The sequence below is a fragment of the Methylocaldum sp. MU1018 genome, assembly GCF_053646775.1.
The window spans coordinates 2,389,732-2,505,074 of the sequence record NZ_CM132195.1 but is presented as its reverse complement, the minus strand read 5'-3'; the positions used below and the strand labels follow the sequence as shown (position 1 = coordinate 2,505,074).

Here is a 115,343-nt window from a genome sequence, read left to right as displayed (position 1 = left end):
TACGAAATATGTCGTCATGGGTAATGCATTCTCCTCGGAAATACCCTTCCGTTGTTCGTTGAATTCGGGCGATGCGGTTCCAACGATGCGGTTCCCTTCGGTCACCGCATCCTACAATCGTAGGGTGTGGTGAGGAACGAACCGCACCAATCACGACGCCGCTTGATGCGGTTCCCTTCGGTCACCGCATCCTACAACCGTAGGGTGTGGTGAGGAACGAACCGCACCAATCACGCCGCCGCTGACATGCTCCGCCAATCGGAGATTGTCTTAATCCCTTCTTCATAAGGTCTCGATTCAAACGCACGAACTCCAGTCCCAGCGCGAGCGTGAGCGTCTTAATCCCTTCTTCATAAGGTCTCGATTCAAACCTTAAGCTCAAAACCAAGACGTCACTCACCCTTGTCTTAATCCCTTCTTCATAAGGTCTCGATTCAAACCAACAACGGCGAGTACTGGACCGAAGGTCCGCGGTCTTAATCCCTTCTTCATAAGGTCTCGATTCAAACAAAATCCGTACTCGAAATGGTATCCTGCCGTTGGTCTTAATCCCTTCTTCATAAGGTCTCGATTCAAACAAAGCGTGATAAGCCACCGACTCACGGGGATCGGTCTTAATCCCTTCTTCATAAGGTCTCGATTCAAACCCAGCCAACTCTTCAAAGCCGCCCACGAAATGAGTCTTAATCCCTTCTTCATAAGGTCTCGATTCAAACATCCTCGGCAATGGAAAACGCGAACGGACCTGTCGTCTTAATCCCTTCTTCATAAGGTCTCGATTCAAACATCCTCGGCAATGGAAAACGCGAACGGACCTGTCGTCTTAATCCCTTCTTCATAAGGTCTCGATTCAAACATGCTGAAAAATTTGGATTTGTTCTGGCGGGCGGGTCTTAATCCCTTCTTCATAAGGTCTCGATTCAAACAAAAAATGGGAGACGAAAATGAGCACCATCAATGTCTTAATCCCTTCTTCATAAGGTCTCGATTCAAACGCCGGGAACATGAACAAATCTATCCGGTGCCACCACGTCTTAATCCCTTCTTCATAAGGTCTCGATTCAAACAGCTCGTGTCTAAAATACCTCCTGATTCAATGGGTTACAAAGGGGGTTGCAGAAAAATCGGCGCGCCGAAAAGTTAGCGCCGGACAATGCAGGTATGTAGGCCGTCATGCGGGCAACTCGACACGGGGTGGAAAGTCGGGCGCCAGCGCGCTGCGTTCGATCCGGGCATGGTTGTTGTAAAACAGCATCCCGCCGTCTTCCCGGCACACCCGGAATTCGCGCGCGCCACGGGCGAAAAACTCCGGACTGGCCCAAACCGCGTCGGCGACTTTCACGCCCTCGGAAGTCTGAATGCTGCACTCGGGCAACACCCGCCCATTGGGCAGATGCCGCCTCAGCAGGCCCAAAATCTCGCCTTGTAGCCAGGAACGCTTGTTGGTGGCCGGACTCATGACGATGTGCCCCCAGCGGTCGGTTTCGAATTTGAAGGGAAGGTCTTTGAATAAGGGGTTGTCGCGGATGTCTTGCCAGTTCATATCAGCCTCCGGAAACGGGGGATGTGAATTGCTTCATCCATTTCAGCACGGACGGCGTTTCTTCGGTAGAGATAGCTCAGTCTTCGCTGTTCTCCAATTGTTCCAGCCATCCCTTCAGTTCGGCCTTGCGCTCTTTTTTGTTGGGCCAATCGGTCCATTCCTTGATGGCCTGGCGAAGCAGCGTCGCCAGGGCGCGGCGGGCGCCGCTGTCTTGCCATTGCAAGGCGGAGGTAACCATAGCCCGGCGTTTTTCGTCGAACGGACCGCCAGGTTGGTAGCGTCCCTTTTCTTTTTGTCCCAGGTAATACGTCCGAAATTCTTCCACGGCTCGCATTTCTGGCGACATGGCGGCCAATCTGGCTTGCCGCTCCGCTTCTTCCCGGGCGAGACGAGCCTCTTCCTCGGCCTTGCGGCGTTCTTTTTCCTCTTCCTCTTGCCGCTTCGCCTCGGCTTCGGCGCGCGCTTTCGCCATGGCTTCCGCCTGCGCCCGGCGCTTCGCGGCGAACTGGCGGGCAGCGTTCAGATGGGGTTCGCAAAGCGCTTGCAGTTCGGGCCATTCACGTTCTGGCGCTTCCAGCGGCTGGACTTCCACCAGCACCCAGCCGAAGGGCAGCAGGCCGGATTGCTGATCCTTCATATTAGCGGCAAGCCAGAAAGTTTTCGGAGCTTCGGCATAGCTGAACCGCTGTTTGCCCGTAACAGGATCTTTGCCTTCCATGATTTTAATGTTTCCATTTCTCGCTCCGCTGACGGTGACAGACTCAGCACCGGAGTGGCGGCCCACGCGAAGCAGGAAGGCTTCGCCGCGCTGAATCTTGTTTTTCGCCACCTCGAAAACGTGCAGTGCAGTCTGCGCCCAGGGGTTGCTGAGGTAGCCTCGCGCGTTCAACTGCTTTATTTCCGCAGTAAAAATGTCTTGGTAAAAGTCGTTGCAGCAATCGGCGATCGTTTGAATGGAATAGCGCAGGTTCCGGTCGGGTAGGTTTGGTAAGTCGCCGAGGTTGCTTACGTCTTGAAGGTTTATTTGCGCGGTGAAAGCCCGGTAGTACCAACCAGGAACACATTCGAGTATCTGATAGAGTTGTTTCTTCTCCGCCATCGATTCCCTCAGATGGCCTTTTTCATCGGTAACTGCGGTTCTTTTGCGATTGACAGCTAGATGTATCTGAGCGGCAGGTAAATCGGGTTCCTGTTTCCAATAGGCGTCGGATATTTGGAATAGGCGCATAGGATCGCGCTCCAAGTAAAGCTTTCCATCCTCGGAATCGCGATAGCGAAACAGGCGTCCCTGGAATTCATGTAACCCCTTGCGTTCGTGAGCGCGATAGCCGCCGTTGACCTGGTTCAACAGTGCCGTTCTCACCGCGCCTTTCAGCGATGATCCGAACAGAACCGGCTTCCGGGTAATGGGGTTGTATCCGGTACGATCGATTTCCAGACGGTTTAGTGCTTGCTTGCCGTCGGCCTCTCGGTGGGCGGTTTGCCCGACCCGCGTGGCGTACAAATCCGCCACTCCGGGCAGTACGGGGATAGCATTCACCGCCCACGCCTTCAGTCTGTCCCTGCGGTCGTAGAAGAATCTCTGAAGATTCTTGATCATGTTTGCGTCGGGCTTGCGATTGGCTATCGCGAGGAGATCTTTCCGATCGTCGGCGGAAAAGGCAGCTATCGCGGCTCCGGTGTCGAATTCGTGAAGAACGCCGTCATCGATCACGTAATTGGTGGGTTCGTAGCTCTCGCCGGTGCCGATGTGGACCGGCGATAAGGGCGTGATGTGCAATCTGTAGCTGGCGAAGGTGTTCATGCTGGGTTCCTTTTCGGTAGCCGGATACCTGCGACGGGCGCGTAGCCTTGATGTACGGTCCCTCCCAGGGATTCGATCTTGGTCAGCTGACCGTTTCCTCCGAGCCCTCGGCCGATAAACGGGGCCGGATGAAATCGTTTCGGCGTCAGTACCGCTCCGGTTTGCGCCAACAACACCGGCGTTTTGAACGGATTGCCGAGGTGCACGCCGATGTCGCCGTGGCGTCCGAACCGGGTGAAGGTTTGGTAGAAGCTTCGTTCCGCATCGAGTTCCAAGCCTTGGGGCGCGCTGGGCGCGAGCGTCAGCCACGCGTTGGCGTCGTCGGCTTGTTCGGGCAGGGCGTCCGGCTCGATTCGGGACAGCTCGAACTTGCCGAGACCGATGCTTGCATCGCGGCCGAATCCGAAATCGCCGATGTCCTGGAACAGGCGTGCCAGCTCTTCCCGCGACAATCGGGTTTCGTCGAGCACGACATAGATGTCCAGGCTGGTCGGGACATCGCTCCCTGATTCTTTTGTGCCGTACCAGAGCTGACTCATGGAATAGGGGGCGAACTGGCCGGTTCCGGTGGTGCCCGTGGCTCGGTTGATGCTGTTGTGGGGTTGCGGCCGGCTATGAGGTTCGGCGCCGGGAATGTCCGCAGCGGACTTGCAGACGTTCAGCCAATTTTCCACGGGTACGGGCAAACTCTCCCTCGGCAGCCAAACGTGTTTCTTCACGGCTTTGCGATCGGCGCCTTCGACCGTCGCGAACCAGTGGTTCGGCAGTGTCGGACGGGGCAGATGGCCGCCGGGAAAGGCGTCCGAAACGACGGCGTAGGGGCGGCCTTCGGTGTAATCCTGAAGGCATTCGACCAGTCGGTCCTCGCCATGGCGATTGCGCAAGGCCCAGCACAACTGGCCGAAAAGGGTGTCACCCATGGGCCGCGTGCCGAACGCAGTCCGGGGATTGATCGTCAAGCGGATGAGGTTCATGCGGATGTTCCGTTTCTCCAATCGGTGATGATGCCGGGGTAAGGGCGCGAGCCGTCGCCGGTGGCGCGCGTCACGCCACCCGGCTGAATTTGATTGCGCCGATCTTTTCCAGCACAGTCTGGCCTTCCAGTTCCAGCCGAGTGAACTGGACCTTGCCGTAACCCCGCGAGCCGGAACCGCCGAGTCCGGTCAGTTCGAGCAGCTTGAGCCCGCGGCAAACGGTCGGCAGCAAATCTTCCCCGTCATGGATGCGGATGGTCAGATTGAAGTCGAAACGAGCGCCCGCCGGGACCCGCTCGGTATTGCGGGGATGCTCCGCCACGCCGCGGATGCGGTCGATCATGTTTTCCGCTTTGGTCTCGGTCAGCAGTAGATTGCGGCGTTTCATTTCATCGACCCAAGTTTTGTCCAGGGCGCAGTCCCAGAACGATAGGCGGGTCGGACCGATTTCACGCACCAGGGCGTCGTTGTGGTTGCCGCCTTCGGGCGCGCCGCCGAACAGGCGGAGGATGTTTTTTGCTTGGATTCTGTCTTTCTCATCCACGTCTGCGATGTGCTTGAAGCCTAAGGGATCGCCTTGTGTGATCCCCACAACTCCCAGTTCCCACTCCAAAAGGCTCCGGATTTTTCCCTTGATGCTGGAACCGGGGATATAGGGCTCGAGCGTGAGAGGATGCTTCAACACCGGATTGTCGGTGCCGCCGATGTGCATTTCGTTATTGCCGGAACCGATGTGGAGGCCGGAAACGAGTTCGAGGGTGCCGGTGAGTTTTTGGATGGCGGTGAGTTTCATAATGGTCTTTCCCCTAACGATCAATCTTGACGTTCTTGTTTGTAGAAGCCCATGAAGGCTTCCCAAAACAGTTTGCAGGTGGTGAGCGTTTCGGCGTCGTTTACTTCGCCGAGAGAATGGTGCAAAAGGCCGACGAAGGTGTGGTCTACAAGCCTGCGGCCCTCGGCATAGGCTGCTTTGGCATTGATCATGCGGATGAAAGGCAGATACTCGCCAAATTTTTCCGGTTGCTGATTGACGCGGGTTTCCCAGAGCACCAGTTCGTCGTAGAAGCGGCGCAATTGGGTGGATTTGTTGGCGTTGCGATCCGCGCTTGCTACCACTTTCGCCATATCCCGAGCGATGCTGTTGAACAATTCTGGATCAAGATTTTTGTCTTTTTCTTTCGCCAGTTTGATTTTGCTGAAATCAGGCAAGGGAGAATATTCCCTGGTGCGCTGATCAGGACGACGATTCTGCCAGTGGTTTTCAGCCATTGCTGTTCTCCTCAGTCACGTTGCTGATACAAATGGGTAAAGAGGGCGATCTTGTAGGCGGCCCCGTGTTGTTCTATGCCTAAGCGTGCGATTTCTTCGGCTAACAATCCCTGCCAGGCGCGGCGCTTGCGTTCGGTCTCCTGACGGTCGTCGCCGCCCCGGATGCGGCTTTCCGCCTGGCGGCGGGTGCGATAGGCGAAATAGGCATGCCACAAAGCGTTCTCCGGCTTCTCACCGACTTTTGCCGCCATGTCCGTGAGATGCAGCAGCCCGTAGAGGTAACCCGTCGACAAGGCCTCGTCTTTCGCCAGGCGCGTGAGCCCGGCTTCCCGTTCCATGAGGCTGTCGAAGTGCACCCACGAGACCGTATGCTCGAAGCAGGTGACGGCGTTCTTGGGCGGCGGTTTCAATTTGTCGGGATTGAACGATTTGGCGTCGTCCAGCGCTTCCTCGGCCAGCCGAGCCAGATGGCGGATGGGCAAACCGGGTTTCGTCATGGACAGCCCCGCCGAAAAGTGAATATCCGGGTTTCCGGCCACATAATCGGCAAAATCCGCTTTCATGCGCTGGGCCAGTTTCAAGGTCGAGTGCCAAGGGCCGACGAGAAAGAAATCGTCTCCGCCCGCGAACACGGTGTAGGTGTTGCGGTAACGCCGGACGCCATCTTCCGTACCCTGCGCGCACAGCCAGGGCAGATAGACGGCGAAAAAGGCATTCATCTGCCGGGACAATCCCGCCATTTTGGCGAATGTGGGCCGTTCCAACCCTTTCTGGAAAATCGTACCGAGGTTGTCTACATCGCCTTTCAGCGTCATCAGGGCCTCCGCGCCGATCCAGTTCCCGTCTGGATTCAGGCGGCGGTCGTCCCGCGCCAGGTGGTTCAGGGTCTTGATCTCGTCCGGATGGGGATCGAAGTCCTCCGGATTTTCGATGCCTTGATAACGCTCCGCCTCCCAGGCATTGGTTTCGTCGAAGCGCGGCACATAGGCATTGATGTAGCGCCGGGCATAACCGTCCCACAAGGGCGCGTCGGCCGATTCGGGCAGGGAGAAGTCCCAGGCGCGTGCCAGGTTGCCGGAGCGCGCCTCCCCGCCGAAATCGCCGGTGGCGTCCTTCGATTGGGTGAACAGCAGGTGATAGCCGAAAACGGAAAGCTCCAGGCGGTTTAGATTCTGCCCCGCCCGCAGCGATTCGATCGGCCGGCGAGTGACGAGCAAGCGGTCCTGCGTGGCCAAGTAATGGCCGGTCATAATCTGATCGTAGGCCAGGGCCGAGACATGGATATCCTTGCCTTCCTCGATCGGCCGGCATGCCGGCGAACGGCCGTCGATGGCGCAAGCGCCTTTGGTGTTGTCGAAGGTATCGAGAAATCCGGCGAAGACGGCGGGCGCGGGTGCTTCGCTGCATAAGCCGAAGCGCCGCAGCTTGGCTTCGTCCAGTTGCTCGAACAAGCGTTTCATCAAATCGCGAAACGGTCTGTCCTGCCCGGTACCCTGTCGGAAGTCGCGGCTCGCTGCGGGCAGCCAGGCCAATCCAATGCCGGATTGGCCGAAGGTATGGGCCAAGAACCAGTCGTCAAGTTCGGTTTGGACCACCTTGAGTTTCTCGACGATCTCCGGCGTATTCGGGGCCACGATGAGAAACTTGCCGGCGGCATTGACGACTTGGCTCGTGGAGGGAAGATCGAGCGTTTCGAGCACTTTTAAGGCCGCCAGTTCGCTGAGCAGCGAGACGTAGAAAGACCTCCCGCGCAAGAGCTTCGCGGCGCGTTTTTGGGTTTCGCCGCCGGTGGCGAAGATGAAATCCTGGATGCCGAAGAAATCGCCCTGAATGAGGAGGAATTTGGGCTCGTCCCAAGCTTTGCGGGCTTCTTCGCTCTCCGCCCGTTGCCGATCCCACATGGCGGCGAGCTCCCGCCGGGTGGCTTCGCCGCCGTGTTTTTGGTCGTCATGGTAGCGCCAGAGGGCGGCTGCCAGTGCCGCGGTGGTTTTGGAATGGTCGTAAAGCGATACGTCCGGTCGGACCTTGCCCGCCGTCGCCGACGGAATCGCATGGGTGAACGCGAGCCAGAGGCTATCGAAATGATCCAGCCAGAGCGGCAGGCTGTTCCGGTGTGCCTCCGGTATCTCTTCCATGGCGGTCTTGAATTGGTCCCAAAGCTTCTGGTACTCGCTCTGAGCGGCGGCATTGTCGTCTTTTTCGTAGTCCGCCGCCGGCACGGGAAAAATGCCTTTCGGCGAAAGCGGCTTCAAGGGATAGCGCCAGCGCGGCAGTTTTTCCGGCGCGGTTTCGTCCAGACGGATCTGTTCCAAGAGCGTCCATTGCCGGGCGGTATAGTGGTTCTTGCGGTATTCGGTCTCATCCGACGAGGCGTTGTAGTCGTCGAACTCGTCCCGCTCGAAACCGGAAGCGAGACGATCTGCCGTGGCGATGACCCATTGCAGAAGGCTGTCCGGCCTATGGTGGCGCGCGGCGGCGTTGATCAGGGAATCGTCCGCGTTCTCTTCGCCCCAGGACGCGAACGGCGTCATTTCTCGGCCTATCAGCGCCGGCATGTGGCGCTCCAGCAAATCGAAGGCGATCGCGGTATAAGCCGCGTGGATATGGGTCGCACGGTTTTGGAAGTGGGGACAATAAAGCTGAACGTTGATGTCGCGGCGCGTGCTGTTTTTATCGGTTTTCTGCATCGCTTCGGGAATGCGGGCACGCTCCGCGAACTTCCCCAAGTCGTGCAGAAACGCTGCCAGGGCCACGCGGGCCGAGGCTTCCAGTCGTTCGGAATTCATCCGGATCTCCTCTGAATCAAGCACAAAATCCAATCTGGTGGGCCGACAGGCTCAGGCCATACGTCGTTCTGGGGCGTTGGCCGAAACCTTTGATCTCATAAGCGGCTGCTCCCGCCCCCAGGCTGTCCCGCAGCATCCGGTTCACCCGGCTCTTGCGCCGCTCGAAATAATTCTTGTCCATGCCGTAGCTGAGCCCATCCACCACGCGGTCGGCGTCGCCGAGCTCGCCGAGGATAGTGTGGTATTCCCGGCGATAGTCTTCGGCATAGCCTTGGTTCGGATAGTCCGGTAGCGAGGGCGACGGACACGGAATCGGTTCGAGGCCTTGCTGCGCGCGCCGGGCGAGCCAGGCGTAGAAGGCCAGTTCGGCGGGCGGAAAGGGGATGGCGATGCCGCCGGCGGTTACGGTGCGCGCGGATAGATCGATGTCGAGGCGTGCGGGTCCTAATGTGCTTTGAGCCGCGCGCACCGCCGCCGAGAAGCTGCTGCGGCCCTTGAGCAGCGCCTCGGGCAGGCCGTGGCGGAGTCGCACGAAGGGGATGTCGGCCAGGGTGACGGCGGCGTTCTGGGTGTCGAGCGGCTTCTGGTCGGGCGGCGGGCCGAAGATCACGTGAGAATACGGCGTTGGGTAGAAAAAGTGGGGGTGCGATTCGAACGGCGCGTCGACCAGAACGTGGGACAGACGGTCCTGCGGGCGTCCGTACAGCGAAAGGGCATAGCCCGCGAAGAATCCGAGGGTTTTCCGGCCGCCCGCGAGCGACACGTGCAACTGGGTGTCGTCGTCCTCGGTGAGGCGGCGCACCCATTCGGTGATGCCGTCGGCCGCCGCGGTGTTGTCGTGGCCGCTGCGGATATCGCTCAGAGAGCTTCCGTTGTCGTCGGTCAAGGTGTGCAGGCCGTCGGCGCCGAACCGGATCGGCGGCAGCCGGTAGTCCTTGCACAATCGATGAAACCAGCCCGGCTCATCGCTGAACAGCGTCAGGCGCGCTCGCTCCACGCCTTCCGCGGTGGAGAGGACGTGGATCTCGGTCGGAAGCGATTCGGGGGCTTCCTGCCAGAGGGCAAACAGGGTTTCGGTCACGACTTGGGGCGTCAAGCCAGTGATGACGAGCAAAATTCGCCGAGAGTAAGTCATTTCTGTTTCGGTCGGTCGGGTGAATCGAGTGATTTGCCGTCCGTGGCATCCCTGTCCTTCGGTCTACAGTATGCCTTCATCAGTCGTCGGCCGGGGTTTCCGGCAAGCTTGCGGCGCGAATCCGGTAGCGGCCCAGCCCCAGGGTGGCGCCCTTGCCCACGTGGGTCCATTGGCCGAGCCAGAGATAGGGCCAGAAGGGCTCGACGTCTTCGCCGCGCAATTCGAAGCGGCCGAGCAGTCCGCCCATTTGCATGGTGGTTTGTTGGCGCGAGGAATAGCGGGTCCAGTCGTGCCAGTGGAGCTTGGGTTCATGCACCGGCACGTTCCGCGAGCTTTGGGCGAGGGCGGCGAAATCGACCTCCAGCGGCGTATCGGTGTGGAAGTAGCTCAGCATGGACAGCCGCCGCAGCAGATGGCCGAACAGATCGCCGAAACCGAACTGGGCGGGCGTGACCAGGCGGTCCTCCCGTTTCAGCCGCAGCGGGGTCTCGATCCTGATTTCGAAACGCTCGGGGAGAGAGGGTACGTCCGGCGTCCGGGCAGGCGTCAGCCGCAAGGGCTGGCCGGGTTCGTAGACAGTCGGATTCTCCGGTGCATCGGCCTGCTCCACCCTGATCAGTTCGAAAGCTTGCGACGCGCGTCCGAGGCCCGCTTTTCCGGCCTGGTCCAGGGCATGGATGAAATAGGGGAGATGGCGATCGGCGCGTCCGAACAGGGTCAGCCCGAGGTGGTAAGGCGAGCCGTTTTGTTGCGGGTCGATGCGCAGCGCGAAGGGATGGGGCGCGGTGGTGTAGCGGCGCATTTTTTCGCTGTCGGGCGGCGGCGGGGTTTCGAACACGTAGGGGAAGACGCAGCTCCGGTACAAAAGACAGGACGGACATGCCGTCCCTCGCACCACGCACACGGCGCGCTTGAGCGCGTGGCCGAGGGCGCCGCGCCAGGCGGAGCCGGGGTAGGCGGGGAGGCGTAGCGGTTCGGCGGTTTCGAAATGGCATCGAAACACGGCCAGGGGGAGCGTCGGGGGTTGGCTGGCGGAAGACATGAGCCTTTCTTTTTGTTATTGCGGGGCTTGTAGTACATACCGTTCGATAAGTTTAGAAAAGGTTCGGCAAGCTTGCCGAAGCGTCGGCCGGAATCCGGATTGGCGCCGGCGCGATTCGGGGCGGTCCGTTGGCAGGACAGAAAACCGGCGAGGGGAGATGGGATGGGCTTTCCATCGCCCTTTTCAGCCTATGGATTGCCGAGACCTCATCCGAGGATGAGGCCGGGAAATGGTACAGTAGCGTTTTTACACGTGCATAAATTGAAGTGTAGGGAGTTTTTCATGCGAGAACCGCTTCGAGAGAGACTTTTTCGCCTCATTTCGGAACTCGTGCTTTGTCATTCGCCGAGCGGGGCGGAGCAGGAGATCGATGCTTTTCTCCTGGCGAGGCTCGAGGCGGCCGGCGCCGAGGCCGGTCAGGACGAGGCCGGCAATATCATCGCGCGCATTCATGGAGCGAGCGGCGCCGGCACGATTGCGGTCACCGCGCATAAAGACGAAATCGGCGGCATCGTGAAGCGGGTGCGGGAAGACGGCAAGGTGGAGGTTCGAAAGCTCGGGGGCGCCTTTCCCTGGGTCTATGGGGAGGGCGTCGTGGATTTGCTCGGCGACCGTTCGACGATTCCGGCCGTTTTGAGTTTCGGTTCCCGGCATGTCAGCCACGAGTCGCCGCAAAAGGTCTACGAGGAGGACAAGCCGCCGAAATGGGATAGCGTTTGGGTCGATGCGAAGCTGACCCAGTCGCAACTCGCGGACGCCGGGGTGCGTCCGGGAACGCGAATGGTCATCGGCAGGCACCGGAAGGCGCCGTTCAGGATGGGCGATTACATTGCCAGTTATGCTCTGGATAACAAAGCGGCCGTTGCGGTTCTTTTGCTGTTGGCCGAGACGCTGAAAACTTCGGCCTCGAATGTGGAACTGGTGTTTTCCGCCAAGGAAGAGGTGGGGGCGATCGGCGCGCTTTACTACACCCGGCAGAATCGGGTCGACGAACTGATCGCCGTGGAGATCGCTCCGAAATCGACGGAGTACCCGATCGAAAGCGACGAAGACCCGGTGTTGCTGTCCCAAGACGGTTACGGCATGTACGATGAAGCGCTGAACCGGCGTCTTGAGAATGCCGCGCGCGAATCCGGCGTGACCGTGCAGTATGCCGTTTTGAGCCAGTTCGGCAGCGATGCCTCCGTGTCGATGAAGTCGGGGCACGTGCCGAAAGCCGCGTGCCTGGGGTTTCCGGCGGACAACAGCCACGGATACGAAATGGCTCATTTGGGGGCGCTGGAAGCGTGTTATCGGTTATTGCAAACCTATCTGTCGCAAACGGGTCTAATGCGGAGCCTCGGTTGCAACGGTTGATTTTTGAACATTCGTTGCCATATAACAGGCATATCCGATTTCTTGACTACATACATAGGTTATCGATGAAGAAACTAACCGGATTGGTTTTAAGCGTATTGATCGGTTTTACCCTGGCGTTGTCCGGAACGGGCGACGCTTATGCCAAGCGCTTGGGCGGCGGCAAGTCTTTCGGCAGCCGTCCCTCGTACAGTGAGCCCTATAGGCGCTCTACCGACATGACGCAATCCGCTTCTCCGGCTCAGCAACAGGCTTACCAGGCGTCGGCGCAAAGAAACCAGGCCGCTCGTGAAGCAATGTCGAAACGGGGCGGTTTAATGGGCATGCTGGGCGGTCTGGCTTTGGGCGGCTTGCTAGGCGCTCTTCTGTTCGGCGGCGCGTTCGAGCATCTCAATTTCTTGGATATTTTGGTATTCGCGCTGATAGCGTTCATGCTGTTCAAACTCTTGGCCGCGCGACGCCGAGCCGCCACGGCGGATGGATATCATCCGGCAGGGCATTCGGCCCGGGACGCGGAATTCGACCGGCCGTACGAGCGTCAAGCCGAGCCCGGACAAGCCGGTAAAGCCGGTTTCGATACGGATATTCTCTTCGGCAAGGGACGTGCTTCGTCTTCCGGGCAGGCCGGCGGTATGGCCGGGCAGCCGAATTCGATTCCTGCCGATTTCGATACGGCCTCCTTCCTTTCCGGCGCCAAGGCCGCCTATGAGATGATGCAGAAGGCGTGGGACGAAAAAGATTTGGGGCAGCTACGGGCCTTGACTACCGATAAGGTGTTCGGCGAGCTTCAGGATCAATTGAGGGCTCGAGGAACCGGGAGCAACAGGACGGAATTGCTCAAGGTCGAGGTGGAACTTCTCGAGGTGCGAGACCTTGGTGCGGAGCGCGAGGCGACGGTGCTGTTCGATGTGATCATGCGCGAATCTCCCGAAGAAAGGTCCGCACAGGTACGCGAGGTTTGGCATTTCGTACGGCCGAAACACAGCCGCCAACCGACCTGGTTCCTGGACGGCATTCAGCAGTTGGAAGATTGATCGGACCGGGTTGAGACGGAGGGAGGACAAGGTTCCGGCGGTCTTCCCTCCGGTCGGCATATGAGCAAAATCAACATCTGGTTTATCGCATTGGCCATCGCAATGGCGGCAAGCTTCGGCCTATACCAATGGAGCTCCAGGCAAGGCGCCCCGGATGCTGAGTTCGTCACGATCGAGGGCGAGCACATCCGGTTGCGGGAACTCCGCGGTCATCCGGTACTAGTGACGTTCTGGGCCAGCGATTGCCGGGCGTGTATCGAGGAAATGCCGGATCTGGCCGAGTTGCACCGCGAGTTTTCGGAGCAGGGGTTCAAATTGATTTCGGTCGCCATGCCTTACGATATGCCGAGCCGGGTTTTGGCCCTGGCCGAAGCGAAACAACTACCTTATGCGGTGGCCCTGGATCCGCTCGGGCATTTGGCGGATATGTTCGATCGGGTCAGGCTGGTTCCTAATAGCTTTTTGATCGCCCCGGACGGGTATATTGTCATGCGTCAATTAGGACGAATCGATGCGCGGAATCTCCGTGACAGGGTCGAGCGGATGCTCGGAGACGTGTAAGCGATGTGGTTGAAAGCTTTCCACCTCATCTTCATGGTGACTTGGTTCGCCGGTTTGTTCTATCTCCCGAGGCTGTTCGTTTACCACACGATGAGTGCCGATGCCGTCAGCGTCGAGCGATTCAAGCTCATGGAGCGCAAGCTTTACTTCGGGATCATGACGCCCGGCATGATACTGACACTCGTGTTCGGCCTATGGATGCTCCATGATTACGCTTGGGAAGCCTATGGCGATAGCGGCTGGCTGCACGTTAAATTGTTTTTGATCGTATTATTGATGGGCTATCACGCTTTGTGCGGGAAATGGCTGTCCGATTTGAAACACGACCGCAATCAGCACAGCCACATATTCTTCCGCTGGGTCAACGAAGTGCCTGTTTTGTTCTTGTTTGCGATCGTGCTTTTGGCAACGCTCAAACCGTTTTGATTCTTCCCTATCCGCTATTCCACGAAACCATTATTCTTACCGACTTGATCAGCATACCTTGCTGGTCTGAAATCTCCCCCTTCAGGGGGAGTAGCGGAATCTGGACGACGATGCGGTGCATCGTTATCCTTTCCGGTAACCTCCCCATTTACGGGGAAGGCCAATCCGCAGGCTCCATCCGCCGGCGGGTTCTTGCCCAGCGGATGAGGCCGGGCGCGGATTGAAACATCGAGGATAACCGCCATGCCGACTTATGACTATCAATGCAAAGCCTGTAAACATGAATTTACCGCCATGCACAAAATCAGCGAGGCGGCTCCGAAGTGTCCGGATTGCGGCGGAGAAGTCCGAAAAAAATTATCGGCTCCGGCCGTACACGGCGCGAGTGCCGGTAAAGAAGCCGCAATCGGCGCGGGGCACGGCTGCGGCATGGGAGCTTGCGGATGCAAGCATTAGGCATGGATTGAAATAGGGTTGCCGGCTTTCCAAGGAAGGAAAGGGCTCCCGCTATTATTCAATGGCTTCCGTGTGGAAACCTTCCTGATTCCAGCACAAGACCGTTTCGTTGCGCCCCCATTCAGGCAGGACGAAACGCCGGCAACGTTTATTCTCGATTTCTAAATCGTGTACCGCAGGGCGGTGGGTGTGCCCGTGGATCAAGCGATTCACGCCATAGCGGCGCATCGTCGCTTTTACGGCTTCCGGATTGACGTCCATGATTTCCGCAGTCTTGCCCCGTTTGTCGAGGCCGCTCTTGAAGCGATACCAGCGCGCATACAAGCGGCGCAGCCAAAGCGGCTTCGATAAGGCGGCGCGCTTCCATGCCTCGGTACGCACGCGTTCGCGAGCCCTCTGGTACAGAACATCGTCGGTACAAAGGAGATCTCCGTGAGTAATCAAAGTGGATACTCCGTAGAGATCAATGACTTCATAGTCGCTCAATAAGCTTACGCCGGTTTCCCGAGCGAATCGGTTTCCGAGAAGGAAATCCCGGTTACCGTGCTGAAAATATACCTTGGTGCCGGAATCGGTGAGACTTTTGAATGCAGCCTTGACTTCCCTGTTGGGAGAAAAATCGTCGTCGTCTCCGAGATAAGCGTCGAAAAGGTCTCCAAGGATGTATAGACGCCCGCTCTCGCGCGCGCGGCATCCGAGAAACTGCAAGAAACGCTGCGTGATTTCCGGTCGTGCGCTGCTGAGATGCAAATCGGAGATAAACAGCGTTTCGTGTTTCAAAGAAGGCTACGCTCAGTGAGCGACTATCGTCGCTTTCTCGATGATGATGGGCGTTTGCGGCACATCCGATGCCATCGGGCCGCCGGAACCCGTCGGAATTTTCGCCATCTTATCCACGACGTCCATGCCTTCGGTCACCTCGCCGAACACCGCGTAGCCCCAGCCTTGCGGTGTCGGGCTTTTGTAATCCAGGAACGCATTGTCTACAAAATTGATGAAAAATTGAGACGTGGCGGAATGGGGATCAGGAGTGCGCGCCATGGCGATGGAGCCGCGCTTGTTCTTGAGTCCGTTGTTGGCTTCGTTCTGGATCGGCTTGTGAGTGGGTTTTTGCTTGAAATCCTCGGTATAGCCCCCGCCTTGCGCCATAAAGTTCGGTATGACTCTGTGGAAGATGGTGTCGTCATAGTGCCCCTCTTTGACATACGTCAAAAAGTTCTCGACCGTGACCGGAGCTTTAGCTGCATCCAGTTTGAGGACCACGTCCCCGAGATTGGTCTTCAACCTAACTTGAGGGGCAGGTTCGTTCATTTTGGGTTTCTCCGCTGCGATGGATGGTAAGGTTAAGCTCAAAAGGCCCGCAAAAACGATTTTGCTAAGCTGCATGATGTCTCGTATCGGCTATTAAAGTTCTTTTACGACGTCAATTCCAGCTCTTGCTCGCAAACCGGCTCCCTCGCGCTATCGGATTCAAGGCAAGCTATTTCCTTGATGATGCCATCATTTACGCCGTAAACCCACCCGTGAAGATCCGGGCGCGAGCCGGATCGCCATGCCCGCTGAATGACCGAAGTTTGCGCAAGATTGTGAACCTGTTCGATGATATTGAGTTCGACCAATCGGTTATGGCGTCCTTCGTCCGAATTTTCTGTATCGATATTAGCACGGTGCAGCCGGTAAACGTCCTTGATTTGTTTGAGCCATTTATTGATGAACAATTGATCCGGACGCGTCTTCGCCAGGGCGGCCTTGACGCTGCCGCAACCGTAATGACCGCAGACGATGACGTGTTTCACCTTTAGAAAATCGACCGCATACTCCAGCGCAGCCAGGAAATTCATATCCATGATGGCTACCTGGTTGGCTATGTTCCGGTGAACGAAAATTTCACCGGGTTCGGTCTGCGTCACCTGGTCGGCGTGGACCCGGCTGTCGGAGCAGCCGATCCAGAAAACCTCCGGATTCCTCGGTTGGCGCAGTTTATTGAAAAATTCCGGGTCGTGAGCGGCTTTTTCCTGAGCCCAAGCTTTATTTTCAAGCAGCAGCCTTTCCAGCGGTTTCATAGTTTTCTCCAGTGAGTGGTTGTTGATCAGCGGCAGCATAGGAGGGCGTCGCGACCCCGGAGTTGCCGTTCAGATTTTTGAATTCGACCGTGATATTGTCGTCCGTTGCGGCTTCGACGAAATCGAAGATCGTTTCGAGGATGTCCTGGTCGATGAATTGCGCCCGGCTGGCATCGATGATGACGTAGCCGTTTTCTTCGATGCTGTCGAGATACTTTCTCAGGAGCGCTTTGTTCAAGAAAGAGACGTCCTTGTGTAGCCGCAGCAGATAGTTGTTGCCGCGCTGGGTCAGGGTGATGGCGGCCTGGAAGTTGCTCCGAATGACGTAATACAGGCCGACGACCATACCGACGGCAATGCCCTTGAGCAGATCGGTGGCCAGGATCGCGACGATGGTGATCACGAACGGAACGATCTGACTGGCGCCTTTGGCGTACATTTCCTTGAACAATTTGGGCTTGGCCAGCTTGTAGCCGGTCAGCAGCAGGATCGCCGCCAAGCAGGCGAGCGGAATCAGGTTCAAATAGCGGGAGATGAACATCACGCTCAAGAGCAGCATGATGCCATGAATGAAGCAGGCTACCTTGGTGCGCCCGCCCGCGTTGACGTTGGCGGAGCTGCGCACGATCACCGCGGTCATGGGCAACCCGCCGATCATGCCGCAGATTAGATTGCCTAAGCCCTGCGCTTTCAATTCGCGGTTGGTCGGGGCTACCCGTTTCAACGGATCGATCTTGTCCGCCGCTTCAAGGCTCAAGAGCGTTTCCAGACTCGCGATGATGGCGATCGTCACGGCTATGACATACACATCGGGATTGGCCCATTGCGAGAAATCGGGAGAGGTGAACTGCTGAAAGAAACCCTGAACGCCTTCAATCTCAGGGAGTTTCACCAGATGTTCCCGAGCAATCGCGAAGGCGGGTGCGAATTGCTGCGTGTACAGGTTGAATGCCACGCCCCAGAGTACGGCGATCAGCGGACCGGGTATGATGGAAAATATGGCGTTTCGCTTGAAGAAGGGAGTTTCCCAGAGCAGCATGATCAGGATGGCGACGGCGCTGACGATGGCGGCGCCCGGCGAAATCGCATCGAAGATATGTGCAAGCTCGGAGAACGTGTTCTGATCGTCGTTCTGCGCATAGGCTTCATCGCCCTCGAAATCGGCGTCGTAGCCGACCGCATGCGGAATCTGTTTCATGATCAGGATCAAGCCGATGGCGGCCAGCATGCCTTTGATGACGGCGGCCGGGAAATAGGCGCCGATCACTCCGGCCTGGAGGAAGCCCAAAATCAGCTGAAGCCCGCCGGCGATCACGACGCTCAGCAAGAGGGCCTGGAAGCTGCCCAGCTTGTCGATGGCGTTTAAGATGATCACGGTGAGGCCCGCCGCGGGACCGCTCACGCTCAGCTGCGAGCCGCTGGCCCAGGCGACCACCACGCCGCCGATGATGCCGGCCGTGATGCCGGAGAACAGCGGGGCGCCGGACGCCATCGCGATCCCCAGGCACAGCGGCAGGGCGACCAGGAACACCACGACACCTGCGGGAATATCGCTCCGCAAGTGGCGAACGTAGTAAGTAATATGTTTATGCACCATAAATTAACACTCGGTTATGTGGATTGCCGGCTCATCGAGCCATATGGATTCCATTCGATAAAAGATTCGTCATTTCTTATTCGGTAAATTGCGGATCGATCGGTGAGTCGGTATCGGTCAGGATTCCCGCTCAGCGTATTATTAATCTATAACAGGTATCGACACGACACAATATGGGCCATTTCCTTGTTACCGGCAATCGCTATTCTTATTGGCGGCCTAATTGGGTTACTCGAATCGTTTCCGGTAGTCCGGCGTAAGCGGAAGATTCCGCCGTGGTATTCATCCTTGCGATCCAGGCCGCGACTGCCGGCCGACTTGCATCCGTTACGATACCGGGCACCAATCCCGAAAATAAGACCAGGGCGACTAATGCGCCGGCCAAGGCCAATTCGCGCGGGCGCAGGTCGGCCGCGGCACGGACGGTCGACAGTCTGAGCGGTCCCAAAAAGGCGCGCTGGAAAAAAACCAGAAAATAGGCCGCGCCCAAAATCACCCCCAGCAACATGGCCAGACCGGTGCCGACATGGGCCTTGAACGCGCCGATGATGATCAAGTGCTCGGCGGCGAATCCGTTCGTGCCGGGCACGCCGATGGCGGCAATCCCGAGAAGGAACACGAATGTGGTGAGCAGAGGCATCGAGCGTGCTAAGCCGCCCAGACTGGAAAGCTCGGTGGATCCGAGTCGGTGATGCAGAAACCCCGCCAAAAGAAAGATGCCGCCTGAAACCGTCGCAAAATTAATTAATTGAAATAATGCGCCCTGAACGCCTTGCTGATTGAGGGTAGTGAGGCCGATTACTACGAAACCCGCATGGCTGATGCTGGAATAGGCCAGCAGGCGTCTCAGATTGGTTTGCTTCAGAGCGATGAGCGCTCCGTACAAAACGCCGACGGTGCCCAGGGTCGTCAGGACCCACATGTGTTCTCTGGCCGCATCCGGAACCAGCGGGATAGTGAAGCGCATCAGGCCATAGAGCCCGAGTTTGAGCCCGGTAATGAGGGCGGAAACGCCCGCCGGTCCTTCCATCGCCACCGTCGGCAGCCAGGTGTGGAACGGAAACAGGGGCGCTTTGACTGCGAATCCGAGGAAAAGAAGTACGAACACCGCGGTGCGTAGTTCTTCGGAAACCGGCTGGTGGAGCAGCGTCAGATAGTCGAAGGAAAGCCCGTGGAGCGAGGAGCTTCCCGTCGCCTCGGCATGGTTCAGCGCCAGAAGGATGATGCCGAACAACAAGGGGACTCCGCCGGCCAGCATGAAAAGCGTGTATTTGCTGGCGGCGTAGCGCCGCTGTGGCCCGATCCCCCACAGGCTGACCAGGAAGAAGATAGGAATGAGCGTGAGTTCCCAAAATAGAAAGAACAGCGCCAGATCCAAGGCGCAGAATACGCCCAGCGTGGCGCTTTCCAGGAGCAACGTGAGCGCGAGATAAAGCCTGACCTGAGTTTGCACTTGAGTCCAGGACGCCAGGATGACCGCCAAGGTCAGAAGCGCCGTCAGCGGCGGGAACAGAATCGATAAGCCATCTATGCCCACGACGTAGGAGATGTTGAGGCTGGGTATCCAGGCCGCCCGTTCGATCAGTTGCATTTTCGCGGAACCGAAGTCGAACAGCCCGAGCAAGACCAAGGACAAAAGCAATTCCGCGATGGACGCCGCCAGCACGAATCGGCGCGCCGATGCAGGGTCCCGAAGGAACAACAAGCATCCGGCGGCGGCCAGCGGAAGGATTATCAGAATGGTGAGAATCGGAAAATCAGGAGTAATCAATTCTGTCTCCGGGCGGTGCTAGCCGATAGTTAGATATTCGTATCGCCTCGGGTTGCCGTTCGTTTGAAGGCGCGAAATCGACCCGAAGGCAATTCATCCAAAAAGTTGCGCGGTTCGCAGAACCTTCGGCACGAAGCCTGGCCCGGTTCTGCATCGCTCCAATGGATTCTTCTTGGTCTTTTCGCCGAAAGGAGAGGCCCTCGGCGGAACCGCGCGGCATTCCAAGTAGAACATCGGGTCAATCTTTCTTTTGCTCGAAACGTTGTGCCAATTCGTCTACGGATTCGTTTACGATTTGAACCCAGGGTTCGGTATAGAAACCTACGCCTAACAGAACGGCGCAGACGATTCCGTTGAGCGTCGCTTCGGGCACGGTAAGCTTGGTTTTTTGCCGCTGCGACAAAGATTCTTTGCGTTGAGCCAGAAACGCGCGCTGGAAAGCCCACAACAGGAATGCCGCGGCCAAAACGTTGCCGGTGGCTACGGCGATCGTTATTCCCCAATCATGCGCTTCGATTGACCCTTCCAAAAGAAGATGGGCCGCGTCGAAGCCGGGCGTCCCGGGCATCGCCATGGTGCTCAATGCGGATATGAGAAATGTGATGCCCAACAGCGGCATGAGGTCGAACAGCCCGCCGAGACGCGGCAGCAAAGCGCTTCCGGCGCGGCGAAACATCAGGCCGGTGGAGAATAGCAGGCCGCTCGCGGCTATGCCGAAATTCATGGAAAGCAACAAGGTACCGGCCAATCCTTCGGAATTCAGGCAGAACACGCCGACCACCAGCATGCCGGTGTGACTGACCGCCGCAAAGGCCAGAAGCCGTCGCAGATTCAATTGCATCAACGCCATCAGCGCGCCATAGAACATGCCCGCCAGCGCCAGTGCGACGACGGCCGGCTTTAGCGCCTGAACCGCATCGGGCACCAGCGGCAGCACGAAGCGCAACAATCCGTAGATGCCCACCTTGGCGCCGACGATAAAGACGCCGATGGTGGCCAGAGTTCCGTGCTGAGAGACTTGCGGCAACCACGCATGAAAAGGGAATTGCGCCATCCGCACCGCCAGACCGCAAAACAGGAATACGAACGCAGCGGACTGAATCGCGGGGGATGCGGGCGTCCCGGCCAAGGCGCCGAGCGCGAACGACCAGTCGGCGGAAGCGCGGGCATGGCTCCAGCCCAAGGTCAGAATGCCGAGAAACAGCATCAGCAAGCCGGTGGACATGAACTGCACGTATAGTTTCGTGACCGGACCGTCTGCGGAGGCGGTGCTCCAGTGGCGCAGGATCAGCGAGGCCGGGACGAGTTCCAGGCATGCCAGGAGCCAGAATTGGAGCAGGTCGACGGTCAAGAACAGCGCCGTAAGCACGGCCTGGAAGCCGAATAAGCCGGCCACGTACAGCCCCGGCGACTTGCGCGCTATCGTGATTTCTCCGTACAGCATGAGCAGGAAGTTCAGCAGAGCCGTGACGAAAACGAAGAGTATGCTGAGACCGTCGACGCCCAGGTGATAGTGGAGGAACGGCAGCAGCGCGAGGTCTTCGGCGAACTGCAGGCTCGCGGTGCTCGAGTCGAAGGCGATCAGCAGATAAACCGTTAGGGCAAGCTGGAGGCCGGCTCCGATGAGTCCGATGACGAACGCACGTCGTTGCGACCGGGCGAAATAGGCAGCGCTCATCGCAACCAGCGGCAGAAAGATCATCGTGCTGAGGATGGGAAAGGCGGCTTGCGTTGCCCAGTTGATTTCAGCGGCCATAAAGTTCTCACACGGTTGCTAGCAGGGTGAAAAAGACGAAAAGAATCAGGTAGCGCGGTTGGGTCAGCAGGGATTCCACGCGATTGAGCCGCATGCCCAGCCGCCGCCCCTGGGTCAGGAGGTCGGTGCCCACGCCTTGCAGGACCAGGCGCTCCTCGAACCAGTGGATCGCGGAAGCGAAGAGATCGGTCAAGACTCCGAGCAGTCCGCCGACCCGGCGGGTATTCCCGTTGATACCGTAACCTGCGCCGAGTCGATGCTCCTCTCGTTCAGCCAAGGTGGAGAGTCCGCGCATGGCGGGAGCGGGCAATCCGACGATTTCTTCCACGACGCGGTGGTCGAAAACGCTCAGATCGGCGGACAGGCGGGTTACCGGCCTGACGAAGATGTAATAGCCCAGGGTTTCCAGCCAAAACCGATGCAACGACGCGGCGTAAAGCCAGCGCGAACGGGCCGCGAACTCCGGAACCGGCCGGGTCGGCACGTCGAAAATGCGATGCATCAGCGCCGGCGCGGTCAGGAACTGGTAGCCGCGCAAGATGGCGTGGGCGCCGAGATGCCAGGCCGCCAGCGTCCACCAGCCGAGGCCGCATGCCAAGAACATCAGTCCGACCTGTCCCGTGGTGGAAAAAATCAGCGCGGATTTGACGTCGGTCTGGGTCAGGCCGGAAAAAAAGCCGTAAAGGGCCGTAACCAGACCCATGGCGGCCATGATGGCCATGGCGGCGGGCGCCGCCTCGAAGACCGGTTCGAGCCGCAGCACCAGAAAAACACCGGCGTGAACCATCACCGCGCCGTAAAAGATCGCGCTGGACGGCGTCGGTCCTTCCATGGCGCGGGCCAGCCAGGGCGACAGAGGAACTTGGGCCGACTTGGCGGCCGCCGCCAGGAGGAAGCAGACAGCGATCAGGCTCGCTTGCAGGCTGTCGAGATTCGCGGCGCCCCGGGTGATCTGCGCCCATTCCACGCCGCCGGTCCAAATGAACGCCAGGAAAATTCCCAGAGTAAAGCCGGCATCGCCGATTCGGTTGGTGACGAAGGCCTGGGTCGCATTGGCGGTTGCCACTGGCCGGTCATAGGCATATGCGATGAGGAGATAGGAGCACACGCCGGCCAATTCCCAGCCGATGAAGGTGAAGACCGCGTTTCCCGCCAGCACCAGCAGCTGCATGGCGCCGGCGAAAAGAGACAGGATCAGGAAAAAACGATGAAAGCCGGCTTCGCGGTGCATGTAATTTACCGAAAACCGGGCGACCATCAGCGAGAACAAGGCAAACAGCGACGCCAAGGCCAAGCTGAGGCCGTCCGGCGCGAAGCTGACGTTGACGAGGTAATCGTCGCTGGACAACCAAGTTCCCAGCACGACCTGTTCGGAAACCAGGCCGGCCCGATGGCCGCCGAAGGCCACGATCGCCAATATAAAAGACAAGGCAGTCATGCCGACGGCGATGTTTGACGTCGGGCGTTCGCCCGGTTCGCCTTCGATGCGTCCGGAAACGATGCCGATGCCGATGACCAAAGCCGCTAACATCGGCAGGCCCGGAATCAACGGTACGACCCAATCAAGCATAAAAATTCCCCGAAGACTATTGTTGAATCAATGCAGGAGCCCGCGGTCCGGTGTATCCGGAGTACCAATCGGGGGAGCGTTCGACGGTGGGCAAGGGATGAATCTCCCGATTCCACGGCACGAAACCTGTGCCCGGCACGAACATCGAAATTTCTCCGGTATCCGGATCGATCGCGGACAGAAGCACCCAGCCGTTGCCGATCAGCTCCTGCAATGACGGCTGACGTTGGTAGATCGCGGCCAAAATTTCGGTTTTATGTTCCACGACGATTTGCAGCCGCATCGCTTCGTGAATTTCGATCATCTGCCGGGGAAGTCCGGTTCGAAGGTCGCTGGATGCGCCCTCCATGACTCCGAACAGCCCGGTGACGTTGTGCGGCACCTTGGTGCCGCAGCCGAAGCGCTCGTTGTTCACGGTGGAAAAGTAGTATTCGAGATTGATGCCGGCTCCGACCGGGCCCACCGCCAGTAAAACGCCCTCGAGAACGGCGCCGGCAGGGTCCTGAGTCGGATCGTAGGAGATCAGAAAAGCCCGGCGGTCGAAAAACGCTCCCTGGCTGAACGACCGCCGTCCGACGAAGGCCGAGGCATTGGTGGCATGGCCCAATTCCGGGCGCGCCTGGCTGAAATCGGTGGCGCGTCCGGCGATGTGGACGAGTGCTTCGTCCGGAGTCGGATTGCGCGGGGCCGAAGCAAGCCGACGGCAACGCTCGTGGGCCGACAGCCGGCGGGCGGCGTCCAGGTCGCTCTTGAGTTTGCCGTGCGCGAGGCGCAGGACCGGAGGCACATCCTCCAGGTCGTACCAGATGATGTCCTCATTGCAGGTATTGTGTTCCGAACCGATGAACCAGGTGTCGTCGGGAATGGGTATGCCTTTTTCGGCGAGCAGCCGGCGAATCTCGGGACGGTTGGCCATGGCTGCGAAAGCGCGCGCATTGGGTCCGCCGTGGCGTCCGCTGCACGCGCCGCAATCGTAGGCGGCGAGGTGAGGGTTGTTTTGGCTGATCGATCCGTGCCCCATCAGAACCACCAGCGGGGCAAAGCCATAGGTCAAGCCGGTAGCGCGCAGAAACGCGGCGACCCGGTCGGCTTGTTCCGAGTCGGTAAAGCCGAGACGGGGTTTTTCCGGCGTTGCGGGCGCTTTGCCGTTCGCCGCCGTAATCAGCAGTTCGGTGGCGACGCCCGGAACAACCAAGGCATCCGCGCGTTGTGCGAGATGGGTTTGCCGGGCGGGGAAAAACACTTTGCCGATCAACGCCAGCAGCACGCCGGGCGAGAGAAGGTCGATCAATACCTGCGAGGAAACGAGATTGCGGCGGATTTCCTGGTTGAAGATCGTGCCGATTCGCCGGCGAAGGTCTCGGCGCCGGTCATGCTGGGCGCGCCGTTCTTCCTGGCCGGCACGAGGAACTTCGCGGACTTCATTGACCGGGGTCACGACGACCGGGCAAAGCGGCGTGACCTCGTCGTCGTCGAGGCCGCGCCAATTGATCGGCACGCCGAAGAAGCCGGCGGCGCCCAAGGTTTCTATGTGCGGATTCAGTTCTTCGAGGTGACGCCGAATGCCTTCCTCGCGGTCATCGATACAGAACACGATCTGCGCTTCCGGGCGAACGTCCCGCCTTGCCCAGCGACCGCGGTTGCGGTTATTGGCGAGCGCATTGAACAGTTCCTCCCGGTAGCGCCGTTCGTAGGCGCTGAGCCAGAGATGGCCGCGCTCGGAGGAGGACAAGCCGTCCAGCGCGGCGAGCAGGACTTCGCAGTCCCGCAAGCGCAGGGTGCGAACATCATGGCCCGAGAGTCCCAAATGCTGGGCCAATCGGAATAAACGCCAGCCGCTGCCGTAAATCGTGAGGCGTTGGGCTTTTTCCGCCAAAGGACTGTATTTCCAGGTGGCGATCATGTCCGCTACCGACCACCAGCGATCCCGGTCGGAGTTGCCCGGTCGGGATTCGGCGAGCAACTGCTGCGCGCAGGCGGCCAAATATTCGGGCAGGCGGCCTTCGAACAGCGCGTGGCGAACCAGGAACTCGGACGGATTTCGTTCGAAATAAGCGCGCAGCGCCGGCCATGTGCCGGTTACGCCCCAGCTTTCGCGGCAGATTTGTTCGATCGCCAGACGGTCCAGGACCAGGCGAACCGCAAGATAATCCATCAGGGAGGACGGCGCTTCCCGATTGGCCTGGTAGCCGGGATGATGCTGGCGCCAGTTGATGATGCCCGACCAGCCGGGCAGTTCCAGGGCGAGCCGCTCCAGATAACCTTCCCAGCGATCTTCGGGGAGCCCGATTCTGACCAGTTCGGCGTAGACCGCATCGATCGCCCGCTCGGGCAAGGCGGATACGATTTCCGGCCCATCGGGCAGGTCGCTCAGACCGAGCGCCAAATCGCAGGGCGCCGACCGGCGCCAGGCCGAGTACAGTCCTTCCCGGCGATCGGGCGCATGCCAGGCGGCCAATCCTTCGTCCAGATGGGAGGCGCAGAAGCGGATCAGTATCGGGCGGACCGTATCGAGCACATCCCGGCCGGTCAATGCGAGCAGCAGGCCGCGCAGGGTAATGCCGTGGCCGACATCGGCGAACGTGGATTCGAGCAGCGTCCTCGCCTCCATTTTCATCTTTTGGCGGACGAGAGGAGGCGTTTTGGCGTCGCTTGACGAGTGCGCGGATGCGTTCAACAAATTCTCGGCTTGCCGAACGGTCAGATCGGTCAAGTCTTCGGGATGCGGCGCGGCATGCTCCAGGCCGAGGACTTTCAGGACGGCATTCCACAAATCGCGGATCAAGCCGACCTCGTGCAAAGCGTCCTCGGTGCCGGCGACCCGCTTGACGGAGTCCATGAGACGACGGCGCGCCTCGGGCGGAACGTCGCTTTGAATCCGGTCGAGCGCCTCCATTTCCTCGATTTGCCAGTTCAGTTGGCTCGGCGTTACCGCATCCGCGCCGTAAATCATGCCGATGCGGTAGACGTCCCGGCGCAGAATCGCCCGGTCGCCGACGCGCAGCAGCACCTCGTCGCCTTTGAGCTCCGGCTTTTCCTCGAAGGCGGCGGCCAGATCCTCGTCGAGAATGCGATCCTGGGCATAGAACTTCCGGAACTCCTCGTCCGGCAAATAGCCGCGGATGCCGGTCAGACGCTCGACGGATTCCAGAGCCTCCTGGAACGGCAAATGCTGATAACCGTGCAGCGTGTTGTGGTGTACGAAGTTCAGGATCGGCGCCTGCCCCGGCAATACGTGGTCGAAATGGTCGACCGCTTGTTGGAGCCGCTGGCGAACGTCTGATATCGAACCTTTCTTTTGGGGCGATGGCACGGATAGCCTCCTTAGAAGTTTTTCTGACTGAAAATCGCGCTGAGTCCGGAAACGGAGGCATTCATCAACTCTACGACGGGACCCGGAACGAGTCCCAGAGCGATGATGCCGACCGCCAACGTGCCCGCCGCGATCAACTCGTGGCTGTGGAGATCACGGACGTTCTGCATCTCGGGGCGCATCGGACCGGTGAAGAGTCGGCCGGCGGTGCGGATGGCGTAGGATGCCCCGATGAGCACGCCGAGGCTGACAAATACCATGACCCAGCCGAAGCTCTGAAAGCCCCCGACGATGGCGTGAAGCTCCGCCACGAAGCCGGCCGAACCGGGCAATCCCATGGACGCGAGGAGCGCCAGGGTGGTGAAGAACGCAAAGCGCGGAGTGACCTGAACCAGCGAGCTGTAGTCGGAAATTTCCCGGGTATGGGTACGCTCGTACAAAAGCCCGATCAAAAGGAACAATGCGCCGGCGATGAGCCCGTGGGCGGTCATCTGCAGGACGGCGCCCAGCAATCCGGCTTCGTTGAGCGCGGCGATGCCGAGAAGCACGACGCCCATGTGGCTGACGGACGAATAGGCGATCATGGCCTTGAGATCGGTTTGCCGCCACGCCAGCAATGCGCCGTACACGATGCTGATCAGGGCGATGCCGGCCAGGACGGCCTGAAGCGCCAAAGCCGCCTCGGGCAGCATGCCCGTCGCCTTGATCAGGCCATAGGCCCCCATTTTGAGGAGCGCGCCCGAAAGCAGAATGCTCACCGGACTCGGCGCTTCCACGTGAGCCAGAGGCAGCCAGCCGTGAATGGGGAAGATCGGCATTTTTACGCCGAAACCGATCAGGAAGCCGAGAAAAATCCAAATCTGCCGATCCCCGGACAGGCTCCGCGCCGCGGCCGACATCGACGACATGGTGGTGGAATGATCGGACGATGCGGTGAAAATCATCAGCAGGCTGACCAGCATGAATACCGATCCGCCCATGGTGTAAAGAACGAAATTGAGACTGGCCGTGTGCTTCCGCTTGCCGCCCCATTGGTCGATGAGAAAAAACAGCGGGATCAGGGTCAGTTCCCAAAAGACGTAGAACAGGGCCCAATCCTGCGCCAGAAAGACGCCGATCATCCCGAATTCGAGCGCGAGAAGCCAAAAATGATATCCCTTGGCTCGCGTTTTCACGCTTTCCGATGCCAGCATCGCCACGAGGCAGAGCAGGGCCGACAGCACGACCATAGGCAAGGAAAAACCGTCGACGCCGAGAGCGTAGTAGCTCCCGAGTTCGGCGTTCCAGGGCAGGCTTTCCGCAAATTGAATCGCCGACGAAGAGGCGTCGAAATGAAGCAGAAGCCAGACGGCCAGCATCAGGACGATGGCCGACGAGGTGACGGCGGCAGTCCGTATATAGCGGATTTTTTCCGGCGGGATGGCCAGAACGGCCAATGCGCCGACGACGGGTGTCCAAAGAATCAAGCTCAGGATATGCATGATAGGATGCTCTTTTTGCTCGGCAAATTTTTTAAATTAGCACTTATGCGTCGGCCGAGTGCCAAGGCTGGCATTTTAGTGTTGTGTCGACACTATAAATAAAAATTTTCACGAAGGTAAGCTTGACATCCGGCCTTCGGGTGGCTATTGGCGCGAGGCGCGCTCAACCGATCGGTAAAGCGCCGCAGGCGAAGCTTTTGCGGGGTTGCGGTAGGTTCGGCCTTGCTCTAAAGTGATCTTGTTGCAAGGATCTTGCCGACCGTCTCTCCCTCCATTTTTCCTAATATATGAAACCGACCAAGACTCGTTTCGCTCCCAGTCCGACCGGGCTCATGCACCTCGGTAACGCGCGTACGGCGCTTTTTAGTGCATTATTCGGAGATCGTTTCCTGCTTAGGATCGAGGACACCGACCGGGAGCGGAGCCGCGGCGAGTTTGTCGACGAACTCATGACCGACTTGCGCTGGCTGGGCCTGAACTGGGACGAAGGCCCGGAAACCGCGGAACCGGACGAGGCATACTTCCAGTCGCGCCGCGGAGCGGTCTACCAGCGCTATTACGAAGAACTGGAGCAGCAGGGCCGGGCTTATTTCTGCTTCTGCTCGCCGCGCGAACTGGAAATCTCCCGGAAGATTCAGATGAGTTCCGGCCGTCCTCCCCGTTATTCGGGAAAGTGCGCCAACCTGAGCCCCGCGGAGATCAGCCGCAACCTGCAAGAAGGGCTTGAACCGACTTTGCGCTTCCGGGTGTCGAAGAACGAAACGGTGGAATTCGACGATCTCGTTCGCGGTCCGCAGAAGTTCGCGACCGACGACATCGGCGACTTCATCATTCGCCGCGCCGACGGCAGCTCGGCATTCTTCTTCTGCAATGCGATAGACGACGCGCTGATGGGCGTGACCCACGTGGTGCGGGGCGAAGATCATCTCGCCAACACGCCGCGCCAGATGATGATCCTGGCGGCGCTCAACCTGCCGATACCGCAGTATGCCCATATTTCGCTGATCTTGGGGGACGACGGGGCGCCGCTGTCCAAGCGCAACGGCAGCCGCAGTTTGAATCAGTTGCGCGAAGAAGGCTATTTCCCGGTGGCTCTGCTGAACATGCTGGCCCGCTTGGGACATCATTACGACAGCGACGACATCATGGATTTCAGGACCCTCAAGGCCCGCTTCGATCTGTCCCATTTGGGCAAATCCCCGGCCCGGTTCGACATCGTCCACCTCGACCACTGGCAGCAACTGGCGGTACGCTCGGCCGACGACGAGACGCTCAAGACATGGCTGCGCCGGGAGACCTGCGCCGTCGTTCCCGACGCTCGCCTGGCCGAGTTCATCGACATGGTGCGCAGCAATTGCGTGTTTCCGGAACAGGCCGACCGGTGGGCGCGCATTCTGTTCACGGACGAGTTGCAGCTCGAACCCGAAGCCGCCGAAACAGCGAAGCAGGCCGGCGAGTCTTATTATCTTTCGGCCATCGATGCGGCCAATGCGGCCGGAGCCGAATTCGACGTCTTCATGCGCGAACTGAAAGCCCGGACCGGAGCCAAAGGCAAGTCGCTCTTCATGCCGCTCCGCGCCGCGTTGACGGGACGGTTGGACGGTCCGGAACTGGGAACGGTTTACCGCGTGCTGGACCCGCGCCGCCTGCATCGCCGTTTGGCCGAATTCACCTACGAGTCCGAATGATGTTGAGGATCCACAACAGCCTGACCGGCCGGAAGGATGTATTCACCCCCATCGAGCCGGACGAGGTCCGTCTCTACGTGTGCGGCATGACCGTGTACGACTACTGTCATCTGGGGCATGCCCGCGTCATGGTGGTGTTCGACATGGTGTCGCGCTATCTGCGCCATCTCGGGTTCAAGGTCACCTATGTCCGGAACATCACCGACATCGACGACAAGATCATCAAGCGCGCCGCCGAGAACGGCGAACCCATCGCGGCGCTGACCGGAAGGTTCATCGACGCGATGCACGAGGACGAGCGGGCGCTCGGAGTGCTGCCGCCCGATATCGAACCGCGCGCGACGCAATCCATAGACGACATGCTGGCGATGATCCAGACGCTGATCGACCGCGGCTACGCCTATGTCGGCGGCAACGGAGACGTTTTCTACGCCGTGTCCAAATTCGAGGGTTACGGCCGCTTGTCGGGCAAGAACATCGAAGATCTCCGTGCGGGCGAGCGGGTGGAGGTGGACGAGGCCAAGCGCGATCCGCTGGATTTCGTGCTGTGGAAAATGGCGAAGCCGGGCGAACCGGCCTGGGATTCGCCCTGGGGCAGGGGACGTCCCGGCTGGCACATCGAGTGCTCCGCCATGTCCACCCGGTGTCTCGGACATCATTTCGACATCCACGGCGGCGGCATGGATTTGCAGTTCCCTCACCATGAAAACGAAATCGCTCAATCCGAGGGCGCGACCGGCGAAAAATTCGTCAACCTGTGGATGCACAACGGCTTCGTGCGGGTGAACGAAGAGAAAATGTCCAAATCCCTGGGCAATTTCTTTACGGTGCGCGAAGTGCTGGCCCGGTATCGCCCCGAGGTTGTGCGGTTTTTCATTCTCAACAGCCATTACCGCAGTCCGCTCAATTATTCCGACGAAAATCTCGACGAGGCCAATGCCGCATTGACCCGGCTTTATACCGCTCTGCGCGGACTCCGCCGTGATCTGCCGATTTTCGAAGAAGAGGGCAGGCACAAGGCATTTACCGCTCGCTTCGAGGAAGCGATGAACGACGACTTCAACACCCCCGAAGCGATCGCCGTGTTGTTCGATTTGGCGCGGGAAGTCAACAAAGCGCGGGCAGCCGATATTGCGGAGGCGGAGAAACTGGCGGCGACTTTGAGAGACTTGGGCGGCGTGCTGGGCCTGTTGCAGGCCGATGCGGAAGCGTGGTTTAAAGTAGGGTCGCGTACGATTACTCCAACGGGGGGCATCGGCCTTGGGGGCGGCGCTCCAATGACCTTCATTCCCGCCGCTTATTCCGATGAGAAAATCGACGAGCTGATCCAACAGCGGCTCGAAGCCCGCAAGAATAAAGATTGGGCCACTGCCGACCGCATTCGGAACGAACTCAAGGAGCAGGGCATCGTACTGGAAGATACGGCCGGCGGCACGACCTGGCGACGGCTTTGATTTCGGCTGGCCGGCCGAGCCCGTTTTTTAGGAAGCTCTGAACGAGCGGATTCCGTTCATGTAGCTATCGGCATTTCAGGATACGGGAAACGAGAGATCATGGTCTGCTAAAAAGCAAATCGCGGTTTGTGTCGAAATCCATAGGGAGGCGTCGTGAAAGCTGAAACCGGAAAAATGAAGGATATCGGAATTCGCCTTGGGATCGTGGCGGCGATTATCGCCGTGAGCGTCAGTGCTTTCCGATCTTTGGGAAGCGCTCACGAGTCGGAAGGGCAACCGTTTTCGATAGAGATCGTCACCCAGCAGCAGGACGTGGTCTGGGGTTTCGACTTCCTGCCCGACGGACGCATCGCTTTCACGGAACGAGACGGACAGTTGCGCATCCTCGATCCGAAAACCAAGGCGGTGCAAACCGTGCAGGGAACGCCCGCCGTAGCCCGAGACGGGCAGGGCGGATTGCTGGACGTGAGAGTGCATCCGGCATTCGACAAGAACGGCTGGGTTTATCTGACGTATTCGGAACGAGCGGACGATAAAATGACCACGGCTCTCGGGCGTGGTCGGCTGGAAGGCGCGGAGCTGAAGGATTTCCGAAAACTCTTCGACGCCTGGGAGCCCAACGGAAACAACATTCACTTCGGCTCGCGCATCGAATTCGATGGCGCCGGCAGACTTTTCATCTCGGTCGGCGACCGGAACGAGCGGCATAAGGCGCAAGACCTGCACTACCACAACGGCAAGATTCTGCGTCTGAACGAGGATGGCAGCATACCCGCCGACAATCCGTTTGCGAGCAATCCCGATGCCAGGCCGGAAATCTGGAGCTACGGCCATCGCAATCCGCAAGGTCTGGTGAAACATCCGTTCACCGGCGAGCTGTGGGAGAGCGAATTCGGACCTCGCGGCGGCGACGAAATCAACCTGATCCGTCCGGGAGCCAACTACGGCTGGCCCGTCATCACTTACGGCCGCGAGTATTGGGGACCGAAGATCGGCGAAGGCACGGAAAAACCCGGCATGGAACAGCCCGTGGCGTATTACGTGCCGTCCATTTCCCCGTCCGGAATCGCTTTCTATTTCGGCGATGCTTTTCCGAAATGGAAAGGCAATCTGTTCGTGGCCACTTTGAGCGGCCAGCATCTTCGCCGGCTGGTGATCGGCAGCGGCGACCAGGTCGTGAAGCAGGAGGAACTGCTGAACGATTTCGGCGCGAATATCCGCAACGTCAGGGCGGGACCCGAAGGATTTCTTTATTTTTCCACCGACGACGGCAAAATCGCGCGCTTGGTGCCCAATCCCTGACGGGCCGTTCGGCGCGAAAAAGGCAATCCGTATCGTTCAAGCACGGAGAGACTATGAAACTACAAAATTCCGAGGATTTGTCGTTCGATGATCTCGACATGGGGCCCGGACCGTATGATGTCTTTCGTTTTTGCCCGCGATGTGGCGGCGAGCATTTGAGCATTCAGGAACGGCGTGCGATAAGGTGCGGTCGCTGCGCTTTCTTGTTCTTCTTCAATACGTGCGCGGCGGCGGGCGCATTCGTTTTTCACGAAGATCGGCTGATTTTGTGCGTGCGCGGCAAGGATCCGGCCAGGGGCAAGCTCGACCTTCCCGGCGGATTCGTCGAATTCGACGAGTCCGTGGAAGACGCGCTCAGGCGGGAAATCGCCGAGGAATTGAATATCGAAACGACCCGCTACCGTTATCTGGCCAGCGCGCCGAACGATTATTCATATGGCGGCGTGCTTTACAAAGTCACCGACCTGTTCTTTCTTTGCGATGCGCCGGAGATCGGAAATCTGAGGGCGGCGGACGATGTGGCCGATTTTCGGCTGGTATCGCCCGATGAGATCGAGCCCGAGGAGCTGGCGTTCAACTCGACCCGGCTGGCGCTCATCAAGCTCCGGGCCTGGCTGGACGAAAACCGAGACCGGCTATCGCGCGGTCCTTGAATGGCGATAGGTTTGCCAGATCAGCCGGAACGACGAGGTCAATCCGGCTCCTGAGTCGTCAACCCACGCATCCAGCTCGTTCATGCCGAACCAGCGGCATTCGTCGATCTCGCTGCGGTTGGGTTGCAGCTCGCCGAAATGAACCAGGCGATAAACGTGAACGAATTCCCATCCGGTTTGCGCGGAGGCGGGCAGCTTGAATAAAAATCCGAGCGGCGAGCTGTGCGCGATGCCGAGTTCTTCGCCCAATTCCCGCACCGCGCAATCGTCGTAGCTTTCGCCCCAATCGACGTGCCCGGCGGCGGAGGTGTCCCAAAGCCCGGGGTTGACGTCCTTGTTTTGCGAACGCTTTTGCAAAAGGATTTCGTGGGACTGGTTGAATACCAGGATATGCACGGACCGGTGGCGCAATCCCAGTTCATGGACTTCGTCCCGGGCCCGAGGACCGATAACCCGGTCGTGTTCGTCGACTTCGCAAAGCAGTTCATGGTTCATGGGGGTTCTCGTGCTGGTTTGGCCGGAATCGCTGCTCCGGTACGATCCCGCGCTTGGATGGATCCATATGGCGCTGTCGTGATGACGCGGGAACCGCCGCGGCGGTGTTCCGATCTTCTTCGTAAATCTCCCAGCCGCCGCCCAGCGCCTTGTAGACCGCAATCAGGCTGGTAGCCGTAGAGGTCTGGCTTTGGGCCAGTTGCTCCTGATCCAGGAGCAATCTCCGCTCGACATCCAGCACGGTCAGGAAATCCGAAATGCCGTCTTCGAAACGCAGATGCGCGAGTTGATGGGCCCTTTCGCTGGCTGTTGCGGCCGAAGCCAGCAGATCGCGGCGGGCGCGCTCCCGGTTATAGTTCACAAGCGCATTTTCGGTCTCCTCGAGTGCGGTGAGCACCGTTTGTTCATAAAGCGCCAGATTGGATTCCGTACGGGCATTCGCCGCCTTGATGCGAGCCCTCACGCGCCCCAGATCGAGAAACGCCCAGGAGATGCGGGGCCCCACGGAGTAAGTCTCCGAGCCGGGCGCGCCGAGGCCGGAAAGGGTGCGGGACTCCAGAGCGATCGTGCCGTTGAAGGTCACCCGGGGGAAAAGATCGGCCGTGGCGACTCCGATTCCGGCGGTAGCCGCGGCCAGATTGCGTTCGGCGATGCGGATATCGGGACGGCGCCGCATGAGATCGGCAGGATTGCCGATATGGACGATTTCCGGAATCTTGGGTATGGGCGCCGGAGCGGACAGGCGGCTCGACAGCGTATCCGGAAGTTGGCCGATCAGCACGCTGAGGCGATGAATGTTTTCCCTGATCCTGGCTTGAATCGGCGGGATCGTCGCCAGGGTAGAATCAAGCTGGGCCTTGGCTCGCGAGGTATCGAGTTCGGTGCCGCGGCCGGCTTCCAGCCTGGCTTCGGTCAGCTCCAAAGTGGCCATTTGGTTGTCGGCGTTTTTTTGGGTGACCTGCAACTGGTTTTGCAGGCCGCGCAATTCAAAATAATTGCGCGCCACTTCCGCAATGATGCTGACTAGCAGGTCGCGCCGATCGGCCTGCGCCGCGTCCACTTCGGCGCCGCGCGCCTCGATGTTGCGCCGTATGCGGCCGAATATGTCGAGCTCCCAAAAAGCGTCGAACCCGGTATTGAACAGTTCCAGATCGCGCGGCGCATAGGACCGGCGATTCATGGCGTCGAAGCTTCGCTTGAGGTTCGTGTAATTGGCGTGGCTGGTGATCGTCGGCAGGAGGTCCAGCCCGGCTTCCATGTAGAGCGCGCGCGCGACGCGGAGATTTGCCTCGGCGGCCTTGAGATCCCGGTTGTTTTTCACCGCCTGGTCGATCAGATCCGATAGCGTCGGATCGTCGAACTGTTTCCACCAATCCGCCTCGATGCCGGCGGGCTCGAATTCGGGAAGTACGGCATTGGCGAACCGCGATCCCGCGTCGGCTTCGGGTTTCGTGTAATCGGGGCCGACCGCGCAGGCGGACAGTATCGCAGCGAGCGCCATCGGAGCGGCGTTACGGAGACGGGCGGGCGGCGCGCTCGCAGAACGATCGCGCATGACGAATCGCTTGGGCCGGACGGTAGGGCAAGGCTTGGACATATCTTTGCGGACTCAGGAATGGTTGTTCGACGAGGATTGAACGACAGCCGCGGAATGTTCCGAGCGCCGTCGCTCGCGGCGTTCGACCAGACCGCGCATGACGACATAGAACACCGGCGTCAGTAGCAACCCGAACAAGGTCACGCCCAACATGCCGCTGAAGACGGCGGTGCCGAGTATCCGTCTGGACTCCGCGCCCGCGCCGCTGGAAATGACCAGCGGAAATACGCCGAGGATGAATGCGAAGGAAGTCATCAGGATCGGCCGAAGGCGCAGACGCGCGGCCTCGATGGCGGCTTGGTAACGGTCCTTGCCGGTATCCTGGAGATGGCGGGCGAACTCGACGATGAGAATCGCATTTTTGCTGGCCAGCCCGACCAGGACGATAAAGCCCACCTGGGTAAAGATATTGTTGTCCATGCCGCGGAGCCAGACGCCGGCCATCGAGCTCAAGAGGCACATGGGCACGATGAGAATGATCGCGAACGGCAGCGACCAGCTCTCGTACAGCGCGGCCAGGGCCAGAAACACGAAGATCACGCTCAACGGAAATACAATCGCCGCGGTGTTGCCGGCGAGGATCTGTTGCAGGCTCAGTTCGGTCCATTCGAAGCCCATGGTGAGCGGAAGCTCCTGCTTCGCTATCTGTTCCATCATGGCGATGGCCTGGCCCGAGCTGACGCCGGGCAGGGTGCTGCCGTTGATTTCGGCGGTGGGGTATATGTTGTAGTGCGCCACCTTGTCCGGCCCGACCGTTTCGCGAATGTCCGCCAATGTGCCTAGCGGAACCATATCGCCGTTCCGGTTGCGGGTTTTGAGGTCGGCGATGTCCGACGGTTTCAGCCGGAACCGAGAATCGGCTTGCGCCGTCACCTGATAGACTCTGCCGAAACGGTTGAAATCGTTGACATACAGCGAGCCGAGATAAATCTGGAGCGTATCGAAGACGCTGCCCAGGGGAACGTCATAGGACTTGGCCTGGGTTCGGTTTACGTCCACGTAGACCTGCGGCACGCTGGATCTGAAGGTCGTGAACAAGCCGACCAAGCCGGGCTGCTGGTTGCCTTTGGCGATAATTTCGTTGGTGGCCCGCTGCAATTCCTCGGGACCGACATTGGCGCGGTCCTGGATTTGCAGCTTGAAGCCGCCCACCGAACTGAGGCCGCGAACCGGCGGCGGGGCGAACACCGCGATATGGGCATCCTCTATCCCCGAGAGGTTCTGGCGCAGCTTGCCTATGATCGCTTCCGCGGACAGTCCCGGATGGCCGGCCCGTTCTTCGAACGGAGCGAGGCGGGCGAACAGGGTGCCGGCGTTGGATTGGCTGGTTCCGGCCAGGACCGAATATCCGGCATAGGCATTGACGTGAGTGATGCCTTCGGTTTCCAGGACGATATTCGTGGCTCGCTTGACTACCGCCTCGGTGCGTTCCAGCGAAGCGGCATCCGGGAGTTGCGCGTACAGGATCAGATAGCCTTGATCCTGTTGCGGGATGAATCCGGTCGGCACTTTGGTGAAAGCCAGAAAGTTGAGGCCGTTGAGCGCTACGTAGAGCGCCAGCACCACGGTCGTAATGCGGAGCAGTCGACCCACCAGTCTCGAATAGCCCTCGCTGAAGACGCCGAAAAACCGGTTGAAGCCGTTGAAGAACCAGCCAAAGAACCGGTCGAACAGGCGTGTGAACAAGTCTTTGTCGCCGTGGGCCCGATCCAGCAGCAGGGCGCAAAGGGCCGGGCTCAAGGTCAGCGAGTTGAATGCGGAAATAACGGTCGATACCGATATGGTCAGGGCGAACTGTTTGTAGAACGCCCCGGAGACGCCGGTGATGAAGGCCGTCGGCACAAAAACGGCTACCAGGACCAGCGCTGTCGCGATAATGGGGCCGACGACTTCGTCCATGGCTTTCCGGGTCGCTTCCCGCGCCCGGATGCCGAGCGCGATGTTCCGTTCCACGTTTTCGACGACCACGATGGCGTCGTCCACCACGATACCGATGGCCAGAACCAGTCCGAACAGGGAAAGCGTATTCAGGGAGAGTCCCATGGCCGACATGACGGCGAAGGTGCCGACGAGCGACACCGGCACCGCCAGCAGCGGGATGATGGTGGCCCGCCAGTTCTGCAGAAAGACCAGAACCACGATCACGACCAGCAGAATGGCTTCGAAAAGCGTCTGAACGACCGCCGCGATGGATTGCGTGACGAATACCACGGTGTCGTAGACGAGGAGATAATCGAGCCCCTCGGGGAAGCGCTGCTTGAGCGTCTCCATGGCATCCACCACCGCCTTCTTGGTGTCGATGGCGTTCGAGCCCGGCAACTGGAAGACGGCCAGACCTACCGTCGGCTTGCCGTCCAGATTGAGCGAAGAGCTGTAGTCTTTGGCTCCCAGTTCGATCCGCGCCACGTCCTTGAGTCGTGTCACCTGACCGTCCTGTCCGGTCTTGATGATGATGTCGCCGAATTGGCTCTCGTCCGACAGCCTTCCCATGGTGGTGACGGTAAGCTGAAACTCTATTCCTCCCGGGGTGGGCGGTTGTCCGACGACGCCGGCCGCCACCTGGATGTTCTGTTCGCGGATCGCCTGTACGACGTCGGTGGCGGTCAGGTTACGGGCGGCCACCTTTTCCGGGTCCAGCCAGATTCGCATGCTGTATTCGCGTCCGCCGAACAAAACGATGTCGCCGACGCCCGGCAGCCGGGCCAAAGTATCCCGGATCTGGAGCAGGGCGTAATTGCTGAGATAGACGCTGTCATAACGTCCGTCGGGGGAAATCAGGTTCACCACCAGGCTCAGATCGGGGCTGCGCTTGCGCACGGTGATGCCTTGCCGTCGCACTTCTTCCGGCAGTCGCGGTTCGGCCAGGGCGACCCGGTTTTGCACCAGAACCTGCGATTTATCGAGATCGGTCCCGGGCTTGAAGGTGATGGTCAACTGCATCACGCCGTCGTTGGTGGATTGGGACGACATGTACAGCATGTCCTCGACGCCGTTGACCTCCTGCTCGATCGGCGTGGCCACCGTTTCGGCCAAGACTTTCGCGTTGGCGCCCGGATACGTGGCGCGCACCACGACGTTCGGCGGCGCGATCTCGGGGTACTGGGCGATCGGCAGGGTGATCGCCGCCAGTCCTCCGATGAGAACGATGAGAATGGAAAGTACCGACGCGAAGATGGGGCGGTCGATGAAAAAGTGAGTGAATCTCGTCATGGCCGGACGCCGTGTCTTCGATTAAATGCCGTCGGTCTCGGAAAGCGTGATGCGCTCCGCTTGTACTTTGCTGCCGGGCCGTATCTTTTGGATGCCTTCGATGACGACCCATTCTCCGGGCTGCAATCCGTCGGAAACGACGCGCATCGAGCCGACGGCGACGCCGGGCACGATTTGGCGGTACTCGACCGAGTCGTCGTCTTTCACGATCCACACGAACTTTTGGCCCTGGTCTGTGCCGATGGCTCTATCGGGAATGAGATACCCTTGATAAGGCGGACTTCCGGGGACGCGGACCCGACCGAAGAAGCCGGGGCTCAGCAATTCGTTGGGATTGGGGAAAACGCCTCTGGCCCGCAAGGTGCCGGTGCTGGGATCCATGCGCGGCTCGATGTAGTCGATGTAGCCGTCGTGAGGAAAATCGGATTCGTCGATCAGCGCCAATTTGGCCGGAATCCGGGTTTCGCGGTCATTGCTCCGCTTCCCGGCTTCGGCCAGGCGCCTGTACCTGAGCACCGCCCGCTCGTCCGCGTCGATATAGACATAAACCGGGTCGGTCGACACGATGATCGTCAGTAACGTCCCGTCGCCGCCGCCGCCGTTCACCAAATTGCCCTGGGTGACGAGCTCGCGCCCGATCCGTCCGCTGATGGGCGCTCGCACTTCGGTGAATTCGAGGTTCAATCTGGCTGTTTGCGCGGAAGCCTCTGCCGCCCGGACGGCAGCGGAGGCTTCCCGTTGTCCTTTGCTCCGGGTGTCGTATTCTTCTAGGGAAATGGCTTTCGACCGCAGCATGCGTTCCGCGCGCTGGAAATCGTTTTTCGCCAGTTCGAGCCGCGCCCTGGCCTGTTCGAGCTCCCCTTCCGCCCGATTCAGTTCGGCACGATAGGGGCGCGGATCGATGACGAACAGCAGGTCGCCCTTTTTTATCAGGTCGCCGGCCTTGAAGTTCACCTTGTCGAGATAGCCGTCGACCCTGGCGCGGACCTCCACGGTTTCCATTGCTTCTATGCGCCCGGTATATTCGTCCCATTCCAGAACTTCCTTTTGTAGAGGTTGGGCTACCTTGACTTTGGGCGGCGGCGTTTGGTCCGCCGCGGCAACATGATTTTCTTGGGAGTTGCCGCAGCCGAGCAGTTGTCCGAGTATCGCCGCGCCCAGGATCAGCCGCGGCAGAGCGCGGCGGACGGCGTTTCCGCAAGCCGTCCGGGGTTTGGAGTCGCGTGTTTGGACTGACGGACCGAGGCATTTACCGGGCGCAAACTGGGCTGGTATAGGCATGGCGTATTCAGGGAAAGCGATCTAAGATTGCGGTGGGGCGCAAAAAGAAAAGGTAAGATATCGTTTCATTATTCTCGCTAAACAATGTGTGAATGTCCATTCAAATTAAGGAAAAAGTAGAGACGATGATGCGCGTAGGCCGGCCGCGGAAGGGGGAGTCCGCCATCCGGCGCAATCAGCTTCTGGATCATGCGCTTCGGCTGTTCGTGGAGCGAGGTTACGGCAATGTGAGCCTGGAAACCATCGCTCGCGAGGCTCGCGTCTCGCTTCGTACGATCTATCGGCAGTTCGGCGGCAAAGCCGATTTATTCGGGGCGGTCATCCGGCACTACAGCGATCTTTTGGCGGCCACCTTGCCGTTGGATCCGGCCTTGGCCAAACCCTTGGAGGAAACGCTCGTTGAATTCGGGAAGCACTTTCTTTTTTGTCTTTCTCGCCCGGAGATCGTGCGTCTGCGCGCGCAATTGATAGCCGAAGCGCATCATTTCCCGGAACTGGCCGCCGAATTTTATGAGCAAGGGCCGCAGCGCACGCTGGATCGGCTCGCGCAGTTTTTTGCAATACACCAGAAGGCAGGACGATTGATAGCCGTCCATCCGACGTTTTTGGCCGGGCAATTCGTCAGCGCGCTGCGCGGCGAACGCTTTCAGCGCCAACAACTGGGCTTGGAAACCGCCCCGACGGAAGATGAAGTCGAGCGCTGGACGCAGCAGGCGGTGGCGTTGTTCTTGCGGGGATGCGTGAATCGGACGGATACGGATTGAGCGCTCCGGAGTCATAAATTAAGGAGCGTGGTTCGCCGAGCGGAGGCGCTTTCCGGCCGCTCATCGGCGGAGCAAATCGATAATGCGGCTCGGGGCCTTGCGGCAATGCCGATCCGTTCGGCGGTTTAGGGGCTTGCCGGGCGGCGGCTTTGGGAAGCGCATTGACAGATCCGGCGGCAGGATTCAAAAATTGGAAAACTTCAATGGATTAAATCCGGTTAATTGCTAGTGGTAAGAACGAGATAAACGGCACAAGGGTGGACATCGTGAGAAATGCAATTGTCATCGGTGGTTCGATAGTGTTGACGACGTTTGTTTCGGTGAGCGCGGCGGGCGACGACGAGCGGTACCCCGCCTATCATTTCGAGCCGAAAGTGATCGTCCCGGCGCCCGAAGCGGCGGCGAAGGAGGAAAGCCTGCAACCGGATCCGAGATACCCGGCCTATCGCTTCGAGCCGAAAGTCATCGTTCCGGCGAAGGAGGAAAGCCCGCAACCGGATCCGAGACATCCGGCCTATCACTTCGAACCGAAAGTCATCTATCAGGATAAGGAAGCGATCGGCGAACTCAAATAGCGGGCGGCGCCCGTCGGCGTATCCGTCTTGCGGCTCCGGCAAGCCGAAAGCCGTCCTTGGCGAACCCTAAAGGCGAGGGGGCCGTGAATATCGACTTGAGCGCGTTTCCGGGCCTGTCCGGCTGCGGTGAAGCGATCCAGCGGTTCAGTACGGATAGGGGTAGGTGCGCGTGTCCCGGTTGCCGTAGGGGGATGGGCGGTATGAGTCGTTGTAACTGCTGTAATTAGGCTGGCGGCCGTAGTAGGGATCGCGGTTTTTCTTCTGATCCATATAGTAGCCGGCCGCGCCGCCAACCATCGCTCCGACGGCGCCGCCCACGAGCGCGCCTCGTCCGCCGTCGTCCGCGGCGTGTCCGAGTAACGCGCCGCCGGCGGCGCCGATCGCGGCTCCGGTGATGGTGTTGCGATACGGATAGTCGCTATGAGCGTGATATCCCGTGGACGCACAGCCGGTTAGCGCGGTGCCAAGGGTCAGCACCAATAACTGATGTCTTATTGTATTCATGGCGTTCGCTCCTTTTCTGACGAGGCGCGCCTAGTATCGTTCCTATTTCCTGAACGGAGGCTGAACGCGATCGGTAAGGCGTAACGGCAACCGACGCCGGCCGTGGATGTCCGGGCGTTTCTCGCGCGGCGCGCAGGAACCGGTCTCGCTTACTCGATCCAGTCGAAGGTCCGGGTAACCGCCTTTTTCCACGCGGCATAGAGTTGTTCCCGCGTTGCCGGCGTCATTCGGGGGCGCCATTCTCTGTCTTTTTTCCATAGATCGCGGAGTTCCTCGAGGCCGTTCCAAAAACCCACGGCGAGACCGGCGGCGAAGGCCGCGCCGAGCGCGGTGGTTTCGGTCACGGTCGGGCGGATGATCGGGATGCCGAGAATGTCCGCTTGAAGCTGCATGAGGATTTCGTTCGACACCATGCCGCCGTCCACTTTGAGCGCATCCAGATCCAGTCCGGTCTCTTGGCGCATCGCTTCGACGATGTCGCGGGTCTGATAGGCGGTGGCCTCCAGCGCGGCGCGGGCAAAGTGGCCTTTGTTGACGTAACGGGTCAGCCCGATGATCATGCCCCGGGCATCGCTGCGCCAGTAGGGAGCGAAGAGTCCCGAAAACGCCGGCACCAGGTAGATTCCGCCATTGTTCTCGACCGTATTGGCCAGGGTTTCGATCTCCGCCGAGGTCCGGATCAGGCCGAGATTATCCCGCAGCCATTGAACGAGAGCCCCGGCCATGGCGATCGAGCCCTCGAGGGCATAGACGGGCGGAGCGCCGCCGAGCCGGTAAGCCGCCGTAGTGACGAGCCCATGCCGGGACCGCACCGGCGTCGGGCCGGTATTCAGGAGCATGAAGCAGCCGGTTCCATAGGTGTTTTTCGCATCGCCGGCGTCAAAGCAGGTTTGCCCGAATAGCGCGGCCTGCTGATCGCCCAGATTTCCCGCTATTGCAACGCCGGCGAGAGCGCCCTTCGCGATGCCGTAAATTTCGGACGAGGAACGGATCTCCGGCAGCATGGAGGCCGGTACGTTCATGGCGGCGACAAGCTCTTCGTCCCAGGCGAGGGTTTCGAGATTCATCAACAGCGTGCGCGAGGCATTGGTCACATCCGTGATATGAACGCCGCCGTCTTTACCGCCGGTCAGATTCCAAATCAACCAGCTATCGATCGTGCCGCACAGCAGCTCGCCGCGTTCGGCATGCGTCCTGGCGCCGTCGACGTGATCCAGCAGCCATTGAAGCTTGGGTCCCGAGAAATAGGTAGCGATCGGCAGCCCGGTTTTCGCGCGGAATCTATCCTGCCCGCCCTCGGCGGAGAGCCGCTCGCAGGCGCCGGCGCTGCGCGTGTCTTGCCAGACGATGGCGGGATATGCCGGATTCCCGGTGAATTTGTTCCAGACGACGACCGTTTCCCGCTGGTTGGTCACTCCGAGAGCCGCGATGTCCTGAGCCCGGACTTTTGCCGTTCGCAATGCCTCTTCGATGACGGTCCGGGTGTTTCGCCAAATTTCGAGCGGATCATGTTCGACCCGACCGGGGCAGGGACAAATCTGCCGGTGCTCGGCCTGGGCCATCGCGGCGATGCGTCCGGCGCGGTCGAAGAGAATGCAGCGAGTGCTGGTGGTGCCTTGGTCGACGACGGCGATGTAATGAGGCATGGCGTCATTTCCGGAAACGAGAGGATTTACGGGCGGCGTTTCGAAGGCGCCGGGTCCCGCCGTTGCCTACCTACCACCGTGCCGTTATTCAGGCAAGAAGAATTCGCAAGCGGGAGAAGGAGCGTGTCGGGAAGAGCCCCGCGCTGTTTCGGGCCCTGGCGTCGCCCGCGCCGGTTTGCCTAATCAATTGATAAGAATTATCATTTAGCTTTCAGGCATGTCCGTTGCATTTGCGCAATTGGCGTATGCCTTAACAACTTGGGAGAATCGAACATCATGCAGAGCAGGACTCATTTGACCCGGCTTCTCGTATCCGGTGCATTTTTGATTGCTTGCGGTTCCGTTTCGGCGGCCGACACGTATACGCTGACGATCAAGGAGCATCGTTTCGAGCCGGCGGAACTCGAGGTGCCGGCTGGCCAAAAGTTCAAGCTGATCGTCAAGAACGAAGATTCGACTCCCGAGGAATTCGAAAGCCGCTCGTTGAAAAGAGAAAAGATCATTCCCGGCAAGAGTCAGGTCACTGTGTCGATCGGTCCGCTCGATCCGGGCACTTATGACTTTTTCGGAGAATTTCACGAAGAATCCGCCAAGGGGCGCATCGTTGCAAAATAACCCGGTGTTACCGAGAACATGTTAGCCACTGCAATCATCGTATTCCGAGAAGTCATCGAGGCCGCGCTGGTGATCGGCATCGTCATGGCGGCCAGCCGCGGCGTCGCCGCTCGCGGCTGGTGGGTATGGGGCGGCGTCGCCGGCGGACTTGCCGGCGCTTGCGCCGTCGCGGCTTTTGCCGACACGCTCGCGGAAGCAGTATCCGGCGTCGGACAGGAGCTTTTCAATGCGGTCGTATTGTTCACGGCGGTTGCGATGCTCGGCTGGCACAACATCTGGATGCAGCGCCACGGGCGGGAGCTCGCACAGGAAATGAGCCGGGTGGGAAAGGCCGTGCAGTCGGGCGATCGGCCGCTCTATGCCCTGGCGGTCGTGGTGGGGCTGGCCGTGCTGCGGGAAGGTTCGGAAGTGGTTCTTTTTTTATACGGGATCGCGTCGGCGGGCGAAAGCCATACAGGATCCATGCTGACGGGCGGAATCGCCGGCATCTCGCTGGGCACCGCGGCGGGCTTGGCGATGTACTACGGCTTGTTGCGCATTCCCGCGCGTTACCTGTTCAAGGTGACCAGTTGGCTCATTCTATTTTTGGCCGCCGGCCTGGCTTCGCAAGGCGCGGCCTATCTGGTGCAGGCCGATCTGCTCCCACCCTTGGGCCGCGAGATATGGAATACGTCCATGTGGCTGTCCGAGGACAGTCTGATCGGTCAGGTCTTGCACACCCTGATCGGTTATGTATCCCGCCCGGATGGCGTGCAAATCCTGTTCTATCTCGCGACGCTCGCGATCATCGTGAGCTTGATGCGGGTATTCGGCGACGGACCGGCACGTCCCGCAGGGCACTGAACCCGTCTTGCCCGCGCGGAACGGCGCTTCCGAAACCCGCGGCGAGTTCCATCCGGTTCGTAGCGGCTAAAGGCAGTTGAATACCCGTCATGGCAGAACAATCGACCGATAGGTCATTCGCGCCGTCCATCGAGAAAAGGACGGTATCCGGTCGTCATATTCTTGCGCTGAAAGGCGAGTGGAACCTGCGCGGGTTGGCGGCGGACGGCCCGCGTCTTGGCGAACGGCTCCGAGCCTATGCCCGCGACGATGCCAACGAGTGGGACATGCGCGAAGTGACGGCCCTGGACAGTGCCGGCGCTTTCATGCTGTGGCAGTCCTGGGGCGAACGGTTGCCCGGCAAACTGTATTTGCGCCCCGGGCAGGAATCCACGTTCGCCCGCTTGCAGAATGGGACGGCCGCCTTATCCGAGCCGATGAGCCGGCGCGCGACGCCCGTCCGCGAATACATTCGTCGCGCCTTTTCGAGGGCGGCGGAGCACCTCAGGGCGTTCATCTCGATCTTCGGGCAATTGATACTCGACACGGGATATCTGATGCGCCATCCCCGGGACGTGCCGTGGCGCGAGATTTCGGCGGCGATTCACGAGACCGGCGGGCGCGCCTTGGGCATTACCGCGCTGGTCGGGTTTCTCATCGGGATTGTGGTCAGCTATCTCTCATCGCTGCAACTGCAGAGCCTCGGCGCTCAAATTTACATCGTCAACATACTCGGGCTGAGCATCATCCGGGAACTCGGCCCTTTGCTCGCGGCCATCCTCGTGGCGGGACGCTCCGGGTCGGCCATGACGGCCCGTATCGGCGTCATGAAGGTCACCCAGGAGTTGGATGCGATCGAGGCAATGGGTATTTCCCTCTCGCTACGACTGATCCTGCCCAAAGTCGCTTCCCTGATGATCGCCTTGCCGCTTCTGGTCGTCTGGACCGATGCGATCGCATTGATCGGCGGAGCGGTCGCGGCCCATTTTGAATTGGGAGTCGGTTATTATCAGTTTTTCACGAAATTGCCCGATGCGGTGCCGGCGGCCAATTTCGCCATCGGATTCGGCAAGGGGGCCGTGTTCGGGCTGTTTGTCGCGCTGATAGCCTGTCATTTTGGATTCCGCGTCGCGCCGAACACCGAGAGCCTGGGCAACGAGACCACCCGCTCGGTGGTCGCGTCCATCACTCTGGTGATTCTGATCGACGCCGTTTTCGCGATCCTGTTCCGTGGGGTAGGTTTGTGATCATGAACGATGCCATCATCAGACTGGAAGGGATTTGGACCTGCTTCGGCAAAAATGTGGTTCACCGGGATATCAGTTTGACGTTGCGCCGGGGCGAAATTTTCGGACTGGTCGGCGGTTCGGGGAGCGGAAAAACGCTGCTGATGCGCGAAATGATCGGGCTTCACGAGCCGACCCGCGGCAGGGCCTATCTTTTCGGTGAGTGCTTGCAGGATGCCGCGGCCGACCGGCATCAGCATCTTCGCAACCGTTGCGGCGTGTTGTTTCAGGCCGGAGCGCTGTTCAGCGCCCTCAGCGTTTTCGATAACATCGCATTTCCGTTGCGCGAATTTCGTCTTTTCGATGCACGGCTCATCGGCCATTTGGTGCGTATGAAGCTTGCGATGGTGGGGCTGAGCGCAAACCACGGCACATTGATGCCGTCCGAATTGTCCGGCGGCATGATCAAGCGCGTCGCCCTGGCGCGGGCGCTGGTGATGGAGCCGGAATTATTGCTCCTCGACGAACCGACATCGGGACTCGATCCGGTATTGAGCGAAGAATTCGTCGATCTTTTGAGCGGGCTGCACCGGGAACTGGGCTTTACGGTCGTCATGGTGACTCATGACTTGGATACGGTGAGAGATTTATGCACCAAGATCGGCGTGCTTGCCGACCAGCGACTGGTCGTATGCGGTCCGCTTCGGGATGCGCTGGCTTCCGAGCATCCCTTTGCCCGGCATTATTTTCACGGGAAGCGCGGCCGCCGCGTCTTTGAGCAGAGCTGATATGAGCAGAGAAAGTTACGCCTTCCTCACGGGGTTGTTCGTCGTCGTCCTGGGGGTTGTTTCGATTATCGCCGCCATGTGGCTGAGCCGTTATGGCGAAGAATATAAGGGCTATTATGTCGTCACTCAGGGCTCCGTCTCGGGGCTCAATCCGGAGTCGACGGTACTCTTCCGGGGCGTGAATGCCGGCAAGGTTTCCTCCATCCGTTTCGATCCCGAAGACCGGCGGCTGATTCTCGTTCGGGTCGAGCTGAACAAGAACCTTCCGATCACCAAGGGTGCCTATGCGACCTTGCGCGTTCAGGCGCTGACCGGCTTGGCGCAAGTGGAACTGCACGACAGCGGCGAGCAGCCGGAGCTTTTGCAGACGAGCCCGGACAATCCGGCGCGTATCCCTTTACGGCCTTCTTTGGTCGACAAACTCACCGAATCCGGGCAGGACATCCTCTCCCAATTGGGCATCTTGGCGACCCGCCTCAACAGCGTGTTGAACGAAGGCAATCGCGAGCGGATTCAGCGTATCCTCGACTCGGTTGCCGTCGCCGCCGAACAGTTGGCCACATTGGAAAAAGGCATGGACGAAACGCTGGCGACGGTGCCGGCGTTAAGTGGAGAGGCGCAGCGGATGATGGCGGGAGTTACTCGGCTTACTGGCGATCTGGAGGCGACCGTCCGGGAAATTCGGTCACTCGCTAAAACTACGGAAAAACTGATCGCTTCCGGCAGTTCGGCCGGAGACGTGGTGGTAAAAACCACTCTGCCCAAGGTGAATGCGTTGCTTGATGAGACTCACTCGATCGCCACCGATATCAAAGGCTTTTCCGATATGTTGAAAAACGATCCCAGGGTTTTCTTGCTCGGACCGCCTAAAGGCGTTCCTGGGCCGGGAGAGCCGGGCTTTCTGGAGCCGAAATGAAGAAATTTCTTTTCACGAAACTGTTGCTCGTAATGCTGGCTGCCTCGGGATGCATCGTCGCGCCCGAAAAATCGCCTCCGCCCAAGATTCACGATCTGGGGCCGCTGTCGAGCCGTTCGGAGCGCTCGCCGGCGCCGTGGTCCGCCGTGGAGGTGACCGCCCCGGAATGGCTGAGGGACGACCGAATTCGCTATCGGCTTGCCTACTCCGATCCCACCCGGGTGGGCTTCTACACGCTGGATCGCTGGATTGCGCCGCCGCCCAAGCTGCTGGCGCAGCGTTTTTCCCTGTCGGGCCATGACGGACCGTTCCGGGTTCGGATCGAACTCGAAGCGTTCGAGCAGATTTTCGAGCGGCCCGACAGCGCCAAAGCGGTGATCCGTTTTCGAGCGCAAATCCACGAGGCCGGCAGCGGCAAGCGTCTGGCCGAGCGAATATTCGAATTCGACAAGGTCTCGCCCAGCGCCGATGCGGCAGGAGTCGTGCCGGCTTTGGCGGATTTGGCCGACGAATCGGTCATCGCGGTACGGACCTGGATAGAGGGATTGAATGTCGCGCATGAGCCCGTCGCCGAATCGCGTTGACGTGTTTCGGCGATCCGATCCCGCAAGCTGATCGAAGCAAATTCTTCGGCAGCACCGGTCCTGAGGAGGTTTCAACCGGCGATTTTCAAATCGGAAGAAAATTTATCGGCGCGGCGGCTTTTATAAACGCCGCCCGAATACCGAGCAAAAGCGTATGGAATTGGCGATGTTTCCATTCCAGGTCGAGTATCCGATGGATTTTAAAGGGAAAAGTCGGGCTTTTTTGGGTGCGGCGGGAGAAGGGCAAAAAAGTGTGGACACAAAAATTTTTTTCTTTAGACTGTGCGCCAGCTTTACGGAGGAAGCGCGAAAATAGAGTCGTCAAAGAGGAGGAAAGCCCTTATAGGGGCGTTATAACTATTACAAAAGCACTACAATATGCGCCGCTTGTGTGTGGCGTATTACGCTACAACAATAATAATAAAGATATTGCCCGCGTAATGCGGGCTTTTTTTTGCCCATGCGACAGGCAAAAAAAAGCGACCGCTAAGGCCGCCAAGAGGAGGAGAACTTTCGGCTGGACGCACCCGAGGGAGCGATCAGGTTGCCACCAAGTTCGGTTGAGGTTGATATAAATTATACACACTCATATTCATTCTTGTTATAAGATGTTCTTATGAATTAAATAGCTGCCGGTTATTATCGCCCGAAAAACAATATGTAAACCACGGACGGTAAATGCCTGAACTCACAGGGACAGCTTCAGTCCCACCCAGCCGGCCCGGGGAGCGCCGATACCCACGAAGCGGGGGTCGGTAAAGCCGTCGCCGAGTACGTCATCGGCTTCGCCGTATAGTCCGAAAGTGTAGTAGCGTTTGTCGAACAAGTTGTCGATACGGCTAAATAACGCCACATGTTCGTTGAACCGGTATTCGCCGTGGAGATTGAACACGGCGTACTCGTCCAGCGGTTGATTGAGATTGGCCTCGTCGCCGCGGAAATACTGGCCGCTGTTGTAAACCATGTTTACGCCGACAGTCAGTCCCTTGACGACTTCGACGTCCGTCGAGACTTTCAGCATGTGGCGCGGAAGGCCGGGAATGCGGTCGCCTTTTTCCACCTGGATTTGGCCGTTCGCATCGGCGGACGGATTGTTCGGGCTGTTGGCGAGAAACGGCGTGCGGAAGGTGGCGTCGAGCAGGGTGTAATTGACGCCGAACCGCACCCGTTCGAAAGCGCCCGAGAGCCCGAGTTCGATGCCCCGACGCCTGGTGATTCCGACGTTGTCGAAATAGCCCTGATTGGTGAGCCTGCCGCTGCTGATGAAGAGAATGTCGTCGTGGTTCTCGGTTTGGAATACGCCGGCGTTCCAGTTGATGCGTCCGCCCAGCCATTTGGCGAACTCGCCGCGGAAACCGGCCTCCCAGGTTTTGGCCACTACCTGATCCAGCGGGGGATCGGAAAGAAACGCGTTCGGCAGCTTGCAAGGAGCTTCGGGGTTGGCGCAGGACAGTTCCATCGGAGTCGGCGCCCGGTTCGATTCGCTGTAGCTGCCGTAAGCCGTGAGTTCCGGCATGAAGGCATAGGTCAGGCCGGCCGAAGGATTGAACCGTTCGAACTTGTGAAAGCCGTTCAGATCGTCGCCATATTGATCGTCGAGCCGGACGAACGACAGGTTGTAGCGGCCCGCTGCAGTCAATGTCAGCTTGTCGGTAACCGACAAGGTATCGCTGAGATAAATGCCGTGGTGGCGAACGTGGCCTTGGACTCTCACCCGCGATTCGTCCACCAGGACTCCGCTTCCTATGGTGCCGCGATCATCGGTGAGCGACGCCAGCTCCGTATCGGATTTGAAGTGAATGAGTCCTTCGTCGTAGCTGCCGCCGGCGACGATCCGGTTGTGCATGGCAAAGAGATCGTGCTCGAAGGCGCCCTGCAAACTGCCGCCGAAGCTGCGCTGGTTGGTTTGACTGGTGTTGTTGGTCGCCCCCTCGACCGCGTCGCTGGCCAGTACGTTATTGCCGTTGACATCCTCGACGACCTCTTCGTTACCGTCTTCCTCCTCGCACAGAAGGCCCGCGTTGGCCGGGTCCTCGCACTCCTCGAAGTCGGAATCGTCGCCGTTGAAAGTCTTGATCCGGTTTTGCCGGAAATAAGCGTTACCTGACAGCTCGAAGCGATCGGTGAGCCAGGTGCTGCCGTCGAGGGACGCCAGGAACAATCGCGTGATGGTGCGATCGGGATGGGTGAAGATCGCTTCCGGATCTTTCTTCGCTAGTTGAAGCGGCAAAGCGCCGTTGCCGATCAGGTGATTGTCGTTGGAAGCCAGGGTGAGGTTCAGCTTCGACCGTTCGTTTTGCCAGCTCAGCGTGCCGAATCCCTGCTTGACGTCGGTGGGCGAGAAATCGCGCCAGCCGTCTTCGTTGAAGCTTTTGAGATCGATGAAATAGCCGACGGTGCCGTTGTTCCAGCCGCTCGTGACCTCTTCCCAGTGCCGTCCCCAGGAACCGCCGGCCACTTCGATCGTGTGGCCGGGCGCCGAAAACCCCGTTTTGGTGCGTATGGCAATGGCGCCGCCCAGGCTGTTCAGGCCGTAAACGGGATTCGATCCGGAGTGCAGCGACATCCGGTCGATGGCGCCTTCGGGGATCAGATCCCAGTTGACGGTATCGCCGAACGGTTCGTTGAAGCGAATGCCGTTGACGTAGACGGACAGGCCCTGGGGCAATCCCAACAGCGGAGACGCGGTAAATCCCCTGAATTGAACGTCCGGCTGGAACGGGTTGTTTTGGGCGTCGTTGACGTTGACGCTGGCGAAGTTCCAGCGCATGTAATCCGCGAGCGAAAAGCTTTGATAGTCATCCAGTTGTTCGGATGTCGCCGTCTGCACCGGCGAGGGAATCTTGTTTGCCGGCACGCCGGAGACCATCAGCGGCGTTTCGCCCACGATTTCGATCGTACCGAGATTCACGCTTTCGCCGTCGTTTTCCGCGGCAGCGGCCAAATCGGCGCTCATGAGAACCAGCAGCGAAGTTCCCGTGCGGCATATTTTTTTTCTAATCATGACAAGCCCCCCGCAAACTCAAAAAATGGCGAATGTTAAGGGAGGAGTTCGGTATCGACTATGGGAAAAATTCCCGATTGTTAAGCCTTGAGCAGTCCGTATTGATATGCGAGCCGGGCCATTTCCGCGGTGGTGCTCACATTGAGTTTGTTCTTGATGAGCGTGGTGTAGTTGCCGACGGTCTTATAGCTGAGGCAAAGTTCGTCGGCCACCTCGCGGGTGGTATAGCCTTTGGCCAACAGGCAAAACACGTCGAATTCGCGGGCTGAAAGAGAGTTCAAATCGGTGGCGGCCTCTTTTCCGGCTATGGTCTGAACCAGAAGTTTCTGGGCGATTTCCGGTTCCACGTAGGTTTCTCCGCCGGCCACTCTTTTTACGGCATCCACCAGGGTTTCCGGAGCGCTGCTTTTGGTGATGTAGCCCTTGGCGCCGGCTTCCAGGGCCCTGAGGACATAAACCAGTTCGTCGTGGATGCTGAATACGAGTATCTTGGCTCCAGGGTCGCGGCTGGAGATGCGGCGAATCGAGGCAAGCCCTCCGATGCCCGGCAGGCTCAGATCCATGACGATCACGTTGGGCTGCGACTCCGAATAATATTGGCAGGCTTCCTCGCCGCGTTCGGCTTCGCAGACGACCTCGATATTCTCGGTCTGCGACAGCAAGAGACGATAGCCGGCGCGAACCACGGCATGATCGTCGACCAGCATCACGGTGATTTTCGGATTCATCGGGGTGCTCCTTCGCAAGGTACGCAAACCTCAAGCGATACGCCTTCGCCGGGGCGGGTATTCAGGAGGAATTGTCCGCCCAGGCTGGCGACGCGCTCGCGAATACCGAGCAGGCCGAAACCGCGCCTGGGCTGGCTCGGGTCGAATCCGCACCCGTTGTCGCCGATTTTGAGTTGAATCCAGCTTCGAGACTGCTTTTCCATTTCCCTGATCTCCTTTAACCGAAGTTCTATCCGGACGCCGTCGGATTTGGCATGTTTGACGATATTCGTGAGGCATTCCTGAACGATGCGGAACAGATGGATCTTCGCGGCGCCGGCCAGCTCTTCGACGTCGTCTTCGCAATGAAAGTGCAGATTGACGTCGGGATTGCGGCCGCGCCAGTTCTCGATCAGGTCTTCCAGCGAGGCGATCAGTCCCAGTTCGTCCAGCATGAGAGGGCGCAGACGCCGCATCATCCCGCGCACCACGCCGAATAGTCGGTCGCAAACGGCCATGATGCGCTCGATCGCCTCGTTGTCCTGGGGACCGTTGTCCCGCCTGCGCAACGAAGCGGCCAAGACCTTGATCGCGCTCAGCGATTGTCCGAGTTCGTCGTGAAGCTCCTGCGCTAGATAGCGCCGTTCTTCTTCCTGGATCGCCAAGGATTGCTGAGTGAGCGCCCGATTCTCGTCGCGGGCTTTTTCCAGGGCGGACGCCATATGGTTGAAGGCTCGCGAAATCCGCGCGAATTCGGGCAGGGAAAAGCCCGGCAGACGCCTGTCGTAATCGCCTCGCTCGATATCTTCCAGCCCCTTCAGAATGACGCCGACGCACCGGAAAGCCCGGCCCACGGTGATGTGCACCAGGGCATAAATCGTCACCGACAGGATGGCTATCAGCGTCAGGAAGCCCAGCGATTCATTCCACGCCTCGGCAATCTCGTCTTCCGGATCGGCTTCGATCAAAATGCTGATGACGCCGTCGCCGGCGGTATCCACGCGTTTTTCCGCAACGATCGATCCGGGCTTGACCGCCCAGGCAAACCAGCCGGGCACGTCGGGCGCGCGCTCATTTCCGCGGGAGGCGAAATCGATGAGAGTGTGTTCGTTCTGCGGGCCGGCTTGCGGCGATCCGAATCCGTTACCGGCCGATGGGGCCGGCGCTCGCCGGACCTGAATGCGTAGATGCCGAGTCTTGTCCAGCCGGTTCAATTGGGAGAGCCAGTTGCCCAGCGATTCCGTCGAATTCCGGTTTTCGGACAGACTGATCTCGATCAATTGCAGCGCAAGATTGACCGTGGAATCGATTTCCTCCGCAACCGAGCTGCGGGCGTTGTGAACGGCGGACAAGGTGCCGAGGCCCAGTATCGCCAGCATGGTCAGCACGATCATCAAATTCAGGCGAAAACGTAAACTAAGGCTTTCGTGCATGATTCCGACCGAGTCGTCAGTGAGTTCTTGGCTTTCGCGAAAACAAAAACGGGCCCCACCGAGCCCGTTCGAAGAGGGGAAATCGAATAAGCGTCATGGACGGTCCGGTCGAATTCTTTCCCGGCGTCCTTGACGATTTTTCCCCGGCCGGCGGCTTAGTCGGACTTCTCGCTCATGCAGGCGGTCTCGGATTGGTAAGCGCATAAAGCGAGCGGTCGCGGCGGTATCGCTCCTTCGATTAATCAAGGAGCGGGGCGTTCTGAAAGGATTCAGGCTAGAGAAGGCCCGGTATCTCGTCAAGAGCTCGGATCGATGCCCGCAAAAAAAGGAATTTTTCCCGATATCACCCGTTTTTGAAGGGTATGGGAGATTTTTCGTGATCTTACATGATTTTTTCCCATCACGATTCGGGCTTATTTCACTACAGCAGGCCATTCGATTCTTCCAAAATTCGCCGCCGTGATCATTGATCCGTGATCGCTCTGTCTTCGGGCAGGCCGAATAAGAATTCAGCGAGGAAAAAATATGCAAAAACGCAAATTGGCGGTGGCTGTCAGCGGCGCTCTGATGGCAGGGGCGCTTTTGGCCGTCTCCGGCACCGGCTCCGCAAATGACGCGCTCGTCGAAATGTCGAAAGACCCGAAGAACTGGGTCATGCAGACCAAGGACTACAGCGCCACCCACTACTCCGAAATGGACCAAATCAATGTGGATAACGTCCATCATTTGAAGGTGGCGTGGACGTTCTCGACCGGCACCCTGCACGGTCACGAGGGGGCCCCGCTGGTGGCGGATGGCATCATGTATGTCCACACGCCGTTCCCCAACAACGTTTATGCGCTCGATCTCAACGACCCCGGCAAGATTCTCTGGCAGTACAAGCCCAAGCAGAATCCGGCGGCCCGCGCCGTGGCCTGCTGCGACGTGGTGAACCGCGGCCTCGCTTACGTGCCGGCCGGCGATCACGGACCGGCCAAGATTTTCCTGAACCAGTTGGACGGCCATGTCGTCGCTCTCAACGCCAAGACCGGCGAAGAAATCTGGAAGATGGAAAACTCCGACATCACCATGGGCTCCACCCTGACCGGCGCGCCCTTCGTGGCCAAGGACAAGGTTCTGGTGGGGTCGGCCGGTGCCGAGCTGGGCGTCAGGGGCTATGTGACTGCCTACAACATCAAGGACGGCAAGATGGAATGGCGCGCCTACGCGACCGGACCGGACGAAGACTTGCTGCTGGATAAATCGTTCAACGTACACAACCCTCACTACGGCCAGTTCGGGCTGGGTCAGCAAACCTGGGAAGGCGACGCCTGGAAGATCGGCGGCGGTACCAACTGGGGGTGGTACGCCTACGATCCCAAGCTGGACATGGTCTATTACGGTTCCGGAAATCCGGCGCCCTGGAACGAAACCATGCGTCCCGGCGACAACAAATGGACCATGACCATTTGGGGGCGCGATCTCGACACGGGCAAGGCCAAGTTCGGCTATCAGAAGACGCCTCACGACGAATGGGATTATGCCGGCGTCAATTACATGGGCCTGTCCGAGCAGGAGGTGGACGGTAAGATTCAGCCGCTTCTGACTCATCCCGACCGTAACGGCATCGTTTACACCCTCAACCGGGAAACCGGCTCTCTGGTCAACGCCTTCAAGATCGACGACACCGTGAACTGGGTGAAAAAGGTGGATCTCAAGACCGGTCTGCCGATTCGCGATCCCGAATACTCCACTCGTATGGACCACGAAGCCAAGGGCATCTGCCCCTCGGCCATGGGTTACCACAACCAGGGATTGGAGTCCTACGATCCTAACAAGAAGCTGTTCTTCATGGGCGTGAACCATATCTGCATGGATTGGGAACCGTTCATGCTGCCGTACCGCGCCGGCCAGTTCTTCGTGGGCGCGACCCTCAACATGTATCCGGGTCCGAAGGGTACTTTGGGTCAGGTCAAGGCCATGAATTCGGTCACCGGCAAGATCGAATGGGAAATTCCGGAGAAGTTCGCCGTCTGGGGCGGCACCCTGGCGACTGCCGGCAACCTGGTGTTCTACGGTACGCTCGACGGCTACATCAAGGCGCTGGATTCCCGCAACGGCAAGGAAATCTGGAAGTTCAAACTGCCCTCTGGCGTCGTCGGTCACCCCATCACTTATAAGCACAACGGCCGGCAGTACGTCGCCATTTACTCCGGCGTAGGCGGCTGGCCGGGCGTAGGGCTGGTGTTCGACCTGAAGGACCCGACGGCAGGGCTCGGTGCGGTCGGCGCGTTCAAAGAACTGGCTCACCATACTCAAATGGGCGGTTCGCTGTTCGTGTTCTCGCTGTAAGCACCGCGTAGACGTAGGGCGGGTTGGCGTACTCGCGCAACCCGCCGTCCGTGATATCCGGCGAATTACGACGTGCCGGACTGCCGTTGAACCCGGATGCCACGATGGGGTTGCGCGTCTGACCCGCCCTACGCCGAGCGATTCTTTATCTATCGGGAGGAAATCATCCCATGCGTTTGAAACGCATTGTCATTTGCGCCTGGCTTCTGGCCGGCATCGGCAGCGGGCCGGAGGCGGGCGCCGAACCGCTCAAGGTTTGCGCGGCGGAAAACGAGCTGCCTTATTCGAACAAGGACGGCCAAGGCTTTGAAAACAAACTGGCGGAACTGATCGGCAAGGAATTGGGGCGGCCGGTGGAATATGTCTGGTGGCAGGATCCCCGATATTTCATCCGGGACCAACTGGACCGGGGTTTGTGCGATGTCGTCGTCGGCGTGGACGCGGACGACCCGCGCCTGTTGACCTCGAAGCCCTATTACCGCTCCGGCTACGTGTTCGTGTACCGCAAGGAAAAGGGAGTGACGGTTTCCGACTGGGACAGCGAATTTCTGAAAAAGGCCGAACGTATCGCGTTCATGCCGGATACACCCGCGGAGATGATGCTCAAGAAGGTCGGGCGCTATTACGACCAGTTCAACTACCTGCAATCCCTGGTGGGTTTTAAGGCGCGCCGCAATCAGTACGTCCGCTACGATCCGGAGAAGCTGGTTCGGGAGGTCGAATCGGGCAGCGCCGACCTCGCTGTGCTCTGGGGGCCGCAGGCCGCTCGCTATGTGAAGAACGCCGGCAGGCCCTTGGAGATGCGGGTCATTCCGGATCATCAGACTCGCTCCGACGGAGAAAAGGTGCCTCATCACTATTCCACTTCGATCGGCGTGAGAAAGGGTGAGGAAGCGCTGTTGGTCGATATCGACCGGGCACTGAAGAAACGGGAAAAGGATGTTCGAACGCTGCTCAAGGCCGAAGGAATTCCGCTTCTGCCCTTGAATGAATCGGCGGCTACCGCCGCGCCGGAGGACGGCAAAAAGCGCAAGCGGAGTTGAATACGGGAGCGGGCTTCAACCCGCGACGAAAGATCACCGAGGTACGAATCGGGGGCTAAATGCCCCACGCCAGTCGTGGCCGATTCGTACGCAAATGAACGAAAAGCAACAAAGAGGATAAAACCTTCATGAAATTACGAATCTGCATGGCCGCGCTCGCCGTGGGCGCGGCTCTCGTTTCCGCCGAAGGCCGCGCGGAAATCACTTTCCGCCACGCCGTTACCGGTGAAGTTCTGGACTTCGAATACGGCAAAAAAGGCGGTGACACCGAAGCTTTCAAGAAATTCAAGGAAACCGGCAAGAATCCCTACAACGGCGACAAGGAAGCCATCGAAAAAGGCCACAGTTTGTATCTCACCGCCTGCTCCGGCTGTCACGGCCATGAAGCCGAAGGCAAGCTAGGACCCGGGCTGGGAGACGACTACTGGACGTATCCGAGAGCCGCTACCGATGTCGGTTTGTTCGAAGTCCTCTGGGGCGGCGCCCAAGGCATGATGGGGCCGCAGAACACCAACCTGAACGCCGACGAGATGCTGCGCATCATGGCCTGGCTGCGCGACATCTACAAAGGCGATCCGGCCAAGGCCGAATGGCTCAAATAGCTTTCCTCACCACCGAGCAGGAGACTCGACCCATGAAACTGAAAACTTTAGTCCTGAGCGCCGGACTGCTGTCCGCCGCCGCTTTCAACGCCGGCGCCTATGACGGCACCAATTGCAAGGCGCCGGGCAACTGCTGGGAGCCGAAACCCGGTTTTCCCGAAAAAGTGGCGGGCAGCAAATACGATCCCAAGCACGATCCGGCCGAGCTGAACAAGCAGCAGGAAGCCATCAAGGCCATGGAGGCCCGCAATCAGAAACGCTGGGAGCAATTCAGCAAGACCGGCAAGTTCGTCTACAAGGTGGATTGAGGCCGGGCTTGAGACCGGAGGTTGAAGTCGATTGCCGGATTCAGCGTTTACTTCAGCTTCCGAGTCTCGGCTCCCGAAACCGGCGAGCTCGTTTCGTTCCCTGCCTATAACTTTAAGCTTCCAGCCTCAAATCTCCAGCCTAGTCTATGCATTCCGAACAACAACTGGCCGATTGGCGAGAAAAAGCTTTTCGCTTCGAGTCGGAAATCGAAAAAGCCATCATCGGCCAGCCTAGAGTGATCCGCCTGATGACCATCGCCGTGTTCGCCCGCGGTCATGTGCTGCTGGAGGGCAATGTCGGCGTGGGCAAGACCGCGCTGCTGCGGGCCGTGTCGCGCGGCGTAGGGGGCGAATACGAACGGATCGAAGGGACGATCGATCTGATGCCCGCCGATTTGATCTATTACACCTATCTCGACGAGAACGGCAGACCTCGGGTCGATCCCGGTCCGGTACTGAAGCACGGCGAGCGGCTGTCGATCTTTTTCTTCAACGAGATCAACCGGGCCCGTCCCCAGGTTCACTCGCTGTTGCTGCGGATCATGGCGGAGCGCAGCGCCACCGCGTTCAACCGCGAGTTTCGCTTTCCTTATCTTCAGGTTTTCGCCGACCGCAATCGGGTGGAAAAAGAGGAAACCTTCGAACTTCCCGCCGCCGCCCGAGACCGGTTCCTCTTGGAGGTCGCGATGGATTACCCGAGCGATGCGGATATCTTGGATCAACTGACTTTCGATCCGCGGTTTCACAATGTCGACCGCCTGCTCGACGCCGTGACGCCGGATGTGCTGGAGTATCGCGAACTCGACGAAATCGCCGCGCTCATCCAGAGCCACGTCCAGGCCAGTCCGACGCTGCGCGCCTACACCCGCGATTTGTGGTGCGCCAGCCACGAGCCGGAGCGATTCGGGATCTCCGTGGCCGATGCCGACATGTCGGAGCTGATCCAGGCCGGGGCGAGTCCCCGCGGCATGAGTTATCTCATTCGCGCCGCAAGGGTTCACGCCTGGCTGAACGGACGGGACCGGGTCATTCCCGAGGACGTACAAGGCGTTTTCTATCCGGCCATGGCGCATCGGGTATTTCTGAAACCCGCCTATGAATACCGGCGCGACGAACTGGTGCCGGGATTGGTTGAAAAGATCCTCCATTCGATTGCCGCACCGTGATCGCCAAGCGTACCGAGGAATTCCATTACCGGGTGTCGTGGCGCTCCGACTCCGTGCGCCCCGGCTTCCATCCGAGCCGGCGCTCCGGCAGCGGCGAGCGTTTTCGCGGGCTCGCGCCCTTGCTGAAACATCCCGATCCGCGCCGGATCGACCTTCGGGCCAGTATGCTCGATCCCTTCGGCGGCTATGCCGTGCGGATTTACGAGCAGCGCAGCGCCATCAAGGTGTTTGCCATCGTGGATTTGTCGGCGTCGATGGAGTTTCGCGGCGCCGGTTACAAAATGGAGACGCTGTCCGATTTTCTGGGTTCGCTGGCTTTGTCGGCTTACCGCACCGGCGATGCCCTGGGCATTATCGGCTGCTCGGATAAGATCCATGCCGAATTCTCTTTGCCGCTGTGCCGTCATCCGGCCATGGCTTTGAATCTGGTGAAGCGTCTGCGCCGCTTCCGCCCCAAGGGAACCAACGCCCGCGGCCTGGCGGAGGCGGCCAGATGCCTGCCGACTTCGCGTGCGCTGGTTTTCCTGGCCTCCGATTTCCACATGCCTTTGACTTTGGTCAAGCGGATTCTGATCTCTTTGGGACCGCATGATGTGGTGCCCCTGGTATTTTGGGATGCGAACGAAATGGGCGGTGACGCTGTGCTCGGGTTTCGCCGCATGCGCGACTTGGAAAACGGTTCGGAGCAACTGCTGCTGTTGCGCCCCAAGCTTCGGGCGCGACTGGAAGAGTCCTACCGCGACCGGCGCGAGCGCCTGGTCCATTTGTTCTTGAGTCACGGACGTAAGCCGCTGTTTCTAGGGAAAGAATTCAAGGCGGAATATCTGACCCGGTATTTTCAGCGGTCTTTATGAAACAGACGAGCCTCGTTTTTCTGTTGTTTTTTTTCGGAACCGCAACCGCTGCGACCCCTGAACTGCCGGGGCCGGTCAGAGATTTTCAGGTTCTCACACCGCGCCCGTTCGGTTACGCCATCGGCGATATTGTCCGGCAAACGTTGGTGGTCGCGATCGATCGGGAGGCGTCCCTCGACCGAAACTCCCTTCCCCGGAGCCGAATCAACCGCTGGCTCGAACTGCGCGAGGCGCAGGTACGGGAATCGGAACGCGACGGCTTGCGCCATTATTCGATAGAACTCGACTATCAAACTTTTTATGCGCCCCTGGAGGTCAAGAATCTGGCGATACCGGCCTTCAAGCTCGCCTTTACTCGGGCTGACGGCGTCTTCGAGCTGGAGGTCCCGGCCTGGAGTTTCACCATGGCGCCGATTCGTGAGCTTTCGATTCTGCGCGAGGAAGGACTGGAACCGATGCGGCCCGACGCGCCGCCGGCCCTGCCGGACCGGTCCGGTCCGCGGCGAGGACTGGCGGTGGCCGCTGCCGTGGGCGGCGGAGCCGGATCGTACCTGGCTTATCTCTACGGCTATCTTCCCTGGCAGCGGAGGGGCCGCCATTTCAGATCGGCCTGCCGCACCGTCCGGGCCTTGAGCCGAGCGCCCGGCGCGCCCGACTATTCCGCGGTCTATGCCGCCATCCATCGGGCCTTCAACGGCGTATACGGGCAGCCGCTGTTTTCGCAGCGACTGGACGCATTTTTCACCGAGCGGCCGGCTTACGCGCCTCTGCGCGAAGAGATAACGGCGTTCTTCGAGAATTCCTACGAGTTGTTTTTCACCGAACGGCCCAAGGAAGCGGGGTTTTCCATATCTCGGCTCCTCCGCCTTTGCCGCGACTGTTACGACATCGAGCGCAGCCTTCGATGAATCTGGGATTCGATTACGCCTGGATGTTGCCGTTCCTGGGCTTGGCTTTGCTGCCCCTGGTCCGCTCGCCCGTGACCGGTTTCGACGCACCGTGGAATGCCCTGCTGCCCGTCGACGTTCCTTCGCGAATCTGGACCGGATTGATCAAGCTGATGGGCGTCGTCGCGATAGCGGGACTGGTTTTGGGACTCGCCGGTCTGCACCGAAAGGAATACACGGTCGAACGTATCGGGAAAGGTGCCCATATCGTGCTGCTTCTCGACCGCAGCCAAAGCATGGATCACAGTTTCGCGGGCCGCGCGCCATCCGGCGCCGAGGAAGCCAAGTCGGCCGCCGCGGAGCGCTTGTTGGCCGAGTTCATTCGCGAGCGGAAGAACGACCGGATCGGCGTGGCGGCCTACAGCACCGGCCCCTTGTTCGTGCTGCCCCTGACCGACAACCGCGAGGCGGTGCTGGCGGCGGTGCGCGCCCTGCGGCTGCCGTCGCTGGCGCAGACTCACATCGGCAAGGGGTTGCTGCTGGCGTTATCGTACTTCGCCGGGCAGGCGCTCACCGGATCTCGCATCGTGCTTCTGGTATCCGACGGGGCGGCGGTCGTCGACCCGGACAGCGAGCGGGAATTGCGCAAGCTGTTCAAGGAACACCAAATTCGGCTGTACTGGATTTTCCTCCGCACCCTCGGAAGCCCCGGCATTTTCGAACTGCCGGAAGATCCCCGCGACGATAACGCGAGCGTCCGCCCCGAACGTTATCTGCACTTGTTTTTCGAAAGTCTCGACATTCCGTACAAGGCCTACGAAGCAGAAAATCCGGTCGCCCTGCGCCAGGCCATCGCCGACATCGACCGGATCGAAAGTCTGCCGATCCATTATCAGGCGCGCATTCCACGCCTGGATCTGGCGCCGTTTTGCTACGGCGCGGCGTGCCTGGCGCTCCTGCTGTTGCTCGGCGTCAAACTCTCGGAAGCGGAGTCATGGGAAAAAGCCTGAATCTGAAAATCGTGCTGTCGGTCCTCGCCGTCTCGGTAGCCGCGAGTGTTTTTCAATGGCGGGAACTGCGGAGGAACGGGCTTGCCGACGAGCAGGTTCGGACCTTGCTGGGCGGCACCGATATCTCTCCGGACGACAGAGCCCGCGCGCCGCTGGAAGTCAGGCTGGCACGGGCGGTTTATCTCGCCGCCGCGGAGCGTTATGAAGAGGCGCTGGACGCTTACGGCTATCTGGTCGAGCAGGGCGACACCCGGTTCCGGGTAACGGCTTTGTTCGATCTCGGCAATCTGCACCTGCGGCGCGCCTTGGCGCACGTGGAAAAAAACGAAATCAACCGGGCCCTGCCGCTGGTGGAACTGGCCAAGGATGCCTACAAAAAGGCGCTGCGGCTGGATCCCGGTCACTGGGACAGCAAATACAACCTGGAAGTCGCCATGCGCCTACTGCCGGAAATGGACAGGATTCGCCGCGACGGCGGGGACGATGAAGAGGCGGAGGAAGACGAAGGTACGTTGTGGACCACCGTGCCGGGTTTTCCGCGGGGCTTGCCTTGAAGCGTCTGGCCCGCGGCGCGCGCGACCCGCGCTTCATCTGTCTCGCCCTGGCCGTGCTCGGCGCTCTGGCGACGCTGTTTCAACCCGCGCTAAAGCTGTCGCGCGCGGTGTTCGATCACATCGTCGTCGTCGATATCACCCAAAGCATGAACGTCGCCGACTATCAGATCAATGGCCGGTCGACCAGTCGCTTGGAATCGGTCAAGTCCGCCTTGCGTTCGGCCTTGCGGGAATTGCCCTGCGGTTCGCGGCTGGGACTCGGACTCTTCACCGAGCGGAGATCGTTCCTGCTGTTCGAACCGATCGAAGTCTGCGGCGGGTTCGAGGCCATCGACACGGCCATCGAGCGCATCGATTGGCGCATGGCCTGGGGCGCCGACAGCCGCATCGCCGACGGCCTCTACGATGCGTTGAATCAATTTCAGAACCGCGATTCGAATCTGGTCTTCGTGACCGACGGCCAGGAAGCGCCGCCGCTCAATCCCCGCTACAAGCGCGAATTCGGCGTTTTCAAGGGCAAGCTCAAAGGATTGATCGTCGGCGCGGGCGGACTGACTCCTGTGCCTATCCCGAAATTCAACGAGCGCGGCAAAGCCGTCGGTTTCTATGCGGAGGACGATGTGCCCCACAGGTCCACGTTCGGACTGCCTCCCAAGCCGCCTTCCGAGGTCGAGGGCTATCACGAGCGCAACGCGCCGTTCGGCAGCGAACGAGTGATCGGGACCGAGCATCTGTCTTCGCTCAAGGAAGACTATCTTCGCCAACTGGCCGACGAGATCGGGTTTTTCTACCGGCGCCTGGAGAGCCCCGAAGGATTGAGCGAAGCCATGCGAAAGCCGGAGTTGGCGCGTAGCGAGACGGTTGCCGCCGATATGCGCTGGCTGCCCGCCGGCTTCGCTCTAGCGGCGCTGGTCGTGCTTTACGGCGTTCTGCCGTTCAGGCTCCGCTGATGGACGGCGTCGTTCGCATCGCGGGCCGAAGCCTGTTTTGAGCTATATCGAAAGGCCCGTTCCCACAAAGCTTTTTATCAACCCGAGGAGTTGTACATTCCATGAAAACGATCGTTCCTGTCTTGTTGGCGCTTGGTTTGGCTTTTTCCGCCGAAGTTTCGGCTCACGGTCCCACACCGCAAAAAGTGATCGAAACGGTGGAGATCGACCGGCCCATCGATAAAGTGTGGGAGAAGATCAAGGATTTCGGCGCTATCGCTCAATGGAACTCGGCCATCGCGAAAAGCGAAGCCCAAGGCGGCAATCAGCCCGGCGGAAAGCGTACGCTGACTTTTCCGAACGGTGAACAATTGGTGGAGGAACTCGACTTTTACGACGAAAAAACCTACGAGTACGACTACCGGCTGAAGGATGCCAATGTCAAGGCGCTGCCGGCGAGTTCTTATTCCGCCGTGCTGAAGCTGACGCCGGCGGGGCAGGGCACCAATGTGGAATGGAAAAGCCGGCTTTATCGCGGGGACACCGGCAATTTTCCGCCCGAAGCGTTAAACGACGAGGCGGCGGTTCAAGCGATGCAGGCGTTTTTCAAAACCGGATTGCAAAATCTCAAGCAGGCGGCCGAAGCCGGTAACTGATGTTTCTTTCCGGCAGATGACCGGCTGCCGGACCTCTCCGCCGGTCCAGGGCGACCGCTCTCGGCGGATTCGCGCCGGAAGCGGTAAGCCGCGGAAGGCGCATCGGCAGGTGCCGGCTGCCGATGCGATGAGGGGATTCTCAATCGTCCTCCACGATGAACATGTTGTCGTGCCGGCCCGCATATTTCTCGATGCTGCCGTCCTCGCCCAGCTTGATCATCAGTCTGACTTCGTTCTTCGAATCGGCGGCGTGCAGGGCGTCTTCGTAGGTAATCTTTCCGGTCTTGTACAGATCGTATAAGGCTTGATCGAAGGTTTGCATGCCTTGTTCGCGGGAATGTTTCATGAGTTCCTTCAGCTTGTGCACCTCGCCTTTACGGATGAGATCGGAGGCCAGAGGGGTGTTCAGGAGGATTTCCACCGCCGGATAACGACCCTTGCCGTCGGCTCGGCGAATGAGTTGTTGAGCGATGATGCCGCGAAGATTCAGGGACAGATCCATGAATAACTGCGGATGCATCTCTTCGGGGAAAAAGTGAAGGATGCGGTCCAGCGCCTGGTTGGCATTGTTGGCGTGCAGCGTGCTGAGGCAAAGGTGGCCGGTTTCGGCAAAGGTGATGGCATGCTGCATCGTCTCCCGGGTGCGGATTTCTCCGATCAGAATCACGTCCGGCGCCTGGCGCAAGGTATTCCTGAGCGCCACCTCGTAGGATTCGGTATCGATGCCGACCTCGCGCTGGGTGACGATGCAACCCGCATGCGGATGCACGTATTCCAGCGGATCTTCGATCGTGATGATGTGGCCGCTCGAATGCTCGTTCCGGTGTTTGATCATGGCCGCCAGCGAGGTGGATTTTCCCGTCCCGGTCGCGCCGACGAACAGGATCAGTCCGCGCTTGGTCATCGACAGTTCATTGAGGATCGGCGGCAGGTTGAGATCGTCCACCGTCGGAATGTTCGTTTCGATGCGCCGCAGCACCATTCCGGCGGTATCCCTCTGGATGAAGGCGCTGACGCGGAAGCGGCCCAAGCCCGGCGATGAGATCGCGAAATTGCACTCCTTGGTATTCTCGAACTCGTCGCGCTGGCGTTGATTCATGACCCCGAGGACGATCTGCCGCGCCTGCTCCTTGCTCAGCTTGGTGTTCGATATCGGTTGAATGACGCCGTCGATCTTCATGCACGGTTCTTTATTGGTGGTGATGAAGAGATCGGACGCTTTTTTTTGCATCATCAGCATGAGCAAGGATTCGAAGTCCACGAGCCTGTTCTCCGATTTTAGAATGCGGCTTTGTTGACGGCCTTGGCCCGCGCGGCGGTGCGCGCCACGACGCCTTTTTCGACCAGTTCCTGCAAATGCTGATCGAGCGTTTGCATGCCGTCCTTGCGTCCGGTCTGTATGGCCGAGTACATCTGCGCGACCTTGTCTTCGCGGATGAGGTTGCGAATCGCCGGCGTGCCCACCATGATTTCCCAGGCCGCCGTGCGTCCGCCGCCGTTTTTCTTGAGCAGGGTTTGGGAGATCACGGCCTGAAGCGATTCGGACAGCATCGACCGAATGATGCCTTTTTCGGCGGCAGGGAAAACGTCGATGACGCGGTCGATGGTCTTGGCCGCCGAGTTGGTGTGCAGAGTGCCGAAAACCAGGTGTCCCGTTTCGGCGGCCGTTAGCGCGAGACGAATGGTTTCCAGGTCGCGCATTTCGCCGACCAGAATCACGTCGGGGTCTTCGCGCAGGGCTGATCGTAGGGCTTCGTTGAATCCCAAGGTATCCCGGTGAACTTCGCGCTGGTTGATCAGCGATTTCTTGCTGGAATGAACGAACTCGATCGGGTCCTCGATCGTCAGGATGTGGGAGTACTGGTTCGAGTTGATGTGGTCGATCATCGCGGCCAGAGTGGTCGATTTGCCCGACCCGGTGGGGCCGGTGACCACGATCAGCCCGCGAGGGTGCATGGTGACGTCCTGGAAGAATTTGGGACAACCCAGTTCTTCCAGCGTCAGTACCTTGGACGGAATGGTTCGGAATACCGCCGCGGCGCCTCGGTCCTGGTTGAACGCGTTGACACGAAAACGCGCCACGCCCGGAAGTTCGAACGAAAAGTCGGTCTCGAGGAATTCCTCGTAATCGCGCCGCTGTTTGTCGTTCATGATGTCGTAGATCAGTGCGTGCACCTCCTTGTGGTCGAGTGCCGGCACGTTGATGCGGCGTATGTCGCCGTCCACGCGGATCATGGGCGGAAGTCCGGCGGACAAATGCAGGTCGGATGCGTTGTTCTTGACGGAGAAGGCGAGCAGTTCGGCGATATCCATGGTTTCTCTGGTGGCTCTTGTGTAAGCAGCGGTCGGTAGATACCCTTACTTTTTGGTCAAGTATAGACAAACGTATCAGCAACATGAGGAGTCAAATACAGCAGCGCCTGGATGCCGTGCGAGAGCGGATTCGACTGGCCGAAGCGGCGGCTGGCCGATGCCGGGATTCGGTTCGCCTGATCGCGGTAAGCAAAACCCAGCCGGCCGAGGCGATCGCCGCCGCTTATTACTGCGGCCAGCGGGAATTCGGGGAAAACTACGTTCAAGAGGCTCTGGCCAAGCAGGAAAAGCTGGCTCATTACGATATCGGCTGGCATTTCATCGGACCCATTCAATCCAACAAAACCAGGCTGCTCGCAGCCCGGTTTTCCTGGGTGCACAGCGTCGACCGATTCAAGATCGCGGAGCGCTTGAGCGAGCAGCGTCCCGACGAGCTGCCGCCGCTCAACATCTGCATTCAGGTCAATGTGAGCGGCGAAACGACGAAATCGGGCGTCGCCCCGGAAGAGCTCAAGGGGCTGGTCGAAGCCATCGCCGAACTGCCGAGACTCCGGGTTCGCGGACTGATGGCCATTCCGGCTCCGACCGGCACGATGGAGCTTCAACGCGCATCCTTTCGGATCCTGCGAGAAGCCGGGGAAAGCTTTCGCGATCTCGGGTTCGACACGCTGTCCATGGGAATGTCCGACGATCTCGAAGCCGCCGTCATGGAGGGCGCGACCATGGTGCGCGTCGGTTCGGCGCTGTTCGGGCCGCGGCCGCGCCGGGATGCGATGATCTTCGATGCCGGCAATGCTTGGGATCGCTAGGCATTCTTCGAATGCCGCGGCGCCGGGGCGTTTTTGCGTCGTCTCTAAGTTAGAATAGGTCCGTTCGTTCGGAGATGATTTCAGATGAAAATGCAGACTTTAGGGTTTATCGGCGCCGGGAATATGGCGGGCAGCCTGATCGGCGGGCTCATTTCGGACGGTTATCCGGCCGAACGTATTTCCGTATCGGATGTCGACACCGCAAAACTCAAGGATTTGGCAACGCGTTTCGGCATTCATACGTTTGAAGACAACAAATCGGTGGTCGAGCGGTCTCGGACGGTGTTGCTGGCGGTCAAGCCGCAGATGCTCGAGAATGTGGCTCGGGAAATCGCCGATACCGTGCAGAAAACCGGGCCGTTGGTGGTCAGCATCGCCGCGGGCGTTCGCGAGGCCGATCTGGACCGTTGGCTGGGCGGCGGCGCCAGCATCGTGCGCTGCATGCCCAATACCCCTGCGCTGGTGAAAACCGGGGCTACCGCACTGCATGCCAATGACCAGGCGAGCCTTGGCCAAAGAAGCGAAGCGGAAGCGATCGTCCGTGCCGTCGGTATCGCCGTGTGGGTGGAAAAGGAGGAACTCCTGGATTTGGTGACGGCGCTGTCCGGAAGCGGACCCGCTTATTTCTTTCTGCTCATGGAGGCGATGGAGGACGCGGCGATCGAAATGGGACTGGACAAATCCACGGCGCGGCTCCTGACCCAGCAAACGGCGCTCGGGGCGGCGCGCATCGCCATAGAATCCGAAGACGGCCCGGCGGAGCTGAGGAGGCGGGTCACTTCACCCGGCGGCACGACCGAAAAAGCGATGGGCGTATTCGAGCGGGGAAGCTTCCGAAATCTCGTACTCGATGCCATGAAGGCGGCTGATGCTCGGGCCGCCGAGTTATCCAAACAATTGGGAGGTTGACGATGTCTCCGGATTTTCTGGTGAACCCCGCCGTTTTTCTGATCGATACGCTCGTCAGCCTTTACATATTCGCGGTATTGCTGCGATTTTTGCTTCAGTGGGTCGGGGCGGATTATTACAACCCCATTTCGCAGTTTTTGATCAAGATCACCCACCCGCCGCTTCGCCTGTTGCGCCGCTTCATTCCGTCCATCGGTCGCGCCGATACGGCTTCGCTCGTACTGATGCTGGGGCTGCAAATGCTGAGCGGCTATCTGATATTCGTGCTTCAGGGCGCGAGCATAACCTTCCCGGCGTTGACGCTATGGGCCGTCGTACAGCTTCTGGATCTGTTGTTCAATGTGTATTTTTTCGCCATCATCATTCGTGCGCTCCTAAGCTGGATTAGCACCGGCGCCTACAATCCCGCCGTTTCCTTGCTTTACAGCATCACCGAACCGCTGTTGCGCGTCAGTCGCCGGCTTCTCCCCCCGATCGGCGGTATCGATCTTTCGCCGTTGATCCCCTTGATCGGAATACAGCTCGCCAAAATGCTCGTTTTACCGCCGTTGCAGCAGCTCACGGCGCTGCTGAACTGAGTTGAGCGGCTGGTATACCTGGGATGGCCGGACGTTGGTGCTGGACATCCACGTACAGCCTCGTGCCGGTAAGGACGAGATCGTGGGCTTGCATGGCGATCGGCTCAAGATCCGTATCAAAGCGCCGCCCGTCGATGGCAAGGCGAACCGTCATCTGACCGAGTTCCTCGCCGAAGTCTTCGGCGTACCCAAGCGCGACGTCGTGTTACTGGCGGGCGAAAGCGGCCGGGATAAACGGTTCAAGATATGCGCGCCCAAACGCTGGCCGTCCCTCTGGGCGGAACTCTCGAAAATGGACTGAATTCCGAATTGGTCTAAACTTTTTCCCAACAACTCCCGAAGTTGCACTTTAATTCATTAGACGATCGGATCGAGAGTCGGAGATGAGCATCATTCATTTAGAAGACAAGCTGCGCGGCTACGGCCAATGGCGTGAGCAACTCAGTCAAGCGGTCGAGCAATATCGTTCCTGGCTCGATCGGTATGAATCGAACAGCGATGCCGTAAATGAAACTCTTCTGGGTCTGCTCGACAGCTTGCGTACGGACCGTATCGTGCTCGCCTTCGCGGCCGAATTTTCACGGGGCAAGACGGAACTGATCAATGCTCTGTTTTTCTCGGATACCGGCGTCCGGCTTTTGCCGTCGTCCCCGGGAAGAACCACCATGTGTCCGACCGAGATTTTCTATGATCACGAGGGCGGCGCGTATATTCGGCTGTTGGCAATCGAAAGCCGCCTCAATCACACGTCTCTGAGCGAATACAAGCGATACCCACAGAGTTGGATGCAGATCGAACTGGATTGCACCTCACCGGTCCAGATGCAGGAAGCGTTTCAAGAGCTGGCGGCGACAAAGCGCGTGCCCTTGGAAGAAGCGAAGAATCTCGGCTTGTACAACGAAGATTTGCATCCCGGCCAAATCGTGGCGCCGGAGACTGTCGAAATTCCGTGCTGGCGCCATGCCTTGATCAGCTTTCCGCATCATCTCTTGAAGGAAGGTCTCACGATTCTGGATACGCCGGGCCTTAACGCGCTCGGCGCCGAACCGGAATTGACCCTGCATATGCTGCCGAGCGCGCAAGCGGTGATCTTTGTGCTGGCCGCGGATACCGGAGTCACGAAAAGCGATCTGGATATGTGGCGCAACCATGTTCGCGGTTCCCGCCACGGACAGCAAAAGAGCGGTTTGGCCGTGGTCATGAACAAGATCGATTCGATGTGGGACGACTTGCACGGAGACGAGGTCATCGAGAAATCGATTCGCACGCAAATCGATTCGGTCGCCAGAACATTGGAGGTCGATGCGGACTCGATTTTTCCCCTGACCGCCAAGCAGGCTTTGCTCGCCAAAGTCAAAGGCGATCAAGAACTTTTGGAGAAAAGCCGGCTTCAGGTTTTCGAGAGTTTCTTGGCCGAAAAAGTCGTGAAGGAGAGGCAGAATCTTCTTATGGCGTCGGTTACCGAGAGAATCGGCCATTTGGTCGATGAATCGACCGGCGTGCTTCAGGCCCATATGACCGATGCCGAGCGGCAGGTAAACGATCTTCGCAACGTGGATATCAATAACCGGGACAAGATCAAGCAATTGATGGCGGAGACGCGGGATCAGCAAAGTGCTTATCTGGCCAGCGTAAACCAGTTTCAGGCGAGCCGCCGGGTGTTTGCGGTGCAGGTCAAGGCGCTGGTCGAGTCGCTGGCACCCGAAAATATCGACGAGATTGTCAAGCGTACCCGTCGGCAAATGGCCGGCAGTCTGACGACGATCGGGATGAAGGCCGTTATGGCGGGAGTGCTGGAGGAATTGCACGGAGTGCTCGTTAAAGCCGTCTCGGTCAGCGAGGAAACGAGGAAGCTGGTGAAGGGAATATACGGGAAGTTCCAGGAAGAACACGGCTTTGCCGATCTCAAGGCGCCGCCGCTCTCGCTGAAAAAATACCAAACCGAGCTGGAGCAGGTGTTCAAAGAGGGAGAAACTTTTAGAGACAGTGCATCATCAACCTTGATGGAACAGAGCATGGTGGTGGTAAAGCTTTACACGACCATCATCGCGCGCGCGCGAGAGCTTTTTCTGCACGCGTACAAGGAAGTGTCGAACTGGTCCAGCACGGCGCTCACGCCGCTGATTCATCAAATTCGGGATCACAAGCGCGTGATCGAAAGCCGGCTGGACGTATTGCGAAAAATCAATGAGTCCAGCCAGTCATTGGATCAGGAAATCGCGGCGCTCACCCAGACGCTGGAGCCTCTGCGTCGGCAATACGACGAGCTCGTGGCCATACGGCGCGCGATGCGGTTGGATCAGGTCCAATCCGAAACCGAGGCGGAGACGGAAGTTTATCGGCCATCGCGGGCGGTAGCCGTTTGATGGCCTGCTCGCCGGATGAAAACCAAATCCCGTATGCCATGCCCAAGCTTTTGTCCGCGGCATTCGAATTTGGTCAAAGCCCGGTGCGCCGGACGGGGTGAAAACTTGCCCTTGCCTGCGGTATTTTCGAGCCGATCGCAACCTTCAAGAACGTTCAGCATTTGCCGGGCATAATCTTCCCAATCCGTGGCCGCATGAAAAAAACCGCCGATTTTCAGCTTTCGCGCCGCAAGATCGACAAATTCCGGGTTGACCAATCGACGCTTCTGATGGCGCTTTTTAGGCCACGGATCCGGAAAAAATAAATTTATTCCCGAAAGGCTTCCGTTAGCGAAGCGGTTCGTCAGTACGTCGACGGCGTCGGCACAAAAAATCCGAATGTTATTCAGCCCGCGCTCCTTGATGCGCAATAGCAACTGGGCTACGCCCGGTCGATGAACCTCGATGCCTACAAAGTCGGTCTCTGGTTGATCGCTGGCGAGTTGCGCCAGGGTTTCGCCGTTACCGAAACCGATTTCTACGACCATGGGTGCGCTCCGGCCGAAAGTTGTTTCATAATCGGGAGCCGTATCGGCCGCGTCTAAACCATAAACCGGCCAAAGAGCGTCCATGGCTTTCCGCTGCGCCCCGGTGAACCGGCCTTGGCGGAGGGTGAAGCTGCGGATGGAGCGGCGATGTGAATCGCCTTCGATTGACGTGTCTGTGCCGGAATGGATGGGCGAAGCTAGGCTGTCGTTCATGGGCGGAATGTCTGATTTCGAATTGATCTGATGCGTGAAATCGGAAAATGAAAAAAACTTGAGTCTTGGTCGGGGCTATTTTAGCGGAACCGGCTCCGACTCGTGGTTGGTTTCGTCGCACATCCGGAAGGGAAAATCGGAAAAGGTTTGATAGCCGGAACCGATTTCGAGGATGAGGCCGAAAGAAAAATCTCAATGCAAGGCGAGCAACCGTTCGGGGGATGGATTCGTGCGCCGATCGGTTTGTTTGATTCTGTGGGCGTCTACATAAGCTATTGATTTTGCTGAATATGAACGGATCTCTAGGAACTCCCGTGACGCTATCCGCTCTTGCCGGATCAAAAACCGTTATGGATTTTCCGGTCTTGATCGACCTTTATCGGTCGACATTCGTACGCTTCATTCAAGAGCGCTTCCAGTCGATGCTGGCCGATTTGAGCTTGGCGACGGACCTCGATGCCGAGGACTTCGATTCGACGTTACAAGATCATCTTGCCGACGTCTGGTCGGATCTCCGGCTCGGCCAGAAAGCTCTTTCGGAAAGTTTTGCCAAGGAATTGGCGGATTCTTTTGCTCGCTTTTTGGACCAAATGGACGCCGTCGAGCCGAATTCGGGTGCGGGCGCCGCACGGCAGACGGATCAAAAGGAGGGATATCGGCGGCCTTTGGCGTTCGACGAAAACCTGGCTCGTATGGTTGTCGAGATCGAGCTTCGACAGGGGCGGAGCATTCGCGGCGTGAATGAAGCTTACGGTACGCTCGTCGGCTGCCCGCCCGAGGCATTGTCGCTCGTTCCTTGGAACCCCGCCGTGGTGCTGGAGGCATTCGCCGCGGTTCTGAATCGGATCGAGGTTCCGATCCACCGGAAAGTGCGGCTCGTGTTGTATGGGAAATTCATCCGAAATGTTTTAAGTCACTTTGGCGAAGCATGCCTAGCGTTTCGGGATGGTCTGAACGAGCGCGCGCCTCGAGACCGCGTTTGCGGAGAAGTATCGGCCGGTGCGCAAGGCGCAGCGCCGCAGTTTTTAGGCGGAATCGTACCGGGACGAAAAGGATTTGGGAGGGCGGTTGGTTGCGATGCTGGAGAGGCAGTCGCCGGGAAGAGCATTGAAGTCGAGGATGAGGTGGGAAACGCTACGCCGCCGGACGGTCTTCGAAAGGATGGGCCGGAGTTCCGCCGATATGCTCGCGTATTCGCTTTTTTGCTGCTAACGATGATCCTTGGGATTGCGGCTTGGCAGTTGGGCACGCGACTGGCCGAGCGCCGGCTAGGGAGTTTCGCCCGGAACGAAACGGCGAGTCCCGCTGAAGCGCCCGTGTCTTCCGAGCGTACATCGCCTGGTTTGAGCGAAGAGTCGATGATCTTGGAAAGCGCGCCGCCAAACGCGGGTGCAGAAATCGCGCTTCCGGAAAGCGAGTCCTCCGGACTCGCCGAGGAAGAATCGGCGCGGCCGCCGATCGTGTCCGATGCTCGCGCGAAGCGCGACGTCATGCGTGCAGTTGAACTGGTTGATTTTGATTGGACCGTAAAATCCCCGGAAAAAGCGATGCTGTTTAACTTTACCGTCAGTAACGGCAGCGGGCGCCGGGTCGGCGGAGTCGAGGTGGTCTGTTTGCAGTATTCTAAAGATCTGGAGCTTCTGGAGCCTTTGAAAGCGGTGTTGCCGGGAATGATCGAGCCGAATACGAGCAAAAGTTTTGCGGACATTCCGGCAGGGTTCGCAAACAAGCGGGTCGATCGAGTCAACTGCATCATTCCGGATTTGAGTCTGGAATGAGAATTGATCGACGGATCTCGATTAAGAGAGTCCCGGTTCTTTCTTTTCGCCGCCAGAAAAATGACTTGCGGTATCGCGGGATGCGGTGATGTGCGACAAATCGGCAGAAGAGCCGATTTGCTCGTCTCATCCTGAGATTCGTCCTTCGGGCCGTGTTTCGCATGTTCCAGTTCGCTTCCGGCGAATTGATGTACGGCAAAGCCGCCCGAAGGGAGCCGCACAGGGATTGCGCGGCTGAACCGCATCCATCGCGAACGATCATCCCGGGAGCGCCGGAGCCACCCTTCCAATCGCAAACGGGCCTTTGGTCGGCCCCTTCCAGTCGCAAACATCGGTTTACTCGCAATCCTTTCTGCGAGCGAACGGCAAAAATCAAGTCGAACTGAAACGGAAAGCGTGTTTCCATCGGCCTCGGTTGCAGAAACGTCTCGGGCGCACCGGCGCTCTTGCTGACGCCCGAAGATCGGCTATGCGGCAGCGGCCGTAGGATTCTGATGTAACTGCCGAGGCAATTAATGCCGTCCTCTGTTTCAGTTACGTTTCGCAAACGATGTCAGCACGTTACGCCGCGCCTCGGGCAAAAGCTTAGCAATTTAGTCAAGAAAGATATTGCAAAGCCGTGACCAGCCTTTAGAATATGCATATAAATGCACAAATTACATTACTCGCTTCTGTAGGGAGTGGTTAAGGTAATTATCGAGAGTTTGTGCGGCTCCGCCCACTTGTTAGACCTAGTTGAGCGAGGACTAAATGGCAGAATACGAATGGGATCAGGAACGCGTGCGAGGGATTATCTGCGACAATAAGGATAAGCCCGGCGCATTGTTGCCGATCCTGCACGCTATTCAAGACGCTCTGGGGTATGTGCCTCCGGATAGTGTGCCTCTAATTGCCGAGGAATTGAATCTTTCTCGAGCCGAAGTGCACGGTGTCATCAGCTTCTACCACTATTTCCGGGATACGCCGCCGGGCAGGCGCACCATCTACCTGTGCCGGGCCGAATCCTGTCAGGCCATGGGCTCCGAGGCGCTAGAAGCACATGCCAAGCAGCGCTTCGGCATCGATTACCACGAGACTAGCGCCGACGGAGCGGTCAGTCTGGAGCCGGTGTACTGCCTCGGCAATTGCGCCTGTTCGCCGTCGATCATGATCGATAAGGATGTCTACGGACGCGTAACGGCCGAGACATTCGACGATATTATTGAGAACATGTAGGTTATTGCACAATGACGACCGTTTACGTTCCCCGAGACTCCAGTGCGCTATCCCTCGGCGCCGAATGGGTTGCCGCCGCCATCCGCGACGAGGCGGCCAGGCGGAATATCCGCATCGAACTGATTCGTAACGGTTCCCGTGGCATGTATTGGCTGGAGCCGATGGTCGAAGTGGCTACCGATCAAGGCCGGATAGCTTATGGTCCGGTGCGCGTCCGTGACGTGCCTTCCTTATTCGATGCCGGATTTCTCCAGGGCGGTTCTCATCTCTTGTACCTCGGGCCTACCGAGGGCATACCTTATTTGAAAAATCAGGAGCGTCTGACCTTCGCCCGTGTCGGTGTCACCGATCCGGTCAGTCTGGACGATTACCTTGCTCATGAAGGCTATCGCGGTTTGCGTCGCGCGCTGGAGATGGCGTCCTCCGCCATCGTCGACGAGGTCACCACCTCGGGATTGCGCGGTCGCGGCGGTGCGGCTTTCCCGACGGGCATCAAGTGGCGGACCGTGTTGAATGCGGCGTCGGATACCAAATATATCGTCTGCAATGCCGACGAGGGCGATTCGGGTACTTTTTCGGACCGTATGATCATGGAAGGCGATCCCTTCGTTCTGATCGAAGGGATGACGATCGCCGGACTCGCGGTGGGCGCCACGCAGGGCTATATCTATCTGCGCGTCGAGTACCCCCATGCCTTTCGTGCTTTGAACGAAGCCATTGAGTCGGCTTATCGGTCCGGTTACCTGGGGAAAGACATTCTGGGCAGCGGCAAGAAATTCGATCTTGAAGTCCGCTTGGGTGCCGGGGCTTACGTATGCGGCGAAGAGACTTCTCTTCTCGAAAGTCTCGAAGGCAAGCGGGGTTTGGTGCGCTTCAAGCCGCCGCTACCGGCCATCGAAGGACTGTTCGGTCAGCCTACCGTCATCAATAACGTCATTTCGCTCGCTTCGGTGCCGATCATTCTCGATAAGGGCGGCGAGTTCTACCGCGATTTCGGCATGGGCCGCTCGCGCGGTACGCTGCCGATCCAACTGGCGGGCAATATCAAATATCCGGGGCTGATCGAGAAAGCGTTCGGTGTTACCTTGCGGGAAATTCTTTACGACTACGGTGGCGGTTCCGCCACCGGACGGCCGATCCGCGCCGTGCAGGTCGGTGGACCATTGGGTGCATACTTGCCGGAGTCCCAGTTCGATACCCCGCTCGATTACGAGGCGTTTGCCGCCATTTGGGCGGTGCTCGGCCACGGCGGCATAGTGGCTTTCGACGACACCGTCGACATGGCCAGGATGGCGCGCTACGGCATGGAGTTCTGCGCGGTCGAGTCGTGCGGCAAGTGTACCCCCTGTCGGATCGGATCGACCCGCGGCGTGGAAGTGATCGACAAGATCATCCAAGGCATCGATCGGGAAGCGAATCTAAAACTTTTGCGGGATCTTTCCGACACGATGCTCAACGGATCGCTTTGCGCATTGGGCGGCATGACGCCTTACCCGGTATTGAGCGCGCTCAATCATTTTCCAGAGGATTTCACGGCAGAAAAAGCTGCCTAGACGGTAGGGTGCGTCGCACGCACCGAATGCTTTGTGGTGCGTCCGGCGCACCCTACGACTCAGGAGTCATTCCATGGCACTACGCGATTACGACTTCGGCACGCCCCCCAGCCAATCCGACAAACTGGTCACTCTGGAGATCGACGGCTTCAGCGTGACCGCACCCGAGGGCACCTCGGTCCTCCGAGCCGCGGCCAGCATTGGCATTCAGATTCCAAAGTTATGCGCCACCGACAGTCTGGAACCTTTCGGTTCCTGCCGACTGTGCCTGGTGCAGATCGAAGGCGGGCGCGGACTGCCCGCCTCCTGTACCACGCCGGTGGCGGAGGGCATGAAGGTTTGCACGCAAAACGAACGGCTGGCCAATGTCCGGCGCGGCGTGATGGAATTGTACATTTCGGACCATCCGCTGGATTGCCTCACCTGTTCCGCCAACGGCAACTGCGAATTGCAGGATATGGCTGGCGCCGTCGGCCTCCGCGAAGTGCGCTATGGCTACGAAGGCGAGAACCATCTGAAAGCGGAAAAGGATGTCAGCAATCCTTATTTCGCATTCGATCCCGCCAAGTGCATCGTTTGTTCCCGTTGCGTGCGCGCTTGCGAAGAAGTTCAGGGCACCTTCGCCTTGACCCTGGACGGACGAGGTTTCGATTCCAAGGTTTCGCCCGGTCAGAACCAGGCGTTCATGGAGTCCGAATGCGTTTCCTGTGGCGCCTGCGTGCAAGCCTGTCCGACCGCGACCCTGATGGAAAAATCCGTCATCGAACAGGGACAGCCGGAGCATAGCATCGTGACCACCTGCGCCTATTGCGGCGTGGGTTGTTCATTCAAGGCGGAGATGAAGGGCGCCGAAGTGGTGCGCATGATGCCTAATAAGGACGGTCATGCCAACCACGGCCATTCTTGCGTCAAGGGCCGTTTTGCTTTCGGGTACGCGACTCACAAGGATCGCATCACGACGCCGATGATCCGAAAAAGCATCCACGATCCGTGGCAGGTCGTATCCTGGGAAGAAGCGATCGATTACGCCGCTTCCGAATTCAAGCGTATTCAGGCCAAATACGGCCGCTATTCCGTGGGCGCCCTGACGTCCAGTCGTTGCACCAATGAGGAGACTTACCTGGTGCAGAAACTGGTGCGTGCGGCTTTCGGCAACAATAACGTGGACACTTGCGCCCGCGTCTGCCATTCGCCCACCGGCTACGGACTCAAACAGACCTTGGGCGAATCGGCCGGCACCCAAACCTTCGATTCGTTGAAAAAGGCCGACGTCATCATGGTGATCGGCGCCAATCCCACCGATGCCCATCCGGTATTCGGTTCTCTGATGAAGCGCTGCATTCGTGAGGGCGCTAAGCTGATCGTAGCCGATCCACGCGATATCGATCTGGTGAAATCGGCGCACGTGAAGGCCGATTATCATTTGAAATTGCGTCCCGGCACCAATGTGGCATTGGTCAATGCCTTGGCCCATGTGATCGTTACCGAGGGACTGGCGAACGATGCTTTCGCCCTGGATCGCTGCGAACAGGCCTCCTACGAGAAATGGAAAGCTTTCGTTAGCGAAGAGCGCAACTCGCCCGAAGCCACCGAATCGGTCACCGGCGTTCCGGCGGAGACGGTGCGCGCTGCGGCAAGGCTTTACGCCACCGGTGGCAATGCGGCCATTTACTACGGCCTCGGCGTCACCGAGCACAGCCAGGGCTCCACCACGGTCATCGGTATCGCCAACTTGGCCATGGCTACCGGCAACATCGGTCGGGAAGGCGTGGGCGTAAATCCCTTGCGTGGTCAGAACAACGTACAGGGTTCCTGCGACATGGGCTCTTTCCCGCACGAGTTTCCCGGCTACCGCCATGTGTCCGATTTCGAGACCCGAGCCCAGTTCGAGTCGGCCTGGGGCGTGACTCTCGAATCCGAGCCGGGTTTGCGCATCCCGAACATGTTTGGCGCCGCACTGGACGGCAGCTTCAAGGGGCTGTATTGCGAAGGTGAAGATATCGCACAGTCCGATCCGGATATCCAGCATGTCCATGCTGCTCTGCGTGCCATGGAATGCGTGGTGGTGCAAGACCTGTTCCTGAACGAGACTGCGAAGTTCGCCCATGTGTTTTTGCCAGGCGCATCGTTCCTGGAAAAGAATGGCACTTTCACCAATGCTGAGCGCCGCATTTCGCCGGTGAGGAAAGTCATGTCACCCCTGTCCGGTTACGAGGACTGGGAAGTGACCCAATTGCTGTCGAACGCCTTGGGTTACCCGATGAACTATTCGCACCCGTCCGAGATTATGGACGAGATTGCGCGGCTGGTGCCGACGTTCACCGGCGTCAGCTTCGCCAAGCTCGACGAACTCGGCAGCGTGCAGTGGCCGTGCAACGAGAAGGCGCCGAACGGTACGCCGACGATGCATGTCGATCAGTTCGTGCGTGGTAAAGGACGTTTCATGTTGACGGAGTATGTGCCGACTCAGGAAAGAACCAGCAGTCGTTATCCACTGATCCTGACGACCGGCCGTATTTTGTCCCAGTACAATGTGGGCGCGCAGACTCGCCGCACCATGAATTCGGTTTGGCACTCGGAGGACCGTCTGGAAATCCATCCGCACGATGCGGAACAACGCGGTATCAATGACGGCGACTGGGTCGGTATCACGAGTCGGTCGGGCGAAACCGTACTGAGGGCGGCCCTCACGGAGCGGGTGCAACCGGGCGTGGTGTATACCACCTTCCATTTCCCGGAATCGGGCGCCAACGTCATCACGACCGACAACTCCGATTGGGCGACCAATTGCCCGGAATATAAGGTAACGGCAGTTCAGGTGACGAAGGTGACCGAACCGTCGGAATGGCAGCGCCAGTACCGGCAGTTCTCGGAAGAACAATTGACCTTGCTGGAGCAGCGTTCGCCCACCGCCGGTTGAGGGTACGGAATGGCCATCGTCGCCTCCGAACTGGGATGGCCCAGTTATCGGATCAGTCCGGTCGAACGTTGGCGCGGCGACGAGTGTGTCAGCCAGGAGGACTGCATAGCCGAGGAGGCCCCGATTGCCTTGATGTACAACGGCGAGCCGTATGCGGTCATGCTGGCGACCCCGCTGGACCTGGAGGATTTCGCGCTAGGCTTTAGCCTCACCGAAAATATCGTCGCGTCGGCGTGCGAGGTGAACTCGATTCGGGTTTACCAGCGCGCCGAAGGCATTGAGGTGAGACTGCAAATTCCCGAGGCGCGGTGCGAAAAAACGGCGGACCAGGGGCGCAATATCACTGGGCGGACCGGTTGCGGACTGTGCGGCGCGCGTACTCTTCAGCAGGCCATACGCCGGCCGGCGCCGGTAGGACAGGGCGTCCGCGTGTCCTCGTCGGAATTGGTTCAAGTGCTGGCCAAGCTAGCCGATCACCAAAGGCTCAACGGCATTACGGGAGCGGTCCATGCGGCGGCTTGGGTGGTGCCGGGGCGGGGCATACAGTGGGTCCGGGAAGATATCGGCCGGCACAACGCCTTGGACAAGCTTATCGGGACTTTGGCGCGGAGAGGCGCCGATTTCGGTGGCGGTTTTGTGATCGTTACCAGCCGGGCCAGCTATGAAATGGTGCAGAAATGTGCGTCGGTCGGCATCAGTTTCCTGGCAGCGATCTCCGCCCCGACCGGTCTCGCGGTGCGCTTGGCCGAAGATGCCAAAGTCACGCTGATCGGTTTCGCGCGAGGTGAGAATTACGTGGTTTACGCAAATCCGCAGCGGTTGCTACACAACAAAGCCTAAGCCATCGAAGCCCGCCAAATCTTCAATTTTCCAAGCATAAAAATCATGAATATCGAAAATCTGGTAAAAATGGCCAATGACATCGGCAATTTTTTCAGTGCCGAATCCGACATAGAAGTGGCGACCCAAAGTATCGCCGAGCATATTCGAAAATTTTGGGATCCCCGGATGCGGCAAGCCATCATTGCCCACAACCAGAAAGGCGGAGCCGGCCTGAATGAACTTCCGCGAGCGGCTATCGCAGGACTTGCCAACGACCTCGCGGCGCTTCGAGAAGTGGGCGACGGCTGAAGTTATTGAATAATCCCGACTTGAGGGAGCGGCTATCGAGTCGTTGGCCGCTGTCGGTGAACGGCGTCAGGATATTGCGAATTTGACATTTGACCAGGAGCTATCATGAACAAGGAACGGTTCTCGGCATTCGTTTCATCGCTGATGTTTATGTACTCGGCAGGACATGGCGAGTCGGCCTCCGCTGCTGCCGTCTCTAGTTCGATCTCCTCGGTTTCCAATGGAAATTCGAGCGCACAGGCCGTCATTACCGGGCAGCGTGGAACGGTGGCGCTCAATGGCGACCGGATAGAGGTCAAGGATGGCAGGCTGACATGGAACGGCGTGCCTCATGGCACCGTTGGAAAAAATTCGGTCGTGAAATACATCGTCAACGGAACCGTCAAAAAGCTGTTCGTCGACGGCATCGAGAGGCTGCCCGATCCCTGACGACGCACTTTAATCCCATCCCATGTGTGCCGAGGACAAAATTCCTCGGTTCTCGGGCCTGTCCCCAACAGGCGCGCCAGAAGGCATAATAACCCAGCGAGTTCGTGGTCGATTGAATACAGTGAGGGATTATGTCTGCCATTCATCACGCCTTGGTATTGAACCTGCACCAACCCTCCGGCAATCTCGAACACCTGTTGTCGGAACAGCCGTGGGAAGCACGGGAGATCCTTTATGCCTACGACCGCATTCCACGGTTTTTATGGGGGTACGAGGATGTCGCGAGGGTCCATCTTTCGCTTTCCGGCACGCTGCTCGAAACTTTGTCAAACCCGACGTTTCAGAATCGCATCTACGGCATCGTCGATTGCGGGTCACTGATTTGGCACATCCAGAACGAACGAATCATCGATATTCTCGGCACGGGTTATTACCATCCGGTCTTTCCGCTGATTCCGGAGGCCGACCGAAGCGAGCATCTGGCGCGGTGGCAAGGTATCGCCGGACACCTGTTCTGGCGAAACACATTCCAGGGATTTTGGCCTCCCGAGATGGGATTTTCCATGGAACTGATTCCGCTGCTCAAAAAATTCGGCTACCGCTATGCGATCGTCGACAGCGAGCACGTGGAGCCGGTGACGCCCATGCGATGGCACGAACTCCGCTATCGTCCCCATATTGCCCGCTACGATGGGGAAGAGATCATCGTCGTCGTGCGCGACCGGGAGCTTTCCGATGCTCAGGAATCCGGCATGGACTACGCGTGGTTCGCGGCAGAACTGGCTCAGCGAACGCAATGGTGCGATTTCGAGCCGCTGGTTACGACATGCACGGACGGCGAAAACGGAGGCTGGTTCAGGAATACGACCAACGAAGCGAACTTCTGGGGCGCATTCTATCGGCAACTATTGGAAGAAGCCCGGCAGAAGAACCGCATTCAGCCGGTTTTCATCAAGGATTATTTGGACCGGTTCGGCGCGCACGGCGAGGTTACGGCGAAGTCCGGCGCTTGGAACACCGGTTGGCACCACGGACGGGACTTCATGCAATGGACCGGCTCGAAGGCACAAAAAGATTCCCTGGCTCGATTGCAAGCCGTCAGCGCGGCAGTACACCAGGCCCGGAAAGCCGGTGCAGCGGACGATCTAAGCGGAGCGGAGCGGGATAATCTGAACGAAGCCGTCCGGCGATTGCTGCGGGCCGAGACGAGCTGCAACTTTTACTGGGGAGAAGAGTGGGTGCATCGTTGCCATATCGATTTGGACGAAGCCGAGGCCAGCTTGCAGCGTTATAGAGCCGGTCATTCTTGAAGACGAGGGAAGCGGATCTTTCCGGGATGACGCCGCGTTTCATGCGCCCTCGGTCGGCCTAGAGAGCCGACGGCCACGAATCCGGCCGCCGTGCAGAGCGCGCCGTTAGGTGGCGAAAAACGCTCCAGCCGCGATCATGAAGGTTTTCCGGAACAGAAAACGATGATCGGGAGATCCTGCCGCCGGCAGCGCTTGCATCGGCCGAAGAAATCGCTGTCCCCGGTGCGCCTCCGTCTACGTCTACGCTTTTCTTGAACCACGCATGCTGAGAACATTGTCCACGAACGTTCCGGCATCCACTTCCTTCATGAATTTCTCGGCTACGTCGGCGATCGTTTTGCCGACGTACGCATACTGCCTCGAAAACGGCGGCCAGAAATCTCCCAGGCCGATGGCATCGTTGATAACGAGAACCTGCCCGTCACACGAAGCACCCGCCCCGATTCCAATGGTGGGAATCTTGATCGACTGCGTAATGGTTTCGGCCAGCGCGGCCGGTATGTGCTCGAGAACCAGCATGAACGCGCCCGATTCCGCAATGCCGATCGCTTCGTTCAGGATGCGTTCCGCCTCCTTTTTCTCTCCTCCCGCTTGCCGGAAATCCGGTGCGGTTTGGGGCGTCAGTCCGGTATGACCGACGACGTCGATCCCGTTGGCGACGAGATGGGCGATCACCTCGTACTTCGGACCTTCCAGCTTGATGCTGTCGGCGCCGGCATCCAGCAGCCGCCTGGCGCTATCCAGCGCCGTGGCCGGATCGCGATCGCTGTTATACGGAAGATCGCCGATGAGATGCGTATTCGGCGCGCCGCGGCGAACCGCGCCGATGTGGTATTGCATATGTTCGATGGTGACATGGCACGTGCTGTCGAAGCCCATTTCCACCATTCCCACCGTGTCTCCGACCAGGATGACCGGAATCCCCGCTTTCTCGAGCGAGCGGGCGACGGGGAATGTATACGCCGTCAACATCGGGATGGCCTTGACCGACTTCATTTGTCTCAGGGACTCTGCGTTGAGCTTCATGGTAATCGCCTCCGGCATGTCGAACTCGCATTCGGCGTCATGTGCGTCTTCTCAAGGCGCATGATGCGTTCTGTCGAGCGGGGGGATAAAACTGGCTTCATCGTCACAATATCCATTTTCCGCAGAATTTTCTGAAATCTGCTCAGGCTCCGGCATATTGCACCGAATGGCCCACCCAGCGCCGAATCAGGCGTTCGGCGCGATCGGGATAATCCCTCAGCAGGACGGATGCCGCTTGAGCCACGTCGTCCAGAAGGTGTCCGTCGCGCGACAAATCGGCGATGCGGAACTGAATTTGGCCGGTTTGCCGGGTTCCCAGGAGTTCTCCCGGTCCCCGCAGTTCCAGGTCCTTTTCGGCGATGACGAAGCCGTCGTCGGAGTCCCGCAGTATCCCTAAGCGCTGCTTGGCGGTTTCCGACAGAGGCGGCTGGTACAGCAAGACGCAATGGGCCTCGCCGGGTCCGCGTCCGACCCGCCCGCGCAATTGATGCAATTGGGCCAGTCCCAAGCGCTCGGCGTTCTCGATGATCATCAGACTGGCGTTGGGAACATCCACGCCGACTTCGATGACGGTGGTGGCCACCAGCAAGTCGAAATGTCCTGCCTTGAAAGCTAGCATGACGGCTTCCTTTTCGGCAGGTTTCAAACGCCCGTGAATGAGTGCGACGCGCACATCCGGAAGGGCTTCCGCCAGCACCACGGCGGTTTTTTCCGCCGCTTCGCACTGCAAGACCTCGGATTCCTCGATCAGCGTGCAAACCCAGTACACCTGCCGGCCCTTGGACACCCAATCGGTGATGCGGGCGATGATTTCAGACCGGCGGCCGGTCGGAACGACGACGGTCTTGACCGGAGTTCGCCCGGGCGGCCGCTCGTCGATGACGGAAAGATCGAGATCGGCATAACCGAGCATCGCCAAGGTCCTCGGGATCGGCGTGGCGGTCATGATGAGCTGATGCGGATACAGGCCGTCCCGCAAGCCTTTCTCGCGCAGCGCCAGCCGCTGATGCACGCCGAATCGGTGCTGTTCGTCGATGATGACGAGTCCCAGGCGGCTAAATGCTATCTGCTCCTGGAACAGGGCGTGAGTGCCGATGACGAGGCCGGCCGCGCCGCGGCCGATGGCGTCCAGCTCGGCTTTTCGGGCTTCGCCTTTAAGACGCCCGGATAAAAAGGCAATTTGCACGCCCAAGGGTTCGAGCCACTGCCGGAAACTGCGGAAATGCTGCTCGGCCAGAAGTTCGGTGGGCGCCATGATCCCGACCTGGTAGTTGGACGACAGCGCGGTCAGCGCGGCATGAGCCGCCACCACGGTTTTGCCCGAGCCCACATCGCCCTGAACCAGGCGCATCATGGGGCGGCTGGAGGACAAATCGGCCTCGATTTCGGCGATCACGCGCTTTTGGGCGGTCGTCAGCGAAAACGGCAGGCTGCGCAGAAACCGGTCCGCCGCCTCCCGGTTGAGCGTCATCGGCGGGGCTCGATGAACCTGCATCTCGGCCCGGAAGCGGCCGAGGCTCAGATGGTGGCTGATGAGTTCCTCGAAGGCGAGACGCGAGCGTGCGGCGACAAGTTTCGGCGATGCTTCGCTGCAGCCGGCGGGCGGTTGATGCAGAAGTCTGAGAGCGTCCTGGAGCCGCAACCGACTATCCGAAGGGATCAAGGGCTCGGGCAACAAGTCAGGAAGCCGGGTTTCGTCGGCCAGCGACAAAGCTTGCTCGGTCAGACGGCGGATGGCTTTTTGATGGATGCCTTCGGTGAGGGGATAAACCGGCGTCAGCGCTTGTTCCGAAACATCGGTTTCCGTGTCGCCTATCAGTTTGTAATCAGGATGGGTCATTTCGAGACCGGCATAACCCGACCGCACCTCGCCGTAGCAGCTGAGCCGCTTGCCGCGGGCCATTTGCGCGCGCTGTTTGGCGGTGTAGTGAAAGAAGCGCAGGTCGAGAAAGCCGGTGCCGTCGGCGATCCGAACGATCAGCGAGCGACGGCCCTTGGGGAGGATTTCCGCAAGTTCGATCCGACCTTCCACCAACGCATGATCGCCGGGTTTCAGGTGTCCGATGGCGGCGACGCGCGTCCGGTCCTCGTAGCGCAGCGGCAGGTGGAAAAGCAGGTCGCTGACGGCCGAGATGCCCAGCTTTTCCAACCGCTTGAGAGTTTGCTCGCCCGCTCCCTTGAGGGTGGCTACCGGAAGCTCGTCGAGAGAACGGTTTTGCGAAGCCAAATAGTCGCGGGGCGCTTATTTCGCCAAAACCAGGATCGCGTCCATTTCGACTCCGGCACCCCGCGGCAGGGAGGCCACGCCGATGGCGGCGCGGGCAGGGTAGGGCTCGGCGAAATATTCCGCCATGATTTCGTTCACCAGCGGGAAATGGGCGAGATCGGTCAGGAAAACGTTGAGTTTGACGACGTCCCGGAGGCTGCCGCCGGCGGCCTCGGCCACGGCCTTGAGGTTGTCGAACACGCGCCGGATCTGCACCTCCATGCCGCCCTCGACCAGGGTCATGGTGGCGGGATCGAGCGGAATCTGGCCGGACAGATAAACGGCGTCGCCGATTTTTACCGCTTGGGAGTAGGTGCCGATCGCCTGGGGAGCCTGGTCAGTCTGAATAATTTGTTTTGCCATGATTTTGTTTTTTTCTCAGTTCGGATTTCACGCGGGAGATTTTCAAAACGACCGATAATTTTCGCAATTCTCGCATGACCGAGGCGAGATGTACGCGATCCTTGACCATCAAGGTGATGATGTCGGTGGAAATCTGGCTGTCCTGATTGGTGATCTGGACGTTTTCGATGTTGGCGCGCATGCGGGAGATGGTGGAAGCCACTTTCGCCAGGGTGCCCACCTGGTTCATCAGCTCCAGGCGGATGACCGCCGGGAAATCGCCGCTGGCTTGTTTGTCCCAGTCCACGTCCAGCCAGTTCATGTGTTTTTTTCGAAGCTCCGAGACGTTCTTGCACTCGGTGAGGTGAACGACGATGCCCTTGCCCGGATTGAAGAAACCGACGATGGGATCGCCCGGTATCGGGCGGCAGCATTTGGCCAGATTGACCACCATGCCTTCCGTGCCTTTGATGATGAGAGGCGACAGCGTCGGCAGGATTTCTTCTTTAGCGGCGGTATCCGGTGTAGTGTCGGCTTGAGCCATTTGACGGACGACCAGGAAAGGCAGGCGGTTGCCGAGGCCGATGTCTTCCAGCAAGGCCTCGGGAGAGGATAGATCGAGCGACTTCAGCAACTCGTCGAGCCGTTCTCGGGGAATATCCTCGAAACGCATGTTCTGGGCGTCGAGTTCTTTTTCCAGCAGGCGCTTGCCCAGAGCGACCGCCTCCTGTTTCTTGAAGTTTCGGAGATAGCTGCGAATGGCCGCGCGCGCCTTGGCGGTGACGACGAAATTGAGCCACAGCGGATTGGGCCGGGCCCAGGGCGCCGTGATGATCTCGACGGTTTGGCCGTTTTCGAGAACGGTTTGCAGCGGCGCGAGCACCCGGTCGATTCGGGCGGACACGCAGGTATTGCCGATGTCGGTGTGCACGGCATAAGCAAAGTCGACCAGGGTGGCTCCGCGCGGAAGCTTGGTGATCTTGCCCTTGGGAGTGAAGACGTAGACTTCCTGCTGGAACAGATCGACCTTCAGGTTGTCGAGGAATTCCAGCGAATCGCCGGCGCTCTTCTGGATCTCCAGCAAGTCTCTCAGCCATTCGTGAGCACGAGCCTGGCTGGTCGAGGTCTGTTCGTGCTCGCTCTTGTACAGCCAATGCGCCGCGATGCCGGACTCGGCCAGATGGTGCATGGCGCGGGTGCGGATCTGAATTTCCAGCGGCTGGCCGTAAGGCCCGACCAATATGGTGTGCAGCGACTGATAACCGTTGGCCTTGGGCACCGCGATGTAATCCTTGAAGCGGCCCGGCACCGGCTTGTACAGGTTGTGAACGATGCCCAGGGCGCGGTAGCAGTCGTCCACTTGATCCGCGATGATGCGGAAGGCATAAACGTCGTAGACGCCGGAGAAAGACACGTGCTTGATTCGCATCTTTTGATACAGACTGTACAGATGCTTCTCGCGCCCGATCACCTCGCAATTGACCAGTCCGGCGTCCTGCAAGCGTTTGGTAATGGCCGACTCGACGGTCGCCACCACCTCGTTGCGGTTGCCGCGCGCCTTTTTCACCGATTGTTCCAGCACGCGGTAGCGCACCGGATACATGGCGGAGAATCCCAGTTCCTCCAGTTCCAGCCGCATCTCGTTCATGCCCAGGCGGTTGGCGATGGGCGCGTAGATGTCCAGGGTCTCGCGGGCGATGCGCCGGCGCCGCGTCGGGGACATGATTCCCAGCGTGCGCATGTTGTGAAGCCGGTCCGCCAGCTTGACCATGATCACGCGGAGGTCCTTGACCATCGCCAGCACCATCTTGCGGACGTTCTGGGCCTGAGCCTCGGCCCGCGATTTGCAATCGAGCTGGGTCAGCTTGCTGACGCCGTCGACCAGTTCGGCGACTTCGTCTCCGAATTGCTCGCGCAACTGCTCCTTGGTGACCGGCGTGTCTTCGATGACGTCGTGCAGAATGGCCGCCATGATGCCTTTCGCATCCATGCGCATCTCGGCGAGGATCAGGGCGACCGACAAGGGATGGCAGATGTACGGCTCGCCGGTCAGTCGAAATTGGCCTGCGTGCGCGGAAAGGGCGAGCTGATAGGCGCGGTAAATCTCCTCGACCTGAGCGTCTTCGAGATAACCCGAAACAATGCTGCAAAGCCTGCGAATGAGTTTTTCATTCGGCAGTTCGGCGACTTCTTTGGGAAGAAGCTGGTTCATGGCAGCCTGCGCTTGCGTATCGGCTCCCGGCAGTCCGGTCGGCTTATTCGAAATCCTCGTCTTCCAGGCCGCTCATGCCCGCCTCATGCGGATTGGGCAGTGGAGGACGCTCGATCGCGAATCGCTCTTGCTTGGCGGCCGCGGTGAGATAGTCGCGGGTAATCAAGCCGGCGGCGATCTCCCTCAGCGAGACCACGGTCGATTTGTCGTTTTCCCAGGGCAGCTTAGCGTCTTCCGGGTGACGGGATAATTGGCGAGCTCGCTTGGTCGCCAATAAAACGAGTTGAAAGCGATTGTCGACGTGTTCCAGACAATCTTCGACGGTTACTCTTGCCATGCAGCTAAATCCTCGATGTGCAGTCGATTGAATGAAAAAGATTAATGAAAACAAATGCTTTTGAGATATTTTCACTCGAAAGCCCAGGTTTTGTACAGAACGCCCGCTTTTGCGGGTGAAATCCGGTCCGAAGGGGTGGTTGAGGGATTCAATAATCCAGACCGCCAATGCAGCCGGAAGGTTCAGGCTGCCCAAAAAACGAAGCGCGAAGGAGGAGCGCCGGACGCTCTCCCTCGCGCCGCGGAAACCGGGTGCGCTATTTGGCCCGTTTTTCCAGCATCGCGACGGCCGGAAGGGTTTTGCCTTCCAGGAATTCCAGGAAAGCGCCGCCGCCGGTCGAGGCGTACGATACCCGGTCGCCGATCCCGTATTTTTCGATGGCCGCGAGCGTATCGCCGCCGCCGGCGATGGAGAAGCTGCCGGCTTCCGCGATGGCCATCGCCACGGTGCGGGTGCCTTCGCCGAACTGATCGATCTCGAATACGCCCACCGGCCCATTCCAAACGATGGTGCCGGCCGCCTTGATCATCTCCGCGTAACGGGCCGTGGTTTCCGGCCCGATGTCGAGGATCATGTCATCCTCGGCCACTTCGCCGACTTTTTTGACCGTGGCCGTCGACGATTCGGAGAATTCCTTCGCGCAGACCACGTCGGTCGGTACCGGGATCTCCGCACCCTCGGCTTTCGCTTGCGCCATCAGGCGCTTGGCTTCAGGAATCAGATCGGCCTCATGCAGGGACTTGCCCACCGGATGGCCTGCCGCGGCAATGAATGTGTTGGCGATGCCTCCGCCGACGATGAGCTGGTCCACCTTGGCGGCTAAGGAGTCGAGCACCGTCAGCTTGGTGGAAACCTTGGAGCCGCCGACGATCGCCAGAAGCGGGCGCTCCGGGTTTTCCAGCGCCTTGCTCAGGGCGTCGAGCTCCGCGGCCAGCAGGATGCCGGCACAGGCTTCGGGCGCGAAACGGCCCACGCCGTGAGTGGAGGCTTCGGCGCGGTGCGCGGTCCCGAAGGCATCCATGACATAGATGTCGCAGAGGGTGGCCATTTTCTTGGCCAGTTCCTCGTTGTCCTTTTTTTCGCCCTTGTTGAAGCGAACGTTTTCGCACAAGACGACCTCGCCCCGATGCAGGTCGACGCCGTTCAACCAATCCTTGACCAGGGACACTTTGCGGCCGAGCAGCCAGGTCATGCGGTCGGCCACGGGTTTCAGCGAGAACTCCTCGGCGTATTCGCCTTCGATCGGCCGCCCCAAATGGGACATGACCATGACTTTGGCGCCGGCTCTCAAGCAAAGTTCGATCGTCGGCAAACTGGCGCGGATGCGGGTGTCGCTGGCGACTTTGCCGTTCTTGACGGGGACGTTCAGGTCCGCGCGGATCAGAACGCGCTTGCCGGCAAGATCGAGGTCGGTAATCCTTTTAAAAGAGAGCGGTTTCTTTTTAATGTCCTTTTTGACGGCCTTTTTAACGGATTTGGCAGGTTCCTGAGGCGCCTCCGTCTTTTCCCGCCACTTGATCGAGCAGCCCATGCTCGGGATTTGCTGTTCCGGCCCCTGCCCGGTCTCCGCGATTTGTTTCATGGCTTCGAACAGTTCGCGCTTCGCGCCCGGCGGAGCGGTTTCCTTGCGGCTGGCATCCAGACGGCCGCGGTACTGCAATTCCAGATCCTTGTTGTAGCCGAAGAAATCGGGGGTGCAGATCGCCCCGTAAGCTTTGGCCACTTCCTGGGACTCGTCGTACAAGTACGGGAAGGGATAGCCGGCTTTCTCCGCGACGATTTTCATGTTCTCGAAGGAGTCTTCGGGATAATCGGTCGGGTCGTTGGACATGATGGCCACGGCATTGATTCCGTGTTTCCGGAGTTCTTTGACGTCCCGCACGATGCGTTCCTCTACGGCCTTCACGTAGGGGCAGTGGTTGCAGATGAACATCACCAAAAGGCCGTTCGGTCCCTTGCACTTTTCCAGAGTCCAGATTTGCCCATCCACGCCGGGCAGAGCGAAATCAATCGCCTTTTTACCGAATTCACAGACCGGGGTTTCTGTGCGAGCCATGGAGATCTTCCTTCTTATGCGTTATAAGTGAAAATCGATGAAAGTGATTGAAATCATAACAAAGAAATCGAGTCGAGTCTCACCTCGTTGAGTCGGGCGGCGGCTTATTTCTCTTGCCGATGCTGCAGCGAAGACGACGAGGCTTGATGGGGCGATCTGTGGAAGAGAGAGTCATCGGGGCGCGCGGGCAAAAGGGGCGCGAGAAAATGGAAAACGCCAGCCGGCTTTTATTGCCGGACCGGCGTCGAGACTGGAGATTGTTTGCACATTAATGCAAGGTCGGCCCCGCGGGTACTCCGGGGTCGACCGGTCGGGTCAAGCCATCTTGCGGCGAATCTGCGAACTTATGGCGGCCAAACCCATCCCCATCAGGGCAAGACTGCCGGGTTCGGGTACGGTATCTATCCGGGTATAGAATCCTGCCGGAAGTCCTCCGGCCCCATTGCCCTGCACTGTTAGCTGATGAGCGCCTGCGGCCAATAGCACCTGGCCGTGCTGATACAGCGGACTCGTCCATCCGGCCTGTCCCAACGGATCGCCCACCGGGAACAGAGGGGCATGGGCGCCGTCGAGGGCAGTCTGAAGGATCTGGACTCCGAAGTCGAAGACAAAATGCTGATCTCCAACAATGAATTCATCGGTGATCCGGAAGATCGCCGGCGTCGAGAGGTTATATACATAAGGGGAATCTAGCGAATCCACATTCGCGGCATTGATTTGGTCGTAACTCCAGCCTGCATTAAGCACGGGGGCTGGTGCCGGCGTCGAAGGATCGTAGTTTAACGGGGTCGCTTGCGCCGACCCAATCTGGAAGATAAGCAGGAGGGCAAATATATATGACGCTCCAGCCATGAAAGTAGACTTAAAGACGGTTTCCATTTCACTATTCCTTTTAGCAGATGAAGATTGTGCGCTTGAATGCGATGGTGCTCACAATCCCGAGTCCCTTCTTCGGTAAATCCTTATCCGAAGAATCCTAAAACGCAAGAACAGAGGTGCCTCCCTTATGCACCCGAAGCTATTCGCATCCGATTAAGGCATTTCGCATGCCATTGTTTATTTTTATGGTAAATCAATTGCATAGGAAATAGAGAGACTGACAATGTAAAATAAACTGACATGACGATGGTCTTTCTATGGCAAGGACGCATTGATTTGTGCATGCATCTGCTGAGCAAATGCCGCTTTTTGATTCATCAAAACAATTTGCGCTGTGTTCGTTTTGTTTTTTATTAAAAATGATTTTGCTTGAAAAAGTTCTGTTTGATGATTTTGCGCACTCTTGTATACGTAGTTTTTCTGAGTCAAAAAATTTACGGCTATGGCCAGGGAGGGATTGATTTGCGTGCCGTATTGACAGGGCGTCGCGTTCAAAGTGCGAATGTCGGCAAACCTGTGCGGTAATCGCGGCTATAAAACAGGAACTTCGGTTCTACTGTTCGGATGGGCGAAGATTTCGTCCAAATCCGCCAAGTATTGCGTGTGGTTTATAACCAGGCGCCGATCAGGAGCAGGGCGCCGAGAGCGCCGCAGAATCCTCCCAGCGGCAGTGCGGTTCCTGTACTCGCCAGCACCGACGCGCTGACCAACAGGGCTCCGCCGGCGATGCCGGTCAGCGTGCGCCGCCGGTTGTGCTTGATCTCCCGATGAATTTGTTCGAGTTCCCGCGATTGGAAGGTTACCGTCAGTTTTCCGTTCGCCGCGTTTTCCAGCGTACGGTGGATCAGCATCGGCATCTCCGGCCAGTTTTCCGCCCATCCGGGGAGTTGAGACTGGATTTTCTTGAGGGTGGCCTTGGGGCCCATTTCCTCCTTGAACCAGCGCTCCAGAAACGGTTTGGCGGTCTGCCAAAGATCGAGGTCGGGATAGAGGTCGCGGCCGAGTCCTTCGATATTCAGCAGGGTTTTCTGGAGCAACACCAGTTGCGGCTGGACTTCCATGTCGAAGCGGCGGGCCACCTGGAACAGGCGCAGCAGCAGATGGCCGTAGGAGATGTCCTTTAACGGCTTTTCGAAGATCGGTTCGCACACCGCGCGAATGGCGGATTCGAACTCCTCGACGCGGGTGGTCTTGGGAATCCATCCCGATTCGATGTGCATTTCCGCGACCCGGCGGTAATCGCGGTTGAAGAAAGCCAGGAAATTCTCGGCGACGTAACGCTTGTCTTCCCTCGAAATGCTGCCGACGATGCCGAAGTCGACGGCGATGTATTGGGCTGCCGGCGTGACGAAGATGTTGCCGGGGTGCATGTCCGCGTGGAAGAAGCTGTCCCGCAGCACCTGCGTGAAGAAGATTTCCACCCCGCGTTCCGCCAGAAGCTTCAGATCGACGCCTTCGCGCTTCAGGGTTTCCACATCGCCGACCGGAATGCCGGAAATGCGTTCCATGACCAGAATCTGCCGCCGCGTGTGCGGCCAATAGATTTTGGGAATGTAAAGCACTTCGGAATCTTCGAAACGGCGCCGCATTTCCGCGGCGTTGGCTGCTTCGCGGACCAGATCGAGTTCGTCCAGGATGGTCTTTTCGAATTCGGCGACGACCTCGATGGGCCTGAGGCGCCGGGCGTCCCTCCAGAAGCGTTGGGCCAACCGGGCCAGTTCGTATAGCAGGGCGATGTCCGAGCGGATTTGCTTTTCGATGCCGGGCCGAAGCACCTTGACTACCACCGCCTGGCCGTCGTGCAGCGTCGCGGCGTGTACCTGCGCCACCGAGGCCGAGGCGAGCGGGGTTTCGTCGAATTCGGCGAAAACCCGGGTGACCGGCTGTCCCAATGCCTGCTCGACGATGGCCTTGGCCTCGCTACCCGGGAAAGCCGGCACGCGGTCCTGAAGCTTGATCAATTCTTCGGCGATGTCGTCCGGCAGCAGATCCCGGCGGGTGGACAGGGTTTGGCCGAATTTGACGAAAATGGGCCCCAAATCTTCCAGAGTTCGGCGGATTCGGACACCGCGCGGTTCTTCTTTGGCGCCCGACCAATAATTCGGAGAAAGGGCGCCGACGAAGCGGATCGGCCGGAACAGGTGAGTGGCCAGCACCAATTCGTCCAGGCCGTGGCGCACCAGCACCCGTTGGATGTGCAGCAAGCGCCGGATCAGTTTCGGTCGGATCACGAGAGGGATGTTCCTAGGCGGCGGATTCGGGAGACGGGGAATCGGCTTGCAGCGAACGCCGAAGCCGTTCTATTCGAGCTTCGAGGCGGTCGAAATCGGCGCGCAACCGGTCGACTTCGGCGTAAAAGGCATCGACCTCGAACGGCGTGGGCAGTTCCCGGCTTTCTTCCTGCCAATATTCGGCGAGATCGAGTTCCAAGATTTTTAGGGAGTCTTTGGCCCAAACTAGTCCCGAGCGAACGAGATCGAAGCAGGTGGAGGCAAAGGCTCGGCCGGTATATTGGGCGAGATGGGCTTCCCAATCGATATCCAGCTTCTCGAACAGCGTCTGGAAGCGGCGCGCCGTGTCCATGTCGCCGTCGATTTCGATCTCGCCCGAAGACAGGCTCTGCCTGACCGATTCGCCGAATCCCAGCTTGGCGAAGGCCGGAATCGAACCGGCCAGAATGACGTCTGGCTGGCCGCCGAAGTCGCCGAGAATCTGGATGTCCGAATCGGTCGGACACAGATAAATCGATGTTCCGAACGGACGCAGCCTAAGCGCGATGACTTTGCCCGCGAGCGGGGCCAGCAGCTCTGCGCTGCCGGGAGCCAGGCTCAAATAGTGCGCGACCGCGCGCTCCAGCGCCTCGGCGAAAACACCGGTCAACACCGGATGACGAGCCGTCACGGTCAGACCTTGTAGCCCCGGTGGACGGCGACTACGCCGTGGGTCAGGTTGAAGTACTCGCAGCGTTCGAAGCCGGCATCGAGCATCATCTGCCTGAGCTTTTCCTGGTTCGGGTGCATCCGGATGGATTCGGCCAGATATCGGTAGCTTTCGGCGTCGTTGGCGATGAATTTGCCGAGCATCGGCAGGACCTTGAACGAATAAAGATCGTAGACCTTCTTGAACAGTTCGCCCTGCGCTTCGGAAAATTCCAGGATGATCGCCCGTCCGCCCGGCTTCAGGACGCGGTGGATCGAGCGAAGCGCGGCGTCCTTGTGGGTCACGTTGCGGAGACCGAAGGCGATGCAGACGCAATCGAAACGGTTGTCCGGGAACGGCAGCTTTTCGGCGTCGATCTGAGCATAACCGACGTTGTCGACCACGCCCTCGTCGATCAACCGGTCGCGGCCCCGCTTCAACATTTCGGCGTTGATGTCGGAAAGAATGACGCGGCCGTTCGGCCCGACCCGCTTCTGGAAGAGCGCGGTCATGTCGCCTGTGCCGCCCGCGAGATCCAGAACTTTTTCGCCGGCGCGTACGTGGCTCAGTTGCAGGGCGATTCGTTTCCAGATCCTATGAACCCCTAAGGACATCAGATCGTTCATGACGTCGTACTTGCTCGCCACCGAGTCGAACACGGCTTTGACCATTTGAGCCTTTTCGTTCGCGGGTACCTCACGGAAGCCGAAGTGGGTGGTTTTTTGATCGTTCATTCGTTAATGGCCGGATAGTTTCTTGATGATCGTTTGGGCAAGATGTTCGTTGATCTCGTTATGTCTCGGCACAGGCTGGGATTGTTTGGTTGCGGGATTGGTGTACCAATCATGACGATTACCGTACCAGTTACAGCCCATTTCTTCCGGGACTTTGGTCAAAGCACGCCTTTTCGTCAGGCGAGCGTTAATTCCTCGGTCTTGCGAATATAGGAGATTTGACCGGACTCGAGGTCGATCAAAAGATCTTTGAGATTTTCAATCAACTCATCTTTGCTGAAACCCTGCGTGTGATATTCCGGGTAATCATTGATATAACCGATGTAATACACGCCGTCCTGCCACCCGGTGAATTTTAAGTTGCGCATGGTCGTAGACCGGTATTGTCCTCTGCGTTTATCAATTCCGAGGTGCCTCGGCTCGACGTTGGTATCCCGCTTGCTCGAGCTTTTTCAAGTACTCGCTCCAGAGTTTCGCCTGATGCGCGCCCAGATTGTACAGCATCTCCCAGGTGTAGATTCCGGTGTCGTGGCCGTCGCTGAAACTGGGGGCGATGGCGTAATGGCCCACCGGCCGGATCGCCGTGATGGTGACGTCCTCTTTCCCGACTTGCAGAGTCTCCTGTCCCGGCCCGTGGCCGCGAACCTCGGCGGACGGTGAATAAACCCGCAGATATTCGCACGGCAACTCGAAGCGCGAACCGTCTTCGAAGGCGATTTCGAGAGTACGCGACCGTTGGTGAAGTTTGATGTCGGTGGGAATCGGCGCCGTCACGACGGGATCCCGGATCAAAGGATGTACCGACTCAGGTCTTCGTCCTGCGCGAGCTCGGACAAATACCGGTCGACATACTCGGCGTCGATGACTACGGACTTTCCGGCATGATCCGGCGCTTCGTAAGAAATCGTTTCCAGAAGCCGCTCCAATACCGTGTGTAGCCGCCGGGCGCCGATGTTCTCGGTGCGCTCGTTCACCTCCCAGCTAATTTCGGCGATGCGGGCGATGCCGTCCTGGGTGAATTTCAGCTCGACGCCTTCGGTGGCCAGCAACGCGGCGTACTGCTCGGTCAGGGAACTGGCCGGTTCGGTCAGAATGCGGATGAAGTCCTCCACCGTCAGGGCGTTCAGTTCCACGCGGATGGGCAACCGGCCCTGAAGTTCCGGAATGAGGTCGGAGGGCTTGGACAGATGGAACGCGCCGGAGGCGATGAACAGGATGTGATCGGTCCGGACCATGCCGTACTTGGTGCTGACGGTGGAACCTTCCACCAGGGGCAGCAGGTCGCGCTGCACGCCTTCGCGGGAAACGTCCGGGCCGCCGCCGTATTCGCCGCGCTTGCAGATCTTGTCGATCTCGTCGATGAACACGATGCCGTTCTGTTCCACCGATTCCACGGCGCGCAGCTTGATGTCCTCCTCGTTGACCATCCTGGCCGATTCTTCCTCGCGCAGGAGTTTGAACGCATCCTTGACCCGCAGTTTTCGGGTGCGGGTCCGTCCGGCCTGCAAGTTCTGAAACATGCTCTGGAGCTGATTGCTCATTTCTTCCATGCCGGGCGGCGCCATGATTTCCACGCCGACCGGCGAGGCGCTGACTTCGATCTCGATTTCTTTCTCGTCCAGTTCGCCGTTGCGGAGTTTTTGCCGGAATTTCTGCCGCGTCGCCGATTCCGGCGCGTGTTCTTCGCCGCTCCAGCCAGAGGCGCTCGGCAGCAGAGCGTTCAAAATCCGCTCTTCGGCCGACTCCTCGGCGCGGGTCCGGACTTTCGCCATTTCCGTTTGCCGCGCCATCTTGACCGCGGCGTCGACCAGGTCGCGAACGATGGATTCCACGTCGCGCCCGACGTAGCCGACTTCGGTGAATTTGGTCGCCTCTACTTTAATAAACGGCGCGTTGGCGAGCCGCGCGAGGCGGCGGGCGATTTCGGTCTTGCCGACGCCGGTCGGGCCGATCATGAGAATATTCTTGGGCGTGATCTCTTCGCGCAGAGCCGGTTCGATCTGCATGCGCCGCCAGCGGTTGCGCAGGGCGATGGCGACCGCGCGCTTGGCGGCGGTTTGGCCGACGATGTGTTTGTCCAGTTCGTGGACGATTTCTCGGGGAGTCATGTGCGTCATGAGTGTTCGTGCAGTTCCCGTTGCATATCCAGTTCTTCGATGGCCAGATTGCGGTTGGTGTAAATGCAGATATCGGCGGCGATTTGCAGCGACTTTTCAACGATGTCGGCAGCCCCCAGCTCGGTGTTCTCCAATAGCGCGCGGGCGGCCGCCTGCGCAAAAGGCCCACCGGACCCGATGGCGATGAGGCCGTTTTCCGGCTCGATGACGTCGCCGTTGCCGGAAATGATCAGCGAGGCTTTCGAATCGGCGATGGCGAGCAGTGCCTCGAGCCGGCGCAGCATCCGGTCGGTGCGCCAGTCTTTCACCAATTCGACCGCCGCTTTGGTCAGGTTGCCGCGCTGTTTTTCCAATTGACCTTCGAAACGCTCGAACAGGGTGAACGCGTCGGCCGTCGCGCCGGCGAACCCTGCGAGCACGCGGCCGTGATAAAGCCGCCGGACTTTGCGGGCGTTGCCTTTCATGACGGTATTGCCCATGGTCACCTGGCCGTCGCCGCCGATGACCACTTTGTCGCCGCGGCGGACGGACACGATGGTTGTGCCGTGAAACTGTTCCACAAATTTGGCCTGTTTAGCTAAAACCGCAATTGTACACCATCCGGCTCGCCTGGGCTGTCGACCGAAACGGGCGCTTGAGTTTTAGATTCTGCAAAGAACGGAATCGTGCGAGATAATGGCCGACTATTTTTTTGTTTGTAGCGACAGTCATGAGCCAGTTACCTTCGATACGTCTCAAGAAAAACGAAGAGCGACGCTTGCGCGGCGGCCATTTATGGATTTTCAGCAACGAGGTGGATGTCGCGGCGACCCCGCTCAAGACGTTCGGGGCGGGTGACCTCTCGATCGTGGAAAGTTTCCGCGGGCAGGCTTTGGGCATCGCCTACGTCAACCCGGCATCGCTGATTTGCGCCCGCCTTTTGACTCGGGATTTGCACGTCGGGATCGATCAAGCCTTCTTTGAGCGGCGTTTGCGGCGTGCGTTGCAGTTGCGCGAGCGCGTGTTTCCCAAGCCTTTTTATCGTCTGGCGTACGGCGAAAGCGATGGAATGCCGGGAATGGTGGTCGACCGTTTCGGCGATGTGTTCGTCATCCAGACGAATACGGCCGGCATGGAAAAGCTTCAGGAATCTCTCGCGGCCGCGATCGGAGCCGTTTTCGGCCCGCGCGCCATCGTTATGAAAAACACGTCGAGCCTCCGGGCCTTGGAGGGGCTCGAAACATACACGCGGGTCGTCGAAGGCGGTTTAGAGAAACCGGTCGAAATCGAAGAAAACGGCGCCCGATTTCTGGTCGACCCGATCGGTGGCCAGAAGACCGGCTGGTTCTTCGATCATCGCGAAAGCCGGGCCGTGCTGGCCAAGCTCGCGCGCGGCCGGCGCGTGCTCGACCTTTTTTCCTACACCGGGGCCTGGGGCGTGCAGGCGGCGCTGGCCGGAGCGGAAACCGTCGATTGCGTGGACGGTTCGGAGGCCGCTTTGTCCTTGGCGGCCGAGAATGGCCGGCTCAACGGCGTTGCCGACAAGCTGCGGTTTTTCAAGGACGATGTATTCGAGTTCCTGAAGCGGGCGAGAGAGGAGCGGCAGCGCTATGATGTGATCGTGCTCGATCCGCCGGCCCTCATCAAGCGCAAGAAAGACGTCGCGCAAGGCGTCGAGGCCTACCGGCGGCTGAATCACGGCGCGATGCAGGTGTTGGCTCCGGGCGGCATCCTGGTATCCGCGTCGTGTTCGTTTCATTTGCAGAGGGACAGCTTGCACGATCTGCTGCGGGCCTCGGCGAGAAGTCTGGACCGTCATTTGGTCTTTTTCGGACGCGGCGGGCAGGCGTCCGATCACCCCGTGCATCCGGCCATCCCCGAGACCGATTATTTGAAGACCTTTTTTTGCTATAGCGCCGAGAGCTTATAAATCGTGCGCCGCCGCGGAGGACATCGGTTTGGGACTGGCATATTCGGGAGAGACTTGGCTGGTTTGCGCCAGCCAGTGTCCGAGGAAATTCCGCCCGGAATCGGTGCCGAATAGCACGATTACGACAAGCGCCGTCAGAAACAGCGCCATCATGACGGTGACCGGGAGCGTAACGGCGAATTCGAAGTGCAGTTTTTTTCTCTGATCCGTATCGGTTGCTCGCGCCGCGGCTTCCAGAACGGCCAGCCGATTTCGGGTGGATTGAAGCGCGTCTCTGAGCCGGTTTCCTTCCTCTTCCATGTCGCGGAGTTTGGCTTGCATCGCCGCCAGGTCGTCAGCGGCCCGATGGCGCACCGCATCCAGTTCCTTGCGCAGTATTGCCGCGCCTTCGCCTTCATCGGGGGCATTGACTCCGCGTCCGGCGAATTCGTCCGTCGCAGTTTGCAGCTCCGCGAGTTGCTGCGCCAAAGCCTCGACCTGCCGCTCGGCGGCCGTCTTGTCGCGGATGGCCCGCAGATTAAGGGCTTTCAGCCGCTCGACCTCCTGTTGCAGAGACGACGGGGCGTCGTTGCCGGAATCGTGCTCGGCTTTCTCTTTCTCTTGCAACAAGCGCTCATGAGTTTCCCGCAAGGATTGCAGGTCGGTTTTCAGCGCCTCGATTTCTTCTTTTGCTTTGAGCAACTGTTCTTCGGCCTGCTGGCGCTTTTCCGCGATGGACGCGGCAGAGGCCATGAGGTCGCCGGCCTGGGCCAATTGTTCTTCCAGCGCACGCGCCCGTGCGACCGATTCTGCCGCCGCGTTTTCGGATGCCGCCAAACGCCGGGCGAGGTCTCTTTCCCGTAAAGCGCCTTCTCGCACGGCGGCTTCGAGTTCCCGTAACCGGGTTTGCAATACGCTCGGCGATTCGTCTGAAGCCGGAGTTTCCCGGGCGGCCGGTTGACCGGAGTCCGCGACGCTTTCGTTTTCCTTCCGCCGAACGGCGGGCGGCGCGTCCGGCGGCGGCGCCTGGTCCGTCGGGCGGTGCGGGTCGGGCGATTCGCTTTCCGGAGGCGCCGGCCTTTCCGGGGCGCGAGTGTCGAGAGCGTTTTGGGGGGCTTCGGAGGTTTCCGGCCGGTCGATTTCATGCGGTTCGGATTCGTGCGGGAGGTCGTCCCGTTTGGCCGGGCTTTGCGCGGCGTCGGCGGTCATTGGCAAGAGAGGCGAGTCGGGTTGTTCCGGCTCCGCTATCGGGCAGGCCGTGGCGTCCAGCGAACTCGGGGGTGTCCATTTCGGCGCTTCGACGACCAGGTGAGCCCGGGGTACGTTGCCGATGCCGCCGGCCAAGACGTGGGCTTCGAAGCTGTAGCGCATCAGCAGGAAGGCGCCGGCCTCGCTGAGTCGGCCGTCCGCGCAGACCAAAAGGTACTTGGTCTGCCGGTTCAGAGTCGGAAGCATCACCCGCAGCGAAAAGAAAGGAATATTGAGGCTTCCCGGCAAGCGCCCCTGTTCGTAGGCGTCCGGCGCCCGGACATCCAGCCATACCGCGTCCCGGCTGGCCATTCTTTGGGCGGTTTCGAAATCGACATGAGTTATCACCGGTTCCTTGAGCAGCTTGATGAAGCTGGCTTCGTCCAGTCTCAGCAGAAGGCCGTCGGTCAGCATGGTGACCGTGACGTTGCGCGGGTCTCCCGAAATCAGGGAGTCCTCGCCGAAGGTGTCGCTGACCTTGAGGGTGGCCAGCTTGATCTCTTTTGCGAGTCGGGATGGCTTGCGCGTCACGGCGCAGCGTCCTTTTTTGACGATGTAGTAAAAGTCGCCGGGATCGCCTTGGCGGCAAATCACCTCGCCCGCCTTGACTTCTATTTCCTCGAGATTGCGAAGAATGGCCTGGATGTTGGCCGGAGACAGCCGTTGGAAGATTTGCGACTTGAGCAACGCCGTCATCCAGTCGCGCGTGGGCTCTTCCGGAATGTCGCTGACTTTGTACGTGAGGAGCCCGCGGTTGAGTGCGTCCTGCTGGTTCACGATTTCCGGCTCGATGCGGACGTATCTGACCGTGTCCTTGGCGACGGCGGAAACCTTGCGCGGAATTTGATGAGCCAGGGCGAATCGGGCGGTATCCGTTCCGCCGCTGACCGAATCCATCTCGACGCCCCCCGCCTGCAACGATATCGTGCCGCTCAACAGGTACACGAATTCGGTTTTCGTTTCTCCTTGCCGAAAAAGGACGGAATCCTTAGGCGCCTGTTCGATCTGGATTTTTGTGCAGAGCTGTTCGAATCGGCCGTCGGGGAGCGTATTGAGAGGAATCAACCGGCGCAATTCCTTCGCATCAGAATCACTCAAGGCGGGAGGCATGGTCGTGTTGTTCGGATATTCAGGTTTGCGAATGTTGGGCATGATCGTTTCCAGCGTCCAAGCCGATGGCGTTGTTCGGATTTCCTACGCTTTCATATAATAGTCCATCCCTCCGCAAGTGCTTTGTGATGACCATCAATTATTGATGGTCTAGGCTTGAAGCCGTTTCACTCTTTTGAAATCACCGAGGTATATTCATGGGCAATAATCGTCGATTGCTTCCGCTCGTTCTGGCGGGTCTGTTGTTTTGCTTGAATACGGCGCACGCGGCCTGGCCGCTCAGCGTGGACGACCAGCCTTTGCCCAGCCTTTCGCCCATGCTGAAGAAGGCGACGCCGGCTGTGGTGAATATTTCGACGCGGACGCAAATTCAGGAAGCCGAGCATCCTTTGCTGCGCGACCCGTTCTTCCGCTATTTTTTCGACATCCCGAATCAACCCCGTCGCCGCGAAAGCTCCAGTCTGGGTTCGGGCGTGATCGTCGATGCGAAGCGCGGTTACATCCTGACCAACAATCACGTCATCGATAAAGCGGATGAGATTACGGTGACGCTGAATGACGGCCGACATCTCGGCGCGAAATTGATCGGAGCCGATCCGGAATCGGATATCGCCGTGATCAAAGTGGAGCCGCAGAATTTGAGTGAGCTGCCGATCGCCGATTCCGGGCAATTGCAGGTGGGCGACTTCGTCGTGGCCATCGGCAATCCGTTCGGCCTGGGACAAACCGTCACTTCCGGCATCATCAGCGCGCTCGGCCGTTCCGGACTCGGCATCGAAGGCTATGAAGACTTCATCCAGACCGATGCCTCGATCAATCCGGGGAATTCGGGCGGCGCGCTCGTCAATCTGCGCGGCGAGCTGATCGGCATCAACACCGCCATCCTGGCGCCGAGCGGCGGCAATGTGGGGATCGGCTTTGCCATTCCCGCCAATATGGCGACCAGCATCATGACCACCTTGATCGAGCATGGCGAAATTCGTCGCGGACTGCTCGGCGTGGCGGTTCAAGATCTGACTCCGGAACTGGCGCAAGCCTTCGGCCTCGCCCAAACCCAGGGCGCCGTGATTACCGGCGTGCAGCCGGATTCCCCGGCCGCCAAGGCCAAGCTGGAGCCCGGCGACATCGTGCTGGCGATCAACGATCGCCGCGTGAAGAACAGCATGGATGTCCGCAACGCCGTGGGCCTGCAGCAGATCGGCGACAAGGTGACGATCGAAGTTTTGCACAAGGGCGAAAACATCGTCCGCGAAGCGAAGATCGCTGAGCCCAAGATCAGCCGGGAGGAAGGCAAGAAAATCCATCCTAAGCTTTCCGGGACGTTGCTCGGCAACACCGAGCCGAACGATCGGGTGCAAGGCGTGCGCGTGGAGAAGATCCACACCGCTTCCTATGCTTTTCAGGCGGGGCTAAGACCGGGCGATATCATCGTCATGGCGAACCGCCAGCCGGTGAGTAACTTGAAGGATCTCAAGGCGGCCGCCGGCGGCAGCGACGAGTTGTTGCTCAATCTGCAGCGGGGGAACGGTTCGTTCTTCTTGTTGCTGCGCTGATAACAAATGCCAATAGGCTAAGGGGCTGTATATCAGCCCCTTTTTCGTTGCGAGAGAAATTTTATGGGATTTTGGTGGGCCCTTTCCCAACCGAATTACTGGCTGCCTTTAATGGCCATAGCCTCGCTGCATGTGCCGCTTTTTATGTTGATCGACAGGCTGCAGCGGGGATTGGAGGGTGTTCCGCTAAGCCATGAAATCTCTGTCCGGGGTGGGCCGCCGTTTGTGCATGCCGTGCTCGCCCTCGGGTTTGTCTTTCTGGTATACCCTCACCAGTTCGGGCGCGCCGGGGAATCGGATTTGATCGGATATCTCGATACTGGAGAGAGGTCGATCTCGGATCTGTTCAATCTGGCTTTCGTGCTGGCGGTCTTTTTGCCCTGGCTGCCGGTGTTGGGCAAGTACAGGGGCATGGTGACTTCGCTTCAGATCGCCGTCCTCGGAGCCGTGCTACTGCACTGGCGGCATCCGGATGTGTCGATAGCGTATTTTCCGCCCGCGCCGATGCTTGCCGGACTGATCGCCTTATCGATCGGCCTGCATGTCCTGGCGAGAGCATTCGGCGAGCGGCTCGGACACCGGCTGGATGGGATGTTTGAAACCGAAGGGTGGGCGAATCTGATTGAGCCGCCTCTCGATTTCCTGCTCCAGGGCGTGGTGTTGCTGAGATATGGGCTTTATTTGGGCGGGCAGTTGCCGAGTTAGCGAAAATGGAACAGGGCGGGGTTTTCCCGCCCTGAAATGCCGCTGAGCTTCGATCAGCCCACGAGGCTGAGCCATTCCGGATGGTCGTTGCGGCGGCCGTGCACGTAATCGAAATATAGCGTTTGCAGCTTTTCCGTGATCGGTCCGCGCCCGCCGTCGCCGATGGTCCGTCCGTCCACTTCCCGGATCGGGGTCACTTCGGCGGCGGTGCCGGTGAAGAAGGCTTCGTCCGCGACATAGACTTCGTCGCGGGTAATCCGTTTTTCGGCAACTTCGAGCCCGTTTTCCCGGGCGATGGTGAAGACGGTTTCGCGGGTGATGCCTTCCAGCGCCGAGGTCAGGTCCGGCGTATACAGCTTGCCGCGGCGCACGATGAAGATGTTCTCGCCGCTGCCTTCGGCGACGTAACCCTCGTGATCGAGCAGCAGGGCCTCGTCGCAACCGGCTTCCACGGCTTCCTGAACGGCCAGGATCGAATTCAGGTAATTGCCGTTCGCCTTGGCCTTGCACATGACGCTGTTGACGTGATTGCGGGTGTAGGACGAGGTGCGCACCTTGATGCCGCGCGCCATGTTTTCCGCGCCGAGATAGCTGCCCCATTCCCAGGCGGCGACCATGACATGCACCTTGAGGCCCTTGGCGTGCAGGCCCATGCCCTCGGAGCCGTAGAAGCACATCGGCCGGATATAGGCGCTGGACAGATTGTTCCGGCTTACCGCTTCGCGCTGTGCCCGGTCGAGGATGTCTTTGTCGAAAGGCATCTTCATGTTCATGATGTGGGCGGAGCGGAACAGCCGGTCGGTGTGGTCGCGCAGACGGAAGATCGCCGCGCCCCGGTCGGTCTTGTATGCCCTGAGTCCCTCGAATACGCCGCAGCCGTAATGCAGGGTGTGGGTCAGCAGGTGAACCTTCGCGTCTCGCCAGGGCAGCCATTCGCCGTCGAGCCAGATGACGCCGTCTCTGTCATCCATCGCCATCAGTCGTTCTCCGAAATTACCAGTAAAGTGAAAAGCTTAGCGTTCCATCACGTCCCGCCAAATCTGCCGCACGCGGGAACGCAGTTCGAAATGTTCGTCGGCCGGAACCAGCGCGGGCACTTCCAGCAACGCACACCGGTGGGTGTGCTCGCGGAAAAGGCAATAGGCTTGCCGCAATGTTTCGGCATCGTCCGCGCTTAGGAAACCGGCTTTGGTGAGGGAGTCCAACAGGCGCACCACGTCGGTCCACTCGGTCAGTTTTTTGCAGTCGTGAGCACCCGAAAGAACCCCGAATTGTACTATAAACTCGATATCGACGATACCGCCGGAGCCTTGCTTCAAGTCGAACACGGCCGGGTCTTTCGCCGCCAGATTGTCGCGCATTTTTTCCCGCATCTCGCGAATTTCGCTCCGCAGGGTTTCCTTGTCGCGTTTCCGGCACAGGGATTTTTCGCGGATCGCGCCGAACCGTTCGGCGGTGCTCGGGTCTCCGGCGACGAACCGGGCTTTGACCAGCGCCTGCTGTTCCCAGGTCCAGGCTTGGTCCATCTGATAGGCATCGTAAGCGTCGACGCTGCTGACCAGGAGGCCGGAGCTTCCTGAGGGCCGGAGCCGCAAATCCACTTCGTAGAGAATTCCCGCGGGGGTATTCGCGGTCAAAAGATGAATGACGCGCCGGCCCATCCGCGCGAAAAACTCGGCGGTGCCGACCGGCCGCTCGCTATTGGTGAGAGCGTCGTCGACCCCTTGGTAGAGGAACACCAGATCCAGATCCGATCCGTAACCGAGTTCCAAGCCGCCCAGCTTGCCGTAGGCGATCACGCCGAAACCGTCGACGCGGTCAACGGTCGCGCCGGGCGGAACGCCGTGCCGCGCCGCCGTCAGCCGCCAGGCCTGGCGCATGACTTCGTTGATCAGGACTTCGGCGATGTAGCTGAGATAGTCGCTGACTACCATGATCGGGATGGCGCCCACGAAATCGGCCGCCGCGACTCTCAAAACGTTGCTTTGCTTGAACTGGCTCAGGCCGATCAGGATTTGCTCGAGATCCCCGTGGTCGATCGAGTCGAGTTTCCGTGTCAGTTCCCGTTCCAATTCCGCCTTCGACAGCGGCGTGTAAAGCGACCGCGGATCCAGCAGTTCGTCCAGGAGCAACGGGTGCCGGGCGATATAGTTGGCGATCCAGTGGCTTCCCGCCGCCAGCTTGACGAGTTGCGACAAGGCCGACGGATTCTCCGCCAGAAGCGTCAGGTAGACGTTGCGGCTGGCGATGGCTTCCAATAGCGCAAAAATCCGCTCCAGCGTGTTCTCGGGCTGCTCGACGGAGGCCGTGGCGCGCAACAGCATCGGCATGAGCCGGGTGAGTTCCGAAGCGCCGCGCGGGGTGAGGTTCTTGACCGCATGCGATCCCTGAAAGGTCTCGACGAGCTTTGCGCCGGCTTCGGGGTTCGGCCATCCGAGATTCCGCAACGTCATATGGATTTGTTCGCGGTTCCCGGTCAATGCGAAAGCTTCTCGCTCCTCGGTCTTGACCGGCGTGACGACCTGTTCGAATACCTGGTGCACTTCTCGGCGCACCGTATCGATGTGCGCCTTGAAGTCGTCCCAGTCGGCAAAACCCATCGCGAAAGCCAGGCTGAGGCGCTGTACCGGATCGGCGGGAAGATCGTGGGTTTGCTTGTCGGCGTATTGTTGCAGCCGGTTTTCCACCGTGCGCAGAAAGCTATAGGCTTCCCGCAGTTTTTCGACGGTCGGCGCGGGCAGCAAGCCCAAATCGCCGAGGGTTTCCAGGACCGCCAGGATGCGGCGTTCCCGCAAGCGCTTTTCGCGTCCGCCGCGAATCAGTTGAAACGCCTGGCCGATGAATTCGATTTCCCGGATGCCGCCGGGGCCGAGCTTGATGTTTTCCTGGCGATCCTTGCGTTGCAGTTCCAGCGAGATTTTCTGCTTCAGCTCGCGCAGTTCGCCGAGGGTTCGGTAATCCAGATAACGCCGGTAAACGAACGGACGGAGGAATTCCTGAAGTTCGCGTCCGGCTTCGAAATCGCCCGCGACGGGACGCGCTTTGATCATGGCATAGCGTTCCCACTCGCGCGCCTGGCTTTGGTAGTAAGTTTCGAGAGCGTGGAAATTCTGTACCAGGGGGCCGGAGTCGCCGAACGGGCGCAAGCGAAGGTCGACGCGAAAAACGAAACCGTCTTCGGTCACGGCGTCCAAGACCTTGACCAGGCTGCGTGCCAGCCTGGTGTAGAACTCGGCGTAGCTGGTTTCGCGCTTGTCCGAGAGAACGCCGTCGTGCCGATAGGCGAAGATCAGATCGATGTCGGACGAGAAATTCAGCTCGAAGGCGCCGAGCTTGCCCATACCCAATACGACCAGCGATTGCGGCCGGCCTTGCTTGTCGACCGGCGTTCCCTTGCCGGCGCAGGCCCGGCGAAACAGGAAATCAAGGCTTTCCTGCACGCACACGTCGGCCAGCGCGGACAGTTCCTGCAAGGTTTCCGCCAGGCCGGCCCAGCCGGCGATGTCGCGCCAGGCGATCCGCACCATTTCCCTGTTGCGGAAGCGGCGCAGTACGGCCATCAATTCCGCTTCGTCGTCGATGCCTTCCAAAAGGCTTCGCAGGTTGCCGCGATAGGATTCTTCGTCGGTCGGATTCGACAGATGCCCCGATTCCAGTAGATCCTTCAGAAGTTCCGGCCGGCGGGCGCACTGTTCGACGACGAAGGGGCTGGCGGCCCAAACCCGGTCCGGCGCGTCTCCGAGCGTGTCGGGAAATGCGCCGATTTCGATTCCGAGACGCGCCGCATTTGCGGAAAACGTGGACCAGGCCGCGCTGACCGGCTGTCTGAGCGGTTCGGGCAATCGGAGCGGAAAATCGAGGTTGTCGGACATGGGACGGCCTTAGCGGTGAGGGCGTCGAGAGTTTAGGCTCAGGGTTTTTCGCTGTCGCCGCCGAAAAACGACAGCAGAAAATTCGAGAAAAAGTCCCCGCGCTCGTTCCGTCTTTCACGGGCGGCTATCAGCGCCTGGCGGACTTCTTCCTTCAGCTTGGTGTCGGAAAGCAGCATGTAAGGACGGATCGGCGCTTTTTCGGCTTTTTCCAAATAAGGCAGGGCCTTGTCATACTCGCCCTGCTGCAACAAAAAGTCGCCGTAAAAATAATTCGAGTCCAGCGCGTTCGGATAGAGCTTCAAGGCCGCTTCCAGATACTGGCGCGCCGAATCGTCGTCTCCGAAGGAAATCGGCCAGCCGGGAAGCCGGTAATAAAGATTGCCGAGGGTGATGTAAGCCGATCCTTCCATGGCGCGGGGATTGATGTCGATCGCCTTGATAAGCAGTTCCCGGGCCTCGCTGATCCGGCTCAGCGAGCTCAAGCCGACGTCCGCCCCCGCATAGGTGCAGAGGACGATGGCTTCCAGAATCAGCGGATCGGCTTGTTTGGGGTATTGCTCGGAAACGGCATGAACCCTGGCCAGAAGGTCTTTGAACTTCTCGGCGTGCTCGGACGGCGGCAGGCGGTAAAAAATTTCCGCCCACTCGTCTTCCAGGTGTCGGACGATTTCATTGACATTCGATCCGGCCTTCGAGTGGCCGATGCCGGGCAGGATAACCGCCAACAGGATGAGTACGAGGCGTAAGGATTTCAAATGCAAGCTTTCGGAAATGAGCGATAAAGAGAGCATTCTAACAACCGGGAGATCGAGTGGTTAATGAAGATTTTCCCTGGATTCGCGGAGCGGTGCGCGGCCTTTTCGCCGAATCGTCTTCGCCGGCCCGGTCGAGCGGCTATTCGGATTTTTCTTTGCCGAAATTTCTTCTCGTCTTTTCTATCTCTTGCCGGTAAATCTCGGCATCGCCGTAATCGATAAAGCGGTTGTACCGAGCATGGGGCGATTTGACGCGGCCGGCGTGTTTGATGGGACACCAGTGCTGCTCGGTGCGGGCGGCGATTTCCCGGACGTACGCGAGGAAGCCGTTACCGTAGGAGCAATACGCGCAATTAAGTTTCTCGATCAGGTTCAAATAGGCCAGGCGTCCCCGGTCGAAGATCAGGTAATCCCGGCGTTTCACTTTCGGTATGCCGTAGATCGGGAAACAAACCGCCTGGTATAGGGTGACGGCCGAATCCAGAAGGACGAAAGGAATGATCAGGGAGTAAATGAGCGGCGCGGTGAGCAGCGTGAGCGGGTTGGCCTTGACGATGTACTTCGTCAGGCCCGCCTTGAGTTTGCGGTGTTCCCGCAACAGTTCCCGGGCATAATCGATCTTGCCGTTCCGGAGCTTGAGCCGGAATTCTTCCCCGTGTTTGGACAGTTCGGCTTCGAGTTCCTCTTCGAGAGCCTGAATGTTTTCGATCAGGGCAGCGATTCGCGGATTCATAAAGTGCTCGGAGTGACGGAAAAACGGACCGTCTACGATAACACGAAAGCTCTCGGAGAATCGTGGATTCAAGCCGTTCATGAAAATCCCGGCAGGGCAGATTAATCCGGCGCCATTTAAGGCGGTTTCCACTCGCATGCAAGGAATGATCAAGAAAGGCTTGGGTGTGGGAGCAGGCCATAAACCCATCCGAGAACCGGCCTAGTGTCTCAACCGGGCTGAATTGACGGATACAGCCGTTTGAGTTTGATCCGCGCATCGGCGGTGGTGAACCGCCACTCTACCGTGCGGTGAGCCGTATTCCGCTCGGCTTCCCACGCCGCAATTTCACGGGTCAGGATGGCCGAGTTGGGAATCCGGCGGTCCAGGCACTGAGTGGCCAGGGCGCTCAACTCAATCTCGGCCATGTTCAGCCAACTGCCATGCTTAGGGGGTAGTGTATTTCCCGGCGCTCCAGGAGCCGCCGGGCTTCATCGGGCGCAAACGCCTGATGGAGCGCGGCCGGCCGGTGCGTGTTCAGGTTGTCCATCACCAGGACGATCTTCTCCGCCTGAGGGTAGTGCACGTCTACCAGAGATCCCGAATCACCTCCGCGAAATCCACCGCCGTGCGCCGCTCAGTAACCTTGACATGGCGGTATCCCGCCAAAGGTTCGAAGAGCATGAACAGGTTGGCGGTGCCACACCGCTCGTATTCATAATCGTAACGCTCCACCTGGCCGGGTTCCGTGGGCAAAGGCTGGCGAGTTTCCGCGACGAGTTGCTTACCGCATTCGTCCAGACAGACTTTCGGCCGCTTCGGATCATAAGGCCGGGTATACACCTCGAGGACATCCTCCATCGCGCAGACAAACTCGGCATTGGCGCTGGGAGGAATCACCCATGGCTTGTTCAGCCAGGGCTTGAGCGTGTTTTTTCAGCGTGGTCCGGATGCATTCGGGGCGGATCGAGGGGACCACTTCGAGTGCTTCGAAGTGTTGAGCCAGCAGCTTCAACGTCCAACGGGCATGGCCCTCGGGCGCCGGGCCACAGGCTAGGGCGATCAAGCGTGCCGCCTGCGCCCCATCCAGTTTGTGAAACTGCCGCCCGGTCGGCTTTTTCCGAGAGAGCGCAGCGTCCAGGCCGGATTCCACGAACGCCTGCCGGACCCGATGAATCGTCGAGAGGCTCGTATCGAACGCTTCCACGATCTTGCCATCGCTCCACCTCGGTCCGTCTTCGCTCGGATCCGCTTTCAATAGAATCCGCGCCCGTGTCAACATCGTCGCGGCATGGCGCCCCTTCGTCAGTAACTGCTCCAAGGTGTCGCGTTCGGCCTTGGTGAGCCGGACAAGATAGCGGACCATAACAGGGAACTCTCCAGAATGAACGAGGGCCACCGCCTTTCATTCCAGCCTTCACTCTGTCAGCTGAGTACGGTTAGGGTACTAGGTCGAAGACCGGCATCGAGGCCGGGTACCGGCGGGATTGCCCGGCCTCGCTCGATCCGCCGTTCCCGCCGCCGAGCGAATTAACGCTTTCCCGGATCTTCGGCTTTTGCCGTTACGCCGGCCGGCGGTACTCTGACGAGCCTCACCCGGCGCTGCGCGGGATCGGTCCAGGCTAGATAGATTCCGTCGTCCGCCCGTGCCATGCTGAGGTGGCGGCTGGGCCAGCGCGGGAATCCGCCGCGGTACAATGTGACACGGCCCTGTACGGCGCCGTCGGGCCGCACGCGGGCCATCCGCAGTTCTTCTTCGGGACCTGCGCGCCCCCGCCAAGCCACGACGGCTGAACCGTCCTCCAGAAGCAGCGCATCGACGTAGCCGTTGGCATCGGTGTCCAGTTCGACGGGTTTGTCGAAACGAACGCCCCGGTCGGCGGAAAACGCCGCTTTCACCCGTCCGACGCCACCCGCGGCGCTGAACCAGGCGACCATCGTCCGCGCGCCTTGCGAGGCCACGGCAGGTCCGTTGCTGGGGCAACCTTCGATGACCCATCCGTCGGCATGCACGATTCCGCCGGCGCCGACGTCGGCCGAATCCCAGCGCGCGAGGGCGATGTCCCGGACCTCGCCGGCGAGATGGTCACGGTAGGCCGTCAGCAGCGTATTCCCGCTAGCGACCGTGCGCGTCTCGCAGCAGGAGCAGACGTCGGCATCCACGGTCCTTTCGGTGCTCGCCCGGCCGTCGGCACCGATCAGGGTCGCCATGAGCCGATAACGGTCCGGATCCCGCCGGTCGGTCCAGACCAGTGCGAAACCGCCGTTTTCCAGAGGTGCGGCGGACATCTGAGCGTCATAGATGCGAGCGGCGGCGGAATAGGGGTGCAGCGGCTTGCTCCAATGCCGTCCGCCGTCTCCGGATCGGGAGACATAGATCTCGGCGGCGTAGCGATCCTTGTCCAGGTCCGGATGGAGCATCCATACGGCGGCCAGTGCGCCGCCTTTCAGTCCGATCACGAGCGGCGGTGCGGCGAAAGTGTGGCGGCCCGCAACTATGGTGCGCGGCTCGGACCAGATTCCGTTCTCGCGGACGGCGAAGCGGAAACGGTTCGACTGCTCGTCGCCTTCCACCCAGCTCAGCAAAAACCGCTTTTGATCGATCTGTGTCAGATGATGCTGGCGGCTGCCGGGCGCCGCGGGCGTATCGATCTCCTGCACGAGCGTTTCCGACGCCATCGAGGAGGTTCCGGCGAGCCAGGCAAGCCACGGCAGCGCGGCGGCAAAGCACAAAAAGAATGAATATCTCGGTTTCATCGCGTTTTCTCAATGGGTTTGCGTTGGACCGCCCGGACGCGCTATCCGACGGCCGATGCGATAAGACGTTGGTAGAGAGCGAAACGCGGGAAAATCGGCCGTTTCCGGCGCACGGCTCGAAGAGGCGCGGGGCGGCGGAACGTTGGATTCTTGGCCAATGGACAGCGGACCGGGTCGAGTCGCGGAATGGTCGCGGTCAGCCCGTCCGTTGCATGATGCCCGCAGGCATCCGGAGAAGCTGACCGCTAGTCAGCACTCAAATAAATACAAATCTCATGCCAGATTGCGGTTTCACAATATTTCAACGGCTTATCCAATCGCATGACCTTCGAAAGGGTGTCCATTAGTGCATATCACTCAGTGCGCCGGGTGAAATCCCGCATCGGTCATGCGACAAAATGTCCTATTGGATCAATGGCTTATGATGTTTAGAATGATGCCATCTCGTAGCGATCATTGGTTCTCCTCCGAGTCCCAACCATACGAGTGCGTGAGATCTCCTCATCCGATCGGGATGCCGTTCAGGCGGCATCCCATTTTTTTTGCACCGCGCCGCAGCCGGTTCTTTGCATCCGAAGCGTTTTCGAGAAAAGCGCGGCTGGACCTGCCCGGACAGTCTCATTTCGCGGCCGCTATATCTTTTATTCTCACGCGAGCATCGCCGACCGGCGACGCGCAGGCGCGCCGTATCGGGACCGAGCGTTTTCAATACGGACGCAGGGGCGGTGTAGAGGCGACTTGAGTCGTCCCCGCGACATACGACACAGGCGTTCCGCCCGGAATGCCGTCAACGCGAGATGAAAATGCTCTGGGTCCGAGTGAAAAACGCTTTGGCCGCAAAAGACGGGAAATCCGGCAAATTGTGACCGTCAGCCTTTCCGGAGCGCTTTGGCCAACGCCTCCGCCATGGCCCCCTGCGGTTTGGAGGGCGGTTCCGGCCGCGGCTTCTTGGCTCTCGCCTCGGCTGCTCTCGCCGGGGGATTCGGCGAATTCCGCTCCGATCGGGGAGTGGCTTCCGCATCCTTTTTCATCGACAAGCCGATGCGGCGCCGGGGTACGTCCACCTCCAGCACCTTCACTTTCACCACGTCGCCCGCCTTCACCACCTCACGGGGATCTTTGACGAACTTGTCGGACAAGTGCGAGATGTGGACCAGGCCGTCCTGGTGTACGCCGATATCCACGAACGCGCCGAAATTGGTGACGTTGGTGACGACGCCTTCGAGCATCATGCCGGGCTGTAAATCCTCGATCTTGTCGACGCCTTCCCTGAACTGCGCGGTCTTGAATTCCGGGCGCGGATCGCGGCCGGGCTTTTCCAGTTCGTGCAGGATGTCGGTGACGGTTGGCAGGCCGAAGCGCTCGTCGGTGTAAGTTTCGGCATTGACGCCGCGTAGGAACGCCGCGTTGCCGATGAGTTCGCGGATGTCCTTGCCGGTGGTTCCGATGATGCGTTCGACCACCGGATAGGCTTCGGGATGCACGGCCGAGGCGTCGAGCGGGTTGCTCCCGTTCATGATGCGGAGAAATCCGGCCGCCTGTTCGAAGGTTTTTTCCCCGAGTCGCGGCACCTTTTTGAGATCATCACGGCTGTTGAAAGCGCCGTTCCGGTTGCGGTATTCGACGATGTTCTGGCTGATGGTCTGGGATAACCCGGAGACGTAGCGCAGCAACGAAGCCGACGCGGTGTTGACGTCCACGCCCACGGCGTTGACGCAATCCTCCACCACCGCGTCCAGGCTCTTGGAGAGCTGCGATTGGTTCACGTCGTGCTGATACTGGCCGATGCCGATGGCCTTGGGCTCGATTTTCACCAGTTCGGCCAAGGGGTCTTGCAAGCGGCGCGCGATCGAAACGGCGCCGCGCAGCGAGACGTCGAGATCCGGGAATTCCTTGGCGGCGAGTTCCGACGCCGAATAAACCGATGCGCCGGCCTCCGAAACCATCACCTTGGTGATGGTCAATTCGGGATGGCGCTTGATGAGATCGCCGACCAACTGGTCGGTCTCGCGCGACGCGGTGCCGTTGCCCGTGGCGACCAGTTCGACGCCGTGCTTTTCGATCAACCGGGCCAGCGTCGCGATCGATGAGTCCCACCGGTTTTGCGGCACGTGGGGATAAATCGTCGCGGTTTCGAGCAGTTTGCCGGTTTTGTCCACCACCGCCACTTTGACTCCGGTACGAAGTCCCGGGTCGAGGCCCATCGTCGTGCGGGGGCCGGCGGGCGCGGCGAGCAGCAAATCCTTGAGGTTCTTGGCGAACACCTGAATCGCCTCGGCTTCGGCCGCTTCGCGCAGGCGCTGCTTGAGGTCGAGTTCGATACGGGTCAGGATCTTGACTTTCCAGGCGTAATGCGCGGTGTCGGCCAGCCAGCGGTCCGCCGGCCGTCCTTTGCCGGCGATGCCGAATGTACGTCCGATCAGGCCCTCGCAGGCGGCGTGCGCGGCATCTTCGTCCTTGCCCGCTTTCAGGACGAGATCCAGCACGTCCTCGTTGCGTCCCCGGAACAGCGCCAGCGCGCGATGGGACGGAATCTTCGCGATCGGTTCCGCAAACTCGAAATAATCTCGGAATTTCGCCCCCGCCTGTTCTTTCCCCTCGGTAACCTTTGAAGCCAGTATGCCTTCGTTCCAAATCCTTTCGCGCAACTCGGCCAAAAGTCCGGCGTGCTCGGCGAATCGCTCCATCAGGATTTGCCGCGCGCCTTCGAGCGCCGCCGCTGCATCGGGAACGCCTTTGTCGGCATCGATGTATTTCTGGGCTTCCGTCTCGGGTGCCAGAGACGGATCGCCCAGCAAAGCGTCGGCTAAGGGCTCGAGGCCAGCTTCACGCGCGATCTGGGCCTTGGTGCGCCGTTTCGGTTTGTAGGGAAGATAAAGGTCTTCCAGCAGGGTTTTGGTGTCGGCGGCGAGGATGGCTTGTTCCAGCTCCGGGGTCAGCTTCTCCTGTTCGCGGATGCTGTTCAGGATGGTCAGGCGGCGGTCTTCGAGTTCGCGGAGATAAGCCAGGCGAACTTCCAGGGTTCTGAGCTGGGTATCGTCCAGACCGCCCGTCGCTTCTTTACGGTAGCGCGCGATAAACGGCACCGTAGCCCCTTCGTCCAGCAGGTCCACGGCGGCCTGGACCTGTCTTTCTCTGACGCCGAGTTCTTCAGCGATGCGGGCGATGATATCCATCGGCAAACCTCGAAAGTGAAAAGCGGAAATTCTAGCAGTAAAGCGGAGGGCCTCGAAAAATCGGGCAGGAATTACAGCGGCTTTTCGGCGACGATGATGGTCGGATCGTCCGACTTGGTTCGGCAGGCGAACGCCAGTTTTTTCATCAGGCCAAGCATCTTGACGTTGTTCGCCAGGACCTCGCCCTGTATGGATTTGAGTCCTCTTTCGCGGGCGGCGTCGATCAGGCAGGACATCAGCCGCGTTCCGAGCCCGCGGTGCTGCCATTCGTCCGCCACCACCAGGGCGAATTCGGCGGTTTCGCCGTCCGGATTGGTGAAATAGCGCGCCACGCCGAGTTCCGTTTCTTCGGTCTCGGAATCCGTGATGGCGACGAGAGCCAGTTCCCGGTCGTAGTCCAGTTGAGTCAGACGGATCAGCATGTCCTGACTCAGTTCCTGCAAGGAATTCATGAAGCGGAAAAACTTGGCCTCGGGAGACAGCCGTTTTACGAAACGTTTCTCGATTTCCGCGTCTTCCGGGCGGATCGGCCGGATGACGATATTGGTGCCGTCGGCGAGCTGATACTGTCTGATCCAGTGGCTGGGGTAGGGGTGGATCGCCATGTGTCCGTAAGGGCGGCGTCCCGGTTCCGGTTCGCGGACCACGATACGGGCATCGAGGGCGAATACGCCCTGGTCGTCCGCCACCAGCGGGTTGATGTCCAGTTCCTTGATCTCGGGGAGCTCGCAGACCATCTCCGAAAGCCGCAACAAGACCTGCACGATCGCGTCCCGATCGACCGGCGGGAGATTGCGGAACGGTCCGAGCAGCCGCGCCACGCGGGTTTGATCGATCCTGGTCTGGACGATGTGCTCGTTGAGCGGGGGCAGGGCGACCGTTCGATCCCTGAGGATTTCCACCGCCGTGCCGCCGGCGCCGAAACTCACGACGGGGCCGAAAATCGGATCGTCGACCACGCCAACGAGCAATTCCCGGCCGTTGCGGTTGCGGTACATCTTTTCGACGGTCACGCCCTCGATCCGCGCACCCGGTTTTCGGGCATGCACCGCCGAAACCAGGTCGTTGTAGGCGTTTCTCACCGTCT

At 59.3% G+C, this 115,343-nt stretch carries 99 protein-coding genes, 2 pseudogenes and 1 CRISPR repeat array (2 of these 102 only partly in view); of the genes and pseudogenes, 46 read left to right on the top strand and 55 right to left on the bottom strand.

The genetic code is table 11. From position 1 onward, the window contains the following. From csx16 to cas6, 9 genes are all read right to left on the bottom strand, one after another. On the bottom strand, positions 1 to 18 hold the 5' end (the start) of the coding sequence (gene csx16, locus ACWJKU_RS11495; RefSeq protein WP_454142441.1) for a CRISPR-associated protein Csx16. 288 nt of this gene lie to the left of the window's left edge; only the first 18 of its 306 coding nucleotides appear in the window; its start codon is at positions 16 to 18; its stop codon lies beyond the left edge, outside the window. A 249-nt stretch (positions 19 to 267) separates the two neighbouring features. After that, positions 268 to 1,067: a CRISPR direct-repeat array (repeat unit 36 nt; unit sequence GTCTTAATCCCTTCTTCATAAGGTCTCGATTCAAAC). Positions 1,068 to 1,171: 104 nt separating this feature from the next. After that, the gene (locus tag ACWJKU_RS11490; protein WP_454142440.1) at positions 1,172 to 1,543 is read right to left on the bottom strand and encodes a hypothetical protein; all 372 of its coding nucleotides are present in this window, start codon (positions 1,541 to 1,543) and stop codon (positions 1,172 to 1,174) included. Between the two features lie 76 nt (positions 1,544 to 1,619). Next, on the bottom strand, positions 1,620 to 3,347 hold the full coding sequence (locus tag ACWJKU_RS11485) for an RAMP superfamily CRISPR-associated protein (protein WP_454142439.1): 1,728 nt from the start codon (positions 3,345 to 3,347) through the stop codon (positions 1,620 to 1,622). After that, on the bottom strand, positions 3,344 to 4,321 hold the full coding sequence (csm4, locus tag ACWJKU_RS11480) for a type III-A CRISPR-associated RAMP protein Csm4 (RefSeq protein ID WP_454142438.1): 978 nt from the start codon (positions 4,319 to 4,321) through the stop codon (positions 3,344 to 3,346). The genes ACWJKU_RS11485 and csm4 overlap by 4 nt, the downstream gene beginning before the upstream one ends. 70 nt (positions 4,322 to 4,391) lie before the next feature. Beyond that, entirely contained in the window at positions 4,392 to 5,114 is a 723-nt protein-coding gene (csm3, locus tag ACWJKU_RS11475) for a type III-A CRISPR-associated RAMP protein Csm3 (protein WP_454142437.1), read from the bottom strand. Positions 5,115 to 5,134: 20 nt separating this feature from the next. After that, the gene (gene csm2, locus ACWJKU_RS11470; RefSeq protein WP_454142436.1) at positions 5,135 to 5,590 is read right to left on the bottom strand and encodes a type III-A CRISPR-associated protein Csm2; all 456 of its coding nucleotides are present in this window, start codon (positions 5,588 to 5,590) and stop codon (positions 5,135 to 5,137) included. Positions 5,591 to 5,601: 11 nt separating this feature from the next. Next, entirely contained in the window at positions 5,602 to 8,376 is a 2,775-nt protein-coding gene (gene cas10, locus ACWJKU_RS11465; RefSeq protein WP_454142435.1) for a type III-A CRISPR-associated protein Cas10/Csm1, read from the bottom strand. Positions 8,377 to 8,392: 16 nt separating this feature from the next. After that, a complete protein-coding gene (gene csm6, locus ACWJKU_RS11460) occupies positions 8,393 to 9,511 on the bottom strand; it encodes a CRISPR-associated ring nuclease Csm6 (protein WP_454142434.1) in 1,119 nt (372 codons plus the stop codon). Between the two features lie 79 nt (positions 9,512 to 9,590). Beyond that, positions 9,591 to 10,553, bottom strand: a complete 963-nt coding sequence (cas6, locus tag ACWJKU_RS11455) for a CRISPR system precrRNA processing endoribonuclease RAMP protein Cas6 (RefSeq protein ID WP_454142433.1) — start codon at positions 10,551 to 10,553, stop codon at positions 9,591 to 9,593. A 282-nt stretch (positions 10,554 to 10,835) separates the two neighbouring features. Between cas6 and ACWJKU_RS11450 the strand changes: the two genes are divergently transcribed. From ACWJKU_RS11450 to ACWJKU_RS11430, 5 genes are all read left to right on the top strand, one after another. Then, the gene (locus ACWJKU_RS11450) at positions 10,836 to 11,909 is read left to right on the top strand and encodes a M42 family metallopeptidase (protein WP_454142432.1); all 1,074 of its coding nucleotides are present in this window, start codon (positions 10,836 to 10,838) and stop codon (positions 11,907 to 11,909) included. 65 nt (positions 11,910 to 11,974) lie between these two features. Then, positions 11,975 to 12,943 carry a Tim44 domain-containing protein gene (locus ACWJKU_RS11445; protein ID WP_454142431.1) on the top strand — a complete coding sequence of 323 codons (969 nt, stop codon included), beginning with the start codon at positions 11,975 to 11,977 and terminating at the stop codon, positions 12,941 to 12,943. 60 nt (positions 12,944 to 13,003) lie between these two features. After that, a complete protein-coding gene (locus ACWJKU_RS11440; RefSeq protein WP_454142430.1) occupies positions 13,004 to 13,504 on the top strand; it encodes a TlpA family protein disulfide reductase in 501 nt (166 codons plus the stop codon). Between the two features lie 3 nt (positions 13,505 to 13,507). Further along, on the top strand, positions 13,508 to 13,930 hold the full coding sequence (gene hemJ / locus ACWJKU_RS11435) for a protoporphyrinogen oxidase HemJ (protein WP_454142429.1): 423 nt from the start codon (positions 13,508 to 13,510) through the stop codon (positions 13,928 to 13,930). A 243-nt stretch (positions 13,931 to 14,173) separates the two neighbouring features. Continuing rightward, the gene (locus tag ACWJKU_RS11430; RefSeq protein ID WP_454142428.1) at positions 14,174 to 14,386 is read left to right on the top strand and encodes an FmdB family zinc ribbon protein; all 213 of its coding nucleotides are present in this window, start codon (positions 14,174 to 14,176) and stop codon (positions 14,384 to 14,386) included. A 54-nt stretch (positions 14,387 to 14,440) separates the two neighbouring features. Here the strand turns inward: ACWJKU_RS11430 and ACWJKU_RS11425 are convergent, their stop codons facing one another. From ACWJKU_RS11425 to ACWJKU_RS11385, 9 genes are all read right to left on the bottom strand, one after another. After that, on the bottom strand, positions 14,441 to 15,166 hold the full coding sequence (locus ACWJKU_RS11425; RefSeq protein WP_454142427.1) for a UDP-2,3-diacylglucosamine diphosphatase: 726 nt from the start codon (positions 15,164 to 15,166) through the stop codon (positions 14,441 to 14,443). A 12-nt stretch (positions 15,167 to 15,178) separates the two neighbouring features. Beyond that, positions 15,179 to 15,772, bottom strand: a complete 594-nt coding sequence (locus ACWJKU_RS11420; RefSeq protein ID WP_454142426.1) for a peptidylprolyl isomerase — start codon at positions 15,770 to 15,772, stop codon at positions 15,179 to 15,181. Between the two features lie 29 nt (positions 15,773 to 15,801). Beyond that, positions 15,802 to 16,449: a carbonic anhydrase gene (locus tag ACWJKU_RS11415; RefSeq protein ID WP_454142425.1), complete on the bottom strand. Its 648-nt coding sequence runs from the start codon at positions 16,447 to 16,449 to the stop codon at positions 15,802 to 15,804. Then, positions 16,421 to 18,046 carry a SulP family inorganic anion transporter gene (locus tag ACWJKU_RS11410; protein ID WP_454142424.1) on the bottom strand — a complete coding sequence of 542 codons (1,626 nt, stop codon included), beginning with the start codon at positions 18,044 to 18,046 and terminating at the stop codon, positions 16,421 to 16,423. Before ACWJKU_RS11410 ends, ACWJKU_RS11415 begins: the two co-directional genes overlap by 29 nt. A 208-nt stretch (positions 18,047 to 18,254) precedes the next feature. Next, a complete protein-coding gene (locus tag ACWJKU_RS11405) occupies positions 18,255 to 19,817 on the bottom strand; it encodes a complex I subunit 4 family protein (RefSeq protein ID WP_454142423.1) in 1,563 nt (520 codons plus the stop codon). A 238-nt stretch (positions 19,818 to 20,055) separates the two neighbouring features. Further along, the gene (locus ACWJKU_RS11400; RefSeq protein WP_454142422.1) at positions 20,056 to 21,573 is read right to left on the bottom strand and encodes a complex I subunit 4 family protein; all 1,518 of its coding nucleotides are present in this window, start codon (positions 21,571 to 21,573) and stop codon (positions 20,056 to 20,058) included. A gap of 7 nt (positions 21,574 to 21,580) precedes the next feature. Beyond that, positions 21,581 to 23,143, bottom strand: a complete 1,563-nt coding sequence (locus ACWJKU_RS11395) for an NADH-quinone oxidoreductase subunit 5 family protein (protein ID WP_454142421.1) — start codon at positions 23,141 to 23,143, stop codon at positions 21,581 to 21,583. Positions 23,144 to 23,159: 16 nt separating this feature from the next. Continuing rightward, positions 23,160 to 26,456 carry a DUF2309 domain-containing protein gene (locus ACWJKU_RS11390; RefSeq protein ID WP_454142420.1) on the bottom strand — a complete coding sequence of 1,099 codons (3,297 nt, stop codon included), beginning with the start codon at positions 26,454 to 26,456 and terminating at the stop codon, positions 23,160 to 23,162. 11 nt (positions 26,457 to 26,467) lie between these two features. Then, the gene (locus ACWJKU_RS11385) at positions 26,468 to 27,937 is read right to left on the bottom strand and encodes a complex I subunit 4 family protein (RefSeq protein ID WP_454142419.1); all 1,470 of its coding nucleotides are present in this window, start codon (positions 27,935 to 27,937) and stop codon (positions 26,468 to 26,470) included. Between the two features lie 287 nt (positions 27,938 to 28,224). On the opposite strand from ACWJKU_RS11385, the gene gltX reads away from it, so the two are divergent. The 4 genes from gltX (at position 28,225) to ACWJKU_RS11365 (ending at position 33,034) form a co-directional block, all read left to right on the top strand. Beyond that, entirely contained in the window at positions 28,225 to 29,625 is a 1,401-nt protein-coding gene (gene gltX, locus ACWJKU_RS11380) for a glutamate--tRNA ligase (RefSeq protein ID WP_454142418.1), read from the top strand. Beyond that, positions 29,625 to 31,079, top strand: coding sequence for a cysteine--tRNA ligase (cysS, locus tag ACWJKU_RS11375; protein ID WP_454148118.1), 1,455 nt, complete (start codon positions 29,625 to 29,627; stop codon positions 31,077 to 31,079). Before gltX ends, cysS begins: the two co-directional genes overlap by 1 nt. A 153-nt stretch (positions 31,080 to 31,232) precedes the next feature. After that, positions 31,233 to 32,381 (top strand): PQQ-dependent sugar dehydrogenase, encoded by a 1,149-nt coding sequence (locus ACWJKU_RS11370; RefSeq protein WP_454142417.1) that lies wholly within the window; start codon positions 31,233 to 31,235, stop codon positions 32,379 to 32,381. 53 nt (positions 32,382 to 32,434) lie between these two features. Continuing rightward, positions 32,435 to 33,034, top strand: coding sequence for an NUDIX hydrolase (locus tag ACWJKU_RS11365; RefSeq protein ID WP_454142416.1), 600 nt, complete (start codon positions 32,435 to 32,437; stop codon positions 33,032 to 33,034). Here ACWJKU_RS11365 and ACWJKU_RS11360 read toward each other — a convergent pair. Genes ACWJKU_RS11360 through ACWJKU_RS11345 form a run of 4 tightly spaced genes read right to left on the bottom strand, consistent with a single transcriptional unit; the run spans position 33,017 to position 39,617 of the window. After that, positions 33,017 to 33,529, bottom strand: a complete 513-nt coding sequence (locus ACWJKU_RS11360; protein ID WP_454142415.1) for an NUDIX hydrolase — start codon at positions 33,527 to 33,529, stop codon at positions 33,017 to 33,019. The genes ACWJKU_RS11365 and ACWJKU_RS11360 overlap by 18 nt on opposite strands. Further along, a complete protein-coding gene (locus tag ACWJKU_RS11355; protein WP_454142414.1) occupies positions 33,519 to 35,084 on the bottom strand; it encodes an efflux transporter outer membrane subunit in 1,566 nt (521 codons plus the stop codon). The genes ACWJKU_RS11360 and ACWJKU_RS11355 overlap by 11 nt, the downstream gene beginning before the upstream one ends. 54 nt (positions 35,085 to 35,138) lie before the next feature. Further along, entirely contained in the window at positions 35,139 to 38,336 is a 3,198-nt protein-coding gene (locus tag ACWJKU_RS11350; protein WP_454142413.1) for an efflux RND transporter permease subunit, read from the bottom strand. A 21-nt stretch (positions 38,337 to 38,357) separates the two neighbouring features. Next, the gene (locus ACWJKU_RS11345; RefSeq protein ID WP_454142412.1) at positions 38,358 to 39,617 is read right to left on the bottom strand and encodes an efflux RND transporter periplasmic adaptor subunit; all 1,260 of its coding nucleotides are present in this window, start codon (positions 39,615 to 39,617) and stop codon (positions 38,358 to 38,360) included. Between the two features lie 92 nt (positions 39,618 to 39,709). Between ACWJKU_RS11345 and ACWJKU_RS11340 the strand changes: the two genes are divergently transcribed. After that, positions 39,710 to 40,381 carry a TetR/AcrR family transcriptional regulator gene (locus ACWJKU_RS11340; protein ID WP_454142411.1) on the top strand — a complete coding sequence of 224 codons (672 nt, stop codon included), beginning with the start codon at positions 39,710 to 39,712 and terminating at the stop codon, positions 40,379 to 40,381. 299 nt (positions 40,382 to 40,680) lie between these two features. Further along, positions 40,681 to 40,956, top strand: a complete 276-nt coding sequence (locus tag ACWJKU_RS11335; protein WP_454142410.1) for a hypothetical protein — start codon at positions 40,681 to 40,683, stop codon at positions 40,954 to 40,956. 144 nt (positions 40,957 to 41,100) lie between these two features. Here ACWJKU_RS11335 and ACWJKU_RS11330 read toward each other — a convergent pair whose 3' ends face one another. Continuing rightward, positions 41,101 to 41,460, bottom strand: a complete 360-nt coding sequence (locus ACWJKU_RS11330; RefSeq protein ID WP_454142409.1) for a glycine zipper domain-containing protein — start codon at positions 41,458 to 41,460, stop codon at positions 41,101 to 41,103. Between the two features lie 149 nt (positions 41,461 to 41,609). Further along, a complete protein-coding gene (gene glpK / locus ACWJKU_RS11325; RefSeq protein WP_454142408.1) occupies positions 41,610 to 43,106 on the bottom strand; it encodes a glycerol kinase GlpK in 1,497 nt (498 codons plus the stop codon). 276 nt (positions 43,107 to 43,382) lie between these two features. Between glpK and ACWJKU_RS11320 the strand changes: the two genes are divergently transcribed. The 7 genes from ACWJKU_RS11320 (at position 43,383) to ACWJKU_RS11290 (ending at position 48,373) form a co-directional block, all read left to right on the top strand. Beyond that, on the top strand, positions 43,383 to 43,721 hold the full coding sequence (locus ACWJKU_RS11320) for a cupredoxin domain-containing protein (RefSeq protein WP_454142407.1): 339 nt from the start codon (positions 43,383 to 43,385) through the stop codon (positions 43,719 to 43,721). 18 nt (positions 43,722 to 43,739) lie between these two features. Next, entirely contained in the window at positions 43,740 to 44,564 is an 825-nt protein-coding gene (locus tag ACWJKU_RS11315) for an FTR1 family iron permease (protein ID WP_454142406.1), read from the top strand. A gap of 89 nt (positions 44,565 to 44,653) precedes the next feature. Then, entirely contained in the window at positions 44,654 to 45,790 is a 1,137-nt protein-coding gene (locus ACWJKU_RS11310) for an MlaE family ABC transporter permease (protein WP_454142405.1), read from the top strand. Between the two features lie 2 nt (positions 45,791 to 45,792). Next, entirely contained in the window at positions 45,793 to 46,557 is a 765-nt protein-coding gene (locus ACWJKU_RS11305; RefSeq protein ID WP_454142404.1) for an ABC transporter ATP-binding protein, read from the top strand. Between the two features lies 1 nt (position 46,558). Beyond that, positions 46,559 to 47,473 carry an MlaD family protein gene (locus ACWJKU_RS11300; protein ID WP_454142403.1) on the top strand — a complete coding sequence of 305 codons (915 nt, stop codon included), beginning with the start codon at positions 46,559 to 46,561 and terminating at the stop codon, positions 47,471 to 47,473. Next, positions 47,470 to 48,057 carry an ABC-type transport auxiliary lipoprotein family protein gene (locus ACWJKU_RS11295; protein ID WP_454142402.1) on the top strand — a complete coding sequence of 196 codons (588 nt, stop codon included), beginning with the start codon at positions 47,470 to 47,472 and terminating at the stop codon, positions 48,055 to 48,057. Before ACWJKU_RS11300 ends, ACWJKU_RS11295 begins: the two co-directional genes overlap by 4 nt. Before the next feature lie 154 nt (positions 48,058 to 48,211). Then, entirely contained in the window at positions 48,212 to 48,373 is a 162-nt protein-coding gene (locus ACWJKU_RS11290) for a hypothetical protein (protein ID WP_454142401.1), read from the top strand. A gap of 372 nt (positions 48,374 to 48,745) precedes the next feature. On the opposite strand, the gene ACWJKU_RS11285 is transcribed toward ACWJKU_RS11290, so the two are convergent. The 3 genes from ACWJKU_RS11285 to ACWJKU_RS11275 form a co-directional block, all read right to left on the bottom strand. After that, entirely contained in the window at positions 48,746 to 51,061 is a 2,316-nt protein-coding gene (locus tag ACWJKU_RS11285) for a TonB-dependent receptor (RefSeq protein WP_454142400.1), read from the bottom strand. Between the two features lie 80 nt (positions 51,062 to 51,141). Then, the gene (locus ACWJKU_RS11280; RefSeq protein WP_454142399.1) at positions 51,142 to 51,789 is read right to left on the bottom strand and encodes a response regulator; all 648 of its coding nucleotides are present in this window, start codon (positions 51,787 to 51,789) and stop codon (positions 51,142 to 51,144) included. Continuing rightward, on the bottom strand, positions 51,786 to 53,201 hold the full coding sequence (locus tag ACWJKU_RS11275) for an ATP-binding protein (RefSeq protein ID WP_454142398.1): 1,416 nt from the start codon (positions 53,199 to 53,201) through the stop codon (positions 51,786 to 51,788). The genes ACWJKU_RS11280 and ACWJKU_RS11275 overlap by 4 nt, the downstream gene beginning before the upstream one ends. Positions 53,202 to 53,726: 525 nt before the next feature. Here ACWJKU_RS11275 and ACWJKU_RS11270 point away from each other — a divergent pair. The 11 genes from ACWJKU_RS11270 to ACWJKU_RS11220 all read left to right on the top strand — a co-directional run bounded on the left by ACWJKU_RS11270 (position 53,727) and on the right by ACWJKU_RS11220 (position 63,541). Next, complete coding sequence (locus ACWJKU_RS11270) at positions 53,727 to 55,532, top strand: methanol/ethanol family PQQ-dependent dehydrogenase (protein ID WP_454142397.1); 1,806 nt, start codon at positions 53,727 to 53,729, stop codon at positions 55,530 to 55,532. Positions 55,533 to 55,702: 170 nt separating this feature from the next. After that, positions 55,703 to 56,575 (top strand): methanol oxidation system protein MoxJ, encoded by an 873-nt coding sequence (gene moxJ, locus ACWJKU_RS11265; protein WP_454142396.1) that lies wholly within the window; start codon positions 55,703 to 55,705, stop codon positions 56,573 to 56,575. A 128-nt stretch (positions 56,576 to 56,703) separates the two neighbouring features. Further along, the gene (gene moxG, locus ACWJKU_RS11260; protein ID WP_454142395.1) at positions 56,704 to 57,177 is read left to right on the top strand and encodes a cytochrome c(L), periplasmic; all 474 of its coding nucleotides are present in this window, start codon (positions 56,704 to 56,706) and stop codon (positions 57,175 to 57,177) included. A gap of 32 nt (positions 57,178 to 57,209) precedes the next feature. After that, positions 57,210 to 57,485, top strand: a complete 276-nt coding sequence (locus tag ACWJKU_RS11255; RefSeq protein WP_454142394.1) for a methanol dehydrogenase [cytochrome c] subunit — start codon at positions 57,210 to 57,212, stop codon at positions 57,483 to 57,485. A 146-nt stretch (positions 57,486 to 57,631) separates the two neighbouring features. Beyond that, positions 57,632 to 58,651 (top strand): AAA family ATPase, encoded by a 1,020-nt coding sequence (locus tag ACWJKU_RS11250; RefSeq protein WP_454142393.1) that lies wholly within the window; start codon positions 57,632 to 57,634, stop codon positions 58,649 to 58,651. Next, positions 58,648 to 59,505 (top strand): DUF58 domain-containing protein, encoded by an 858-nt coding sequence (locus tag ACWJKU_RS11245; RefSeq protein WP_454142392.1) that lies wholly within the window; start codon positions 58,648 to 58,650, stop codon positions 59,503 to 59,505. Before ACWJKU_RS11250 ends, ACWJKU_RS11245 begins: the two co-directional genes overlap by 4 nt. Further along, the gene (locus tag ACWJKU_RS11240) at positions 59,502 to 60,413 is read left to right on the top strand and encodes a nonribosomal peptide synthetase MxaA (protein ID WP_454142391.1); all 912 of its coding nucleotides are present in this window, start codon (positions 59,502 to 59,504) and stop codon (positions 60,411 to 60,413) included. Before ACWJKU_RS11245 ends, ACWJKU_RS11240 begins: the two co-directional genes overlap by 4 nt. After that, positions 60,410 to 61,402, top strand: coding sequence for a vWA domain-containing protein (locus tag ACWJKU_RS11235; protein ID WP_454142390.1), 993 nt, complete (start codon positions 60,410 to 60,412; stop codon positions 61,400 to 61,402). The genes ACWJKU_RS11240 and ACWJKU_RS11235 overlap by 4 nt, the downstream gene beginning before the upstream one ends. Then, a complete protein-coding gene (locus ACWJKU_RS11230; protein WP_454142389.1) occupies positions 61,387 to 61,956 on the top strand; it encodes an MxaK protein in 570 nt (189 codons plus the stop codon). Before ACWJKU_RS11235 ends, ACWJKU_RS11230 begins: the two co-directional genes overlap by 16 nt. Next, positions 61,917 to 62,906, top strand: coding sequence for a VWA domain-containing protein (locus ACWJKU_RS11225; RefSeq protein ID WP_454142388.1), 990 nt, complete (start codon positions 61,917 to 61,919; stop codon positions 62,904 to 62,906). The genes ACWJKU_RS11230 and ACWJKU_RS11225 overlap by 40 nt, the downstream gene beginning before the upstream one ends. Positions 62,907 to 63,007: 101 nt before the next feature. Next, on the top strand, positions 63,008 to 63,541 hold the full coding sequence (locus ACWJKU_RS11220) for an SRPBCC family protein (protein WP_454142387.1): 534 nt from the start codon (positions 63,008 to 63,010) through the stop codon (positions 63,539 to 63,541). Between the two features lie 139 nt (positions 63,542 to 63,680). Here ACWJKU_RS11220 and ACWJKU_RS11215 read toward each other — a convergent pair whose 3' ends face one another. Together ACWJKU_RS11215 and ACWJKU_RS11210 are read right to left on the bottom strand one after the other, a co-directional pair. Next, entirely contained in the window at positions 63,681 to 64,802 is a 1,122-nt protein-coding gene (locus tag ACWJKU_RS11215; protein ID WP_454142386.1) for a PilT/PilU family type 4a pilus ATPase, read from the bottom strand. A 17-nt stretch (positions 64,803 to 64,819) separates the two neighbouring features. Next, a complete protein-coding gene (locus tag ACWJKU_RS11210) occupies positions 64,820 to 65,854 on the bottom strand; it encodes a type IV pilus twitching motility protein PilT (protein WP_454142385.1) in 1,035 nt (344 codons plus the stop codon). Positions 65,855 to 65,937: 83 nt separating this feature from the next. Here ACWJKU_RS11210 and ACWJKU_RS11205 point away from each other — a divergent pair, with 83 nt between their 5' ends. From ACWJKU_RS11205 to ACWJKU_RS11185, 5 genes are all read left to right on the top strand, one after another. Beyond that, the gene (locus ACWJKU_RS11205; protein WP_454142384.1) at positions 65,938 to 66,663 is read left to right on the top strand and encodes a YggS family pyridoxal phosphate-dependent enzyme; all 726 of its coding nucleotides are present in this window, start codon (positions 65,938 to 65,940) and stop codon (positions 66,661 to 66,663) included. Positions 66,664 to 66,747: 84 nt separating this feature from the next. Further along, entirely contained in the window at positions 66,748 to 67,572 is an 825-nt protein-coding gene (proC, locus tag ACWJKU_RS11200; RefSeq protein WP_454142383.1) for a pyrroline-5-carboxylate reductase, read from the top strand. Between the two features lie 2 nt (positions 67,573 to 67,574). Next, positions 67,575 to 68,150 carry a YggT family protein gene (locus tag ACWJKU_RS11195; RefSeq protein WP_454142382.1) on the top strand — a complete coding sequence of 192 codons (576 nt, stop codon included), beginning with the start codon at positions 67,575 to 67,577 and terminating at the stop codon, positions 68,148 to 68,150. Between the two features lies 1 nt (position 68,151). Continuing rightward, on the top strand, positions 68,152 to 68,451 hold the full coding sequence (locus ACWJKU_RS11190; RefSeq protein ID WP_454142381.1) for a DUF167 family protein: 300 nt from the start codon (positions 68,152 to 68,154) through the stop codon (positions 68,449 to 68,451). Positions 68,452 to 68,533: 82 nt separating this feature from the next. Beyond that, positions 68,534 to 70,516: a dynamin family protein gene (locus ACWJKU_RS11185; RefSeq protein WP_454142380.1), complete on the top strand. Its 1,983-nt coding sequence runs from the start codon at positions 68,534 to 68,536 to the stop codon at positions 70,514 to 70,516. On the opposite strand, the gene trmB is transcribed toward ACWJKU_RS11185, so the two are convergent. Next, positions 70,486 to 71,127, bottom strand: coding sequence for a tRNA (guanosine(46)-N7)-methyltransferase TrmB (gene trmB / locus ACWJKU_RS11180; RefSeq protein ID WP_454148116.1), 642 nt, complete (start codon positions 71,125 to 71,127; stop codon positions 70,486 to 70,488). The two genes, ACWJKU_RS11185 and trmB, sit on opposite strands and share 31 nt — an antisense overlap. A gap of 231 nt (positions 71,128 to 71,358) precedes the next feature. Here trmB and ACWJKU_RS11175 point away from each other — a divergent pair, with 231 nt between their 5' ends. The 9 genes from ACWJKU_RS11175 to ACWJKU_RS11135 all read left to right on the top strand — a co-directional run bounded on the left by ACWJKU_RS11175 (position 71,359) and on the right by ACWJKU_RS11135 (position 81,592). Beyond that, a complete protein-coding gene (locus ACWJKU_RS11175) occupies positions 71,359 to 71,535 on the top strand; it encodes a hypothetical protein (RefSeq protein ID WP_454142379.1) in 177 nt (58 codons plus the stop codon). A 71-nt stretch (positions 71,536 to 71,606) separates the two neighbouring features. Then, positions 71,607 to 73,034, top strand: coding sequence for a hypothetical protein (locus ACWJKU_RS11170; protein WP_454142378.1), 1,428 nt, complete (start codon positions 71,607 to 71,609; stop codon positions 73,032 to 73,034). A 750-nt stretch (positions 73,035 to 73,784) separates the two neighbouring features. Continuing rightward, positions 73,785 to 74,249: a formate dehydrogenase subunit gamma gene (locus ACWJKU_RS11165; RefSeq protein WP_454142377.1), complete on the top strand. Its 465-nt coding sequence runs from the start codon at positions 73,785 to 73,787 to the stop codon at positions 74,247 to 74,249. 11 nt (positions 74,250 to 74,260) lie between these two features. Continuing rightward, positions 74,261 to 75,802 carry a formate dehydrogenase beta subunit gene (locus tag ACWJKU_RS11160; protein ID WP_454142376.1) on the top strand — a complete coding sequence of 514 codons (1,542 nt, stop codon included), beginning with the start codon at positions 74,261 to 74,263 and terminating at the stop codon, positions 75,800 to 75,802. Positions 75,803 to 75,875: 73 nt separating this feature from the next. Further along, the gene (fdhF, locus tag ACWJKU_RS11155) at positions 75,876 to 78,722 is read left to right on the top strand and encodes a formate dehydrogenase subunit alpha (RefSeq protein ID WP_454142375.1); all 2,847 of its coding nucleotides are present in this window, start codon (positions 75,876 to 75,878) and stop codon (positions 78,720 to 78,722) included. A gap of 9 nt (positions 78,723 to 78,731) precedes the next feature. Continuing rightward, positions 78,732 to 79,562 (top strand): formate dehydrogenase accessory sulfurtransferase FdhD, encoded by an 831-nt coding sequence (gene fdhD, locus ACWJKU_RS11150; protein ID WP_454142374.1) that lies wholly within the window; start codon positions 78,732 to 78,734, stop codon positions 79,560 to 79,562. A gap of 45 nt (positions 79,563 to 79,607) precedes the next feature. Further along, positions 79,608 to 79,853, top strand: coding sequence for a formate dehydrogenase subunit delta (locus tag ACWJKU_RS11145; RefSeq protein WP_454142373.1), 246 nt, complete (start codon positions 79,608 to 79,610; stop codon positions 79,851 to 79,853). 105 nt (positions 79,854 to 79,958) lie between these two features. Continuing rightward, complete coding sequence (locus ACWJKU_RS11140; RefSeq protein ID WP_454142372.1) at positions 79,959 to 80,282, top strand: hypothetical protein; 324 nt, start codon at positions 79,959 to 79,961, stop codon at positions 80,280 to 80,282. A 131-nt stretch (positions 80,283 to 80,413) separates the two neighbouring features. Then, entirely contained in the window at positions 80,414 to 81,592 is a 1,179-nt protein-coding gene (locus tag ACWJKU_RS11135) for a glycoside hydrolase family 57 (protein ID WP_454142371.1), read from the top strand. 240 nt (positions 81,593 to 81,832) lie between these two features. On the opposite strand, the gene panB is transcribed toward ACWJKU_RS11135, so the two are convergent. The 16 genes and pseudogenes from panB to hslV all read right to left on the bottom strand — a co-directional run bounded on the left by panB (position 81,833) and on the right by hslV (position 97,040). Continuing rightward, on the bottom strand, positions 81,833 to 82,618 hold the full coding sequence (gene panB / locus ACWJKU_RS11130) for a 3-methyl-2-oxobutanoate hydroxymethyltransferase (protein WP_454142370.1): 786 nt from the start codon (positions 82,616 to 82,618) through the stop codon (positions 81,833 to 81,835). Positions 82,619 to 82,760: 142 nt separating this feature from the next. After that, a complete protein-coding gene (gene recG / locus ACWJKU_RS11125; RefSeq protein ID WP_454142369.1) occupies positions 82,761 to 84,845 on the bottom strand; it encodes an ATP-dependent DNA helicase RecG in 2,085 nt (694 codons plus the stop codon). Positions 84,846 to 84,860: 15 nt separating this feature from the next. After that, positions 84,861 to 85,247 (bottom strand): RidA family protein, encoded by a 387-nt coding sequence (locus ACWJKU_RS11120; RefSeq protein WP_454142368.1) that lies wholly within the window; start codon positions 85,245 to 85,247, stop codon positions 84,861 to 84,863. Further along, positions 85,222 to 87,438, bottom strand: coding sequence for a RelA/SpoT family protein (locus tag ACWJKU_RS11115; RefSeq protein ID WP_454142367.1), 2,217 nt, complete (start codon positions 87,436 to 87,438; stop codon positions 85,222 to 85,224). The genes ACWJKU_RS11120 and ACWJKU_RS11115 overlap by 26 nt, the downstream gene beginning before the upstream one ends. A 43-nt stretch (positions 87,439 to 87,481) precedes the next feature. Further along, positions 87,482 to 87,775, bottom strand: a complete 294-nt coding sequence (gene rpoZ, locus ACWJKU_RS11110) for a DNA-directed RNA polymerase subunit omega (RefSeq protein ID WP_454142366.1) — start codon at positions 87,773 to 87,775, stop codon at positions 87,482 to 87,484. 256 nt (positions 87,776 to 88,031) lie between these two features. Continuing rightward, entirely contained in the window at positions 88,032 to 89,222 is a 1,191-nt protein-coding gene (locus tag ACWJKU_RS11105) for a phosphoglycerate kinase (RefSeq protein ID WP_454148114.1), read from the bottom strand. A 189-nt stretch (positions 89,223 to 89,411) separates the two neighbouring features. Next, positions 89,412 to 89,831: pseudogene (locus tag ACWJKU_RS11100) on the bottom strand (thioredoxin family protein); the annotation flags it as partial. Between the two features lie 315 nt (positions 89,832 to 90,146). Further along, complete coding sequence (locus tag ACWJKU_RS11095; protein ID WP_454142365.1) at positions 90,147 to 90,710, bottom strand: PEP-CTERM sorting domain-containing protein; 564 nt, start codon at positions 90,708 to 90,710, stop codon at positions 90,147 to 90,149. A 255-nt stretch (positions 90,711 to 90,965) separates the two neighbouring features. Then, positions 90,966 to 91,205, bottom strand: coding sequence for a hypothetical protein (locus ACWJKU_RS11090; protein WP_454142364.1), 240 nt, complete (start codon positions 91,203 to 91,205; stop codon positions 90,966 to 90,968). A 113-nt stretch (positions 91,206 to 91,318) separates the two neighbouring features. Then, on the bottom strand, positions 91,319 to 92,941 hold the full coding sequence (gene ubiB, locus ACWJKU_RS11085; protein WP_454142363.1) for a ubiquinone biosynthesis regulatory protein kinase UbiB: 1,623 nt from the start codon (positions 92,939 to 92,941) through the stop codon (positions 91,319 to 91,321). A gap of 13 nt (positions 92,942 to 92,954) precedes the next feature. Beyond that, positions 92,955 to 93,611: a ubiquinone biosynthesis accessory factor UbiJ gene (locus ACWJKU_RS11080; RefSeq protein ID WP_454142362.1), complete on the bottom strand. Its 657-nt coding sequence runs from the start codon at positions 93,609 to 93,611 to the stop codon at positions 92,955 to 92,957. A 2-nt stretch (positions 93,612 to 93,613) separates the two neighbouring features. Continuing rightward, on the bottom strand, positions 93,614 to 94,363 hold the full coding sequence (gene ubiE / locus ACWJKU_RS11075) for a bifunctional demethylmenaquinone methyltransferase/2-methoxy-6-polyprenyl-1,4-benzoquinol methylase UbiE (RefSeq protein WP_454142361.1): 750 nt from the start codon (positions 94,361 to 94,363) through the stop codon (positions 93,614 to 93,616). Positions 94,364 to 94,539: 176 nt separating this feature from the next. Continuing rightward, positions 94,540 to 94,731, bottom strand: a complete 192-nt coding sequence (locus ACWJKU_RS11070) for a type II toxin-antitoxin system HicB family antitoxin (protein WP_454142360.1) — start codon at positions 94,729 to 94,731, stop codon at positions 94,540 to 94,542. A gap of 31 nt (positions 94,732 to 94,762) precedes the next feature. Then, positions 94,763 to 95,137, bottom strand: coding sequence for a gamma-butyrobetaine hydroxylase-like domain-containing protein (locus tag ACWJKU_RS11065; RefSeq protein ID WP_454142359.1), 375 nt, complete (start codon positions 95,135 to 95,137; stop codon positions 94,763 to 94,765). A 14-nt stretch (positions 95,138 to 95,151) separates the two neighbouring features. Further along, on the bottom strand, positions 95,152 to 96,480 hold the full coding sequence (hslU, locus tag ACWJKU_RS11060) for an ATP-dependent protease ATPase subunit HslU (protein WP_454142358.1): 1,329 nt from the start codon (positions 96,478 to 96,480) through the stop codon (positions 95,152 to 95,154). After that, positions 96,477 to 97,040, bottom strand: a complete 564-nt coding sequence (hslV, locus tag ACWJKU_RS11055; RefSeq protein WP_454142357.1) for an ATP-dependent protease subunit HslV — start codon at positions 97,038 to 97,040, stop codon at positions 96,477 to 96,479. Before hslV ends, hslU begins: the two co-directional genes overlap by 4 nt. Before the next feature lie 149 nt (positions 97,041 to 97,189). Here hslV and ACWJKU_RS11050 point away from each other — a divergent pair, with 149 nt between their 5' ends. Further along, positions 97,190 to 98,389, top strand: a complete 1,200-nt coding sequence (locus tag ACWJKU_RS11050) for a class I SAM-dependent rRNA methyltransferase (protein WP_454142356.1) — start codon at positions 97,190 to 97,192, stop codon at positions 98,387 to 98,389. Here ACWJKU_RS11050 and ACWJKU_RS11045 read toward each other — a convergent pair. Beyond that, entirely contained in the window at positions 98,384 to 100,768 is a 2,385-nt protein-coding gene (locus tag ACWJKU_RS11045) for a cyclic nucleotide-binding domain-containing protein (RefSeq protein ID WP_454142355.1), read from the bottom strand. The genes ACWJKU_RS11050 and ACWJKU_RS11045 overlap by 6 nt on opposite strands. A 155-nt stretch (positions 100,769 to 100,923) precedes the next feature. Between ACWJKU_RS11045 and ACWJKU_RS11040 the strand changes: the two genes are divergently transcribed. Beyond that, a complete protein-coding gene (locus tag ACWJKU_RS11040; RefSeq protein WP_454142354.1) occupies positions 100,924 to 102,279 on the top strand; it encodes a DegQ family serine endoprotease in 1,356 nt (451 codons plus the stop codon). Positions 102,280 to 102,342: 63 nt separating this feature from the next. Then, positions 102,343 to 102,984 carry a hypothetical protein gene (locus tag ACWJKU_RS11035; RefSeq protein WP_454142353.1) on the top strand — a complete coding sequence of 214 codons (642 nt, stop codon included), beginning with the start codon at positions 102,343 to 102,345 and terminating at the stop codon, positions 102,982 to 102,984. 53 nt (positions 102,985 to 103,037) lie between these two features. Here the strand turns inward: ACWJKU_RS11035 and ACWJKU_RS11030 are convergent, their stop codons facing one another. The 8 genes and pseudogenes from ACWJKU_RS11030 to ACWJKU_RS10995 all read right to left on the bottom strand — a co-directional run. Then, entirely contained in the window at positions 103,038 to 103,961 is a 924-nt protein-coding gene (locus tag ACWJKU_RS11030; RefSeq protein WP_454142352.1) for a branched-chain amino acid transaminase, read from the bottom strand. 36 nt (positions 103,962 to 103,997) lie between these two features. Next, positions 103,998 to 106,856, bottom strand: coding sequence for a bifunctional [glutamate--ammonia ligase]-adenylyl-L-tyrosine phosphorylase/[glutamate--ammonia-ligase] adenylyltransferase (gene glnE / locus ACWJKU_RS11025; protein ID WP_454142351.1), 2,859 nt, complete (start codon positions 106,854 to 106,856; stop codon positions 103,998 to 104,000). Between the two features lie 38 nt (positions 106,857 to 106,894). Then, positions 106,895 to 107,611 carry a tetratricopeptide repeat protein gene (locus tag ACWJKU_RS11020; RefSeq protein WP_454142350.1) on the bottom strand — a complete coding sequence of 239 codons (717 nt, stop codon included), beginning with the start codon at positions 107,609 to 107,611 and terminating at the stop codon, positions 106,895 to 106,897. A gap of 139 nt (positions 107,612 to 107,750) precedes the next feature. Further along, the gene (locus ACWJKU_RS11015) at positions 107,751 to 108,344 is read right to left on the bottom strand and encodes a hypothetical protein (protein WP_454142349.1); all 594 of its coding nucleotides are present in this window, start codon (positions 108,342 to 108,344) and stop codon (positions 107,751 to 107,753) included. A gap of 209 nt (positions 108,345 to 108,553) precedes the next feature. Continuing rightward, positions 108,554 to 109,689 (bottom strand): annotated as a pseudogene (locus ACWJKU_RS11010) (IS630 family transposase). Positions 109,690 to 109,853: 164 nt separating this feature from the next. After that, complete coding sequence (locus ACWJKU_RS11005; RefSeq protein ID WP_454142348.1) at positions 109,854 to 111,080, bottom strand: exo-alpha-sialidase; 1,227 nt, start codon at positions 111,078 to 111,080, stop codon at positions 109,854 to 109,856. An 869-nt stretch (positions 111,081 to 111,949) separates the two neighbouring features. Then, positions 111,950 to 114,256, bottom strand: coding sequence for a Tex family protein (locus ACWJKU_RS11000; RefSeq protein ID WP_454142347.1), 2,307 nt, complete (start codon positions 114,254 to 114,256; stop codon positions 111,950 to 111,952). Between the two features lie 71 nt (positions 114,257 to 114,327). After that, a protein-coding gene (locus ACWJKU_RS10995) for a bifunctional acetate--CoA ligase family protein/GNAT family N-acetyltransferase (RefSeq protein ID WP_454142346.1) crosses the window boundary here: on the bottom strand, positions 114,328 to 115,343 show its final stretch. 1,684 nt of this gene lie beyond the right edge of the window; the window shows 1,016 of its 2,700 coding nt (coding positions 1,685-2,700); its start codon lies off the right edge, out of view; the stop codon is at positions 114,328 to 114,330.

Excerpts from the sequence above, each read along its gene's own strand:
- ACWJKU_RS11315 (WP_454142406.1), top strand. The coding sequence starts at position 43,740 with ATGTTAGCCACTGCAATCATCGTATTCCGAGAAGTCATCGAGGCCGCG.
- ACWJKU_RS11345 (WP_454142412.1), bottom strand. The coding sequence starts at position 39,617 with ATGCCTATACCAGCCCAGTTTGCGCCCGGTAAATGCCTCGGTCCGTCA.
- ACWJKU_RS11220 (WP_454142387.1), top strand. The coding sequence starts at position 63,008 with ATGAAAACGATCGTTCCTGTCTTGTTGGCGCTTGGTTTGGCTTTTTCC.
- ACWJKU_RS11295 (WP_454142402.1), top strand. The coding sequence starts at position 47,470 with ATGAAGAAATTTCTTTTCACGAAACTGTTGCTCGTAATGCTGGCTGCC.
- ACWJKU_RS11285 (WP_454142400.1), bottom strand. The coding sequence starts at position 51,061 with ATGATTAGAAAAAAAATATGCCGCACGGGAACTTCGCTGCTGGTTCTC.
- csm3 (WP_454142437.1), bottom strand. The coding sequence starts at position 5,114 with ATGAAACTCACCGCCATCCAAAAACTCACCGGCACCCTCGAACTCGTT.
- ACWJKU_RS11350 (WP_454142413.1), bottom strand. The coding sequence starts at position 38,336 with ATGACGAGATTCACTCACTTTTTCATCGACCGCCCCATCTTCGCGTCG.
- ACWJKU_RS11400 (WP_454142422.1), bottom strand. The coding sequence starts at position 21,573 with ATGGCCGCTGAAATCAACTGGGCAACGCAAGCCGCCTTTCCCATCCTC.
- ACWJKU_RS11160 (WP_454142376.1), top strand. The coding sequence starts at position 74,261 with ATGACGACCGTTTACGTTCCCCGAGACTCCAGTGCGCTATCCCTCGGC.
- panB (WP_454142370.1), bottom strand. The coding sequence starts at position 82,618 with ATGAAGCTCAACGCAGAGTCCCTGAGACAAATGAAGTCGGTCAAGGCC.
- ACWJKU_RS11095 (WP_454142365.1), bottom strand. The coding sequence starts at position 90,710 with ATGGAAACCGTCTTTAAGTCTACTTTCATGGCTGGAGCGTCATATATA.
- ACWJKU_RS11135 (WP_454142371.1), top strand. The coding sequence starts at position 80,414 with ATGTCTGCCATTCATCACGCCTTGGTATTGAACCTGCACCAACCCTCC.
- ACWJKU_RS11115 (WP_454142367.1), bottom strand. The coding sequence starts at position 87,438 with ATGAACCAGCTTCTTCCCAAAGAAGTCGCCGAACTGCCGAATGAAAAA.
- ACWJKU_RS11410 (WP_454142424.1), bottom strand. The coding sequence starts at position 18,046 with ATGGTGCATAAACATATTACTTACTACGTTCGCCACTTGCGGAGCGAT.
- ACWJKU_RS11050 (WP_454142356.1), top strand. The coding sequence starts at position 97,190 with ATGAGCCAGTTACCTTCGATACGTCTCAAGAAAAACGAAGAGCGACGC.
- ACWJKU_RS11140 (WP_454142372.1), top strand. The coding sequence starts at position 79,959 with ATGAACAAGGAACGGTTCTCGGCATTCGTTTCATCGCTGATGTTTATG.
- ACWJKU_RS11415 (WP_454142425.1), bottom strand. The coding sequence starts at position 16,449 with ATGAAACCGCTGGAAAGGCTGCTGCTTGAAAATAAAGCTTGGGCTCAG.
- ACWJKU_RS11365 (WP_454142416.1), top strand. The coding sequence starts at position 32,435 with ATGAAACTACAAAATTCCGAGGATTTGTCGTTCGATGATCTCGACATG.
- hslU (WP_454142358.1), bottom strand. The coding sequence starts at position 96,480 with ATGACGCACATGACTCCCCGAGAAATCGTCCACGAACTGGACAAACAC.
- cas6 (WP_454142433.1), bottom strand. The coding sequence starts at position 10,553 with ATGTCTTCCGCCAGCCAACCCCCGACGCTCCCCCTGGCCGTGTTTCGA.
- ACWJKU_RS11070 (WP_454142360.1), bottom strand. The coding sequence starts at position 94,731 with ATGCGCAACTTAAAATTCACCGGGTGGCAGGACGGCGTGTATTACATC.
- ACWJKU_RS11210 (WP_454142385.1), bottom strand. The coding sequence starts at position 65,854 with ATGGATATCGCCGAACTGCTCGCCTTCTCCGTCAAGAACAACGCATCC.
- ACWJKU_RS11030 (WP_454142352.1), bottom strand. The coding sequence starts at position 103,961 with ATGGCGATGGATGACAGAGACGGCGTCATCTGGCTCGACGGCGAATGG.
- gltX (WP_454142418.1), top strand. The coding sequence starts at position 28,225 with ATGAAACCGACCAAGACTCGTTTCGCTCCCAGTCCGACCGGGCTCATG.
- hemJ (WP_454142429.1), top strand. The coding sequence starts at position 13,508 with ATGTGGTTGAAAGCTTTCCACCTCATCTTCATGGTGACTTGGTTCGCC.
- rpoZ (WP_454142366.1), bottom strand. The coding sequence starts at position 87,775 with ATGGCAAGAGTAACCGTCGAAGATTGTCTGGAACACGTCGACAATCGC.
- glnE (WP_454142351.1), bottom strand. The coding sequence starts at position 106,856 with ATGTCCGACAACCTCGATTTTCCGCTCCGATTGCCCGAACCGCTCAGA.
- ACWJKU_RS11360 (WP_454142415.1), bottom strand. The coding sequence starts at position 33,529 with ATGAACCATGAACTGCTTTGCGAAGTCGACGAACACGACCGGGTTATC.
- ACWJKU_RS11320 (WP_454142407.1), top strand. The coding sequence starts at position 43,383 with ATGCAGAGCAGGACTCATTTGACCCGGCTTCTCGTATCCGGTGCATTT.
- proC (WP_454142383.1), top strand. The coding sequence starts at position 66,748 with ATGAAAATGCAGACTTTAGGGTTTATCGGCGCCGGGAATATGGCGGGC.
- cysS (WP_454148118.1), top strand. The coding sequence starts at position 29,625 with ATGTTGAGGATCCACAACAGCCTGACCGGCCGGAAGGATGTATTCACC.
- ACWJKU_RS11440 (WP_454142430.1), top strand. The coding sequence starts at position 13,004 with ATGAGCAAAATCAACATCTGGTTTATCGCATTGGCCATCGCAATGGCG.
- ACWJKU_RS11355 (WP_454142414.1), bottom strand. The coding sequence starts at position 35,084 with ATGCGCGATCGTTCTGCGAGCGCGCCGCCCGCCCGTCTCCGTAACGCC.
- csm4 (WP_454142438.1), bottom strand. The coding sequence starts at position 4,321 with ATGAACCTCATCCGCTTGACGATCAATCCCCGGACTGCGTTCGGCACG.
- ACWJKU_RS11395 (WP_454142421.1), bottom strand. The coding sequence starts at position 23,143 with ATGCTTGATTGGGTCGTACCGTTGATTCCGGGCCTGCCGATGTTAGCG.
- fdhD (WP_454142374.1), top strand. The coding sequence starts at position 78,732 with ATGGCCATCGTCGCCTCCGAACTGGGATGGCCCAGTTATCGGATCAGT.
- ACWJKU_RS11330 (WP_454142409.1), bottom strand. The coding sequence starts at position 41,460 with ATGAATACAATAAGACATCAGTTATTGGTGCTGACCCTTGGCACCGCG.
- ACWJKU_RS11170 (WP_454142378.1), top strand. The coding sequence starts at position 71,607 with ATGGATTTTCCGGTCTTGATCGACCTTTATCGGTCGACATTCGTACGC.
- ACWJKU_RS11255 (WP_454142394.1), top strand. The coding sequence starts at position 57,210 with ATGAAACTGAAAACTTTAGTCCTGAGCGCCGGACTGCTGTCCGCCGCC.
- ACWJKU_RS11300 (WP_454142403.1), top strand. The coding sequence starts at position 46,559 with ATGAGCAGAGAAAGTTACGCCTTCCTCACGGGGTTGTTCGTCGTCGTC.
- ACWJKU_RS11145 (WP_454142373.1), top strand. The coding sequence starts at position 79,608 with ATGAATATCGAAAATCTGGTAAAAATGGCCAATGACATCGGCAATTTT.
- ACWJKU_RS11270 (WP_454142397.1), top strand. The coding sequence starts at position 53,727 with ATGCAAAAACGCAAATTGGCGGTGGCTGTCAGCGGCGCTCTGATGGCA.
- ACWJKU_RS11250 (WP_454142393.1), top strand. The coding sequence starts at position 57,632 with ATGCATTCCGAACAACAACTGGCCGATTGGCGAGAAAAAGCTTTTCGC.
- ACWJKU_RS11340 (WP_454142411.1), top strand. The coding sequence starts at position 39,710 with ATGTCCATTCAAATTAAGGAAAAAGTAGAGACGATGATGCGCGTAGGC.
- ACWJKU_RS11445 (WP_454142431.1), top strand. The coding sequence starts at position 11,975 with ATGAAGAAACTAACCGGATTGGTTTTAAGCGTATTGATCGGTTTTACC.
- ACWJKU_RS11000 (WP_454142347.1), bottom strand. The coding sequence starts at position 114,256 with ATGGATATCATCGCCCGCATCGCTGAAGAACTCGGCGTCAGAGAAAGA.
- ACWJKU_RS11485 (WP_454142439.1), bottom strand. The coding sequence starts at position 3,347 with ATGAACACCTTCGCCAGCTACAGATTGCACATCACGCCCTTATCGCCG.
- glpK (WP_454142408.1), bottom strand. The coding sequence starts at position 43,106 with ATGCCTCATTACATCGCCGTCGTCGACCAAGGCACCACCAGCACTCGC.
- ACWJKU_RS11275 (WP_454142398.1), bottom strand. The coding sequence starts at position 53,201 with ATGCACGAAAGCCTTAGTTTACGTTTTCGCCTGAATTTGATGATCGTG.
- ACWJKU_RS11280 (WP_454142399.1), bottom strand. The coding sequence starts at position 51,789 with ATGAATCCGAAAATCACCGTGATGCTGGTCGACGATCATGCCGTGGTT.
- ACWJKU_RS11290 (WP_454142401.1), top strand. The coding sequence starts at position 48,212 with ATGGAATTGGCGATGTTTCCATTCCAGGTCGAGTATCCGATGGATTTT.
- ACWJKU_RS11165 (WP_454142377.1), top strand. The coding sequence starts at position 73,785 with ATGGCAGAATACGAATGGGATCAGGAACGCGTGCGAGGGATTATCTGC.
- ACWJKU_RS11045 (WP_454142355.1), bottom strand. The coding sequence starts at position 100,768 with ATGCCCAACATTCGCAAACCTGAATATCCGAACAACACGACCATGCCT.
- moxJ (WP_454142396.1), top strand. The coding sequence starts at position 55,703 with ATGCGTTTGAAACGCATTGTCATTTGCGCCTGGCTTCTGGCCGGCATC.
- ACWJKU_RS11430 (WP_454142428.1), top strand. The coding sequence starts at position 14,174 with ATGCCGACTTATGACTATCAATGCAAAGCCTGTAAACATGAATTTACC.
- ACWJKU_RS11005 (WP_454142348.1), bottom strand. The coding sequence starts at position 111,080 with ATGAAACCGAGATATTCATTCTTTTTGTGCTTTGCCGCCGCGCTGCCG.
- ACWJKU_RS11240 (WP_454142391.1), top strand. The coding sequence starts at position 59,502 with ATGAAACAGACGAGCCTCGTTTTTCTGTTGTTTTTTTTCGGAACCGCA.
- ACWJKU_RS11120 (WP_454142368.1), bottom strand. The coding sequence starts at position 85,247 with ATGGCAAAACAAATTATTCAGACTGACCAGGCTCCCCAGGCGATCGGC.
- ACWJKU_RS11305 (WP_454142404.1), top strand. The coding sequence starts at position 45,793 with ATGAACGATGCCATCATCAGACTGGAAGGGATTTGGACCTGCTTCGGC.
- ACWJKU_RS11195 (WP_454142382.1), top strand. The coding sequence starts at position 67,575 with ATGTCTCCGGATTTTCTGGTGAACCCCGCCGTTTTTCTGATCGATACG.
- ACWJKU_RS11235 (WP_454142390.1), top strand. The coding sequence starts at position 60,410 with ATGAATCTGGGATTCGATTACGCCTGGATGTTGCCGTTCCTGGGCTTG.
- csm2 (WP_454142436.1), bottom strand. The coding sequence starts at position 5,590 with ATGGCTGAAAACCACTGGCAGAATCGTCGTCCTGATCAGCGCACCAGG.
- fdhF (WP_454142375.1), top strand. The coding sequence starts at position 75,876 with ATGGCACTACGCGATTACGACTTCGGCACGCCCCCCAGCCAATCCGAC.
- ACWJKU_RS11385 (WP_454142419.1), bottom strand. The coding sequence starts at position 27,937 with ATGCATATCCTGAGCTTGATTCTTTGGACACCCGTCGTCGGCGCATTG.
- ACWJKU_RS11205 (WP_454142384.1), top strand. The coding sequence starts at position 65,938 with ATGAGGAGTCAAATACAGCAGCGCCTGGATGCCGTGCGAGAGCGGATT.
- ACWJKU_RS11015 (WP_454142349.1), bottom strand. The coding sequence starts at position 108,344 with ATGAATCCGCGAATCGCTGCCCTGATCGAAAACATTCAGGCTCTCGAA.
- ACWJKU_RS11310 (WP_454142405.1), top strand. The coding sequence starts at position 44,654 with ATGGCAGAACAATCGACCGATAGGTCATTCGCGCCGTCCATCGAGAAA.
- ACWJKU_RS11230 (WP_454142389.1), top strand. The coding sequence starts at position 61,387 with ATGGGAAAAAGCCTGAATCTGAAAATCGTGCTGTCGGTCCTCGCCGTC.
- ACWJKU_RS11450 (WP_454142432.1), top strand. The coding sequence starts at position 10,836 with ATGCGAGAACCGCTTCGAGAGAGACTTTTTCGCCTCATTTCGGAACTC.
- ACWJKU_RS11490 (WP_454142440.1), bottom strand. The coding sequence starts at position 1,543 with ATGAACTGGCAAGACATCCGCGACAACCCCTTATTCAAAGACCTTCCC.
- ubiE (WP_454142361.1), bottom strand. The coding sequence starts at position 94,363 with ATGAACGATCAAAAAACCACCCACTTCGGCTTCCGTGAGGTACCCGCG.
- ACWJKU_RS11040 (WP_454142354.1), top strand. The coding sequence starts at position 100,924 with ATGGGCAATAATCGTCGATTGCTTCCGCTCGTTCTGGCGGGTCTGTTG.
- ACWJKU_RS11035 (WP_454142353.1), top strand. The coding sequence starts at position 102,343 with ATGGGATTTTGGTGGGCCCTTTCCCAACCGAATTACTGGCTGCCTTTA.
- cas10 (WP_454142435.1), bottom strand. The coding sequence starts at position 8,376 with ATGAATTCCGAACGACTGGAAGCCTCGGCCCGCGTGGCCCTGGCAGCG.
- ACWJKU_RS11185 (WP_454142380.1), top strand. The coding sequence starts at position 68,534 with ATGAGCATCATTCATTTAGAAGACAAGCTGCGCGGCTACGGCCAATGG.
- csm6 (WP_454142434.1), bottom strand. The coding sequence starts at position 9,511 with ATGACTTACTCTCGGCGAATTTTGCTCGTCATCACTGGCTTGACGCCC.
- ACWJKU_RS11420 (WP_454142426.1), bottom strand. The coding sequence starts at position 15,772 with ATGCAGCTTAGCAAAATCGTTTTTGCGGGCCTTTTGAGCTTAACCTTA.
- trmB (WP_454148116.1), bottom strand. The coding sequence starts at position 71,127 with ATGGACGCTCTTTGGCCGGTTTATGGTTTAGACGCGGCCGATACGGCT.
- moxG (WP_454142395.1), top strand. The coding sequence starts at position 56,704 with ATGAAATTACGAATCTGCATGGCCGCGCTCGCCGTGGGCGCGGCTCTC.